At 37.7% G+C, this 115,343-nt stretch carries 101 protein-coding genes, 1 pseudogene and 1 riboswitch; of the genes and pseudogenes, 52 read left to right on the top strand and 50 right to left on the bottom strand.

The genetic code is table 11. From position 1 onward, the window contains the following. Positions 1 to 100 precede the first annotated feature (100 nt). From paaA to CWS20_RS08845, 21 genes are all read left to right on the top strand, one after another. Positions 101 to 997, top strand: coding sequence for a 1,2-phenylacetyl-CoA epoxidase subunit PaaA (gene paaA, locus CWS20_RS08945; RefSeq protein ID WP_066201616.1), 897 nt, complete (start codon positions 101 to 103; stop codon positions 995 to 997). 22 nt (positions 998 to 1,019) lie between these two features. Beyond that, positions 1,020 to 1,376, top strand: coding sequence for a 1,2-phenylacetyl-CoA epoxidase subunit PaaB (gene paaB, locus CWS20_RS08940; protein ID WP_066198019.1), 357 nt, complete (start codon positions 1,020 to 1,022; stop codon positions 1,374 to 1,376). Positions 1,377 to 1,395: 19 nt separating this feature from the next. Next, on the top strand, positions 1,396 to 2,178 hold the full coding sequence (paaC, locus tag CWS20_RS08935; RefSeq protein WP_066201619.1) for a 1,2-phenylacetyl-CoA epoxidase subunit PaaC: 783 nt from the start codon (positions 1,396 to 1,398) through the stop codon (positions 2,176 to 2,178). Between the two features lie 18 nt (positions 2,179 to 2,196). Further along, the gene (gene paaD, locus CWS20_RS08930) at positions 2,197 to 2,679 is read left to right on the top strand and encodes a 1,2-phenylacetyl-CoA epoxidase subunit PaaD (RefSeq protein ID WP_101226269.1); all 483 of its coding nucleotides are present in this window, start codon (positions 2,197 to 2,199) and stop codon (positions 2,677 to 2,679) included. 80 nt (positions 2,680 to 2,759) lie between these two features. After that, positions 2,760 to 3,068, top strand: coding sequence for an EthD family reductase (locus tag CWS20_RS08925; RefSeq protein WP_066198023.1), 309 nt, complete (start codon positions 2,760 to 2,762; stop codon positions 3,066 to 3,068). Beyond that, positions 3,061 to 3,840, top strand: coding sequence for an enoyl-CoA hydratase-related protein (locus CWS20_RS08920; protein WP_066198025.1), 780 nt, complete (start codon positions 3,061 to 3,063; stop codon positions 3,838 to 3,840). The genes CWS20_RS08925 and CWS20_RS08920 overlap by 8 nt, the downstream gene beginning before the upstream one ends. 13 nt (positions 3,841 to 3,853) lie before the next feature. Beyond that, complete coding sequence (locus CWS20_RS08915; protein ID WP_066198028.1) at positions 3,854 to 4,627, top strand: enoyl-CoA hydratase-related protein; 774 nt, start codon at positions 3,854 to 3,856, stop codon at positions 4,625 to 4,627. A 162-nt stretch (positions 4,628 to 4,789) separates the two neighbouring features. Continuing rightward, the gene (gene paaX / locus CWS20_RS08910; RefSeq protein ID WP_066198032.1) at positions 4,790 to 5,665 is read left to right on the top strand and encodes a phenylacetic acid degradation operon negative regulatory protein PaaX; all 876 of its coding nucleotides are present in this window, start codon (positions 4,790 to 4,792) and stop codon (positions 5,663 to 5,665) included. A gap of 283 nt (positions 5,666 to 5,948) precedes the next feature. Next, positions 5,949 to 6,962, top strand: a complete 1,014-nt coding sequence (locus tag CWS20_RS08905) for an ABC transporter substrate-binding protein (protein WP_066198035.1) — start codon at positions 5,949 to 5,951, stop codon at positions 6,960 to 6,962. A 15-nt stretch (positions 6,963 to 6,977) separates the two neighbouring features. Continuing rightward, complete coding sequence (locus CWS20_RS08900) at positions 6,978 to 7,997, top strand: ABC transporter permease (protein ID WP_066198038.1); 1,020 nt, start codon at positions 6,978 to 6,980, stop codon at positions 7,995 to 7,997. Further along, positions 7,972 to 8,766: an ABC transporter ATP-binding protein gene (locus CWS20_RS08895; RefSeq protein ID WP_066198041.1), complete on the top strand. Its 795-nt coding sequence runs from the start codon at positions 7,972 to 7,974 to the stop codon at positions 8,764 to 8,766. The genes CWS20_RS08900 and CWS20_RS08895 overlap by 26 nt, the downstream gene beginning before the upstream one ends. 159 nt (positions 8,767 to 8,925) lie before the next feature. Further along, positions 8,926 to 9,327, top strand: coding sequence for a thioesterase family protein (locus CWS20_RS08890; RefSeq protein ID WP_066198044.1), 402 nt, complete (start codon positions 8,926 to 8,928; stop codon positions 9,325 to 9,327). 137 nt (positions 9,328 to 9,464) lie between these two features. Continuing rightward, positions 9,465 to 10,574 (top strand): Leu/Phe/Val dehydrogenase, encoded by a 1,110-nt coding sequence (locus tag CWS20_RS08885; RefSeq protein WP_066198046.1) that lies wholly within the window; start codon positions 9,465 to 9,467, stop codon positions 10,572 to 10,574. A 40-nt stretch (positions 10,575 to 10,614) separates the two neighbouring features. Next, positions 10,615 to 11,685: a pyruvate dehydrogenase (acetyl-transferring) E1 component subunit alpha gene (pdhA, locus tag CWS20_RS08880; RefSeq protein ID WP_066198048.1), complete on the top strand. Its 1,071-nt coding sequence runs from the start codon at positions 10,615 to 10,617 to the stop codon at positions 11,683 to 11,685. Then, positions 11,682 to 12,677, top strand: coding sequence for an alpha-ketoacid dehydrogenase subunit beta (locus CWS20_RS08875; RefSeq protein ID WP_066198053.1), 996 nt, complete (start codon positions 11,682 to 11,684; stop codon positions 12,675 to 12,677). The genes pdhA and CWS20_RS08875 overlap by 4 nt, the downstream gene beginning before the upstream one ends. A gap of 10 nt (positions 12,678 to 12,687) precedes the next feature. Continuing rightward, positions 12,688 to 13,893 (top strand): dihydrolipoamide acetyltransferase family protein, encoded by a 1,206-nt coding sequence (locus tag CWS20_RS08870; protein WP_066198055.1) that lies wholly within the window; start codon positions 12,688 to 12,690, stop codon positions 13,891 to 13,893. Then, positions 13,894 to 15,327, top strand: a complete 1,434-nt coding sequence (gene lpdA / locus CWS20_RS08865; protein ID WP_066198058.1) for a dihydrolipoyl dehydrogenase — start codon at positions 13,894 to 13,896, stop codon at positions 15,325 to 15,327. It begins immediately after the preceding gene. 114 nt (positions 15,328 to 15,441) lie between these two features. Beyond that, a complete protein-coding gene (gene hppD / locus CWS20_RS08860; protein ID WP_066198061.1) occupies positions 15,442 to 16,557 on the top strand; it encodes a 4-hydroxyphenylpyruvate dioxygenase in 1,116 nt (371 codons plus the stop codon). 125 nt (positions 16,558 to 16,682) lie between these two features. Continuing rightward, entirely contained in the window at positions 16,683 to 17,312 is a 630-nt protein-coding gene (locus tag CWS20_RS08855) for a flavin reductase family protein (RefSeq protein ID WP_066198064.1), read from the top strand. A gap of 37 nt (positions 17,313 to 17,349) precedes the next feature. Next, positions 17,350 to 18,264 carry a fumarylacetoacetate hydrolase family protein gene (locus CWS20_RS08850; protein WP_066198066.1) on the top strand — a complete coding sequence of 305 codons (915 nt, stop codon included), beginning with the start codon at positions 17,350 to 17,352 and terminating at the stop codon, positions 18,262 to 18,264. 10 nt (positions 18,265 to 18,274) lie between these two features. Beyond that, positions 18,275 to 19,429, top strand: coding sequence for a homogentisate 1,2-dioxygenase (locus CWS20_RS08845; protein ID WP_066198069.1), 1,155 nt, complete (start codon positions 18,275 to 18,277; stop codon positions 19,427 to 19,429). A gap of 69 nt (positions 19,430 to 19,498) precedes the next feature. Here CWS20_RS08845 and CWS20_RS08840 read toward each other — a convergent pair whose 3' ends face one another. Then, the gene (locus CWS20_RS08840) at positions 19,499 to 21,055 is read right to left on the bottom strand and encodes an ABC-F family ATP-binding cassette domain-containing protein (RefSeq protein WP_066198072.1); all 1,557 of its coding nucleotides are present in this window, start codon (positions 21,053 to 21,055) and stop codon (positions 19,499 to 19,501) included. A gap of 228 nt (positions 21,056 to 21,283) precedes the next feature. On the opposite strand from CWS20_RS08840, the gene CWS20_RS08835 reads away from it, so the two are divergent. Together CWS20_RS08835 and CWS20_RS08830 are read left to right on the top strand one after the other, a co-directional pair. Further along, the gene (locus CWS20_RS08835) at positions 21,284 to 22,612 is read left to right on the top strand and encodes a methyltransferase domain-containing protein (protein ID WP_066198075.1); all 1,329 of its coding nucleotides are present in this window, start codon (positions 21,284 to 21,286) and stop codon (positions 22,610 to 22,612) included. Next, complete coding sequence (locus CWS20_RS08830) at positions 22,613 to 25,210, top strand: polynucleotide kinase-phosphatase (protein ID WP_066198078.1); 2,598 nt, start codon at positions 22,613 to 22,615, stop codon at positions 25,208 to 25,210. 216 nt (positions 25,211 to 25,426) lie between these two features. On the opposite strand, the gene CWS20_RS08825 is transcribed toward CWS20_RS08830, so the two are convergent. The 3 genes from CWS20_RS08825 to CWS20_RS08815 all read right to left on the bottom strand — a co-directional run bounded on the left by CWS20_RS08825 (position 25,427) and on the right by CWS20_RS08815 (position 28,500). Beyond that, positions 25,427 to 25,837, bottom strand: coding sequence for a Fur family transcriptional regulator (locus CWS20_RS08825; protein WP_066198081.1), 411 nt, complete (start codon positions 25,835 to 25,837; stop codon positions 25,427 to 25,429). A 159-nt stretch (positions 25,838 to 25,996) separates the two neighbouring features. Beyond that, positions 25,997 to 27,460 (bottom strand): catalase KatA, encoded by a 1,464-nt coding sequence (gene katA / locus CWS20_RS08820; protein WP_066198084.1) that lies wholly within the window; start codon positions 27,458 to 27,460, stop codon positions 25,997 to 25,999. Positions 27,461 to 27,957: 497 nt separating this feature from the next. Beyond that, on the bottom strand, positions 27,958 to 28,500 hold the full coding sequence (locus CWS20_RS08815) for an NADPH-dependent FMN reductase (protein WP_066198087.1): 543 nt from the start codon (positions 28,498 to 28,500) through the stop codon (positions 27,958 to 27,960). A 309-nt stretch (positions 28,501 to 28,809) separates the two neighbouring features. On the opposite strand from CWS20_RS08815, the gene CWS20_RS08810 reads away from it, so the two are divergent. Together CWS20_RS08810 and CWS20_RS08805 are read left to right on the top strand one after the other, a co-directional pair. After that, positions 28,810 to 30,006, top strand: coding sequence for a glycine C-acetyltransferase (locus CWS20_RS08810; RefSeq protein ID WP_066198089.1), 1,197 nt, complete (start codon positions 28,810 to 28,812; stop codon positions 30,004 to 30,006). A 139-nt stretch (positions 30,007 to 30,145) separates the two neighbouring features. After that, the gene (locus CWS20_RS08805; protein ID WP_066198091.1) at positions 30,146 to 31,084 is read left to right on the top strand and encodes an L-threonine 3-dehydrogenase; all 939 of its coding nucleotides are present in this window, start codon (positions 30,146 to 30,148) and stop codon (positions 31,082 to 31,084) included. 86 nt (positions 31,085 to 31,170) lie between these two features. Here CWS20_RS08805 and CWS20_RS08800 read toward each other — a convergent pair whose 3' ends face one another. Together CWS20_RS08800 and CWS20_RS08795 are read right to left on the bottom strand one after the other, a co-directional pair. Then, positions 31,171 to 31,563: an Hsp20/alpha crystallin family protein gene (locus CWS20_RS08800; protein ID WP_066198094.1), complete on the bottom strand. Its 393-nt coding sequence runs from the start codon at positions 31,561 to 31,563 to the stop codon at positions 31,171 to 31,173. Between the two features lie 147 nt (positions 31,564 to 31,710). Continuing rightward, complete coding sequence (locus CWS20_RS08795) at positions 31,711 to 31,854, bottom strand: small acid-soluble spore protein P (RefSeq protein WP_066198101.1); 144 nt, start codon at positions 31,852 to 31,854, stop codon at positions 31,711 to 31,713. A 110-nt stretch (positions 31,855 to 31,964) separates the two neighbouring features. Here CWS20_RS08795 and CWS20_RS08790 point away from each other — a divergent pair, with 110 nt between their 5' ends. Next, a complete protein-coding gene (locus CWS20_RS08790; protein WP_066198103.1) occupies positions 31,965 to 32,225 on the top strand; it encodes a hypothetical protein in 261 nt (86 codons plus the stop codon). Between the two features lie 29 nt (positions 32,226 to 32,254). Here CWS20_RS08790 and sspO read toward each other — a convergent pair whose 3' ends face one another. After that, positions 32,255 to 32,377, bottom strand: a complete 123-nt coding sequence (sspO, locus tag CWS20_RS08785; protein WP_101226268.1) for a small acid-soluble spore protein O — start codon at positions 32,375 to 32,377, stop codon at positions 32,255 to 32,257. Between the two features lie 367 nt (positions 32,378 to 32,744). Here sspO and acnA point away from each other — a divergent pair, with 367 nt between their 5' ends. From acnA to CWS20_RS08745, 8 genes are all read left to right on the top strand, one after another. Then, positions 32,745 to 35,453, top strand: coding sequence for an aconitate hydratase AcnA (acnA, locus tag CWS20_RS08780; protein WP_066198106.1), 2,709 nt, complete (start codon positions 32,745 to 32,747; stop codon positions 35,451 to 35,453). Positions 35,454 to 35,569: 116 nt separating this feature from the next. Beyond that, a complete protein-coding gene (locus CWS20_RS08775) occupies positions 35,570 to 35,890 on the top strand; it encodes a hypothetical protein (RefSeq protein WP_066198108.1) in 321 nt (106 codons plus the stop codon). A 123-nt stretch (positions 35,891 to 36,013) separates the two neighbouring features. Next, complete coding sequence (locus CWS20_RS08770) at positions 36,014 to 36,520, top strand: peroxiredoxin family protein (protein WP_066198111.1); 507 nt, start codon at positions 36,014 to 36,016, stop codon at positions 36,518 to 36,520. Between the two features lie 185 nt (positions 36,521 to 36,705). Beyond that, the gene (locus CWS20_RS08765) at positions 36,706 to 36,843 is read left to right on the top strand and encodes an FbpB family small basic protein (protein ID WP_066198114.1); all 138 of its coding nucleotides are present in this window, start codon (positions 36,706 to 36,708) and stop codon (positions 36,841 to 36,843) included. 80 nt (positions 36,844 to 36,923) lie between these two features. Continuing rightward, on the top strand, positions 36,924 to 37,067 hold the full coding sequence (locus tag CWS20_RS08760) for an acid-soluble spore protein N (protein WP_066198117.1): 144 nt from the start codon (positions 36,924 to 36,926) through the stop codon (positions 37,065 to 37,067). 345 nt (positions 37,068 to 37,412) lie between these two features. Next, the gene (locus tag CWS20_RS08755) at positions 37,413 to 39,734 is read left to right on the top strand and encodes an AAA family ATPase (RefSeq protein WP_066198120.1); all 2,322 of its coding nucleotides are present in this window, start codon (positions 37,413 to 37,415) and stop codon (positions 39,732 to 39,734) included. Positions 39,735 to 39,737: 3 nt separating this feature from the next. Beyond that, positions 39,738 to 40,166 (top strand): acyl-CoA thioesterase, encoded by a 429-nt coding sequence (locus tag CWS20_RS08750; RefSeq protein WP_066198123.1) that lies wholly within the window; start codon positions 39,738 to 39,740, stop codon positions 40,164 to 40,166. Further along, positions 40,167 to 40,457 (top strand): hypothetical protein, encoded by a 291-nt coding sequence (locus CWS20_RS08745; protein ID WP_066198126.1) that lies wholly within the window; start codon positions 40,167 to 40,169, stop codon positions 40,455 to 40,457. Between the two features lie 49 nt (positions 40,458 to 40,506). Here the strand turns inward: CWS20_RS08745 and CWS20_RS08740 are convergent, their stop codons facing one another. Together CWS20_RS08740 and CWS20_RS08735 are read right to left on the bottom strand one after the other, a co-directional pair. Continuing rightward, on the bottom strand, positions 40,507 to 40,797 hold the full coding sequence (locus CWS20_RS08740) for a HesB/YadR/YfhF family protein (RefSeq protein ID WP_066198128.1): 291 nt from the start codon (positions 40,795 to 40,797) through the stop codon (positions 40,507 to 40,509). A 73-nt stretch (positions 40,798 to 40,870) separates the two neighbouring features. After that, the gene (locus CWS20_RS08735; RefSeq protein ID WP_066198130.1) at positions 40,871 to 41,536 is read right to left on the bottom strand and encodes a GntR family transcriptional regulator; all 666 of its coding nucleotides are present in this window, start codon (positions 41,534 to 41,536) and stop codon (positions 40,871 to 40,873) included. A gap of 439 nt (positions 41,537 to 41,975) precedes the next feature. Between CWS20_RS08735 and brnQ the strand changes: the two genes are divergently transcribed. Beyond that, a complete protein-coding gene (gene brnQ, locus CWS20_RS08730; RefSeq protein ID WP_083957386.1) occupies positions 41,976 to 43,328 on the top strand; it encodes a branched-chain amino acid transport system II carrier protein in 1,353 nt (450 codons plus the stop codon). Between the two features lie 34 nt (positions 43,329 to 43,362). Here the strand turns inward: brnQ and CWS20_RS08725 are convergent, their stop codons facing one another. Both CWS20_RS08725 and plsY read right to left on the bottom strand, forming a co-directional pair. Beyond that, complete coding sequence (locus tag CWS20_RS08725; protein ID WP_066198133.1) at positions 43,363 to 44,457, bottom strand: ATP-binding protein; 1,095 nt, start codon at positions 44,455 to 44,457, stop codon at positions 43,363 to 43,365. Positions 44,458 to 44,727: 270 nt separating this feature from the next. Beyond that, positions 44,728 to 45,324: a glycerol-3-phosphate 1-O-acyltransferase PlsY gene (plsY, locus tag CWS20_RS08720; protein ID WP_066198135.1), complete on the bottom strand. Its 597-nt coding sequence runs from the start codon at positions 45,322 to 45,324 to the stop codon at positions 44,728 to 44,730. Between the two features lie 228 nt (positions 45,325 to 45,552). Here plsY and CWS20_RS08715 point away from each other — a divergent pair, with 228 nt between their 5' ends. From CWS20_RS08715 to parC, 4 genes are all read left to right on the top strand, one after another. Next, positions 45,553 to 47,274 (top strand): glycosyl hydrolase family 18 protein, encoded by a 1,722-nt coding sequence (locus CWS20_RS08715; protein ID WP_411814289.1) that lies wholly within the window; start codon positions 45,553 to 45,555, stop codon positions 47,272 to 47,274. A gap of 139 nt (positions 47,275 to 47,413) precedes the next feature. After that, positions 47,414 to 47,827, top strand: a complete 414-nt coding sequence (locus CWS20_RS08710; RefSeq protein ID WP_066198141.1) for a CoA-binding protein — start codon at positions 47,414 to 47,416, stop codon at positions 47,825 to 47,827. 525 nt (positions 47,828 to 48,352) lie between these two features. Continuing rightward, the gene (parE, locus tag CWS20_RS08705; RefSeq protein ID WP_066201626.1) at positions 48,353 to 50,329 is read left to right on the top strand and encodes a DNA topoisomerase IV subunit B; all 1,977 of its coding nucleotides are present in this window, start codon (positions 48,353 to 48,355) and stop codon (positions 50,327 to 50,329) included. Then, positions 50,326 to 52,761 (top strand): DNA topoisomerase IV subunit A, encoded by a 2,436-nt coding sequence (gene parC, locus CWS20_RS08700; RefSeq protein WP_066198144.1) that lies wholly within the window; start codon positions 50,326 to 50,328, stop codon positions 52,759 to 52,761. Before parE ends, parC begins: the two co-directional genes overlap by 4 nt. A gap of 54 nt (positions 52,762 to 52,815) precedes the next feature. Here parC and CWS20_RS08695 read toward each other — a convergent pair whose 3' ends face one another. Beyond that, positions 52,816 to 53,523: a helix-turn-helix domain-containing protein gene (locus CWS20_RS08695; protein ID WP_083957387.1), complete on the bottom strand. Its 708-nt coding sequence runs from the start codon at positions 53,521 to 53,523 to the stop codon at positions 52,816 to 52,818. Between the two features lie 242 nt (positions 53,524 to 53,765). On the opposite strand from CWS20_RS08695, the gene CWS20_RS08690 reads away from it, so the two are divergent. The 4 genes from CWS20_RS08690 (at position 53,766) to CWS20_RS08675 (ending at position 57,832) form a co-directional block, all read left to right on the top strand. Next, entirely contained in the window at positions 53,766 to 55,406 is a 1,641-nt protein-coding gene (locus CWS20_RS08690) for a flavin-containing monooxygenase (protein ID WP_083957388.1), read from the top strand. Between the two features lie 19 nt (positions 55,407 to 55,425). Next, a complete protein-coding gene (locus CWS20_RS08685) occupies positions 55,426 to 56,385 on the top strand; it encodes an alpha/beta hydrolase (protein ID WP_066198147.1) in 960 nt (319 codons plus the stop codon). A 118-nt stretch (positions 56,386 to 56,503) separates the two neighbouring features. Then, positions 56,504 to 57,274, top strand: a complete 771-nt coding sequence (locus CWS20_RS08680; protein WP_066198150.1) for a YybI family spore inner coat protein — start codon at positions 56,504 to 56,506, stop codon at positions 57,272 to 57,274. A gap of 84 nt (positions 57,275 to 57,358) precedes the next feature. After that, the gene (locus CWS20_RS08675; RefSeq protein ID WP_066198153.1) at positions 57,359 to 57,832 is read left to right on the top strand and encodes a staygreen family protein; all 474 of its coding nucleotides are present in this window, start codon (positions 57,359 to 57,361) and stop codon (positions 57,830 to 57,832) included. A gap of 472 nt (positions 57,833 to 58,304) precedes the next feature. Here the strand turns inward: CWS20_RS08675 and CWS20_RS08670 are convergent, their stop codons facing one another. The 26 genes from CWS20_RS08670 to CWS20_RS08545 form a co-directional block, all read right to left on the bottom strand. Beyond that, on the bottom strand, positions 58,305 to 58,676 hold the full coding sequence (locus tag CWS20_RS08670; RefSeq protein ID WP_066198156.1) for a VOC family protein: 372 nt from the start codon (positions 58,674 to 58,676) through the stop codon (positions 58,305 to 58,307). A gap of 111 nt (positions 58,677 to 58,787) precedes the next feature. Then, complete coding sequence (locus CWS20_RS08665) at positions 58,788 to 60,281, bottom strand: sodium:solute symporter family protein (protein WP_066198158.1); 1,494 nt, start codon at positions 60,279 to 60,281, stop codon at positions 58,788 to 58,790. Continuing rightward, positions 60,278 to 60,472, bottom strand: a complete 195-nt coding sequence (locus tag CWS20_RS08660; RefSeq protein ID WP_066198161.1) for a DUF3311 domain-containing protein — start codon at positions 60,470 to 60,472, stop codon at positions 60,278 to 60,280. Before CWS20_RS08660 ends, CWS20_RS08665 begins: the two co-directional genes overlap by 4 nt. Positions 60,473 to 60,505: 33 nt before the next feature. Then, the gene (locus CWS20_RS08655) at positions 60,506 to 61,363 is read right to left on the bottom strand and encodes a nitrilase-related carbon-nitrogen hydrolase (protein WP_066198163.1); all 858 of its coding nucleotides are present in this window, start codon (positions 61,361 to 61,363) and stop codon (positions 60,506 to 60,508) included. A gap of 20 nt (positions 61,364 to 61,383) precedes the next feature. Further along, the gene (locus CWS20_RS08650) at positions 61,384 to 63,000 is read right to left on the bottom strand and encodes an amidohydrolase (RefSeq protein ID WP_066198165.1); all 1,617 of its coding nucleotides are present in this window, start codon (positions 62,998 to 63,000) and stop codon (positions 61,384 to 61,386) included. Between the two features lie 183 nt (positions 63,001 to 63,183). Then, positions 63,184 to 64,377, bottom strand: coding sequence for a CbiX/SirB N-terminal domain-containing protein (locus tag CWS20_RS08645; RefSeq protein WP_066198170.1), 1,194 nt, complete (start codon positions 64,375 to 64,377; stop codon positions 63,184 to 63,186). Between the two features lie 105 nt (positions 64,378 to 64,482). Then, positions 64,483 to 65,466 carry an ABC transporter substrate-binding protein gene (locus CWS20_RS08640; protein ID WP_066198173.1) on the bottom strand — a complete coding sequence of 328 codons (984 nt, stop codon included), beginning with the start codon at positions 65,464 to 65,466 and terminating at the stop codon, positions 64,483 to 64,485. Positions 65,467 to 65,488: 22 nt separating this feature from the next. Continuing rightward, complete coding sequence (locus CWS20_RS08635) at positions 65,489 to 66,253, bottom strand: ABC transporter ATP-binding protein (protein WP_066201637.1); 765 nt, start codon at positions 66,251 to 66,253, stop codon at positions 65,489 to 65,491. A 2-nt stretch (positions 66,254 to 66,255) separates the two neighbouring features. After that, positions 66,256 to 67,296, bottom strand: coding sequence for a FecCD family ABC transporter permease (locus CWS20_RS08630; protein WP_066198178.1), 1,041 nt, complete (start codon positions 67,294 to 67,296; stop codon positions 66,256 to 66,258). Continuing rightward, positions 67,293 to 68,129, bottom strand: coding sequence for a methyltransferase domain-containing protein (locus tag CWS20_RS08625; RefSeq protein ID WP_066198181.1), 837 nt, complete (start codon positions 68,127 to 68,129; stop codon positions 67,293 to 67,295). Before CWS20_RS08625 ends, CWS20_RS08630 begins: the two co-directional genes overlap by 4 nt. Positions 68,130 to 68,210: 81 nt before the next feature. Next, a complete protein-coding gene (locus CWS20_RS08620) occupies positions 68,211 to 68,750 on the bottom strand; it encodes a cob(I)yrinic acid a,c-diamide adenosyltransferase (RefSeq protein WP_066198184.1) in 540 nt (179 codons plus the stop codon). Between the two features lie 12 nt (positions 68,751 to 68,762). After that, positions 68,763 to 69,317: a nitroreductase family protein gene (locus CWS20_RS08615; protein ID WP_066198187.1), complete on the bottom strand. Its 555-nt coding sequence runs from the start codon at positions 69,315 to 69,317 to the stop codon at positions 68,763 to 68,765. Further along, on the bottom strand, positions 69,311 to 70,072 hold the full coding sequence (gene cobA / locus CWS20_RS08610) for a uroporphyrinogen-III C-methyltransferase (protein ID WP_066198191.1): 762 nt from the start codon (positions 70,070 to 70,072) through the stop codon (positions 69,311 to 69,313). The genes CWS20_RS08615 and cobA overlap by 7 nt, the downstream gene beginning before the upstream one ends. Next, complete coding sequence (locus CWS20_RS08605; protein ID WP_066198194.1) at positions 70,069 to 70,698, bottom strand: precorrin-2 dehydrogenase/sirohydrochlorin ferrochelatase family protein; 630 nt, start codon at positions 70,696 to 70,698, stop codon at positions 70,069 to 70,071. The genes cobA and CWS20_RS08605 overlap by 4 nt, the downstream gene beginning before the upstream one ends. Beyond that, positions 70,695 to 72,053 (bottom strand): cobyrinic acid a,c-diamide synthase CobB, encoded by a 1,359-nt coding sequence (locus CWS20_RS08600; RefSeq protein WP_066198198.1) that lies wholly within the window; start codon positions 72,051 to 72,053, stop codon positions 70,695 to 70,697. Before CWS20_RS08600 ends, CWS20_RS08605 begins: the two co-directional genes overlap by 4 nt. Continuing rightward, positions 72,035 to 73,186 (bottom strand): cobalt-precorrin 5A hydrolase, encoded by a 1,152-nt coding sequence (locus CWS20_RS08595; protein WP_066198200.1) that lies wholly within the window; start codon positions 73,184 to 73,186, stop codon positions 72,035 to 72,037. The genes CWS20_RS08600 and CWS20_RS08595 overlap by 19 nt, the downstream gene beginning before the upstream one ends. Beyond that, positions 73,179 to 73,961, bottom strand: a complete 783-nt coding sequence (gene cobM / locus CWS20_RS08590; protein ID WP_066198203.1) for a precorrin-4 C(11)-methyltransferase — start codon at positions 73,959 to 73,961, stop codon at positions 73,179 to 73,181. Before cobM ends, CWS20_RS08595 begins: the two co-directional genes overlap by 8 nt. After that, positions 73,961 to 74,665 (bottom strand): precorrin-2 C(20)-methyltransferase, encoded by a 705-nt coding sequence (gene cobI, locus CWS20_RS08585; protein ID WP_066198206.1) that lies wholly within the window; start codon positions 74,663 to 74,665, stop codon positions 73,961 to 73,963. The genes cobM and cobI overlap by 1 nt, the downstream gene beginning before the upstream one ends. Next, complete coding sequence (locus tag CWS20_RS08580) at positions 74,662 to 75,858, bottom strand: bifunctional cobalt-precorrin-7 (C(5))-methyltransferase/cobalt-precorrin-6B (C(15))-methyltransferase (protein WP_066201641.1); 1,197 nt, start codon at positions 75,856 to 75,858, stop codon at positions 74,662 to 74,664. The genes cobI and CWS20_RS08580 overlap by 4 nt, the downstream gene beginning before the upstream one ends. Further along, positions 75,833 to 76,969 carry a cobalt-precorrin-5B (C(1))-methyltransferase gene (locus CWS20_RS08575; RefSeq protein ID WP_066201643.1) on the bottom strand — a complete coding sequence of 379 codons (1,137 nt, stop codon included), beginning with the start codon at positions 76,967 to 76,969 and terminating at the stop codon, positions 75,833 to 75,835. Before CWS20_RS08575 ends, CWS20_RS08580 begins: the two co-directional genes overlap by 26 nt. Next, a complete protein-coding gene (locus CWS20_RS08570; protein ID WP_066198208.1) occupies positions 76,944 to 77,618 on the bottom strand; it encodes a precorrin-8X methylmutase in 675 nt (224 codons plus the stop codon). Before CWS20_RS08570 ends, CWS20_RS08575 begins: the two co-directional genes overlap by 26 nt. Further along, positions 77,599 to 78,375 (bottom strand): precorrin-6A reductase, encoded by a 777-nt coding sequence (gene cobK / locus CWS20_RS08565; RefSeq protein ID WP_066198211.1) that lies wholly within the window; start codon positions 78,373 to 78,375, stop codon positions 77,599 to 77,601. Before cobK ends, CWS20_RS08570 begins: the two co-directional genes overlap by 20 nt. A 9-nt stretch (positions 78,376 to 78,384) precedes the next feature. Continuing rightward, on the bottom strand, positions 78,385 to 80,013 hold the full coding sequence (cobJ, locus tag CWS20_RS08560; RefSeq protein ID WP_066198214.1) for a precorrin-3B C(17)-methyltransferase: 1,629 nt from the start codon (positions 80,011 to 80,013) through the stop codon (positions 78,385 to 78,387). Positions 80,014 to 80,151: 138 nt separating this feature from the next. Beyond that, positions 80,152 to 80,328: riboswitch (cobalamin riboswitch) on the bottom strand. A 237-nt stretch (positions 80,329 to 80,565) separates the two neighbouring features. Further along, positions 80,566 to 80,844: a hypothetical protein gene (locus tag CWS20_RS08555; protein ID WP_066198216.1), complete on the bottom strand. Its 279-nt coding sequence runs from the start codon at positions 80,842 to 80,844 to the stop codon at positions 80,566 to 80,568. A 187-nt stretch (positions 80,845 to 81,031) separates the two neighbouring features. Next, positions 81,032 to 81,907, bottom strand: a complete 876-nt coding sequence (locus CWS20_RS08550) for a hypothetical protein (protein WP_066198219.1) — start codon at positions 81,905 to 81,907, stop codon at positions 81,032 to 81,034. Beyond that, the gene (locus tag CWS20_RS08545; RefSeq protein ID WP_066198223.1) at positions 81,894 to 82,841 is read right to left on the bottom strand and encodes a WD40/YVTN/BNR-like repeat-containing protein; all 948 of its coding nucleotides are present in this window, start codon (positions 82,839 to 82,841) and stop codon (positions 81,894 to 81,896) included. Before CWS20_RS08545 ends, CWS20_RS08550 begins: the two co-directional genes overlap by 14 nt. An 882-nt stretch (positions 82,842 to 83,723) precedes the next feature. On the opposite strand from CWS20_RS08545, the gene CWS20_RS08540 reads away from it, so the two are divergent. From CWS20_RS08540 to CWS20_RS08530, 3 genes are read left to right on the top strand one after another with little or no spacing between them, the layout of a single operon-like run. Further along, complete coding sequence (locus CWS20_RS08540; protein WP_066198226.1) at positions 83,724 to 84,809, top strand: GerAB/ArcD/ProY family transporter; 1,086 nt, start codon at positions 83,724 to 83,726, stop codon at positions 84,807 to 84,809. After that, complete coding sequence (locus CWS20_RS08535; RefSeq protein WP_066198229.1) at positions 84,802 to 86,235, top strand: spore germination protein; 1,434 nt, start codon at positions 84,802 to 84,804, stop codon at positions 86,233 to 86,235. The genes CWS20_RS08540 and CWS20_RS08535 overlap by 8 nt, the downstream gene beginning before the upstream one ends. Positions 86,236 to 86,237: 2 nt before the next feature. Then, the gene (locus CWS20_RS08530; RefSeq protein WP_066198234.1) at positions 86,238 to 87,407 is read left to right on the top strand and encodes a Ger(x)C family spore germination protein; all 1,170 of its coding nucleotides are present in this window, start codon (positions 86,238 to 86,240) and stop codon (positions 87,405 to 87,407) included. A gap of 719 nt (positions 87,408 to 88,126) precedes the next feature. On the opposite strand, the gene CWS20_RS08520 is transcribed toward CWS20_RS08530, so the two are convergent. The 11 genes from CWS20_RS08520 to CWS20_RS08470 all read right to left on the bottom strand — a co-directional run bounded on the left by CWS20_RS08520 (position 88,127) and on the right by CWS20_RS08470 (position 105,940). Then, on the bottom strand, positions 88,127 to 92,590 hold the full coding sequence (locus CWS20_RS08520) for a coiled-coil domain-containing protein (RefSeq protein WP_066198237.1): 4,464 nt from the start codon (positions 92,588 to 92,590) through the stop codon (positions 88,127 to 88,129). Next, positions 92,568 to 93,317 carry a DUF6063 family protein gene (locus CWS20_RS08515; protein ID WP_241504158.1) on the bottom strand — a complete coding sequence of 250 codons (750 nt, stop codon included), beginning with the start codon at positions 93,315 to 93,317 and terminating at the stop codon, positions 92,568 to 92,570. The genes CWS20_RS08520 and CWS20_RS08515 overlap by 23 nt, the downstream gene beginning before the upstream one ends. Further along, on the bottom strand, positions 93,314 to 94,825 hold the full coding sequence (locus tag CWS20_RS08510; protein WP_241504157.1) for a hypothetical protein: 1,512 nt from the start codon (positions 94,823 to 94,825) through the stop codon (positions 93,314 to 93,316). Before CWS20_RS08510 ends, CWS20_RS08515 begins: the two co-directional genes overlap by 4 nt. Beyond that, positions 94,816 to 95,913, bottom strand: a complete 1,098-nt coding sequence (locus CWS20_RS08505; protein ID WP_066198247.1) for a Wadjet anti-phage system protein JetD domain-containing protein — start codon at positions 95,911 to 95,913, stop codon at positions 94,816 to 94,818. The genes CWS20_RS08510 and CWS20_RS08505 overlap by 10 nt, the downstream gene beginning before the upstream one ends. Before the next feature lie 534 nt (positions 95,914 to 96,447). Beyond that, positions 96,448 to 97,560 (bottom strand): serine hydrolase, encoded by a 1,113-nt coding sequence (locus CWS20_RS08500; protein ID WP_066198249.1) that lies wholly within the window; start codon positions 97,558 to 97,560, stop codon positions 96,448 to 96,450. A 215-nt stretch (positions 97,561 to 97,775) separates the two neighbouring features. After that, the gene (locus tag CWS20_RS08495; RefSeq protein ID WP_066198251.1) at positions 97,776 to 99,353 is read right to left on the bottom strand and encodes a SagB family peptide dehydrogenase; all 1,578 of its coding nucleotides are present in this window, start codon (positions 99,351 to 99,353) and stop codon (positions 97,776 to 97,778) included. 27 nt (positions 99,354 to 99,380) lie between these two features. Next, positions 99,381 to 101,321 (bottom strand): TOMM precursor leader peptide-binding protein, encoded by a 1,941-nt coding sequence (locus tag CWS20_RS08490; RefSeq protein WP_066198254.1) that lies wholly within the window; start codon positions 101,319 to 101,321, stop codon positions 99,381 to 99,383. Next, positions 101,318 to 103,279 carry a putative thiazole-containing bacteriocin maturation protein gene (locus tag CWS20_RS08485; protein ID WP_066198257.1) on the bottom strand — a complete coding sequence of 654 codons (1,962 nt, stop codon included), beginning with the start codon at positions 103,277 to 103,279 and terminating at the stop codon, positions 101,318 to 101,320. The genes CWS20_RS08490 and CWS20_RS08485 overlap by 4 nt, the downstream gene beginning before the upstream one ends. A gap of 147 nt (positions 103,280 to 103,426) precedes the next feature. Beyond that, the gene (locus tag CWS20_RS08480) at positions 103,427 to 103,678 is read right to left on the bottom strand and encodes a heterocycloanthracin/sonorensin family bacteriocin (RefSeq protein WP_083957389.1); all 252 of its coding nucleotides are present in this window, start codon (positions 103,676 to 103,678) and stop codon (positions 103,427 to 103,429) included. 292 nt (positions 103,679 to 103,970) lie between these two features. Continuing rightward, a complete protein-coding gene (locus CWS20_RS08475; protein WP_066198261.1) occupies positions 103,971 to 104,450 on the bottom strand; it encodes a hypothetical protein in 480 nt (159 codons plus the stop codon). A 227-nt stretch (positions 104,451 to 104,677) separates the two neighbouring features. Beyond that, complete coding sequence (locus CWS20_RS08470) at positions 104,678 to 105,940, bottom strand: MFS transporter (RefSeq protein ID WP_066198264.1); 1,263 nt, start codon at positions 105,938 to 105,940, stop codon at positions 104,678 to 104,680. A gap of 521 nt (positions 105,941 to 106,461) precedes the next feature. Between CWS20_RS08470 and CWS20_RS08465 the strand changes: the two genes are divergently transcribed. From CWS20_RS08465 to CWS20_RS08455, 3 genes are all read left to right on the top strand, one after another. Continuing rightward, positions 106,462 to 106,965: an undecaprenyl-diphosphatase gene (locus tag CWS20_RS08465; RefSeq protein ID WP_066198267.1), complete on the top strand. Its 504-nt coding sequence runs from the start codon at positions 106,462 to 106,464 to the stop codon at positions 106,963 to 106,965. A 61-nt stretch (positions 106,966 to 107,026) separates the two neighbouring features. Continuing rightward, entirely contained in the window at positions 107,027 to 108,616 is a 1,590-nt protein-coding gene (locus CWS20_RS08460) for an alkaline phosphatase family protein (RefSeq protein ID WP_241504156.1), read from the top strand. Positions 108,617 to 109,067: 451 nt separating this feature from the next. Further along, positions 109,068 to 110,171: a tyrosine-type recombinase/integrase gene (locus tag CWS20_RS08455; protein WP_066198277.1), complete on the top strand. Its 1,104-nt coding sequence runs from the start codon at positions 109,068 to 109,070 to the stop codon at positions 110,169 to 110,171. Between the two features lie 367 nt (positions 110,172 to 110,538). Here the strand turns inward: CWS20_RS08455 and CWS20_RS08450 are convergent. Next, a pseudogene (locus CWS20_RS08450) lies at positions 110,539 to 110,628 on the bottom strand (zinc ribbon domain-containing protein); the annotation flags it as partial. Positions 110,629 to 111,133: 505 nt separating this feature from the next. On the opposite strand from CWS20_RS08450, the gene CWS20_RS08445 reads away from it, so the two are divergent. From CWS20_RS08445 to CWS20_RS08435, 3 genes are read left to right on the top strand one after another with little or no spacing between them, the layout of a single operon-like run. Continuing rightward, positions 111,134 to 111,739, top strand: coding sequence for a glycerol-3-phosphate acyltransferase (locus CWS20_RS08445; RefSeq protein WP_066198279.1), 606 nt, complete (start codon positions 111,134 to 111,136; stop codon positions 111,737 to 111,739). Continuing rightward, a complete protein-coding gene (locus CWS20_RS08440; protein ID WP_083957391.1) occupies positions 111,720 to 113,324 on the top strand; it encodes an aminotransferase class V-fold PLP-dependent enzyme in 1,605 nt (534 codons plus the stop codon). Before CWS20_RS08445 ends, CWS20_RS08440 begins: the two co-directional genes overlap by 20 nt. Then, a complete protein-coding gene (locus CWS20_RS08435; RefSeq protein WP_066198282.1) occupies positions 113,324 to 115,174 on the top strand; it encodes an LTA synthase family protein in 1,851 nt (616 codons plus the stop codon). Before CWS20_RS08440 ends, CWS20_RS08435 begins: the two co-directional genes overlap by 1 nt. Positions 115,175 to 115,343: the final 169 nt, after the last annotated feature.

The following is a 115,343-nucleotide window of genomic DNA, read 5'->3' as shown; positions in this document are numbered from 1 at the left end:
ATGCAATTGAATATTTAAAAAAATGATTTTTTAGGAGGTGAAAGGGTTGTCAGATACCGTGATTAATCAACAAACTGAAGCGGAAAATTACAAGCGCTTTATGAAGAAGATTGAATCAGGTGAAAAAATTGAAGCGGATGATTGGATGCCTGATGATTATCGTTACACGCTAATCAAATTAATATCTATGCATGGGATTAGCGAAATCATGGGTGCTTTGCCTGAAAAAGAGTGGGTACCAAGAGCCCCTTCGATCAAAAGAAAACTTGGTATTATGGCAAAGGTTCAAGATGAGATGGGACATGGGCAGCTGCTGCTGCGTGTGACGGAGGATTTGATGAAGCCAACTGGAAAGACAAGAGAAGATATTATGCAGGATTTATTTAGCGGCAGATTAAAGTTTCACAATGTGTTTCATATGGAGGCACCAACTTGGGGTGATGCTGGTTTAATTGGCTGGCTTGTTGATGGAGCAGCCATTATTTCACAAACAAACATGCTTCATGCTTCTTATGGTCCATATGCGCGGGCATTAAAAAGAATTTGTGCAGAGGAAGTTTTCCATGCACAGCATGGAGAGGCCATTATTATGGCCTTGGCAGAAGGTACAGAAGCTCAAAAGACAATGGTTCAAGAGGCTGTAAACAGATGGTGGGAATCACTTTTAATGTTTTTTGGCCCGGCAGACGCTTCTACAACTGGATCTTCAAAACAGGATACAACGATTAAGTATAAAATTAGGTCAAAAACAAATGAAGATCTTCGTCAAGATTTTTTCTCAAAATATATTCCAAGAGTTAAATCACTAGGTTTAACGATACCTGATGAAACGATGTATTTTGACAAAGAGCAAGGCTTGTGGGTTTATCGTCAGCCCGATTGGAGTAAGTTCAAGGACATCATTCGCAACAAAGGGCCAAAATCGCAGGAGCGCTTACAGCTCCGCATTCATTCGCATAGCATAAATGCTTGGGTCCGTGACGCCCTTAGTCAATAGGTAAGGTAAAGGAGGGAAGCATTTGAGTGCTGGAGGTTTTTATCAAGAGTTTGAAGTGTTTAGTAAAAGAACAGATTCCACTCCGCTGCAATATCAATTCTCGCTTCTTGCGCCGAATCAAGAACTTGCCTTCGTCATGGCGCAGGAAAACTTTATGCGCAGAGAACCGGTGGCAGATATATGGATTGTGAAACGGACGGATATTAGAAAAATGACTTATGAAGAAAAGGATACTCTTGCACGACTTGACAACAAAGATTATCGCAATGCAAAAGGATATGGTTATTTAAAGAAGAAGTGGCGAAAGTATGAACAAAACATGCTTGATGAAAAAGAAATATTATCATGGGGAGGCGAGAAAAAAGGTGAAAAAGATTGATTTTCCGCCAGAAGAATCCATGTATCGTACAGCGTTAGTTGAGCTATTGTATCAGCTGGCTGACGATGATTTCATTCTTGCTTATAGAGGATCAGAATGGCTCGGTCTTGCACCACATATTGAAGAAGATGTTGCTTTTTCTTCAATTAATCAAGACATGATGGGTCATGCTGCTATGTTCTATCAATTATTGGAAGATTTAGGAGAAGGGGATGTAGATGACCTCTCGCATAGCAGGAAAACGAATGAGCGAAAAAATGGAGTGTTGTTAGAGCGAGTTAATGGCCCTGGCCATTATTTGGGCAAACATGAATTTGACTGGGCATATACTGTTGTCAGACACTACTTTTATACTCAGTTTAAAAAGGTTCGTATGGATTCACTAAAAACTTCTTCTTATCAGCCATTAGCAGATGTTGCAGTAAAAGTAAGGATGGAAATCTATTATCATCTGCTTCATTGGAAAACGTGGTTTTTGCAATTAATGCAATCTAACAGTGATTCTAGAGGGAGGATGGAAAAGGCAGTACAAAGGGTTTGGGATGATGTTGATAGTTTATTATGTTATGGACCGAATGGGGATGACATAGTTAAAGCTGGTTTAATCGAGGCAGAAGATAAACTATTACAAAGGTGGAAGCATTTTCTCACTCCCGTTTTTGAGGCTGTTCATCTTTCAATCCCGGAGAAATTAAAGCCTGCAGCAGCAAGTGGACGTGAAGGCGTGCATACAAAGGACTTAGAAGAAGCTTTAGCTGTACTTTCAGAAGTTTATTATATGGATACAACAGCGAGCTGGTAATGAAAAGGGTGAATGAGAATGAATGAAGAAATGATATTAAAGGCGCTTCATAAAGTCAAAGACCCTGAAATCGACTCCATTTCAATAGTTGACCTAGGTATGGTGGAAACGATTAAAGAAGAGGAAAACCGCTTAATTATTGAGCTTTTGCCGACCTTTATGGGGTGCCCGGCACTAGACATCATCAGTGAAAACGTAAAAAAACAGATTATTAGTTTGCATTTGTATCATCATATTGACATTCAATTTATTCATACACCGCCATGGACTTCCAATCGAATTACTGAAAGAGGAAGAGAACAGCTAAAAAGCTTTGGTATCGCTCCACCTCCTGCACAATTGAGCGAGTCAGGCGATTGGGAGGTATCATGTCCATATTGCGGGTCTCAATACACGGCAATCGAAAATCTTTTTGGCCCTACTGCATGTAGAAGTATTCTGTACTGTAAATCATGCAAAAACCCGTTCGAAGCGATGAAACCGATTTCAACACTGATGTAAAAAACATCTTATTGCCATCCCGGAAGTTTAAAAGGGACTGCCAATAAAAAATAAATAATAATGAAGGGAAGTTGTGAAAAATGGTTAAATTAATTGCTCTTTATAAACACCCAGAAAATAAGGAGGCTTTTGATGAGCATTATTATGGCACACATGCCCCGATAACAGCTAAGATTCCTGGGCTGCAAAAAATGGTCGTAACGAAAATTGTCGGCAGTCCGATGGGTGGAGAAGGAAAATATTATTTAATGTGTGAAATGTATTATGAAAGTCATGAGGCACTGCAAAAGGCTATGAGAACAGATGAAGGGAAAGCGTCGGGCAAGGATGCGATGAAATTTGCTGGAGATTTGCTAACTCTTATGATTGGCGAGGAAGTAAATGATTAATAACTATGAATATATTCAAACTTCGATTGAAGGAAGAATAGGTATGATCGCACTTAACCGTCCGGACGTATTAAATGCTCTTAATCGCACAATGGTGGTTGAAATTCTTTCTGCTATGGAATCTTTCGATCAAGATGAATCTATTAGAGTAATCATACTGAGTGGGAATGGCCGTGCATTTGCTGCAGGTGCAGATATTGAAGAAATGTCAGCTGATGGTCCGATTGATTTTGAATTATTAAATCAATTCAAGAATTGGGACAGGATTGCATCAATAAAAAAACCAATCATAGCGGTCGTCCAAGGATTTGCACTTGGCGGGGGCTTTGAATTGGCATTATGCTGTGATCTCATTTTCGCGGCTGATGATGCTACTTTCGGTTTTCCTGAGGTCAATCTTGGTGTGATGCCCGGTGCAGGCGGAACGCAGCGCTTAACAAAACTAGTTGGCAAAACAAAAGCAATGGAATGGTTATTTACGGGCAAAAGAATCACAGCTAACGAGGCTCTTCAATTTGGCATCATTAATTCTATATTCGCAAAAGAAATACTTATAGAAGAAGCGCTTAAAGCAGGGGGGATGATTGCATCCCAGGCACCGCTTTCCATCCGTTTCATTAAAGAAGCCGTCTTAAAAGCAGTTGATACACCATTGGAAGAAGGCATGCATTTTGAACGGAAAAATTTCTATCTCCTTTTCTCATCAGAGGACCAGAAAGAAGGGATGCGTGCCTTTATAGAGAAACGAAACCCTGATTTTAAAGGAAGATAAGGGGGCATTTTATATGTATGAAACGATTAAAGTTGAAGTAACTAATCAGGTTGCATGGATTAAGTTAAGCCGTCCTGATAAATTAAATGCAATTACTGCACAAATGAATAAGGAAATATTGCAATCTGTAAAAGCCGCGGGTAAAAACGATCAAGTTAGATGCATTGTTATTACTGGAGAAGGGCGTGCCTTCTGTTCAGGTCAGGATTTGACCGGAGTTAATGAAGATATGGATCATGGAAAAGTATTAAGAGATTTATATAATCCTATGGTTCTGGAAATACATCATTGTGATAAACCTGTAATTGCGGCTGTTAATGGTGTAGCGGCAGGTGCCGGTATGAGCCTTGCGCTAGCATGTGATTTCCGTCTACTGTCTGAAAAGGCGAGTTTTGTAGAGTCATTTATTCACGTCGGACTTGTACCAGATGCGGGGAATCTCTATTTCTTGCCTAAGCTAATCGGACATGCAAAAGCATTGGAGCTTGCGATTCTAGGCGAGAAAATTAACTCCTCTCAAGCTGAGGAACTTGGTTTAGCCACTAAGGTTTTCAATGATAACATTTGGCAAGAGGAAGTTGCTTCCTTTGCAGAGAGATTAGCTGCTTTGCCAACAACTGCGATATCTTTAATTAAGAAGAATTTGAAATCCAGTTGGAATATAACCTTTGCAGACAGCCTAGAAAAGGATGCGCAATCTCAGCGGATTGCAGGCATGACCTCTGATCATAAAGAAGGAGTAAAAGCATTCATCGAAAAAAGGAAACCGAGTTTTCAAGGGAGATAAAAGCTTGATGATTCTATATTAGGAGCTTGAACAACACTCATTTCAGTCATTATTTTACTATTCTGAAAAAATAGTTTTCGCGGGTCTTATAATTATAGTAAAATAAGTATATGACGTTATTTGCACGATTTATTTAACTATTGAAATGAGGAAGGTTGAAAAATGAATACTAGATCTATGATTTTTACCTTATATGGAGATTATATTTCACATTATGGCAGTAAAATTTGGATTGGGAGTTTAATAAGTCTTTTAAGCGAATTTGGTCATAATGATCAGTCTGTTAGAGCAGCGATATCAAGAATGAATAAACAAGGATGGGTTCAGTCCGAAAAAGTCGGAAATAAAAGCTACTATTCTTTAACGCAACGAGGGCAGAACCGAATTGATGAAGCCGGAAAACGGATTTTTAAATTAATGCCAGAGAACTGGGACGGAAAATGGAGAATATTAATGTACAATATTCCTGAAGATATTCGCCATGTTCGGGATGAGCTAAGGAAAGAACTCGTTTGGAGCGGCTTCGGTTCGATGTCCAACAGTATGTGGATATCACCAAATGATCTTCAATCACAGGTTAATAACTTGATTGAAAAGTACGATATTGAAAATTATGTGGATTTCTTTATTGCTGAATATAAAGGTCCTCATCAAAATCTTCAATTGGTCGAAAAGAGCTGGAATCTCCAAGAAATTAATGACAAATATCAACAATTTATTACTCAATATAGCGAGAAATATATTATTGATAAAAATAAGATTCAAAAAGGTGCTAAAAGTGATGCAGAATGCTTCGTTGAGAGAACGAAACTAGTGCATGAATATAGGAAGTTCCTATTTGTTGATCCAGGGCTGCCCGAAGAATTGCTGCCAGAGAAATGGCTGGGGGGACATGCGGCTTCACTATTCAGCGTTTATTATAAGGAACTTGCTAAGCCGGCATCGAGATTTTTTGAAAGTGTATTTATTGCTGGAAATGAAATGAAACGAAAGGATGAAAATTATGATATTTTAAATCATCCATATATGGTCAACTAGCAAATTGCCATCTTTCCTAATAACACTGGAGGGGTGGCTTTTATATACGTTAAATCTAACTTATCTAAATATATTAAATTTTTTAAATATTATTGACAATTTAATTCGTGTGGTGCTAATATAACGTTATATTTACGATATTGTTATTTGATATCATATTTTTTGAAAGCCCTTACATAATAAGAGACTGCATAATGTTTTTAGTTTTATTGATAGTTAAAAGAATTGTTTTGTATCAGTTTTTCTGTTTAAAAAGCGATTTCTAAAAGAAGGGAGATTCATAATGAATAATTCAATTAAATTATTTTTTAGCATGATTGCTTTCGGCATTATCGCTTTAAGTGGCTGCGGCCAGGAAACTGCGAACGAGACATCAAAAACGAAAGATGAAAAGAAAGTTTTTAAGATTGGCTTGACTCAGTTTGCAGAACATCCTTCATTAGATGCTGCATCTGAAGGGTTTATTAAAGCACTGGAGGATGAAGGATTTAAAGAAGGAGATAATATTGAATATGATAAGCAAAATGCTCAAGCTGATATGAACAATACGCAAACAATAGCAAATAACTTTGTCGGTGATAAGGTGGATCTGATTTTTGCTAATGCTACACCAAGTGCAGTCAGCGCCTTAAATGCAACAAAGGATATCCCAATTTTGTTTACATCCGTTACTGATCCGATTGGCTCAGGATTAGTAGAAGCATTTGAAAAACCAGGTGAAAACATAACAGGCACTACAGACTACCATCCAGATGCTACTGCAACGACCTTTAATTTTATCATTGATAGCATAGGGGCAAAAAATATTGGTGTGATTTATAATGCTGGTGAACAAAATTCCGAAGTCCAGGTGGACGAAGTGAAAAAATTGGCTGATTCAAAATCAGCGAAAATCGTAGAGGCATCCATTTCAACCTCAGCAGAAGTAAAGCAGGCCGTTGAATCTCTAGTAGGGCGTGTGGATGCGATTTATGTTCCAACTGATAACACAGTTGTTTCCGCTCTCGAATCAGTTATTTCTGTTGCTAATAGTAACAAAATCCCTCTGTTTGCTGGTGAGCTTGATTCAATGAAACGAGGTGCGGTAGCGGCCAGCGGATTTAATTATTACGATATTGGCTACCAAACTGGGAAAATGGCAGCTGAAATATTAAAGGGTAACAAAACGCCAGCAGAAATCCCTGTAGAGCTCCCAGGCAGTCTTAGTCTAATAATTAATAAAAAAGCTGCAGAAGATCAAGGGGTTGAAGTGAAGGAAGAGTGGGGAGAAAACGCGGAATTTTATGAAGAAAAGTAGAGGATGTGGTTCGCAGTGACTACAGCAATTTTTGGTGCATTTGAATCTGGGATTATATATGCGATCATGGCGCTTGGTGTTTATTTATCCTTCAGGGTCCTTGATTTCCCTGATTTGACTGTCGATGGCAGTTTCGTTACAGGTGCAGCGGTTGCTGCGATGATGATTGTCAGCGGCGCTAACCCGTTTATAGCTACTCTTCTTGCTTTAGTAGCAGGTTTTATTGCTGGCTGTCTAACAGGTATCCTTCATACATTTGGAAAGATTAATGCCTTGCTTTCTGGAATTTTAATGATGATTGCCTTGTATTCTATTAACTTAAGGATTATGGGCAAATCGAATGTCCCTTTGCTTAACACAGAAACAGCATTATCTCATGTAAGAGATGCATGGGATAAAACAGGGCTAGACAATATATTTAACAGCCTTTTAACTGCTGTTGGACTTGGTGATAGTTTACCTAGAACATGGGGCATTTTAATATTTATGATTATTGTAACATTCGCGATTAAATTATTAACGGATAGATTTTTACAAACAGAGATTGGGTTGGCATTGCGTGCCACCGGTGATAATAAAAGAATGATCAGAAGCTTATCAGCTAATACAAATTTTTTGGTAATTTTGGGATTAGGTTTAGCGAATGCGATGGTCGCTTTTTCAGGAGCTCTTATTGCCCAGCAGGGCGGATTTGCTGATGTTGGCATGGGAATTGGGATGATTATCATTGGTCTTGCATCAGTCATCATCGGAGAAGCTATTTTTGGGACAAAAACAATTGCTAGAACAACGCTGGCTGTCATTGGCGGTGCCATTATATATCGAATCGTTGTTACTTTGGCATTGAGAGTGGAGTTCCTTGAACCCGGTGATATGAAACTTATCACTGCCACAATTGTAATAATTGCCCTCATTTTGCCTAAAATCATTCATAAATCAAGAGAAAATAAGCGGAAAGCAAAGAGGATTGCCAGTGTTAAAGCCTCAGAATATATAAAGGGGGAGTCTGATGCTTCAATTAAATCAAATCCATAAAGTGTTCAATGAAGGAACCCCTGATGAAAAAACAGCGCTTGATTCCATCGATTTAACGATGAAAAAAGGTGATTTTATTACCGTTATAGGAAGTAATGGCGCAGGAAAATCAACTTTAATGAATATTATTTCCGGAGTGATGCTTCCAGATATAGGAGCAATCTATTTAGATAATAAAAATATTAGCTTGCTATCAGAATATAGGCGGGCAAAAATGATTGGCCGTGTTTTTCAAGATCCAATGGCTGGAACTTCGCCATCTATGACCATTGAAGAGAATCTTGCAATGGCTTACTCAAGAAACAAGAATCGGACGCTGAGAAAAGGTGTAACAAGACAGCGGAAAGAGATGTTTCGTGAAGTCCTGGAATCGCTCCATTTAGGTCTGGAAAATCGATTAAATGCAAAGGTTGGGCTATTATCAGGTGGAGAAAGGCAGGCACTGTCATTATTAATGGCCACTTTTACAGAACCGTCTATTCTATTATTAGACGAGCATACTGCAGCTTTAGACCCTGCAAGAGCTGAGCTGATTACAAATTTAACAAAAGAGATTGTTAAAAAATATAACCTAACAACATTAATGGTTACGCATAATATGCAACAGGCATTAGATCTTGGAAATAGACTGATTATGATGGATAAAGGACAAATTATTTTAACTGTTGATGAAGAGCAAAAGAAAAAGTTGACAATTGAACAGCTGCTAAACGAATTTCAGCGTATAAGAGGGGCGAAAATGACAAATGACAGAGCGCTGCTCACATAAGGAAATGATTTCTGGATTAATTAGATTTTCTAGTTAATCCTCTTATTTTTTATTTTAAATATTATTCATAATATTTTGTTATTTATTGACTTTTTATTTAACGAAATGATATTATAACGTTAAATAATCGTCATATAAATATTGTAAGGTGGTGTATCGATGAAACTTGGTCTGGAGGAAGGGCTGCAAGCGGTGATGAAGGTTCAAGTGACACCAGAAATGTTTGCCCAATTTGGCGGACATATTGTTCATCCAGCTTATTCAACAGTATCGATGATTTACCACATGGAATGGGCATCAAGGGAAATTATACTGCCTTATCTTGAGAGCCATGAAGAAGGGATGGGCATTGATGTTTCCGCCAGACACGCAGGAGCTGCAATAAATGGCGCCGAGTTGACAATCACAGCGCGAATAACGAAAATAAAAAAATTAATCATACATACGAATGTGACAGTTTATGAAAAAAATAGACTAATAGGAGAAGGAACTGTGACACAAGCAGTTATGCCCAAAAGTAAGATTTCTAATCTACTCGATAAAGGGAAGGAACAAGTTTAATTTTAATAGCTTTGGAAAGTGAGCCTGGCGAAGCTGGCTACAGAAAATCTTAAAATAGCAAAAACTGTTGGTAGATACTTTAGCTTAACGCTTAACTTATATAAATGAAAGCGCTATCAAATTAGGGAGGAATGAGAATGGAGGAAATTTTTCACAAAATAAATGAACATGAACAAGTTATTTTTTGTAATGATGAAGGAACTGGGTTGCGGGCAATCATTGCGATTCATAGTACAAGACTGGGACCAGCACTAGGTGGATGCAGGATGTTTCCATATAAAAGAATTGATGATGCACTCGAAGATTGCTTGCGCCTTTCAAAAGGGATGACATATAAATGTGCGGCAGCTGATGTGGATTTCGGCGGCGGCAAGGCGGTGATTATTGGAGATCCAATCAAGGATAAATCACCAGAGTTATTTCGTGCATTTGGACAATATGTAGAATCTTTGCATGGAAGGTTTTATACAGGGACAGATATGGGAACAAGTCCAGAGGATTTTATACATGCATTGAAAGAGACGAATTGCATTGTTGGTGTAGATGAGGTGTACGGAGGCAGCGGTGATTCATCTGTTCCGACAGCTCAGGGGGTGATATATGGACTGCAGGCGACAAATAAAGCATTAACAGGCTCTGATCAATTAGCCGGGAGAAGTTACGCTATTCAAGGGCTTGGCAAGGTTGGAATGAAAGTGGCTGAACGCTTGCTTGAAGAAGGCGGTGACCTTTATGTCTCTGATATAAATACAGAGGCAATTGAGCAGCTTCACATAAAAGCAAAAAAACTTGGGTCTGCGATAAAGGTGTTAGACAGCTATGAAATTTACTCCGCACATGCAGATGTTTTTGTTCCATGTGCGATGGGTGGAATTCTCAATGATGAATCAATCAGTCTGTTACAAGTTCAGGCAGTTGCTGGTTCTGCTAATAATCAGTTATTGGACATTCATCATGGCAAAGCACTTAAAGATCGCGGCATATTGTATGCGCCAGATTATATTGTGAATTCCGGCGGGTTAATCCAAGTTGCTGACGAGCTCTACACGCCGAACAAAGAAAGAGTCATGCAAAAGACGAAAGCCATTTACACTTCAATTTTAAATATATTCGAATTTGCGGAATATCATGGCATTACAACTGTAGAGGCGGCTAATCAATTTTGTGAAAGCCGCATCGAAGCAAGAACTCGGCGCAACAGTTTTTTCTCTCATATGAAGCGACCAAAATGGGACATAAGGGGTTAGGTCAACATCATAAATTAAATGAATCGGAAAGGGTGAGAGGATGGAGAGCCAATTTCCAATGAAACAAATCGTTGATACGAATGGAAAGATTGTACTGCCAGAATATAAAGAAAGGATAACGGCTGAACTAGCAAAAGAATTTTTTAAACAAATGATTAGAATACGTACTTTTGACCGTAAAGCACTAAGTTTACAAAGGCAGGGAAGGATTGGCACATATGCGCCCTTTGAAGGTCAAGAAGGTGCCCAAGTAGGTAGTGCAATGGCGCTTAATGATGGAGACTGGATGTTCCCAACCTACCGGGATCATGGTGCAGCAATCGTGTTTGGCCATTCATTAATGAGAGTTTTATTGTTTTGGAACGGACGAAATGAAGGATGTGTTCCTCCGGTGGGGAAAAGGATTTTTCCGCCAGGCATTCCGATTGCGACACAAATCCCCCATGCTGCAGGGGCAGCTTTTGCCGAAAAACAAAAAGGCACAAGCGCCGCAAGCATTGCCTATTTCGGTGATGGAGCAACATCAGAAGGAGATTTTCATGAAGGGATAAATTTTGCCAGTGTTCTTCGCGCTCCAGTCATTTTCTTTAATCAAAATAATCATTATGCTATATCTGTACCAATGAGTAAGCAGATGAATTCGAAAACGATTGCGCAAAAATCTCTTGCTTATGATATTCCAGGAATTCGGATTGATGGAAACGATGTGTTTAGTTCATATTTTGAAACATTAGCTGCATTAGAAAAAGCAAGAAACGGCGAAGGACCTACTTTGATTGAAGCCGTTACTTGGAGATACGGAGCGCATACTACTTCTGATGACCCAGGAAGATATCGTGATCAAGGGGAAAACGTCCGACGAAGGGAAGAAGCTGACCCTATTTTGAGAGTGGAGAGATGGCTAAAGAATGAAGGACTATATGACGAAAGCTGGGTAGAAGAAGTGAAAGAAGGCGCAGTCGCTGAAGTAGAAGCAGCGGTTCTTGAAATGGAGGCTTTTCCTCAAGCAAATCCTGCTGATATATTTGATCATGTGTTTGCTAAACCTACATGGCAAATTGAAAAGCAAAAGAAGAATTACCTTGATTTCATTGGAGGTGAGCGGTCGTGAAAACTTCAGTTGATGTAAAGACATTGACGCTTGTTCAAGCAATTACAGACGGTCTTGATACGATGATGAACGAAAAGCAGGAAGTCATCCTTTTAGGCGAAGATATAGGTAAAAACGGCGGGGTATTTAGAGCAACGGATAAACTTCAGGAAAAATATGGTGAAAAGCGTGTAATAGATACCCCTTTAAGTGAAGCTGGTTTTGTAGGAGCTGGTATTGGTATGGCAGTCAATGGGTTTTTGCCAGTTATTGAGATCCAATTTCTTGGCTTTATCTATCCTGCATATGAACAAATTGTCACCCATGCAAGCCGGCTAAGAATGAGAACGATGGGGCATTTTACAGTCCCAATGGTTATCAGGGCGCCGTATGGGGCGGGCGTAAGAGCGCCTGAAATCCATTGCGATAGTACAGAAGCAGTGTTTACTCACATGCCGGGAATTAAAGTGGTCTGCCCATCGAATCCTTATGATGCGAAAGGGCTGCTGATTGCTGCGATTGAAGATCCCGATCCTGTGCTTTATTTAGAACCAATGAGATTATACCGATCGCTAAAGGGGGAAGTGCCGGATGGTAAATACACCGTTGAAATCGGTAAAGCAAACAAGCTTTTGGAAGGTGAAGATGTCACGCTTATTGCCTGGGGTGCGATGATCCCGGAAACATTAAGGGCCGCAGAGGTAGCGAAAAGCAAAGGGATAAAATGCGATGTTATAGACCTGCGCTCCCTTTTTCCGATTGATAAAGATATGATTGCGGAATCTGTGCAAAAAACCGGGAGAACAGTTGTCGTCCATGAGGCGCATGCAACTGGAGGCTTGGGCAATGATATCATCGCGATTATTAACGATACTTCTTTTTTATACCAAAAGGCGCCTGTTGAAAGAGTTACAGGATTTGATGTACCCGTACCTTATTTCGGTTTTGAAGATCATTATCTGCCTACACCGGAAAGGATTTTGTATGGGATTGAAAAAGTGATGAAATTTTAGGAGGGAAGCTATGGAAGTAAAACTTCATGATATAGGAGAAGGGATGACAGAAGCAGAAATTGTCAGCTTTCTAGTCAAGCCCGGAGATGTTGTTAAAGCAGACACGCCAATTGTAGAAGTGCAAACAGATAAGATGACTGCAGAAATACCTTCACCCATAGCTGGTATAATTGGGGAATTTAACGTTAAACAGGGCCAAACAGTTCCTGTTGGCACAACATTATTGTTTATCCAAAATCATTCCGATTCCGAGAATCAAAAAGAGCGATTAATCTCACTGCCTCCCTCACAGCATGACACCCACCAAAATCATCTGAAAAGAATATTAGCTGCACCTTACACTAGAAAAATAGCAAGGGAAAATGGAGTTGAAATTGAGAATATTAAAGGAACAGGTTTATCAGGACGCATCATCGATGAAGATATTTATCGCTATTTGGAACAATCAAAAACGCAATCAATCAATTCTAGCCTTTTTGCAGAAAAGCAGCAGGAGCCATCCCCATTAATAAATGAACAACAAGACGATACGATTCCATTTAGAGGAAGAAGAAAACAAATCGCCAATAACATGATGCATTCTGTTCAAACAATTCCTCATTGTACACATTTTGAAGAAATTGATGTAACTGACCTTCTTCAGTTTAAACAGAATTTAAAAGAAATCGGTCGGGATATTTCTGCTACTGCGTTCTTTCTTAAAGCTTTGTCTATTTGCCTGAAGGAATATCCGATATTTAATGCTCAATTAGATATAGAGAAGGAAATAATTATTAAAAACAAAGAACATCATTTTGGCATAGCCATTGATATGGAAGAAGGACTGATTGTACCTGTTCTGCGAAATATAGAAAACAAGTCAATCCAGTCCATCCATGTGGAAATGAAGGATTTATCGAAAAAGGCAAAAGAAAATAAATTAAGTGTGAAGGACATAACAGGTGGAACATTTACAATTAGTAATGTTGGTCCGTTAGGCGGAAGCTTCGGGGCTACGCCAATTATTCAGCACCCTCAAGTTGCCTTAGTCTCTTTTCACAAAACAAAAAAAATGCCGGTGGTTGCCGATAATGATCAAATTATTATTAGGTCGATTATGAATCTTTCAATGTCATTTGACCATAGAGTAGCTGACGGAGCAAGTGCTGTTCGTTTTACAAATCGCTTCGCTCAACTGATTAATGATCCGAAAATGCTCATTCTGGAGATGGTATAGATGGTAGTTGGCGAAATCGCCCATGAACGGGATTTAATTATTATTGGCGGAGGTGCGGGGGGATATCAAGCTGCAATTCGCGCATCGCAATTAGGCCGGAAAGTGACACTTTTTGAAAAAGAAGAACTTGGAGGAGTATGTTTAAATAAAGGCTGCATTCCTTCTAAAATATTGACAGCCGCTGCAAGCAGCTATGTAAATTCAAAGGAGAACACCGTTTTTGGTATAGAGTATAGTCAACTGTTATTTCATTTTGATAAGCTTCAGGAATATAAAAAGAAAACAATTGAAACTTTGAAGCAAGGGATATCCGCTTTATGCAAATCCAATAAAATTGAGGTGATTAAAGGCTCCGCTTATTTTTTAACTAATAATAAAGTGGGGGTGGAAAGCGGAGAGCAATATGAAGTGTATCGCTTTAATCATGCCATAATCGCAACTGGAAGCACCCCATCAAAAATCGAAGGAATTACACCAGACTATATCAGGATACATGACAGCTATTCGATAACAAGCCTTGAAACATTTCCTAATAAACTAATTGTATATGGAAATGACTATCTTTCTATCGAAATAGCAATGGCCTACGAGGCATTAGGCACACAAGTGACAATGTTAATGGAGGAAGCCGACTTTCCATACGATTTATCAATCAATCGTGAATTGAGGAAGAATTTAAAGAGACATAAAATAAAATTAATAACCAATGCAAAGATTTCTAAAGTAAATAATAATCGTGAATTAATTACAGTTAACTATTATTTGAATGATCGGACACTCGAATTGGAAGCTACGCATCTTTTTACAGCCGTAAAACCTTCACCTAATACAAAGGATCTTGGCTTGGAGCGGATCGGTATCATTACGAATGAATCAAACTGCATTATCGTTAATGAAGAATGCAGAACATCGCTTTCGCATATTTTCGCAATTGGAGATGTTACAGAAGGCCCCAGTCTGGCCATAAAGGCAATAAAACAAGGGAAAGTTGCAGCAGAGGCGGCAACTGGAATTCGGTCAGAAATTGACCTTCGCTTCCTTCCAATCGTTGCCCATACGAGACCGCCTTTAGCAAGTGTGGGCTTAACTGAGCAACAAGCCATTCAAAGCGGATATCAAGTCGAAATAGGGCAATTTTCGCTTTCCGGAAGCGGGTTCGCCGCTATTTTAGGGAAAAAACATGGTTTTGTCAAAGTAATAAAGGATAAACAAAATCATGTCCTACTTGGTATCCATATGATAGGCGAAGGGGCTGTCGAGATGATTTCAACAGGTGTTACGGCACTTGAAATGGCTGCAAGAGATGAGGATATAATTTTTCCTCTCTATCCCCACCCAAGTATGAATGAAGCGCTTATGGAAGCTGCTGAAGCATTGCGAGATCAAGCGATACATGTCGTTTCCACTCGTTTAAATGAAAAGCAGAAAGTTTAATAGGTTACTTTACTGCATAAGTGCATTATAGCTTTAACTTATACTCTTGAGCATATTGGCTGTTTCGTATATTATTTATTCCGAATATTATAAAAGTGATATGGAGGGAATTATATGAAAGAAAAAATGGTATCAAGAAAAGAAAAGGTTGAAGATTTTTTCCCTGTCAAAGAAGTTGATTACTTAGAAATTTATACAGGTAATGCTAAACAATCAAGCTATTATTTCTGTTCCGCCTTCGGATTCAAGCCGGTTGCCTACTCAGGGCTTGAAACCGGAAATAGAGAAACCGTTTCCTATGTTCTTCAGCAGAAAAAAATCCGACTGGTGATAACCGGTTCCTTAAAAGAGGAAACAAGAATCAGCTCCTTTGTCAAAAAACATGGTGATGGAGTAAAAGATATCGCTTTAGCGGTTGATAATGTTGAAGACGCTTATAGTGCAGCTGTTGAAAGAGGGGCCATTGCAATCCAGCCTCCATTTGAAATAAAGGATGAACATGGTGTTGTTAAAAAAGCTGTTATCGGTACATACGGTGACACAATCCATACACTTGTTGAAAGGAAGCAGTATAGCGGTCCATTTATGCCAGGTTTTCAAGCATATGATACTGAAATTGCATTTGAAGATGCAGGCTTCATTGGGATTGACCATGTTGTCGGCAATGTAGAGCGAATGGAAGAGTGGGTTAATTATTATGCAAATGTTATGGGCTTTAAGGAAATGAAGCATTTTACAGATAAAGATATCACGACTGAATATTCAGCATTAATGTCCAAAGTGATGCATAATGGCGGCAGAATTAAGTTTCCGATTAATGAACCAGCTGAAGGAAAGCGAAAATCACAAATAGAAGAATATTTGGAATTTTATAACGGGCCTGGCGTGCAGCATCTAGCCATTTTAACTGAAGATATTGTGAGTACTGTTTCGATACTAAAGAAAAATGGTGTAGAGTTTTTAAATACACCAGCAAGCTATTATGACATGCTTGCTGAGAGAATTGGTGAAATAGACGAAGACATTGAGAAGCTTAGAGAATTAAGCATTTTAGTAGATAGAGATGATGAAGGGTATTTGCTGCAAATTTTTACAAAGCCTGTCGTAGACAGACCAACCTTATTCCTTGAGATTATTCAGCGTAAAGGGGCAAGAGGATTTGGCGAAGGTAATTTCAAAGCACTGTTTGAATCAATCGAAAGAGAACAGGAAAGACGCGGAAATTTATAAGGTAGAGGATTAGTTTTCTAAAAAAGAGGGAAATCCAATTCCCTCTTTTTAAACTGAAAAACAAAAGAGTACCAACCTACCTTATTCCAAAAGCAATAAAAGCACCTATTATTGGGGGGATAAAAGTGGAAATCACTCCTGAAAACCAAAAGTGGAAGGAAAATTATAAATTGCTGGTGGGATCGATTCTACCGCGACCGATTGCGTTTGTAACAACGGTTGATTCCAGCGGCATTGTCAACGCGGCGCCTTTCAGCTTTTTTACTGCAATTTGTGCAGACCCAATGCTTATTTGCTTTTCTCCAATGAGAAATGGGACTGGAGCGAAAAAGGATACACTTGCAAATATCGAAGCCACAAAAGAATTTGTCATTAATATTGTCAACGAAGAGATGGCCGAGCAGATGAATATATGTGCTGCTAATTATTCATCCAGCGTAGATGAGCTGGATGAATCAGGGCTGACAAAGAGTAAGAGTATCACTGTAAAGCCACCAAGAGTGCAGCAATCATTGGTCCATTTAGAATGCAAGCTCCACGAAGTTCTTCATTTTGGCGATAATGCTGGCTCAGGAAGTCTTGTTATTGGCAAGGTCGAGCATATTCATGTTGATGATACCCTTTATGAGAATGGAAAAATCAATGCTGAAAAGTTAAAACCAATCGGCCGTATGGCAGGGAGTATTTTTACTAAGCCAATGACTGATATCTTTGAGATGGCAAGACCAACTCAACCATCTTCTCCAAATGAGTAAGAATCTGGTGTGAAATAGTTGGAAATGAGGTGATGTGATGAAATTCATAACCTTTCAAAAAAAGGATGGCTCTCTGGCGGCAGGCTGGATAAAGGAAGACAGTTTCGCAATTGATATGCACGAAGCTAGCGGTGGATTGCTGCCTAAAACGATGCTTGAATTGATTGAAAAAAATCGTGATTACATGGAAATGATTAAGATGTTAAAAAATCCAGAGAAAGGTGTATATTCTCTGTCGGAAGTGGATTTAAAGGCTCCTTTACCAAATCCTAAAAGCTTTCGTGATTTTTATGCTTTCGAGGAGCATGTAAAAACAGCGCGGGAGAACCGCGGACTTGACATGATTCCAGAATGGTATGAGATTCCGGTTTTTTATTATTCGAATCACCAGAATATGATGGGGCCGAATGATGATATACCTAGACCGAAGAAATGCGAGTGGCTTGACTATGAATTGGAAATTTGTGCGGTAATCGGGAAAGAGGGCAAGAATATAACAGCTGAGGAAGATGATGATTATATTTTTGGCTATTGTATCTTAAATGATTGGAGTGCAAGAGATATTCAAAGACAGGAAATGAGAGTCGGTCTTGGGCCGGCGAAAGGCAAAGATTTTGCGACATCCATTGGGCCATATATTGTAACGGTAGATGAGCTGCAAAAATATAGAGTGAAAAACCGTTATCAACTTCAGATGACAGCGAAAGTAAATGGTAGGCTATTGTCCAGAGGCAATGCGAAAGATATCTATTATTCATTTGGAGAAATGATTGAAAGAGCATCTGAAGAAGTAGTTCTCTATCCTGGGGATATGATTGGTTCAGGGACTGTGGGAACAGGCTGTATTCTTGAGCTAGGTCAGGATGTTCATGGATGGCTGCAGCCTGAAGATGAGGTCGAGTTGGAGATTACAGGACTAGGTTCGCTAAAAAATAAGATTTCAAAAGAGTGAGGTGGCTTTGATGTACTATCGGCAATTGGGGAATATTCCCCATAAACGCCATACCGTTTTTAAAAAGAAAGATGGCACGCTTTTTAGGGAACAAGTAATGGGGACGAAAGGCTTCTCAGGAACACAATCAATTTTATATCATCATCATATGCCGACTGAAGTCATGCGGACAGAATTTATAGGAAGTTACCTTCCTGAGTATGAAGAACAAGGTTCACTGCGTCATCGTTTATTACAAACAGATAAAATTAATAAACAAGGAGATGCGCTTGAATCAAGGGAATACTTGCTCGGCAATGATGATCTATTAATAGGTACTGCCAATATAACGAAAGACATGGAAAACTTTTATCGCAATGGTGATGGGGACGAATTATTTTATATTCATTATGGAGCAGGAAAAATAGAAACGATGTTTGGGACACTATCGTATCGTCCTGGGGATTATGTCATTATTCCGATTGGAACCATTTATCGAGTGATACCTGATGGTGCTGAAGCGACGAAAGTTCTATTTGTAGAATCTTTCAGCCAAATAACAACACCGCGCAGATATCGTAATGAATATGGCCAGCTACTGGAACATAGTCCATTTTGCGAGCGGGATATTCGCGGACCCGAAAAACTGCTAACGTATGATGATAGCGGTGAATTTGAAGTTATTACGAAAACAAGGGGCTGTCTCCATTCCCACATCCTTAATCATCACCCATTAGATGTGGAAGGCTGGGATGGCTACTTATATCCTTGGGTTTTCAATATTGAAGATTTTGAACCGATTACTGGAAGAGTGCATCAGCCGCCTCCTGTTCATCAAACCTTTGAAGGGAACCAATTCGTGGTATGTTCTTTCGTGCCGAGATTATTTGATTATCATCCAGAATCAATCCCGGCTCCATATTTCCATAGCAATGTGAATAGCGATGAGCTGCTATATTATGTTGACGGTAATTTTATGAGCCGTAAAGGTGTAAAAGAGGGTTCAATTACACTTCATCCAAGCGGCATTCCGCATGGGCCGCATCCTGGCAAAGTGGAAGCAAGTATTGGCAAAAAAGAAACGTTAGAGCTTGCTGTAATGATTGACACGTTTAAACCATTGAAAGTAGTCAAAAATACAGCGCCAATTGAAGATGACCAATATATGTATTCGTGGATAAAATGAACTCATTTGATTGCAAATAATAAAAGGGAAACACTTAAAACTAAAAGTGATTCCCTTTTATTATGTTTACTACTTATTAAGTTGTTCAGACCATTCTTCGACATTCCAGACTTTAGTAACCCAATCCTCATAGAAATCCGGTTCATGGCAGACTAGAACGATTGTTCCTTTATATGCCTTAATAGCCCGTTTTAATTCTTCTTTCGCCGTAATATCAAGGTGGTTTGTCGGCTCATCGAATAATAGCCAGTTGCTTTCATTCATCATTAATTTACATAAGCGGACTTTTGCTTGTTCTCCACCGCTTAATTGGCTTAACGGACGAGAGATATGTTCGTTTTTTAAGCCGCAGCGTGCCAATGCTGCACGTACTTGATGTTGGTCAAGTGACGGAAATTCATTCCATACATCGTCGATCGGGGTAATATCGGCAGCTTTTACTTCTTGCTCAAAGTAGGAAGGGAAGAGGAAGTCCCCACGTTCGACTTTTCCACTAATCGGTTTTATTTTTCCTAGCATCGTTTTTAATAGGGTTGATTTTCCAACACCATTGCAGCCGACAATGGCTATTTTATCGCCTTTTTCAATTGTGATCGAGAGTTTCGGAAGCAGTGCGTGCGTATAGCCTATTTCAAATTCTTCACCTTCAAACACGTAGCGGCTGCTTGAACGCGATTCTTTAAATTCGAAGGTCGGCTTTATCGCCGTTTCCGGACGGTCGATTCTTTCCATCCGGTTCAATTGTTTTTGCCGGCTTTTTGCCCGTCCTGTTGTTGAATAACGCGCTTTGTTTTTGGCAATAAAGTCTTCTTGCTTTTTAATAAATTCCTGCTGCTTCTCATATGCATGCAAGTGCTGATTCTTATTAATCTCGGCAAGCTCTAAAAATTTGTCATAGCTTGCTGTATAGCGGGTAAGTTTCGAAAACTCTAAGTGAAAAATAGTATTGGATACGCCATTCATAAATTCTGTATCATGGGAAATTAAAATAAATGCATGCGGATATTCTTTTAAATAGTTTGAAAGCCATGCAATATGTTCTACATCGAGATAGTTAGTCGGCTCATCTAATAAAAGAACCTGCGGCTGTTCTAATAGTAATTTGGCAAGCAAAACCTTTGTTCGTTGTCCACCGCTTAAAGCAGCGACATCACGATCAAGGCCGATTGCATCCAGACCTAGTCCTCGGGCAGCATCTTCAATTTTTAAATCTACAGAATAAAATCCGCCAGCATCCAATGCATCCTGAATTTCGCCCATTTGTTCTAAAAGGACTTCAAGCTCTTCAGGTGTGGCTTCTGCCATTTTTGCAGTTACTTCATTTAATTCATTCTCCTTTTCATATAAAGGAAGAAAGGCGTCACGCAACGCATCGCGCATTGTTTTCCCAGGTGTGAGTACAGTGTGTTGATCTAAATAGCCGTAATGGACATTTGGCGTCCATTCTACACGCCCTGAATCATGAATCAATTGTCCAGTAATAATATTCATTAAAGTTGATTTGCCGACCCCATTTGCACCGACCAATCCTACATGATCCTCTGCAAGCAGCCTGAATGATACATCTTTAAATAATGTACGGTCTCCAAAAGTATGGCTTAATTTATCTACAGTTAATAAACTCATTGTTTAAGTTCCTCATTTCAAAAAATAATCATTATATTATGATACTAGATTTTAATATTTTTAACTAGAGGAACATCTGAGAAACAGCATGTTTCTTGATAGATTATTGTTAGGTCTTAAAAATTTGACAGAAATTTGATACATAAATGAATTAGATGTGTAAAATCAAAGTGCATCTGCTTAATTTTATGATATGATATTGGTAAATTTTGAAACTAGGTGAATGACATGCAATTAACGATTCATGCTTCCGGGGAGAATGTGCAAGTATTATCATATTTACTTGCAAAAAACCCTGATAATCCATATGAAAGAAGTATAAAAGGTCATCTTGTTCGATTTTTTTATCAAGCTTTTGATGAGACGAATGTGAAAGCGACCATCTACGTTGTACCCGATTCCATTGCGTTATCCCGCACAGGGGCAGATGCTTATGATATTACACACTATATTAATGATCGGGAATTTGCAGTAAGCAGTATCTTTTTATCTTTCATACGTTCCGCATTAGCGACTGCTTTAAATGGACAGCCAAAAGAAGAATACAGACAATGGGTTAATCATGATTTCGATTTTACTTTTTCATTTGGTCCAGTTAGCAGCGAATTATCAACTGGAGATTTAGTCAATCTATTCGAGCCGCTCGGATTTTCAATGACAATAGATAAAGAGCTTTCTAATAAATCTCCTAAATATATAACGATTAATGGGAAAACCACTTTGCAAAAAGGATTAAGGCAATTATTTATATTGATTCCAGTGATTGATAATTATAAGCACTATTATATTGATGAAAAAGAAGCAGAAAAGCTTGAACGATATGGTGAAGGATGGTTAGATAATCATCCGCAAAAACCATTCATCATTAAACGATCGTTGCGGTTCAAAGACGTTTACGCTCAATTAGAAGCTGAGAAAGAACCAGCTCAATTGCCTGCGGCGAAAAGAAAAACTCGTTTAAACGATTTACGGTACAGAAGAATTGTTGAAATGATTGAAACGAACAAATATAAATCATCAATTGTTGATTTTGGGAGTGGAGAAGGAAAATTAGCAACTAAACTAGGCTTTATTAATGGGGTTCAAGAAATTCTTGCTGTTGAACCATCTGAAAGAGAGAGTCTTAAGGCGGTAAAAAGATTCAGTGAAGCCTCCAAGGACGAATCATTTATCGTTCCGCAAAACATTTGGGGTTCCTTATTTTATTTTGATGAACGATTAAAAAATAAAGATGTGATGGTCCTTTGTGAGGTTATTGAACATATAGAGCTAGAAAGGCTTTCCAAAGTGATGAAAACGATTCTCTCTGACTATAAACCGAAACTATTGATAATCACAACGCCAAATAAAGACTATAACGAGCAATATTCATTAGGCCATTCCTTGCGACATGCTGATCATCGCTTTGAGTTTACTGCGGATGAGTTTCATTCCTGGTGCAAGGAGTATGCCCAACAATATCGATATAACATCTTTATTGATGGTATTGGTGAAGAAGTTGATTTACTCGGCTCGCCTACTCAAATTTGCTGTTTTCAAAGAATGGAGGGAGAGTAAGTGAATATAAAAATACCGAACGCGGGAATCGTATTGTTAATCGGGCCATCCAACAGCGGCAAGTCTACCTTTCTACTGAAAATGGTCGATGAAAGGTCTATTCTTAAATCAGAAATTGCAAGTTCAGATGAATATCGTCAAATGGTAGGAGATACTGATTTTATCCATTGGCAACAGCACTCTCCAGACGAATCTGAAGTGTTATTTCAACAATATCACCAATTATCTTCAGAAGCTTTTCAATTAATGGATGCGGCAATCGAAGCCAGATGCCGATTAAATAAAACGACATTTGTTGATGCTACTCATTTACGTGATGAGGACCGAAAAAAATATATTTTAATCGCACAAAAATTTCATGTGCCCATAACAGCGGTTATTTTAGATATATCAGAAGAAACTTTGTTGACAAGAGATAGCGAGCGCGATCAGCCGCGCGGGAAAAAACGGATTAAACAACAATTTCAACTATTTAAAAAAGAAAAAAGAACCATTAAAAAAGAAGGCTTTAATAAAATATATTATTTAAATGAGGAAGCATTAGATCATGCTTTTATCGAACGAGGTAAACATCCATTATACATTGAAGCAGATCAAGGAATAGACATCATCGGTGATATTCACGGGTGCTTTAATGAAATGATTGCGTTACTAGAGAAATTAGGTTATGAAAAAAAAGGTGATGATTTGTATACTCATCCTTCGGGAAGAAAATTTCTATCCTTAGGTGATATTATGAGTCGTGGGCCAAGCTCCTTAATGACGATACATTTTATGATGAAACATGTGGATGCAGGCTTAGCTTATATGATAGATAGCAACCATGGCTGGAAAATCGCCAGGTGGCTGGATGGCCGTAATGTAAAATTAAACCACGGCGATGAAAAGACAGCCGAGGAAATAGATGGATGGTTATCAATTTTAAATCCTGAAACAGCACAGTATGAAAGAAGGAAAATAAAAGAGTTCTTATTCAATGCGCCATCACACTATATACTTACTAAAAATAGCCTGCCTGTATTAGTTTGTGCTCATGCGGGAATTAAAGACGAATTTATTGGGAAACAATCGAAAATAATTAGCGATTTTTGCAGGTACGGAGATACAGATGGATTCGATGAAAGCGGTAAACCGATAAGAAAAGATTGGTTTATTCACCACGGCAATGGCCAGCTCATTATATGGGGCCATGATCCGAAACCACAGCCTTTACAAATAAATCATACGATAAACATTGACCAGGGAGTTGTTTTTGGAGGGAGGCTCACTTCTTTCCGCTTCCCAGAGAAAAAACTAGTTTCAGTTCCTTCATTATATAACTATGCAGGCACTGAAAATAACCCGCTAATTGAATGGGAAAAGAAAAGACTGGATCCTCCTAATATCGCAAACTACATTAAAGGTTATACAGTGCAAACAGAAAGAATGGATAAGGTTAAAATTCATGAAGATTATGTCAAGCCGGCCATTGATCTTATTTCAACCTCTGCTGTACCTTTGGAACAATTAGTATATATCCCGCCTACTATGAGCCCGGTTCCTAAACCGAGCAAAAAGGCTGATTTTTTAGAACATCCTGAAGAAGCCATTGCTTATTATAGGCAAAATGGAATTGAAACCTTAATTGCTGAAAAGAAACATATGGGCAGCAGAGCGATTTTATTTATTTTTAAAGATGAAGCTGCTAGTATGAAATACACTGGTCTCCATTCTTTAGGAACCATCTATACAAGAACAGGCCGACCTTTTTTTAATAAGGAGACAGAAGAAAGAGTATTAAAGAAATTAAATAAAGATTTACACAAAGCAGCATACTTTAATAAAAATAAAACCGACTACTTGTTATTAGATGCAGAGATTATGCCTTGGAATTTAAAAGCAAAAGAACTAATCAACAACCAATATGAGCATGTTGCCAAAAATGCTAAGTTAGGTAGATTCTATATAAAGAGGCAATTAGAAGAAAGTAAAATAGAGCATTCTATATTAGCGAAGTGGCAAGTCGAGAATGAAACGAAAATTGGAAATGCAAAACGGTTTGAAACGGTCTATAAAAAGTATTGCTGGGAAGTCTTTGATATCGAAAATATACAAATAGCACCTTTTCATCTGCTCGCTCACAGCAACGAAATGCTTATTCATCATCCGCACGAATGGCATATGAAAATGAATGAGGTATTATCGACTATATCAAGTTTATTTGTTCAAACTGAATATAAAATGATTCAAACCGAAGCTGATGAAAACGATGTGATTAATTGGTGGGAAGAGATGACTGCTGATGGTCACGAAGGAATTGTCATTAAACCGAATAAATTTATTAGTGAAAATAAGGGGAAGCTTCTTCAGCCTGCGATTAAGGTAAGAGGAAGAACATACTTGCATATTATATATGGAATGGATTATTTATTGCCAAATAATTTATCCCGTCTAAAAGAACGAAATGTCGGGAAAAAGCAAAGGCTAGCATTACAGGAATTTACTCTAGGAATAGAGGGGATCTCCCGTTTTGTCCAAAAGGAGACCATTGAAAGAGTACATGAATGCGTATTAGGGGTGCTAGCATTAGAGTCAGATCCGGCAGATCCTAGATTATAAATGCAGTTCAATCAATAAAGACAGCAAATTTAAAATAACCATCAAAAAATAAAGTCATCTATAAAAGATGGCTTTTTATTTTGATGATTATGATGGTATTTTTACATTTCTAATTTTATTGCCGCATGCACAAATTGTACTATGTTTTAATTTAATCATTTGTGAACGGCATACTGGACAAATTTTTACTTCAGCTTTCAATTATGAACACTCCTTCTATTTACATTGATTACATAATCCATATACTTCCATACGGTGTTTTTTTATCGTAAATCCCGTAAGTTTGGAAGCTATTTCTTCTACTTCAGTTAATGGTGGGAAATTCAAATCAGCTATCTTTCCACAAGATTCACAAATTACATGGTAATGCTTTGATTGGAAGAACTCATAGCGGCTAATACCATTTCCATAGGGAAGTTCTTCGATAATGCCAAGTTTAACAAATAGCTTTAAATTGTTATAGATGGTTGCCAAACTTATAATCGGGATTTCCTTTTGAATATCCTCTGCCGTTGGGTGTCCATCAAAACGTAATATACTTGTAAGAATTTGGATTCTTTGTGGAGTGATTCTCAAGCCTTTTTCTTTTAGAAAAGGGATGAGGTTATTAATTTGATCTGTTTCCATCGCTCTAACCTTCTTTATAAAGGAAAATTATGTGTGTATCGTTTATTGAGAATAAAGTAAGAGTACTAGTTTAAATACAATATAAAAAGAGAATGGATGCCTTTAAGTTAAATATGAACTTAAAGGCACCGAAAATAAAGTGAGATAATGTTACAACAATTATTTAACTAATTCTTGAGGAACAGGTAAGCCTAGGCCTTCTGCCACTTTTGTGCCATATTCAGGATCAGCTTTGTAGAAATGCTGAATTTGACGAAGTTTAATTTCTTCTTTTGCAACTGGTTTCATCGCTCCAACAATATTAGCAACTAAGCGGCTTCTTTCTTCTTCTGATAATAATCTGTACAAATCACCTGCTTGAGTATAGTGATCATGATGATCGTAAGAAGTTTGCGCTGCTTGGCCAGTAACATTGAATGGCGTAGTTTTCGCTTCTGCTTTTTCAGTCGGTCCGTCAAAGCTATTAGGCTCGTAATATACTGAGCTTCCGCCGTTTCCATCAAAGCGCATTGCTCCGTCACGGAAGTAGTTTTTTGCCTCAGTTTTAGGACGGTTAATTGGAAGTGCATTATGATTTGCTCCGACACGGTAGCGGTGCGCATCTGCATAAGCAAATAATCGGCCTTGCAGCATTTTATCTGGAGACGGTTCGATACCTGGTACAAATGTCCCTGGAGAGAAAGTAGCTTGTTCCACTTCCGCAAAATAGTTTTCAGGGTTGCGGTTTAATGTCATTTTACCAACTTCAATTAATGGATAATCTTTTTGCGACCACACTTTAGTCACGTCGAATGGATCAAAGCGGTATGTGTTCGCATCCTCTTCAGGCATTATTTGTACATATAATGTCCAAGAAGGGAAGTCGCCTTTATCAATTGCGTTAAATAAATCTTCAGTATGATAATCAGGGTTCGACCCTGCAAGTTCCTCTGCAACCTTCACATCAAGATTTTTTACTCCTTGATCTGTTTTGAAATGATATTTCACCCAAGATGTTTTTCCTTCCTCATTTACCCACTTAAATGTATGGCTACCAAACCCATGCATATGGCGCAATGTTGCAGGAATACCACGGTCTGACATAAGGATGGTTACTTGATGTAGTGATTCAGGTGATAATGACCAGAAATCCCATACGGCTGTAGGATTTTTTAAATGAGTTTGTGGATCTCTTTTTTGTGTATGAATAAAGTCTGGGAATTTAATCGCATCGCGGATAAAGAATACAGGTGTATTGTTTCCAACTAAATCATAGTTGCCTTCTTCTGTATAAAACTTTACTGCGAAACCGCGTGGGTCACGGACAGTATCAGAAGAACCAAGTTCACCCGCAACTGTTGAAAAACGGATAAACATATCAGTGCTTTTGCCAACTCCATTAAAGACCTTTGCTTTCGTATACTGAGACATGTCATTTGTAACTTCGAATACACCATGTGCCCCTGCACCTTTTGCATGAACAACACGTTCTGGAATACGTTCACGGTTGAAGTGCGCTAGTTTTTCTAATAAGTATACGTCCTGAATTAATGTCGGTCCGCGGTCTCCGGCAGTCATAGAGTTTTGATTATCTCCTACAGGAGCACCCCAGCTAGTTGTTAAGTTTTGTTTGTTTTCACTCATTTAACTATCACCTCAAAATAAAAGTAGTAAAAATTTCTTACAATGTAATGATAACATTTCTCATACAAAAATCAATACTTTTTTATAATAATTACAAATAAAAAAGAATTATAAAGAAGGTTTTAATATAAATAACCCCTTTAGACAGGCTCTATATGTATTTATATTAGACATTAAGTAAATTATGACCTTTAATTTGTTATCAATTAATGTCATTAATTAAGCACTAATGATATTACGGAATAATCTAAAAATATCTTAAGATACTAAAAAAGAGTGTATTGATAAAAACACACTCTGAAGCTGAAATGAGATTTTCCATAGCTTATTCGCTCCATCCCTGAGGATCGAACATAGAGAGCTATTCGTTGACATTTAGTGGTCGAAAACAAGAAAAGAGCCAATATGGACATTCTTCAAAAAAGCATTTAGCGGAGTGAATCGAAGAAGCATAGGTGGGGGGATGAAGGAAAACCCACACTGATTGAAGTTTCACTTTATTTTATTTTATTTATCCAATCAATATAATTTTTCACGACATTATCTAGAAAGTCTATTGTCTGCTCATGTGTAAAACGTCCATTTTCATCAAATTTTTCAACGGCGCTGCCAATGAACACTTCGTTGCCAGGAAGAGTAACAGCGCCGACACCGGTGGAGTTAAGAATTTGCCTTAAGTGCATTTGTGCTTTAACCGTTCCCATCGCACCTGCTGATACGCCAACAATCATAGCTGGTTTATTTACCATGACTTTTTCTACGCGCGAAAACCAATCTAAACCGTTTTTTAAGAAACCAGAAATAGAGTGATTATACTCAGGTGTGGCAAAGAGCAAGCCATCACAAGCCTTAATTCTTCTGCGAATATCATTGACTATTTCAGGAGGATTAAATTCTTCATCCTGATTATACATTGGCAGTTCTTCAAGCGGAAGAATGTCCATTTCAAATTGGTCTTTGTATCTTTCCTGCATAAAAATAGTAAGTTTTTTGTTCAAAGATTCTTTTCGATTGCTTCCAACAAATGCGGCGATTTTCAAATTTTATCCCTCCAAATATGTATTGAATGCCTTATAAATAATAGCATAATGAGAATGAAATCTTTAATATTATGTTTCCGAATAAAAGAAAATTCATTATTTATAAGAACATTTTTGCTGCAAATTGGGTAAAATATGAAGGATTTAACACAATTTTTATGTCCTCTATATGTGTACAATTTATAAAAATATGTTAAAGTATAATCTGTAAAACCTATACATATCAAAAGAAAAAGCAGTTTATTACTGTCTTTTTAGAGAGGACATATGTATTCAGTTTGGGTACAATGCGAAAGGGAGGAAATATCAATGTCAAGTAAAACATTAGAATTGTTTTTAAATGAAAATCTGGAAGATCTAAAATCTAAAGGTTTATACAATGAAATTGATCCGCTGGAAAGTCCAAATGGACCAAAGATTAAAATTAATGGAAGAGAACTAATAAATTTATCTTCAAATAACTATTTGGGGCTTGCAACAGATGAAACTTTAAAACGCGCAGCAATAGAAGCGGTAGAAAAATATGGTGTCGGTGCAGGGGCAGTTAGGACAATCAACGGTACGCTTGATGTGCATCTTAAATTGGAAGAAACACTGGCAAAATTTAAACATACAGAAGCAGCAATTGCTTATCAGTCCGGATTTAATTGCAATATGGCGGCAATATCCGCTGTAATGGATAAAAATGATGCCATCCTTTCTGATGAATTAAATCATGCTTCGATAATTGATGGCTGCAGACTTTCAAAAGCTAAAATTATTCGTGTGAACCATTCGGATATGGATGATTTAAGAGCAAAAGCAAAAGAAGCTACTGAATCAGGATTATATAATAAAGTAATGGTGATTACAGATGGTGTTTTCTCAATGGATGGAGACATTGCGAAACTGCCTGAAATTGTTGAGATTGCCGAAGAGTTTGATTTGATTACGTATGTAGATGATGCTCACGGATCTGGCGTGCTTGGCGATGGTGCTGGTACTGTCAAGCATTTTGGATTATCTGATAAAATCGATTTTCAAATCGGTACTTTATCTAAAGCTATCGGTGTTGTAGGTGGTTATGTTGCCGGAAAGAAAGAACTTATCGATTGGCTGAAGGTGCGAAGCAGACCATTCCTATTTTCGACTTCATTAACACCTGCAGATGTTGTTGCAAGTACAAAAGCAATTGAATTGTTAATGGAAAGTACAGAATTAAATGAAAAGCTGTGGGAAAATGCCAATTATTTAAAAGCTGGTTTACAAAATCTTGGTTTTGATATTGGTGAAAGTGAAACGCCAATTACGCCTTGTATCATTGGAGATGAAGTAAAAACACAGGAATTTAGTAAGAAGCTTTTCGAAGAGGGCGTGTATGCGAAATCAATTGTTTTCCCGACTGTACCAAGAGGAACAGGGCGAGTAAGAAATATGCCATCAGCTGCACATACAAAAGAAATGTTGGATGAAGCCATTGCGATATATGAAAAAATTGGAAAAGAAATGAACGTTATCGGAAATTAATTGTCAGAAGCCCCTTGCCGCAGGCAGGGGAGCTGTCTGTCTTGACTTAGGAAATGTCTAAAGATAATAATTCACTTTATTTCAGCAGCAAAGACATACAGAATACCTTTAAGGGTAGAGGGAAGGGTAGGAGAGCAGTATGAAAAGGATTATGATTACAGGTGCACTTGGTCAAATTGGATCTGAATTGACACTTAAACTTAGAGATATATATGGTGCAGATCAAGTGATTGCAACTGATATTCGCAAGAATGAATCGGCTGCCGCACTTTCAGGACCGTTTGAAATGGTTGATGTAACAGATGGAAAAACAATGCTTGATGTAGCAAAAAAACATAATGCAGATACAATTATTCATATGGCGGCACTGCTCTCAGCAACTGCAGAAGCAAATCCTGTATTTGCTTGGAATTTAAATATGGGCGGATTAATGAATGCGCTAGAAACAGCACGGGAGGTAGGAGCAAAATTCTTTACTCCAAGCTCAATCGGGGCATTTGGACCTTCTACACCTAAAGACCATACACCACAGGACACAATTTGCAGACCAACTACAATGTATGGTGTAAATAAAGTGTCTGGTGAATTATTATCAGATTATTATTATCATAAATTCGGTGTAGATACGAGAGGATTGCGTTTTCCTGGGCTCATTTCTTATGCAACGCCACCAGGTGGAGGCACAACAGATTACGCAGTAGAAATATATTATGAAGCAATAAAAAATCAAAGATACACATCATATATAGCAGAAGGAACTTACATGGATATGATGTATATGCCAGATGCACTTAATGCAATTGTAGATTTGATGGAGGCTGATCCGAATAAATTATTGCATAGAAACTCATTCAATGTGACTGCTATGAGCTTTGAACCTGAACAGATTGCAGCAGAAATTCGCAAACATATTCCTAACTTTGTATTAGATTATGATGTCGATCCAATCAGACAAGGAATTGCTGACAGCTGGCCTAATTCAATTGACTGCTCATCAGCTAAAGAAGAATGGGGATTTAAGGCAGAATATAATTTAGAAAAAATGACGTTTGATATGCTTGATAAATTAAAGAAATAACTAATTGATTCGTCTGTTGAAAATAAAATTTCAGCAGGCTTTTTTGTTTTACATAATTATATTATGTAACCTAAATTACCTAATCATTATTTTTCCTCATAAAATAGCATCCTTCTGTTCTTGCCTAGTCCTGGCTCATTTTTAGATATAAATATTTCTAAAATATTGTTATGCAAATGGCCATAAACATTTTTATCTATAACTGAAAATGGCAGGTTGATTTCCCTTTTGACTAGTTTTTCAATATTCGCTTGGGCTACACAAATAACAACACAATCACGGTGCAAATGAACAATGACATCCGGGGAATGAAAATCTAATAATAGTGCTTCTATAATGATTTGATCATCTGTTTCGTATAGATCGATGCGGAATGTCGTTTGATCCATATATGAAGTTAGTGGGTCAAGGAAAAAGGTTTCCAGCCATTTTTCTATTTCTGAAAGGCCGTCGGTTTCATTTTCGTCTTTATGATTCATTTCATTTCCCCCTTTCATCCACATGTATATTCATTTAAAAAAAATGGGTGAAAATGGGGGCGGTTTGGCGAAAATAAAACAGGCTTGTTCTTACGACTGAATCACCGTTAGAATAAGCCCGTGTTATTTAATTACTGCAAGCTGCTTTTACATATCATGATGAGAATTATGCTTTTGTCGTGAATGGTTCCGGTTTTTTACTTTTTTCGATCCGCTTAAAGGTTCTGGCTGGCCGGAATTATCCCCTTTTGGCGCATTTTTACGCATATCTTTACCATCATTTTTGTTCATGTTTATCCCTCCTCTTTTTAGGATGGAAAAGCCACTCATTTTTATGCGGAATATTTTTGAGGAATCTGCACAATTTAATTGTACGAATGGATAAGTGGGGTGAAATAGGCATGCCGTATCATAAAAACAAGCAACAAGCCTTTCAGGCAGCACAACAAAGTATGGAAGATGCAGAAGAGCTGTACAGTCAAATCGCAGAAGATGGTGCAAACTATGGTCATCAACTCGGCCATTTGAAGCAAGAAATCAATGAAGCGTATGAACAAATACAAAATGCGCTTGAAGTGGCTTCAGAGCATCAGCGAGCTCAGCTTGAAAAGTTTCAGCAAGATTTAAATTCGATTGTAAATGAAGTAAATCAATATGAGTAAAAAGCAGGAGGAAGCGGTTTCGCTTCCTCCTATTGATTGTTTTTCTTCTTTTTATTATTTTGGCGCTCTTTTTCTGAAAGAGGCTCATTTTCTCCTCGTACGAGATTATCTAATACTTGATCCTGTTTGCCCTCATTCTGCCGTTTAGACATAAAAACACCTCCTATTGTTAGCATATCTTTAAATAGTAGAATTATGTTGAAAATTGGAGGTTGCATCTGTTTAAAAAAACCATTCATCATTTTACTAATATAATAACGGTTATGACATCAATTTATTCATCTAATTGAAAACCACTATCAATTAGCTCTTTTTAAGTTTTTAAATCAAAAAATAAAATTTATCATAAGAAAAACTTATTGAAAACAATAACTTTCTTATTATTTACATATGTAGAAGGTTGTATTATTATAGGAATTGTGAGAAAAGTAAGGATGGGTAAAAATTCAAACTTTTCGACTTTTTCCTATATAATATGTAATTTTGAAAATGTGTAGTTCGAATTAGGGGGTAAATCATATGGCAAAGAATGATGTGTTTAATTCTCGTAAGTCTTTCGATTTAGATGGGAAACGCTATCATTATTATGACTTGAAAGCATTAGAAGAAGCTGGACTAGGTAAGGTATCTAAATTACCTTATTCAATTAAAGTCCTATTGGAATCAGTACTTCGTCAATATGACGGTCGCGTAATTACTAAAGAGCATGTTGAAAACTTAGCAAAATGGGGAACAGCTGATGTGAGAGAAGTAGATGTTCCATTCAAACCTTCCCGTGTTATCCTTCAAGATTTCACTGGAGTACCAGCAGTTGTTGACTTAGCTTCATTAAGAAGAGCAATGGCTGATATGGGCGGAGATCCTGATAAAATCAATCCTGAGAAGCCTGTCGATCTTGTTATTGACCACTCAGTACAAGTTGATAAATACGGTACGCCAGATTCACTAGAAGCGAATATGGTGCTTGAATTTGAACGTAATGCAGAGCGCTATCAATTTTTAAGCTGGGCGCAAAAAGCGTTCGATAACTACCGAGCGGTTCCTCCGGCAACTGGTATCGTACACCAAGTTAACTTGGAATATTTAGCTGATGTTGTGATTGCAAATGAAACTACTGAAGGCGATTATGAAGCGTTTCCAGATACACTAGTCGGGACAGATTCACATACAACAATGATTAACGGTATCGGTGTTCTTGGATGGGGTGTTGGCGGTATCGAGGCTGAAGCTGGTATGCTTGGGCAACCTTCATACTTCCCGGTTCCTGAAGTTGTAGGTGTTAAGTTAGTCGGTGAACTTCCAAATGGTGCAACCGCTACTGACTTAGCTTTAAAAGTAACTCAAGTCCTTCGTTCACATGGTGTTGTTGGTAAGTTCGTTGAGTTCTTCGGACCTGGAGTAACGGTTCTTCCATTAGCAGATCGTGCAACAATTGCTAATATGGCTCCAGAATACGGCGCTACTTGCGGATTCTTCCCAGTTGATGCTGAATCTCTTGAATATATGCGTCTAACTGGCCGTTCAGAAAGTCAAATTAAAGTAGTTGAAGAATATAGCAAAGCAAACGGATTATTCTTTGATCCAACTCTAGAGCCTGTATATACTGATATTGTTGAAATCAATTTAGCCGAAATCGAACCAAACCTATCTGGTCCTAAGCGTCCTCAAGATTTGATTCCACTTTCAGCTATGAAAAAGGAATTCAACCAAGCGATTACAGCTCCTCAAGGAAACCAAGGCTTTGGTTTTGATGCGAAGGAAATCGATAAAGAAATCACTGTTAAATTCAATAACGGCGACTCTACACATATGAAAACAGGTGCGATAGCCATTGCAGCCATCACTAGCTGTACAAATACATCCAATCCATATGTACTTGTAGGTGCTGGATTAGTTGCGAAAAAAGCAGTTGAACTAGGTCTTGAAGTACCGAAATATGTGAAAACCTCTTTAGCGCCGGGTTCAAAAGTTGTAACTGGCTATCTGCATGATTCTGGCCTTCTGCCATACTTAGAGCAACTTGGCTTTAACCTTGTTGGCTATGGCTGTACGACATGTATTGGTAACTCAGGCCCACTAAAAGAAGAAATTGAAACAGCGGTTGCTGAGAGCGATTTATTGGTTACATCTGTTCTATCAGGTAACCGTAACTTTGAAGGACGTATCCATCCACTCGTTAAAGCGAACTATCTTGCTTCACCACCATTAGTTGTCGCTTATGCATTAGCAGGTACGGTTGATATCGATCTTCAAAACGAATCACTTGGCAAAGGTAAAGATGGCAAAGAGATCTTCTTTAAAGATATTTGGCCAACAACTGAGGAAATTAATAAAGTGGTTAAAGAAACAGTAACACCTGAACTATTCCGTAAAGAGTATGAGCATGTATTTGATGATAATGCTCGTTGGAATGAAATCAAAACAAGCAATGAACCATTGTATTCATTTGATGAAACTTCAACATACATCCAAAACCCGCCTTTCTTTGAAGGTTTAAAACCAGATGCAGATGAAGTAAAACCATTAGCTGGTTTAAGAGTAGTTGGTAAATTTGGCGATTCAGTAACAACTGACCATATTTCACCTGCAGGGGCTATCGGCAAAGATACACCAGCTGGAAAATATCTTCGTGAGAATGGTGTGGAAGTACGTGATTTCAACTCATATGGCTCACGCCGCGGTAACCATGAAGTGATGATGCGTGGTACATTTGCAAACATCCGTATCCGCAACCAAATTGCGCCGGGCACTGAAGGTGGCTTTACAACATACTGGCCTACTGGAGAAGTTACATCAATTTATGATGCATGTATGCAATATAAAGAAGATGGAACGGGTCTAGTCGTACTAGCTGGTAAAGATTACGGTATGGGATCTTCTCGTGACTGGGCTGCGAAAGGTACAAACCTTCTTGGCATTAAAACAGTTATCGCAGAAAGCTATGAGCGTATTCACCGTTCGAACCTTGTATTAATGGGTGTTCTTCCACTTCAATTTAAACAGGGAGAAAGCGCAGAAGTACTTGGTTTAACAGGTAAAGAAGTAATCAGCGTTCAAATCGGTGAAGATGTAAGACCTCGTGATTATGTAACAGTTACAGCAACAGCTGAAGACGGCAAAGTAACTACATTTGAAGTGCTAGTTCGTTTTGACTCTGAAGTTGAAATTGACTACTATCGCCATGGCGGTATTCTTCCAATGGTCCTTCGCGACAAATTACAGAACTAACATATAAATTTAAATTTTAAAAACACTGTGGGATTAGTCACACAGTGTTTTTTTATTGATGTTTTATGGTTTAGTCCATATGATTAAAACATCGGGCTAATCAGGAGGAGATAGCAATGAATGCTTTTTTACTAGGACCGTTTCTTATAAAAATAGACTGGTTATTTCTATTCATCTCAGCTCTAATAGCTGCGCTAATCATAAAAACAAACACTAAAAATAATTTGTCATTCCAGAATGAAGTATTTAATGTAATGATAAACATTGTGATTATTTTTGTTCTTATTTATAAATTTAGCTCTTTGCTTTTCTCTCCAGAAATAATTTTTGGCAACTTTAAAACCATTCTGTATGTTACAGGAGGAAAAAGCGGCGCCATTTTGGGCTTTGTTTGCGGATTGTTTATTTGGCATGGAAAGTATCCAAGAGTAAATTGAAGGTAAAAGTTTGGGCAGAGGTGCTTACATACGGCAGTGTATCTTTTTTTCTTAGCTATTGGTTAATCAGAACGCTATATTTTCTCGTTTTTTAGATAAACTATACGGGAAAGGGTGAATATAATGCTTAAAAGAATCATGATTATTTTTCTTTTTCTTGTTGTTACGTTGCCTTTATCCTATAACGTTCATGGTGAAGAAGATCGTTTGCCAGGCTTGAAAATCGGTACGGAAGCTCCTGATTTTACATTGAAGGATTTATCAGGCCAGTCGATTTCACTTTCAGATTATAGAGGGAGAAAGGTTATTTTGAATTTTTGGGCCACCTGGTGTCCTCCGTGCAAAGTAGAAATGAAGGATTTTCAAACATTTCATTTACAAAAAAAGGATCAAGATATTGTCATATTAGCTGTAAATATTGATCCTAAAAGTAATGTGAAAGGGTATATAGAGAAGATGGGAATAACGTTTCAAGTCGTATTAGATGAGGGTGATGAGGTGAACGAACAATACGAAGTGTTTGCTGTTCCTACAACTTATTTTATTAATGAAAATGGAATAATTAAGGATAAATACTTTAGTTCGATGCCACTTGCTCTTTTATATGAAAAAATTAATTCTATGAAATAATACAGCGCCATTTTCATCAAGATATGAGCCGATACCACCAACCGAATGTACACACACTGAGCACCAAATTTCTGGTGCTTTTTATGAGCGCTAAAATATCTATTTAATTTTCAAAAAGTTGTAATAATTTCTGTGGATTTTGGCCATATTGAGTGGTAGATATAGTATAGAGGCAGGTGAATAAGATGAGAAAACCAAGAAAACGTTCTTTTGCAGAATTGGTCTCAGAAAATAAGCGCCAATTAATGAAGGATCAAGTGGAAATGGATAAAATAGAATTACGATTAGAAGAAAAACGACTGCGTTTAAATAAAGCAGAATAATCCGTTCTAAAGAAAGTATTTACCATGTGTTTGCCGCATACATAGTGTAAATACTAATTCTTGAGGAGGGATGTATCATCATGGGTAATCCTAAGAGGAATAGCAAAGACTTTGTTCCGAACCATATCGGTACTCAATCGAGAGGATTTGGCGGGAACAAAGGCAAACAAATGCAGGATAAAACTGGACAACAGCCTCAAGTAATTCAAACAAAAGGTGAATAATATGACTGCCGATCTTTAAGAAAGATCGGCTTTTCTTCGGAATGAAATGGGGATAAAGGGTGCATGCGCAAATCCCCCAAGGAAAGAGGGATACGGCAATACGAGATACCACACGGAAAAGTAGATAAGCGTGCATTAAGATAGATAAGAACCTCTCAAAAGTCGATTTAAAGGAGAAACCCACAAATCCCCAAATTAGGAGATAAGCAAGCCTCAAATCCTCTTGTAAAAGAAAACAATGTTAAGCGCGCATAAAAACAAAAAGCATGAAGTTGTTTCTCTTTCAAACTTATCACCATAATATGTTATTATCATTATGATAGTCAGAAAAAAAGAGATGTGATAATGATGAATCAATTTGATACAGACCATAGAATAGCCAAATGGGAGAAGGAATTATCCGACCAAGGGTTTGTTAATAATGAAGATGACTTACTGCAAATGATTACGTCTTTGGATAGAGAAGACGAGCCAGAAAAGTTATCGAAATTACTTATGATTGCAGCTTCTTCGAAAGCAAATGATGCTTCTCAGGAAACATTGGCACTCGCTTGGATGGAAGAAGCTTTAAAACTTAACCCTAAAAATAAAGAAGCTGAAAGATTTATTTCCGAAAAAAACTGGACAACTAAGCAATATTCTCTCAATCAGCTACAGTTCCCGCCACTTAGGGAAAGTGATAATCGTGCCGCCAAGAAAAAAACGGCACTCGCGTTTATTGATATTACCCGCGGTTTTTTAAGTGATGCAGATGAATTAGAGCAGCAATTAGCAAACCAAATTAAACGTTGTGAAAATACGGGAAGCTCCTCGGTGATTGAAAAATATCGTGAGCTCTATGCATTATTGGAAGAAGTAATTGATGAAGCAGGTGCGTTGTTAAAGGCTGCGGAAGAATATGAGAAATCAATCTCGGGTGTATTTTACACTTCCACCTATTTAGATGAAATGAAAATTCATATAGAACAAATAGAAAAAATGAAAAAACAATGGGAAAGTATTTTTACTTCTGTAGAAGAGTCGCCGAAAGAGATGAATCCGCTCGTTGAGTTAGAAAATATGGTGGGATTGAATGATGTAAAAGAAAGAATCGAGGAGCATTATCGGTTCTTGCAATATCAAGCAGAAAGGCAGAACCTTGGATTTAAAAATAAAGATGATTTAAGCTTACATATGGTTTTGACTGGCAATCCCGGTACAGGTAAAACCACTTTAGCACGTCTATTAGCAAAAATATATCATCATTTAGGTGTGCTCCCTAGAGAAGAAGTGGTCGAGGTGAATCGCTCGCATCTTATTGGTGCATATATGGGTCAAACTGAAGAAAATATTAAAACAGCGATTGAGAGTGCTCTGGGCGGAATCCTTTTTATCGATGAAGCTTACAGCCTAAAGAGAGAAGGACAATCAGGAAATGATTATGGGCAAACTGCGGTCGATACACTTGTATCATTAATGACAAGTGAAGAATACAGCGGCAAGTTTGCAATCATCCTTGCTGGCTACCCGGATGAGATGAGACAATTTTTAGCCGCAAACCCCGGGCTTAGAAGCAGATTTTCAAGTTCAAACTATTTCTCTCTTACAGACTATACAAATGAAGAATTAATCCAAATAGCAGAAAAGATTGCAAAAGAAAATGACTATATCCTAACGAAAGAGGCAAAAATTGAACTGCATCACCGAATCGATCAGGAGAAGGTTGATGCCACGTTTGGAAATGCAAGAACGGTAAAAAATATCGTGATGGATGCCATTTTTAAAAAAGGTGCCCAAGCTCAAAGCAGACATCATTTTCTTTCCTATACTCTTCTGGATAAAGAAGATTTCACCGTTAATCAATCTGACAACACCATTGCTGCAAAAGCTCAATTAGATGAGCTCATTGGGTTAAATAATGTAAAGGAAGAAGTAAATTCGCTTGTCTCTTTTGCCAAAATGCAGAAGCTTAGACAAGAGGCTGGGCTACCAGCATTACCTTTACAGCTTCATTCAGTGTTTACCGGAAATCCCGGCACCGGGAAAACAACGGTAGCTAAAATATATTCACAGTTTCTAAAAGAGTGCGGCATGTTAAAAAGAGGTCATCTAATTGTTGCAAGCAGATCAGATTTTGTTGCTGGCTATGTTGGTCAAACAGCAATAAAAACGAAAAAGCTTATTCGCCGTGCTTTAGGCGGAGTATTATTTATTGATGAAGCCTATTCACTGTTTTCCCCAATGCAGGCTGATTTCGGAAAAGAAGTCATTGATACTTTAACAGATGAAATGACGAAGCATAATGAAAACCTCGTAGTTATATTAGCCGGATATCCACAAGAAATGGAACCGCTATTAAATAGTAATCCGGGATTGAAATCAAGGTTTAAGAAGTTTATTCATTTTCCAGATTATCAATCAGAGCAGTTAATAGAAATCTTAGAGAATTACTTAAAAAAGTATCATTATGTATTAGACACTGAGGCAGTTACCTTATTAACGGAAAAACTGCATGAAATCGATACAAAAGATAACGGGCGATTTGCTACGAATTTGGCAGATAAGGCTGTTCAAATGCAGGCCCGCAGAATTATGGATACAGCAAATGTAAATATTGCAGAAGAAATGTCGACTTTAAAGAGAGCAGACTTCATTCATGCAATAGAGAATACTAGAAATGGGGAATAAACGATGTTAGTTTCAACAAAAGAAATTGAAGTAAGATATGCAGAAACAGATCAAATGGGTGTCGTGTATCATGCAAACTATTTTGTATGGATGGAGCTGGGCAGAACGCAGATTGTACAAGATTTAGGCTTTAATTATGCTTTGCTTGAGAGTGAAGGCATAATTTCACCGGTACTTGATATTCAGGCTTCATATAAGAAGCCTCTTCACTATGGTGAAATAGCGGTTGTGAAAACATGGATAGAGGAGTATGACGGACTTCGTTTCACGTATGGATATGAAATATATAATAGTGACAACGAACTGGCTGTCACAGGATGGTCTAAACATGCCTGTGTGAAAAAGGAAAGTTTCAGGCCGATTTCAATGAAAAGAAAATATCCGGACTGGCATGAAGCATATGAAAATGCAAAAAAACAGGTGGAGAAATAAATGGCTTTCGGTATAAAAAAGCGGGATGTAACAGAATGGAAGCGAAAAATCGATCAAGGTGAGATAGCTTTTCTTACTCATTATTGGCTGGATGATCGTTTTCCACATTGTAAGTCAGTTACAAAAGTAGGCTGTAAAGATCTTGAGAATCTGAAAGAATGGGGAAGGAAGTATCATTTACAGCCCGAATGGATTCACCATCGAAAAGATGGCTATTCTCACTTCGATCTTTTAGGAGATAAACAGGCTGAGATCTTAAGCCGTGAAGGAATAGAAAATCCGATGCTGTGACTAAAAATATAACAAAAAACTCGTCTGATGACGAGTTTTTTGTTATGAGTTATTTTTCGTATTTATATTGAGGTTCAGCTAATTTATCATCATATTCTACAGTTAAATCATGCCCGTCAAAATACCAAATGTCCTTTTCTTCGATAAAGAAATGAATGCCATCTTTATCAACTGTTATTTCTGGGTTTACTGGCTTCTCGTTAGAAATGCCTAATGAAAAACCTTGCTGGATGGGACTGGACCCGCCATATCTAGCGAAGTACCTGACATAATCGCCATGCTCAAGTAGCATTTCATCTTTATACCATTTCACTGCTTGATCGCTAATAATGATGTTCACTTGTTTTCCCCCTCAAAGGTTGCTAACTCTATTGTATAGAATAAAGTTAAATCATGCGAATCATTAAACTTCGTTAATGCGATTTTTGATCAGTGAAATATTCATCAATTGCTCTGCTCCAGTTCGTTCTAGCCACTTCAGATGCAGTCTTCTTATCGCCATCTTCAAGTGCCTTAATTAGTATTTCATGCTCATCGATAGACGATTCTGTAAGAATAATCGCTTTATAAAAATAAAGTCTCATTACATGAGGCAATAACCCTTCAACAGCCTGTGTGATATAGGGATTATTTGCCTGGTCAACAATAATTTGATGGAATTGATCATCGAGCTTAAGGGCAGTAAAAGAATCGCCTGCTTTAATGGCTTCGGCAAATTTAGCGTTCGTTTCTTTTAAATCTTCTAATGACTCCTTGCTTAATTTTCCTGCCATAATTTCAGCAGCTAGAGCTTGTAGAACACTGAGCGGCGGCAGTATTTTCGTGATATCCTCCTGATTCACTGTTGTCACTTGCGTTCCAACACCAGGAAACATTTCTACAAATCCTTGGGCACTTAGCAGCTGCAAGGCTTCTCTTATCGGTGTACGACTTACGCCTAACGCATCTGCCAAATCGGCATCATTCAGTTTTTCCTTCGGTTTTAATGTTCCATCAATAATCCACTCTTGAATTTGTAAGAAAGCACGTTTTTTTGCAGACAAACGTTGCGGTGTTGTGAAATTTGTCGGAATGGGCAATTCAAGGACCACCTTTACTAGTCATTTTCAATGTTGTTCGTAATAATTACTATTCCTTTGCATGATATGTGCGCACAATAATAGAGCGGGAACCATTATTCTACATGACAAATGGTAGAAGAAAAGTAAGCTTCCTTCATTTGTTATGTGTAAAAATAGAAATTTATAGTAAAAATTATATAATAGTATAGTATCAAATGCAATATATTACATATGACTATATTTTTTTGCAATAATGTTATTGCATAACTTTATATAATATGTTACTTTATATATGCAATATATTACTTGAATTTTTCCAGAGGTGAGTATATAGGGAATATTATATTTGAATATGAATTTTCAGAAGATTTTAAAAAGATTATTGAAATAGACTAATCAACTTTTTGAAAACCTATTATTACAAAAAAGAGAGAGACAGCTGGGGGAGGGAATAGGTTTGAATCAAAAGATATCAAACTCATATATTATCGCAGTAGGATTTATGTTATTTTCATTATTCTTCGGAGCAGGGAATTTAATTTTTCCTGCGATGATGGGTCAAGAAGCAGGTACAAATGTATGGCTTGCGACAGCAGGGTTTATCGCAACTGGTGTTGGCCTTCCTTTACTAGGGGTTATTGCATTGGGCATTTCAGGTAAAAATGATTTGCAATCGTTGGCTAGCAGAGTGCACCCAATGTTTGGAATTGCTTTTACAGTTATTTTATACTTATCAATTGGACCGTTATTTGCAATTCCAAGAACGGGAACGGTTTCTTATGAAATCGGTATCAAACCATTCTTGCCGGAATCATGGGGGACAATTGGTTTATTAGTCTTTACAATTATCTTTTTTGCTATCACAGCATATTTTTCATTAAATTCTTCTAAAATTGTTGATATTGTAGGTAAGTATTTAACACCTATATTATTATTGTTTATTTTAATACTAATTGGCGTTGCATTTATGAACCCAATTGGATCTTTCCAAGCTCCGGCGGAAAATTATCTTTCTGATTCATTCTTTAATGGGTTTAAAGAAGGCTATTTAACAATGGATGCCCTTGCAGCATTTGTTTTTGGAATTATTGTTATCGATGCAGTAAGGTCGAAAGGAGCACAAACAAAAAAAGCGATTATGATATCTGTAACAAAGGCAGGGTTAATCGCAGCTGGTTTATTGGCGGTAATTTACAGCTCGCTTGCATTTATTGGCGCATCAAGTGTTTCAGGTTTGGGATCATTAGATAACGGTGGAGCAGTTTTATCTGGTGTATCTAGCCATTACTTCGGCTCATTTGGCGGGGTATTGTTAAGCCTTATTGTACTTGCTGCCTGCTTAACAACAAGTATTGGCTTAATATCTTCATGTGCTACGTATTTTACTAAACTTATGCCGAATATCTCTTATAATAGATTCGTTATCATCTTCTCAGTGTTTAGTGCTGGAATTGCTAATTTCGGATTAAGTCAATTGATCTCTATATCTATACCTGTATTGACAGCAATTTATCCTTTAGCCATTGTTTTAATGCTTCTTACGTTCCTTCATCCATTATTTAATGGGAAGAAAGAAGTTTATCAAATTAGTATGCTGCTAACTTTTATCGTAAGTTTGTTTGACGGATTAAATGCTGCCGGATTAAAGGTTTCCGCTGTGAATGATTTCTTTGCCAATATATTGCCACTGCATTCTGTCGGTTTAGGCTGGGTTGCACCCGCAATTATCGGTGCGATATTAGGAATCGTTATCGGTTTGTTTAAGAGAGGCAATGCAGGAGAAAAAGAGCAAGAAAAACAAACAATATAAAGATTAAAAGAGTCATCCAGCAGCGGATGACTCTTTAATTATTTTTAATAGGCAAAAGTATTTGCATTTTTGTGCCACAGCCAACATCGGACTCGATTTTGATTTCTCCAGAGTGTTCCTCAATAATTTGCTTGCATATCGATAAACCAATGCCTGTCCCGCTTTTTTTAGTAGAGAAAAACGGCTGAAACAAACTATTAATCGTTTCTTTTGTCATGCCGAGCCCTGTATCAACGATGTTAATAAATGAATAATCGTCAATGATCCCAACTGTGATTGTAATTTTGTTTTCTTTACTGCTGCGATTTGGTTCTATCGCTTCTAACGCATTCTTGATAAGATTGACCAATACTTGTTTTAATTGTTTATCGTCTCCGTATATGGTTGGATCCTCTTGCGAAAGTTTTATAGAAAAAGAAGTATTTTTAATAATTGCTTCGCTTTCAAATAATAATAAGGTATCTCTTACAATCTTATTTAAATGAATAATAGATTTCTTATGATCTGTTGGTTTAGCAGCATTTAAAAATTCATGAATGATTTCATTTGCGCGATTAATTTCTTCTAATGCAATATCGGCATATTCCTCTCTGCCTAATTCAATAAGATGCGGTCTCAATAGTTGGAGAAATCCTTTTACTGTTGTTAACGGGTTTCTGATCTCATGAGCCATAGATGCTGCCAAAGTACTTAGATTTGTGGCATACTCATTGGAAAAGTTGGCCTCATTAATTTTCAACGCAGTCTTATTTATAAGCTTTTTCTTTTCATTTAACTCCATACTAAACTTTAGTAATTTTTTTTCTAATTCCTCAGTGTCTTTTTCAATATTCTGCGTGAAATTATCAAATAGCGGGTAACAAAACAAATGTGAGCGCTGATTTTCAGGTACGATATATACGCGATAATTAAAATACGTATCAGAAAAAAGCAGCTGCATATTTAATACAGATCGATCATTTCGCAATGCGCAGAAATACGCGATATCTTCTAATTTAATTAATTTAATAAATGGCTGCCCAATCAAACCGTTTTGATTTGATAGTGATGTAGATACAATATGATTGGTTTCATCAATAAGGAAATATGGGAAAGGCAAGTCTTTTAAAATAGTATCTGTTAAATACATGCAATGATCATCCTTAAAAAAATAGATTTAAAAGCGAACTGAAGGTGAGTTCAGTTTTAATTCAATCTATGCAAAATCCAATCAGATTATGTTAATAAATGTTGGAATATGTTTCGACATTAAACAAGTATTGTTTTTACATCTATAATAATACCAAAGAAATCCAATCTGTTTCAATTGGAGTTTAAAGAAATTAAAACAGTTAATAGGAACTGTTTTATTGTATTTTTATACTTTTATACATAAAAAAACAGCAGATGATCTGCTGTTTTAATGTTTTCTAAAAAAGTTGACTTTCGGTTCAGTTTTTTGCAAGATTCTCGATATATTTGTACGGTGTCGATAAATGATGAATATTGTCATAATCGCCACGATAGTAATAAGTATTGGATCTCCGATAATGAGCGCGCATATTAGTGCTACAATGCCACCGATCATTGAAGAAAGAGATACATATTGGGTAATAAATAGGCTGATTAAAAATACGACTACAACGACTGCAAACATTAATGGCACGAATGCAAGGACGACTCCCGCAGAAGTGGCGACTGCCTTACCGCCTTTAAAGCCTGCAAATATCGGGTACATATGACCAATCACTGCGAAAATACCAACGATGACTTGATGAATGCCTAAATCAAAGAAAAACGGCAGCAAGGCTGCTAATGTTCCCTTTAATATATCAGCTATTGTTACAATAAACCCAGCTTTCTTTCCTAGCGTTCGAAAGGTGTTCGTCCCACCTAAGTTGCCGCTGCCATGTTCCCTAATGTCAATTCCATAAAAAGCTTTACCGACAATCAGTCCAGACGGGATTGAGCCGAGAAGGTAAGCTGCAATAAAAATGAATATTACTTCTAGTGTCATAAAACTCTCCTCCACACTTTATGTACAGTTTCTATATTGTATCATGTAAACTAGTGTTCGCACCATGTCCATTTTTATAAATATTTCTTGTTTTTTACAATCAAATTCCTTTTGAATAAAGCTTGTTACTATTATATGAAACCTTTTACTATTAAATTACGTTTTTATAATGAGGGGTTTAAATCAATTAACCGATTATGTACGATAGTATCAGGGGGGATTATGCTTTTGAAAAGACAAATAGATATAAAGAAAGTGCCAAAGTCTAAGAAAAAGGTTTTGGTCGCTCTACTATGCGCATTTTTACTTGCTGCAGCAGCATTTATGTTCATGATTTTCTCGTTTTCATCTAATGAAAAAATTGAATTGTTTAAAGGAGAAAATCCTATCATCATAAATGGAGAACAAGCTGGAAATGCCATACACATTGATGACTCCTTGTATATTCCTATTGCCTTTATTAAGGAGCAATTGGATGACAGTATTTACTATGATGAACCAACAGATTCGATCATCATAGTTGAGGGAAATAACACGATAAAAATACCGTTTCAATCGAGCTCTTATATTGTAGATGGAGAAAAAAAAGACGCTGGATTACCAGGCTTTATTGAAAAAAACGGGGCAAGTTATCTTCCTGTCTCATTAATTGAAGAAATTTATGATATTAAAGTAACTATCATGCCTGAAACGGAAGCAATATGGATTAAAAGAGATGGTGAAGGCCTTATACTCGGAAAAATTGTAAATAAAGATATAAAAGAAGAGGATGCCAGATTGAGAATAGAATCTACGCATCGTTCCCCATATGTTTCCCGAGTATCGAGCAATGAAGAGGTTTATATCGAAGGAGAAGCGGAAGGCTATTATCTTATAAGAAAGAAAAGTGGTGAAGCGGGCTATATTCAACAGTCTCTCGTTAAAAAACTGGAAACGATTGAAGTTGATACTGGTAAGGAAATAAAAGAAGTTGAACGGCCAATATATGACGAACCTATCCATCTAACTTGGGAAGCTGTATACACAAAAAATCCTAAAACTAGCTCCATGCCAGACATGCCGGGTGTAAATATATTATCGCCTACATGGTTTGAATTAGAAAATGAGAAGGGGAAAGTGAAAAATCTCGCCTCCAAGGAATTTGCAAGCTGGGCCAGCGAGGAAGGGTATAAATTATGGGGGCTTTTCTCCAACGCGTTTGATCCGGACCTCACACATGCAGCATTACAATCGTTTGATACACGGAAAGCGATTATTGATCAGCTAGTTTCATTTAGTAAACAATATAAAATGGAAGGAATCAATATTGATATTGAGAATGTCAATGAAGAGGATGGTCCGCTTATTACACAGTTTGTTAGAGAAGCAAGTGCGGCTTTTCACCAAGAAGGATTAATCGTATCAATGGATATTACGTTTATTTCATCAAGCGGGAATTGGTCAGCATTTTATGAGCGCGAGAAGCTGGCAGAGATCGTCGACTATTTGGTTGTAATGGCATACGATGAACATTGGGCTACCTCACCTATTGCCGGAAGCGTCGCATCCATACCATGGGTGGAAAATAATTTGCAGCAGTTACTTGAGATTGTCCCAAATGAACAGTTAATTTTAGGTGTTCCTTTATATACGAGAATTTGGGAAGAAAATGAAGCTGGTGAAATTTCTTCAAAGGCTGTATCTATGAGCAAAGTAAAGGAATGGCTGGAGGATAAAAATGCACAGCCAAGATATGACGCAGATACAGGGCAGAATTATGCGGAACACTATGATGAAGAAGAAAGAAAATTGTATAAAGTATGGCTTGAAGACGAGCTTTCATTATCAAAACGCGCAGAATTAGCTATGGATTATGAACTTGCTGGCGTGGCAACATGGTCAAGATATTTTGCTGATGAAACAGCATGGACCGCTTTAAAAATGGAAGATGAAAATGAAGAAAAACAATAAGAAAAGCTCGCATTAGTAGGAGCTGGGCAATGAACCAGGCTGAAAATTAGCATATCCTGCCAATATCGAGTAAAATGGAAGCGCATGAATAGTTGATTGTTATTGAACATTTCATTATGAATTTATCGGAGGGGTTTAAATGAGCATTGATAATCCATCACGTACAGAAATCGGGCAAATATTAAAAAAAGCGAAGCGGATTGCGGTTGTAGGCCTAAGTGATAATCCAGATCGAACTTCATATATGGTTTCAGAGGCTATGCAGAAAGCGGGATATGAAATCATCCCTGTCAATCCAAATATAACAGAAGCATTAGGAGAAAAAGCGGTAAGTACTATCGAAGAAATTGAAGGCCATATTGATATAGTAAACGTATTTAGACGCTCTCAATTTCTGCCTGAGTTAGCCGAACAATTTACGAAAGTGGATGCTGATATTTTTTGGACCCAGCTTGGAGTCATTGATGAAGATATCTTTCATTCATTAAAAACCAAAGGCTATACGGTTATTATGGACCGTTGCATAAAGGTAGAACATGCGTTGACGAAATAATTTATGCTGCATGAGATCATTATCGATCTCATGCTTTTTCATTCACTTGAAACATGATGAAAAATCTGTCTATCATTTGCTAAAATGAAATTATTAGCTAAAATGAAGTTAATATGCCATGATTATTTATGGTAAACTCTTTAAAGGGAACAGATGTTCTATCTGAGGTGATTCCTTATAAAAAGAGGATTTTTATTTTATTAAACGAATATAAAACCGATAAGAATGATGTATGATGATACGTGTGGTAATGTGATATAATCAATTTCTATGTATTGGATAATCATTACGTAGAACAGAAGAAAACTATTTTAAGTTATCCCGCATTAACGGGCAGTAAGACCCCAAGTTCAAGTACTTTATAGGGAATCATAAAGAATATGTGGGGACCAACTGCCGCATGCGCCCGATTGGTTCAACTAACCATCAGTTGAGGATGAAGGAAAACCCTTACTGATGGAAGTTTCACTTTATCACCGTATAGGAATGACTACTGTTTTTGTTAGAGATGAAAGGGGTATGTTTGTGGCAAGAAATCAGGAAGTGTTTGACTATAATGATGATGCCATACAAGTACTTGAGGGATTAGAAGCTGTTAGAAAACGTCCCGGAATGTACATTGGAAGTACGGATGCAAGGGGGCTTCACCATCTTGTATACGAAATTGTCGATAACTCTGTGGATGAAGCACTTGCAGGGTACGGTAATCAAATCATTGTCAAAATACATAAAGATAATTCAATAAGCGTCCAGGATAAAGGCCGAGGAATGCCGACTGGAATGCATAAAATGGGAAAACCAACACCTGAAGTTATACTGACTGTATTGCACGCAGGCGGAAAATTTGGCCAAGGCGGATATAAAACTAGCGGTGGACTGCATGGTGTAGGTGCTTCAGTTGTAAATGCACTATCTGAGTGGCTCGTTGTTAAAATTAAGCGAGATGGTTTCGTGTATGAGCAGCGCTTTGAAAATGGCGGTGTACCTGTTACGACTTTAGAAAAGGTCGGAAAAACAAATCAAACTGGAACGACCATTCACTTTAAACCAGATGCTTCTATCTTTTCCTCAACCACATATAATTATGAAACCCTATGCGAACGCCTTCGTGAATCTGCTTTTCTCCTTAAAGGCATGAAAATCGAGATTATTGACGAACGTAATGATCAGCATGAAATATTCCATTTTGAAAATGGAATAGAAGCATTTGTTGAGTATTTAAATGAAGAAAAGGATGTTCTTCATCAAGTGGTTAGCTTTGAGAGCCAGCATAATGGAATAGAAGTGGATTTTTCATTCCAATTCAATGACGGCTATTCGGAAAATGTATTATCTTTTGTTAATAATGTTCGCACAAAAGACGGCGGCACTCATGAAGCCGGTGCGAAAACAGCTATGACAAGAGTGTTCAATGAGTATGCACGCAAGGTTCAGTTTTTGAAAGAAAAAGATAAAAACCTTGAAGGTTCAGATTTAAGAGAAGGATTTACAGCGATCATTTCTGTCCGTGTTCCAGAAGAGCTGCTTCAGTTTGAGGGACAAACAAAAGGAAAGCTCGGCACAAGCGAAGCGCGGTCGGCAGTCGATGCGGTTGTATCGGAATATTTATCATATTTTCTCGAAGAAAATCCGGAAACTAGTTCACTATTGATTAAAAAGGCGATTAAAGCTTTTCAAGCAAGAGAGGCTGCAAGAAAGGCGCGTGAAGACGCACGCGGAGGAAAGAAGAAAAAGCGCACAGAAGCAGTATTATCAGGTAAATTAACACCAGCACAATCCCGTAATCCTGCGAAAAATGAGCTTTATTTAGTAGAGGGAGATTCAGCCGGAGGTTCAGCGAAACAAGGTCGCGATCGCCGCTTTCAAGCTGTCTTGCCATTGCGGGGAAAAGTAATCAATACCGAAAAAGCTAAACTGGCAGATATATTTAAAAATGAGGAAATTAATACAATAATTCATGCCGTAGGCGCAGGCGTAGGCGCAGATTTTACCATTGATGATATCAATTATGATAAAGTCATTATCATGACTGATGCAGATACGGACGGAGCTCATATCCAAGTCCTGCTTTTAACCTTTTTCTATCGCTATATGAAGCCTTTGCTTGAAGCGGGTAAAGTATTTATTGCCCTGCCGCCTTTATATAAGGTGAGCAAAGGAACAGGCAAAAATGAGAAAATTGAATACGCCTGGAGCGATGATGATCTTCCAGATGCAATAAAAAAAGTCGGCAAAGGCTATATTATCCAACGATATAAAGGTCTTGGAGAAATGAACGCCGACCAGCTGTGGGAGACGACGATGGACCCTGAGACGAGAACGCTGATCAGAGTGAAAATTGACGATGCTGCTAGAGCAGAACGTCGAATAACAACACTCATGGGGGATAAAGTCGAACCGCGAAGAAAATGGATTGAATCCAATGTTGCCTTTGGTTTAGAAGAAGATGGCAGCATTTTAGAAAATGAAAATATTTCGGTAGCTGAGGAGGTTGACTCATGAGCAGTGTAGAACAATTTCGTGATCTGCCACTAGAGGATGTCCTTGGTGACCGTTTCGGCAGATATAGTAAGTATATTATTCAAGATCGTGCCCTGCCAGATGCCAGGGACGGCTTAAAGCCTGTTCAAAGACGCATTCTTTACGCCATGCATGTTGAAGGCAATACACATGAAAAAGGCTTTAGAAAGTCCGCCAAGACCGTAGGAAATGTAATAGGTAATTATCATCCCCATGGTGATTCATCTGTTTATGATGCAATGGTGAGAATGAGTCAAGAATGGAAGCTTAGAAATTTATTGATTGAAATGCACGGTAATAACGGCAGCATTGACGGCGATCCGCCAGCTGCGATGCGTTATACTGAAGCAAGGCTCTCCCGTATCTCATCAGAATTACTGAAGGACATCGAAAAGAGAACGGTTGATTTCATACCAAACTTTGATGATACGTCAAACGAGCCAACAGTGCTTCCAGCAACGTATCCAAACTTGCTTGTAAATGGATCAACTGGAATTTCAGCAGGATATGCCACTGAGATACCGCCGCATCACCTTAATGAAGTGATCGATGGCGTTATTTTACGCATGGATAAGCCCGGTTGTTCAATTGATGAATTAATGGAGCATATAAAAGGACCTGATTTTCCAACAGGTGGTATCATTCAAGGTGTGGAAGGTATAAAGAAAGCCTATGAAACAGGCAAAGGCAAAATTATCATTCGCGGAAAAGCGGATTTTGAAGAAATTCGCGGAGGGAAGAAGCAAATTGTTATTACTGAAATCCCTTATGAGGTAAATAAAGCGAATTTAGTAAAGAAAATGGACGAATTTCGTCTAGATAGAAAAATCGAAGGAATCGCAGAGGTTCGTGATGAAACAGACCGCACAGGATTAAGAATCGTCGTCGAATTAAAGAAAGATGCAGATCCCGAAGGCGTCCTTCATTATTTGTATAAACATACTGATTTGCAAGTGACGTATAATTTCAACATGGTGGCCATTCATAATCGCCATCCAAAAACGATGGGTCTCAGAGAGCTTCTAGATGCCTATATTGCTCATAGAAAAGAAGTTGTCACGAGAAGGACTCAATTTGATTTAGATAAAGCACAGGCCCGCCAGCATATCGTAGAGGGATTAATAAAAGCACTATCTATATTAGATGAAGTGATTGCAGCGATTCGCGCTTCAAAAGACAAGCGGGACGCAAAGGATAACTTAATGGCAAAGTTTGCTTTCACTGAACCTCAGGCAGAAGCCATTGTTTCCTTGCAGCTTTATCGATTAACAAATACAGATATTACCGCTTTGAGAGCAGAAGCTGATGAACTTTCACAAAAAGTAGAAGAGCTTACTGCTATACTACAAAGCGAGAAAAAACTTCTATCCGTTATAAAAAAAGAGTTAAAAGATGTTAAAAAGCGATTTGCTGATACTCGCCGTACACAAATCCAAGCAGAGATAGAGGAAATCAAAATCAACTTGGAAGTTCTAGTTGCCAGTGAAGATGTCGTTGTAACGGTCACGAAGGAAGGATATGTGAAGCGTACAAGCCAGCGTTCCTATGCAGCATCAAACGGTCAGGATTTAGCAATGAAGGACTCCGACCGCTTGTTAGCAAAGCTGGATATGAATACAACGGATGTAATGCTTATGTTTACGAATAAAGGGAATTACTTATATTGCCCTGTCCATCAGCTCCCTGATATTCGCTGGAAAGAACTAGGACAGCATGTGGCAAATATTATTCCAATTGATAGAGATGAATATATTATAAAGGCAATTCCAATTGCTGATTTTGAAAAATCGTCATCCTTCCTTTTATTTGTAACAAAGTTCGGAATGGTTAAGAAAACAGAGCTTAAATTATATAAAGCGCAGCGGTTCTCTAAAACACTTGTCGCCCTTAATCTAAAAGGTGATGACCAATTGATTGATGTTCATTTAACCGACGGCGCTAAAGAGCTGTTCCTTGCAACAGCCCAAGGATATGGACTGTGGTTTGATGAACAGGAAGTCAATATCGTCGGGCCGCGAGCAGCTGGTGTAAAAGGAATTAACCTTAAAGATGGAGATTTTGTGATAGGCGGCGGAATCATCCATGATGAAAAAGGGGAAGCCGTTGTGATTGCTACGCAGCGCGGGGCAATTAAAAAAATGAAGTTAGCAGAATTTGAAAAAACATCACGAGCAAAACGCGGCGTTGTCATGCTTAGAGAGTTAAAGTCCAACCCTCACAGAGTCGTAGGGATGGCCATAGCTAAAGCACAAGATGAAGTATTTATTGCAACAGAAAAAGGAAACATCGAATCTACCAATGTCATGAACATTAGATATAATGACCGTTATTCAAATGGTTCCTTTATAGTTGACGAAACAGATAATGGCAAAGTGAAAGAAGTATGGTTAGTTGAGAAAGAATCAATTGAGTAAGTAATGATTAAACAAGGATGAGCCGCAAGCTCATCCTTGTTTTTTTACATCAAGCTATAATATTATTCCTTGTCTTATTAATTCAGCTACCGCTTGCGTTCTATTTTTTACACCTAATTTTTTAATAGCTGATTTTATATATTGTTTTATGGTTGCTTCACTAATCTCCAGCGAATCAGCCACTTGCTTAATTATTTCTCCATTTGCAAGCATTGACATGACTTCAATTTCTCTTTTGCTTAAATGCGCGCATGTATTTACCTTGGAATCTTTGTTAAATATCGTTCCAACCAATCTGCCAAATTGGGTAAACTGTGACAGCAATTCATGATCAAAAATTGGACAATCATTAAATTTATAACTGATAATATAGCCAAATACGACGGTTCCAGAGAAGATCGGGATGATAATAAGTGAATGTATAGGTTCTGTAAATGTCATATATTTAGTACCAAGTTGCTTTAAACATTCTCTTTTTGGAATGTAGACCGCAGCTAATTTTATTATTGCAGCATGTACGGCAGGAATTGATTTCACATCATCGCGGATTGAATGGATATAGTCAAGCCCTTTCGAATCTATAGAAATGATTCCTTCTGCAATATGACACAAAGACGAATATCGAAATAAGCAAGCATTGCCTGCTGGAAAAATATCTAGATAAAGGCGCAGGATATCCTCCATTAATTCTTCTGTTGAATCCGTTGCCGAAATCCTTTGAAGACTAGTTAATAGATCATTTTCACTCAATATTAATGACAAAGGTTTTCATCTCCTCCAAATGTACCTTTTAGCAATTAAAATCGGTTATATATACTACCATTCTATGCAGTTACTCTATTAAAAAATATCTAAATGAGGGAATAGCTTTAAGTGAATAATCATATTATAATGTAAATAATCTTTATATTCAAAATATAAAGAAAATATACGAAAGCTTCGAGGTGTTTATTGCAAGCGTTTCCATATGTTTCGAATAGAACCGGACAAAGGAGGAATAAATCATGTCAAGTAAAGCGGCGAGTACTGAAATGCTAGATGCTGTTGTCATCGGCGCTGGTTTTTCAGGATTGTATATGCTGCATAGTTTGCGTGAGAAAGGATTTTCTGTTCGTGTTTATGAAAAAGGGAATGGGGTAGGAGGCGCATGGTATTGGAGCCGTTATCCCGGCGCGCGTTGTGATTCAGAAAGCCACACTTATTGTTATACATTTTCTGAGAAGCTCTATAATGAATGGACATGGAGTTCAAGGTATCCCGAGCAGCCAGAGATATTAAGGTATCTTAATTTTGTTGCTGACAAGCTTGATTTGAGGAGAGATATTCAGTTTAACACGGAAATAAAAGGTGCCTATTACAATGAAAATATCAATAAGTGGAGTATTCAATTAGGTAATGGAAGTGAAGTAATAGCTAAATATTTTATAACCGGAGTAGGCTGTTTGTCTATTAATGCAACGAATATTCCAAAGATTAAAGGACTTGATCAATTTAGAGGGGAATGGTATCACACCGGTTCCTGGCCCCATGAGAAGGTAGACTTCAAAGGTAAAAGAGTAGGAGTAATTGGCAATGGTTCAAGCGGTATACAAAGTATTCCTGTCATTGCCCAAGAAGCAGGACATCTTTTTAGTTTTCAGCGAACGCCTCAGTATGCAGTTCCGGCTAAAAATTTCACTTACTCGTCTGACGATATAACAAACTACAAAAAGGGATTTACAGAAACAAGACAGAAAATGCATCAGTCTCGTGCTGGATATCCATGGGACTACAATAATCGATCCGCAATGGAAGATAATGAAGAAGAGCGAAACCGAGTTTATGAAGAGGCCTGGGAAACGGGAGGCTTCATTATTAGTTCAACATACAATGACCTTCTTGTAAATGCGGACTCAAATCATACGCTAGGTGAGTTCGTCCAGAATAAAATACGCACGATCGTAAAGGATCCAATTTTAGCTGAAAAACTAATCCCTGATTATCATTTTGCTACAAAGCGGCTCGTTCTTGATACAAATTATTATGAAACATTTAATCGTAATAACGTTACATTTGTGGATGTGAAAGCAAGCCCTATTCAGGAAATTACTGAAAGAGGGATACGCACTGCAGACAATGAGTATGAATTGGACAGCATTGTCTTTGCAACCGGATATGACGGCATGACCGGTCCATTATTAAAAATGGATATACAAGGAAAAGATGAGCTCTCACTAAAAGACAAGTGGGAAAATGGCGCATCTGTTACAACTTACCTTGGTATAGCTACAGCGGGATTCCCTAATATGTTTATGATTACAGGACCGCAAAGTCCATCAGTTGCCAGCAACATGCCGACAAGTATAGAACAGCATGTCGAGTGGATTTCTGAATGTATCAGTTACCTTCATAAAAATGATATTGAAACGATGGAGGCTAACCTTGCTGATGAAGAAGCTTGGAGCAGGCATTGCGATGAGGTATACAGAAACACGCTCTATTCTAAAACGCCATCATGGTATTCAGGAGCAAATATAGAAGGGAAGCCAAGCGCTTTTCTCATTTATTTAGGTGGAGTTGGCGCCTATAATCAAAAAATTAAGGCCATCGCTTCTCAAGGCTATGAAGGCTTCACCATTAAAACAGCTACAAATCTTGCTAAATAGTAAATAGGGGGATAGAAAAATGGATTTTATTAGTAGAATAGCAGAAGAATTAAAGGAGATGGCAGAAGTATTTCCACCATTTAAATTGCCGGAAGGTTTAGAAGCAGCAAGGGAGGCGCCAATCATACCCGCAGAATCCTCACCGGATGTTAAAGTGCATGTGCGCACGATTGCTGGCGGTGACTCTCAAGATATGAATATTAAAATATATGAACCTGTAAATAGAATCAATGAACCTATTCCTGCATTGCTATTTATTCATGGAGGCGGATATGTAACAGGTAGTCCTGATGGAAGTGATAGCATCTGCCAAGTTTTTGTTGAAGAAGCGAATTGCCTCGTTGTATCCGTTGATTATAGACTTGCACCAGAACATCCGTATCCTGCTCCAATAGAAGATTGCTATTCAGCATTAGTATGGATGTCTGAAGCAGCGGAAGAATTTAATATTGATATTAATAGACTGGCGGTCGCTGGTCAAAGCGCAGGCGGTGGATTAACCGCTGCATTAAGTTTGCTCGCCAGAGACCGAAAAGGACCTAAAATTGCCTTTCAAATGCCGTTATATCCAATGATTGATGATACAAATACGTCAGCTTCAAGTTATGAGATTACCGATGAACGTGCTATTTGGAATAGAGGGAACAATTTAGCAGCTTGGAGGATGTATCTAGGTTCACATGGCAATGGTGAAATCTCTCCATATGCAGCCCCTATACGAACAAAGAATTTTTCAGGTCTGCCGCCAACTTACACTTGTGTTGGCCAGCTGGATCCATTTAGGGACGAAACGATAGAATATGTTTCAAGGTTAGCACAAGCAGGTGTTGCAGTTGAATTTCAGCTTTATCCAGGAGCGTATCATGCATTTGAATTGCTCAATCCTACATCTGATCTCGGTAAAAGAGCAATTAATGGTTATGTTCAAGCGTTGTCCAAGGCACTGAATCCGAAAAGTGAAAAAGTATTAACTAAATAAGCAAAATGGAGCTTAATCTGTCTAGGTTAGGCTGCTTTTTCGCTATTTTTTTGGTTTAATTGCATTTATCTTCCAATAAAGGGCAATCCTATGTATATACAGAGTAGGAGGGTTCTAAATGAAGAAAGAAATAATCTTTGCATTCGCGGCTTTCTTTATGATGAGTTTATCAACAATAACAGGTGTTTATGCCGGGGAAGATAAAAAGGACGAAATGATAGCAATAATAGATGAGAAAGCGGATATTTCAGGAGATGGAAAAGAAGATTTTGTAAGTATTAAAGGAATACGTTATGAAGATGACTCTGATTTTCTAAGAGAAGTATACATACAAATACAAGCATCTAATGGTGAAAAATATAAAGCGAAACTCGAGGCAGGCTTCGACCCGCAGCTTCAATTCATTGACATGAATCAAGATGGCATAAAAGATTTATTTATAAGTGTGGAAACAGGTGGAAGCGGTGGAGTGTCCAATTATTATTTGTATTCGCTAAAAGACTTTGAGTTAACAGATTTAACTGTGCCGGAAACAGTTATGATGACTACTCATTTCGAGGATGATTATAAAGCATCTACAATCATCCAGGAAACGGGCGATACTTATACATTTGATTTGAAAACTAGAGCAAAAGATTACGAAAAATTAGGCTTATATAGTAAAGGAAGATTAAATGAACCAATGGAACTGATGGTAGATCCTTACAGTACATTGAAGCCAGTAAAGTTAAAGGATGGAACCAATGGGTTAAGGGGACTGCAAAGAATAAGTGGTGCGAATCATGCGGATTCTATAGCTTTTATTGAATCACAATGGAAGTATGTAAACGAACAATGGGCTCTTAATAGCGTGAAAGTAATTGATATAGAGTCTTCAAAGCAAAAATAAATTAGGCATTTATCACGTTTGCAGCAGTGGTGCATATGATATCAAAAGTGGTATTTCACTCTTTATTGAAGGGGATATATGCCTATGAAGAAACTTGATTTATCCAATTTGCGCGTTCACATTCAGCCGCCCGCAACTGACTATAAGCCAGTAGAGCATCGAAAATATACTTTAATGCAATCAGACCGCTCAAACGAAATTTCATTAACAATTGGCCAAGACTTTAACACTGCAGCAACATTGTCAAAGCAGCGAGATGAATTGCTTGCTGAATGGATCCCGCAGATGGGCCAATATGTATTGCTTGGAAGGATGCACATAAGCGATGGCGATTTCGATGAACAATACGCGAAAATCAGGTATATGATTTATGAGAGGGAAGCAGATCTGTTATTAACAGCTATATTATACGGTGATAAAGAGCTTCTTAGCCATTATCCATGGCTGCTTAATTCGCCGATATATGTTAGATTTCAATCAGATTTCCCAGAATACAATAAGATTCAATATTATGGAACAGCAAGGGAATATTTAAATAAATCAATACAAATGATATAAAGCTTAAAAACTGTTCCGTATCATTTATGGAGCAGTTTTTTATTATTATTAGCAACGAAGTGAGTTGAATATAACTTTATTATGTAAACTAATAATATGAAAGAAGTCATTTTAGTTAAAAACTATAATGAATCATGCAACTGATTAAACGATGCATACATTTTTATGTATAGAGCGTTAATCATCAAATAAAATTTTTGCGGACCAAAAAATATATTAAAGCATTTATAGTAAATGAAATGAATGTACTGGAGTAAAAATTAGAGGCTTTAGTAATTTTTTTGTTTTGTCTCACTGTTTTAAGTATACTTTTGTTTTGAGACAATTTAATTGTTTTCTGTTTAACTTCCGATAATATATATTATGTAAACTAGAAAAAATGTCATTACTTTTATCCACCGTATACTCTCCTTTCTTATGACGGCAAAATTAAAGAACCCATTCTTTATTGAATAGATTCTTTAATATAAATTCATCTGTGTTGATCAAAAAGAATTGGATTACCATCAGGATCTTCGATTGTAAAACTTGCAGGGCCTTCGCTCGTTTCATCAGCTTCAGATAGTATTTTTATTCCTTTTGCTTTAAGCTGTTGCTGGATAACTCGAATGTCCGTAAACGAATCGAGATTTTCGGCATTTTGATTCCATCCTGGATTAAAAGTTAGAATATTCTTGTCGAACATACCTTGAAATAGACCAATTACGCAACTTTCATTCTTCATAATGAGCCAATTTTGGGTTATATCCCCTCCTAAAACTTGAAATCCTAGATTTTCGTAAAATGATTTTGATTTATTAATGTCTTTTACACTTAAACTTACTGAGAATGCTCCAAGTTTCATATTTTTCCTCCAATAAAAAATTAATAATTGTCTAATTTAAGTATACAACACTGCTTTGAAGAACACATTTCAAAATTTGCTCTATAAGCCATATTCAATGAATTGTCCCGATTAACTTTTAACGATTTCTTGCGCTTCTAATAACTCATTCCTACTTTTTGCTATCAAACGATTTGTCGTTAAACTTACAATAAAAGCAATCAAAAAGTTTACAGCTAATGCAATCATTCCAGTATTTAAATCATTTATATACGTTGGGATACTTGGGAAGAAATCAGCTAACTTTATGCCGGTAACAGCATTATAAAGAACGATTGAAACGCCTGCTACTATACCGGCCATTGCACCGTATTTATTCATAAAACGGGTATTAATAAAGCTAAACAGCAATGCTGGTACTAATTGTGTGATTAAACTATACGACATAATATTTAGTATTGCTAACGCTTCTCCGCCGGAAATAGTAAACATAAAAGCAATGATAATGATGACAAACACTAGCAGCTTTGACACTGTTAACTGTTGGCGATCTGTTGCATTTGGCCTCATTAAACGATAAATCCCGGTCATTAACCCTACAGAGGCAGACATTAGCATAACAGAAGCCGGTACGAGAGCTGTTAATAAGCCTGCAGCTCCGACAATGCCAACAATCCATGGGTCAAACGTCTGCATAGTTAAGCGCAATAATGACAAATCTCCGTCTGCTCCTTGGAGACCAGGGACTTGAATAATGGCAGCAAATCCAATGAAAAAAACAAACAATAATAATAACGTGTACAGTGGAAGCGTAATTGCATTTTTCTTTAGCACCTTTTCACCGTCAGCAGATAATATAATTGAAAAAGATTGAGGCAATAAATAAAAGCCGAGTGCATTTAAGATAATTGTAGAAATAAACCAGGCGACACTATATCCTTCACTCGGCAATGTTAAGCTTTCTGGTTTTACTGCTTGTACAGCTTCAAACATTGGTTGAATACCACCAAAATAATGAAATGGAATATACAATCCTAAAAAGACGATAACAACCAATATTAAAATATCCTTTATCACAGCAGTCCATGCTGAACCGTGAATCCCTGAAACCGTTACATAAATGGTAATGATAGCTGCTCCGATTGCACTGGCAACGATGGGACTTATCGCACCATAAGAGGCTTCTCCTACGATAATGCCTAAGCCTTTTAGCTGTATGACTATATATGGAATTAAAGCGATTGTCCCTAATAAAGATACGACAACACCCAATATAGGGCTTCTATATTTAGCGGAAAAATAACCAGGCTGTGAGATAATTTGATGATCCTTCGCAAAGCGCCATACTTTAGGTATCATCCAATACGATAATACGTAAGCTAAACAAATATAAGCCGGAACATAATAAGCTGCTGCTCCTCGTGAATAAGCCCAACCGCTACCACCTAAAAAGGTAAAAGTTGTATAAACTTCTCCAGCGATAAGTAAAAAGATAAACAACGTTCCAAAGCTTTTGTTTCCTACTGCAAATTCATTTACATTCATCTCTTTACCTTTTGTTGCGCGAATACCTAAAAACAAAGCTAATGCAGCAAAGAAGAAAATAATAAGTAATGCACTATTCATTGCTTTTCCTCCTTGCCATACTCAATACGATAGACAATATATAGAATGGCTGACGACAACACCATCCATAGTACAATCCAAAACAAAATAAATGGCAGGCCTAACACATAAGGTTCAATTCTATTTACCCATGGGAGACAGAATGCCATACCAATAAAGGGAATAACGAGCAACCATTGTGCTTTCTTCATTCAATTCCTCCTATTTTACAAGAAATACTCTCCTCAAACTTTTCCTATGGTGTACAGCTCTTTTCTACGTTGTCGATCTTTTACGGTCGTAGCCGCTCCGTCCTGACGGTTATCGTATAAAGCATCCATCGATAAGCTTGCTGTAATTACCTTTGTATTCTCTTTTGCTTCTACGACAACACCGTTGGCTTCCCAATTTAAATCACAAGGTGATAATATAGAGGCGTTTCCATGCCCGGGGTATATAATACCCTCCCTATTGCCTTTCGTTGGACAATGTATCACATACACTTGATTTTCAATTGCTCGCGCTTGTGCACAATGTCTAACACGCCAAAAGCCATGTGGCGTGAACGTATAGGAAGGACAAAAAATAATGTCTGCACCCTTCTGTTGATAGATGGAGTTGATTTCTGGAATTTCTATTTCATAACAAATCGCGATTCCAAACGTGACGGGACCAATTTCAAACACTTCCAGCGCATCACCCTCTGCAGTGTCCCATTCTGCCTCTCCAGGAAAAATATGAGTTTTCCGATGTCGGTGAATAGATCCGTCCGGCTCAAAAATGAAGCATGTATTGTAAATTTCACCTGCTTCCTCTTCTAAAGTAGAACCCGCTATAATTATTTGCTGCCGCTCTGAGGCTAATGATGAGAATAACTTTTTGTAATCGTCTAAAAAATCAGTTAATTTTCGATAATCCTTTAGTGCAAACGTAGAAAAATGATCAAAGCTTGTTAATAAACCCAATGTGGTGAGCTCTGGAAATAAGACATAGTCACTCGTTAGAGGAACTTGTTCAAATGTATCACTTACTTGTTTTTCAAACGCAGAGAAACTGTTCAATTTTTTTATTTCAAACTGACAACATGATACAGTTACTTCCACTCATATGCCCCCTCTTTTCTTTAAACCTGTGATAAACTCTTCTCATAAACAATCTTGCCATCGATCATCGTCATCTCAATTTGTACATCCTTTAAGTTTTCAAGAGGCATTTGTAGTAATGCACGATCAGCAACAATTAAATCAGCCAACTTTCCAACTTCAATACTTCCTTTTTTGTCCTCATCAAAGCTTGCGAATGCAGCATTATAAGTATACATTCGAATGGCTTCTAATAAGCTGACGCGTTGTTGTCTGCCAAATTCCGTTCCTGAATTCACTTTACGGTTAACAGCTGTGTGAATACCAATCATAGGATTATACGTCGTCACAGGTGCATCTGACCCAGCTGCACAAGGAATACCTAAATCAAGGAAGTCCCTTGCAGGATACATATAATGAATACGTTCGCCATAATTGTGAATATAACTTTCACCAAATTCGTATGGGAATGGAGGATTAGGAATAGGAATTACACCTAAGTTTTTCATTCGCTCCTGCAGATCGGAAGCTGATATTCCTGCATGCTCAATACGATGCCGATGATTATTGCGTGGATACTCATTTATTGCACGCTCAACGACATTTAAATATAATTCAATGGCTTTGTCCCCTTGAGCATGTACAGTAATTTGATACCCTTTCCGATGTGCCTCTCCTAAAACATCATAAATTTCATCCTCTGTGTAATATAAAATGCCATAATCATTTGGATTACTCGAATAGCTTTCACGAGTAGCAATTGTAGGGCCTGTACTACTTCCGTCTGTAAATAATTTTGCAGGTCCAACTTTAAAGAAATCATTACCTGTGCCAGTCACAATTCCAGCTTTCATCATATTTAATGTGAATTGCTTACAATCATTCAAAGAACTAATCATTGCATAGATTCGAATTTTTAAATCACCATTTTGAGATGCAAGCTGCATAAGCCGAAAGCTTTCCTCATCAAAGGTTCCTGCTTCATGCACACTCGTAATTCCTTTTTCCATAAAATGTTGCTGTGCGACTAACATGGCTTTTTCTAGCTCTTTATTTGTATAGCCTGATACTTCATTAAATTGCATATAAGCATTTTCAATTAGTCGCCCACTTAATGATCCATCCTCATTGCGCTCAATTAGCCCTCCTGGTGGATTAACACTCTCATCCGTAATATGGGCTAATTCCAATGCTTTACTATTTACAATTCCAATATGACTACATGTGCGTGATATGACAATTGGATGCTCTGTTGAAACGGCATCGAGTTCCTCTCTAGTAGGGTAACGTTGCTCTTCCACAAATGCTTCATTAAATCCCCATGCTCTAATCCACTGTCCTCTTGGTGTCGCATCAGCCCTTTTTTGAAGCGCTGTTAAAATCGCATCTAGCGATTGCATCCCTTGGTCTTTACAACTGATGTTCATTTGAAAAACGCCATACAAGACAAAGTGCAAATGTGCATCAATGAAACCTGGTAGCAATGACTTTCCTTTTAAATCGATGATCTTTGTGGCAGAACCTATCCATGGTGATACTTCTTCATTTGATCCAACTGCCACTATTTTATTTTCCATAATAGCAACAGACTGACAAATAGTATCCTCTTTATCTATTGTTACAATTTCACCGTTCTGGAATACAACCGTTGCATTCAAAAGAATCCCTCCAATTTATATAGTCATTACTATATTGTACATGTAAAAGAATCAGAATCGAATGGACATTGTGTAAATTTATTCGTTTTCATCACTATACTTATTGTTAAAAGAACAAAAACAGGGAGAAGGCTTTCTAAATGAAAAAACCGGACTAACAAAGGTCCGGTTTCTTTATATTAATCAATGATGATGATGTTCATAACCATGTTCTTCTGCATATTTACGGAAATTTTCTAAATCCTGCATTCCAGTTGAAGTGCCGTCTAAAGCTTGTTGCATCCGTTCTAATAAGACAGTTCTTAATTTTGGATGGTAACCAAAATATTCAGCAATATCAATTGTTACATGAGGATATGTCTCTTTGAACTGCTCTGCCATATTATTCATTCTTTTCATTAGAATTCCGGTAAATAAGAAATACGGCAACATGATAATTTTTTTCGCGCCTAATTTAAGGCAACGTTCCATTCCATCCTGCACAGTTGGCGTTGTTACTCCCATAAAGGCACTTTCAACGATAGATACATTTAATTTTTCCCATAATAAACGGCTGATTTTATAAAAATCTCCATTTGCATACGGATCACTGCCACCTCGTCCAATCAGCAAGATTGCCGTATCTTCATGCTTTTGATTAACATCAAAACCGGTATCAGCAAGTCGTGATTTTAAAATCTCAAAAATTTCTTCATGAACACCAATCGTTTGACCGTAGGTGAATTGTATATCTGGAAAATGTTCCTTCGCATGTTCAATTTCGGCAGGAATATGCAGTTTTGAGTGGCCTGCATGTAATAAGATGATAGGAATGACATGGACTTCATCCGCACCTTTTTCAATGCATAGCTGAATTCCGTCTTCAATATTTGGTGATGCAAACTCTAAAAAACATGTTTCTACATAAAGGGACGGATCAATGTATTCTTTCATTTGTTTGACAAACTGGAGAACTTCTTTATTGCCGTCCTCCAGTTTGCTGCCATGCCCAACAAATAAAACTGCTTTTTTCATTGGTCCCTTTCCTTTCTTGTATTTATCAATTCCTTTAATGCGGGTTTCCCCGCGTTTACGTTCACCATGCTCCATTGAATAAATCATTGCTTTTTCTTCGGCTGTTTCATGAACAATCGCACGTGCCGTTTCTTCTTGCTGGACGGAATACCACGTCCCCTTTGGATAATCAATGACGACGCATTTATCTTTACAGCGACCGTTGCAGCGAGTGCGGGATGTGTGAATATACTCATCTAAACGATTTTTTCTAATTTCATCACGAATATTTTGCGTGACCATTTCAGCTCCCGCACCCATACAGGTAGATCCATTGCATATGAGCAAGTGGCGCTGCATTTGTGTTAAATTCCAAGTTGTCATTAGTGACCTCCTCCTCTTGTTTTAAGTTGCTGTTACGTGGATTTCACTCGCTTCTATTAACATTTCGTGTTAATAAATGAAGTCGAATCTATTTCATCCTCAGCTCTATTTATAAGCGTCTGGGTAAAAGCCTTTTGCTAAAATTTCTAACGCTTCAGCTGCACGCACACCTTCAGATGCTGCAGACAATGGCAAGATGACAAAATGTTCGTTTTGTACAGCAGGGGTTTGGCTTAATGCTGCATCTGTTTTTAAAAACTCAATTTTTTGTTCCGCGGTCGTTGAACCATAATCGATCACAACAATCACTTCAGGTTGGCGTTCTACTGCGTCTTCTTTTGATACTGTAGCCCAGTTACCTTCAATATCACCAAAGATATTGTTTCCGCCAGCCATAGTTACAAGTGTGTTCATAAAGTTTTGTGTTGCAGTGAACACATCTGTTTCCCCGCTATCAAATACTAATACATCCAGTGGCTCTTCTGCGTCTGGTAATTTAGAGGTAATCTCTTCAATGTCCTGATTAATTTCTCCAACTAGCGCCTCTCCGCGCTCTTCAATTTGAAATATTTTGGCGATATTGCGAATATCTGTATAAATATCTTCTAATGTTGGTGCTACTTTAATAGATGACGATTGTAAATAGCTATTAATGCCTAACTCCTTTAATTCTTCACGTGTTGCGATGTTTTTTTCATTAAATGCACTCGCCCAGCCACCATATAAAAAGTCTGCTTCCTCAGCAATCACTTGTTCTTTAGATGGATATTGCTCAGCTAAAACCGGTACTTTGTTATATGCTTCTTGTAATGGCTCATATATTTCATTATCTAAAAAAGCTGTGCCAACCATTGATTCTTCTAAGCCGAGCGCTAGCATGATTTCTGTTACATGTTGATTTAATGATATTGCACGTTTTGGTGCTTCTTCGTATTCAATCACAAGTCCTTCATTATCAATAACGATTTTTTCATTTTCCTCTGTTTGATTATCTTTTACAGCTGCTGTTTTAGTTTCTTCAGCTGAGCATGCGGCTAAAAATAGCAATGCCGATAAAAACAAAGTTGACCAAATTTTTTTATTTTTCATGTTCTTATATCCTCGATTTTATTTATTGTTTAGTGTAAAAAAATAAATGCAGCTTTTTTGTAAAAGGGTTTTTTGAAATACCGGCTTGTACATGAAAAACACGCTTTAACGTCTCCTCAGTCAGTACTTCTTCTGGTGTTCCCTCCATATAGAGTGCGCCATCTTTCATGACAAGTAATTCATCACAATAGCCAGCAGCTAAATTTAAATCATGCAGTGCTGCTACAATCGTGATTGGCAAACCCTTTACTAAATCCATTAATTGATATTGATGTTCGATATCAAGATGATTTGTTGGTTCGTCTAAAATTAATATTTTTGCCTGCTGTGCAAGAGCGCGTGCGAGCATTACACGCTTTTTTTCTCCACCTGATAATTGATTAAAAGTTCTATTTTCTAAATGCTGAACATTAGCAAGGTGCATACTTTCTTCGACAATGGCAAAGTCTTCTTGATTATCGTTAGCCAGCCATTTTTTATACGGCGTCCGCCCCATTAAAACTAAATCTTTTACGGTAAAGTCAAAGAGTACAGGTGTTTCTTGACTAACAACTGCTATTTCCTGTGCCAGCTTTTTTTGTGAAATATGGATAATGTCATCTTCATATAGCGTCACCATTCCGCTCGTTTGCTTTAAATGACGATAAATAATTTTTAACATCGTCGATTTCCCGCTTCCATTTGGTCCAATGAGGCCCACAAATTTTCCTTGATGAATTGAAAACGTAATATTGTGCAGAATTTGCTTATCCGCTATTGAAAAAGAAATATCTTTTACTTGGAGCATCATTATTCACCGTCCCCAAAAGAATATCGTCGCCGTCTGAGCATCCAAATAAAGAACGGGCTGCCGCAAACTGCCGTAATTATACCGATGGGCATTTCTTCAGGTGCAATGACAATCCGTGCAACCATGTCCGCCCAAACAAGGAATATGGCTCCGATCAAAGCACTGATTGGCAAGACAACTTTGTAATTTGAACCTACCATCATTCTCACAAGGTGCGGAATAATTAATCCGACAAAGCCAATACTGCCGCTTACTGCGACAATCACGCCTGTTAATAACGAGACAAAAAGTATGATAAAGATGCGAAATCGGTCTAAGTTAATGCCAAGCGTAGCGGCTGTTTCTTCTCCAAGTAGGAGCGCATTGAGCTGTCGATAGTTCAATAAAAGCAATGTGAAAACGAGTAGAAAGATAAAGAATGGGATTCCAAGATTCGACCACTTCGCACCTGCTAAACTACCAAGCATCCAATGCATAACAGCTTGTATACCGCCCTGCTGTTTAGACATCATCAACATAAAGTTAGTAATAGCGGAAAATACCATTGATATCGCGATTCCAGCTAATAGTAGTCGAACAACAGATATTCTGCCATTGACGCGTGCTAATAGAAATACAATGATTACTGCGAAAATGGCGCCTAAAAAAGCAGCAAAGGAAAGAGCGTAGTTCCCTATTGCACTAAATGCACCGAGCAATATAACCGAGGTTGCTCCAACTGATGCGCCTGAAGATACACCTAAAATATATGGGTCAGCAATCGAGTTCTTTACTAGTGCCTGAATCGCTGCACCGCTAATCGACAGTGCGGCTCCTACAATCGCAGCTAGGATGACACGCGGTAAACGAATCTCCCATATAATGATGCTTTGTGGGTTTGATACGGTTGTTTCTAACGATAATCCCAATTTGGTAAATAGCAATTCCCAAATAATGCGCGGTGTAATATCTACAGAGCCCACCATCACCGCAAATGTCATTGAAGCAAGCAAACCTACGATTAATGCTATTATAAGTAATGCATATCGATTCTTTTTCATGTAGCTAATGATGGCTCCCAGCTAATTATTGCAGCATAAAATGGATGACGGTACACGAACAGCCCGTCCTCCATTGTAATAAAGCTTTCGAGTGAGGCTTTCACATGTGTCATTTCAAACTGTGGAGATAAGACTTTTTTACTTTGTGCTTCATATAGTTGTTCTACTGTCTCATATCGATAGACGCGCTCTAGTTTGAGCATCTCACAATCTGCATAAATACCTAATTGGTAAAGCATATTGACGATTGCAATATAGTCGCGGCGAGGATATTTAATGTCATATCCATACTGCTCCTCTAAAGCAATGTAATGTGGCTGAATAGGTCCTGTTGTTAAGCCGATAATGGCGCGTTTCTTTGCAAGCATATTCATTTTTTTTAATGCTGCATTCATTTCATACATGCGATAAAAGCAGTTCACACCAATTACGACATCATGCGGTTCAATTTGGGCTTCTTCCCATTTGCTATGAACGAACTGAATGTGTGCATCGTTCATAAAGTATTGTTTTAAATACGACAGCACACTTTCTGAACCATCCACTAATGTTAAGCTTTGGACATCTTCACTTAGCGGAAAGGTGTAGTTGCCCCAGCCTGGTCCAATTTCAATACAACTAGCATTTTGCGGGATATGCTGCTTTATTTTTTCGTATATTATTTTTGCATAATCATCTATTTGCTTATAGCTTTTTTTCCGCATTGACTGAGCCCAAAATGCTTCTTCAAGCTCATCATTCACCATGCGTTCTGGCATGTTACCATGCCAATCTAGCATGCCTTCTTTCCAAAGCTTTTCAAAATTAATTTGTAAAGGCGAACCTTTCATCATTGACTCTTCTCCTCAATTTAGACAACGAAGGGTAAAATTCTGTGCGGTGACTATACCACCATCTGATGCGGGCTTTTAAGCTTAAAATTCAAGCCCCTTCATTGCTTTAACATCTTGTTCTGCATAATAATGTTTAGTTGCATCAATCGTTGACACTAAATCAGCTAATGCGAGGATCGAAGGATGTGCAGAACGCCCAGTAATGACCACATGCATCGTTTTTGGGCGTTGTTGTATTGCCTCTAACACTTCTGCTAATGGCAAGACATCATCGATTGGAAACTTTGTAATGGCTAATGCGTTATTCAGCTCATCTAGAACCAATACATCTGTAGTGGTATCTTTCAGCTCCTCTCTAACGGTTTTCCAAGCGTTTGTAAGTGCTTCGCGATGTTCCTCTGGCGTTTTCGTCCATGTAAATCCGACACCTAATTGCACTGTTTCTACACCGAGTTTTCGCAAGGCAATTTGTTCGCCATATGTACGTTCAGGTGATTTTATAAATTGATAATATTTCACCTTCATGCCTCGACCGATTGCGCGTAATGTAACACCGAGTGAAGCGGTTGTTTTTCCTTTGCCTTCGCCAGTATAGACTAATAACATCCCTTGTTGTGGCATAAACAAGCCTCCTTATAGCCAAGTGGTTTTTTCTGTAAATGGTGTGCGCTTTTTTGTAGATTCGATTTCTTCTGCTGGGTAACCAATGCATAACGTCCCTACTAATTGTTCAGCATCCGATGCTCCGATAAACGTATGTAATGCCGTATCATGCACGAGACCAACCCCGCGTGTACGCCATACCATCCCTAAGCCTAACTGCTCGGCCATTAGCCACATCGACATAATGGCACTGCTGACTGCAAAGGTATTATCCTTTGTAGCACCTGAATCTCCATCAACAATCGCTGATGTCACCACAATGATAAGCGGAGTATGAGTGATTGCTTTCATTGAACTTTCAACTAAATGCGGCTTCGTTGGAAAGCGTTTTTGTAAATAATCAAGTGCCACTTGTTCATAACGTTTTAAGCTATCGCCTTGTATTACATAGAAATGCCAAGGCTCGCGCATGCGGTCATTTGGTGCGTAGGTCGCTGCTTCTAATAAAGTCTCAATTTTGTCGCGTTCCACTTCGCGCGTTTTAAATTGGCGAATGGCACGACGCTGTTTTAATTCTGCTAACATAATTTATGCTCCTTTTCTGCAAACCAAGCAATTTGCTCACGAACGTTAACAACATCTCCTACTAAAATCATTGTAGGGTTAGAGATGCGATGGTTTTGAATGTCCTGTGCAATTGTTGCCAGTTTGCCTGTGATCGTACGCTGGTTTTCAGTTGTACCCCATTCAATGACTGCAACAGGAGTTGATTCGCTTTTGCCGTATGTAATTAAGCTTTTTGTAATATGTGCGATATTGCCTACGCTCATATAAAATGCCACCGTATCAATATGTGCAAGGGCAGCCCAATTTAAAAAGTCTTGCTCTTTTTCAGCTCGGCCATGACCAGTAACGATGGCAAAGCTCGCAGCATGATCACGATGTGTAACCGGAATTCCTGCATAAGCTGGCGCGGCAATCCCCGCTGTAATTCCAGGCACAATTTCAAATGGGATATTGGCTTTCCGCAAAATCGCTGCTTCTTCAGCACCACGTCCAAAGACAAATGGGTCGCCGCCTTTCAAGCGAAGCACATGCTTCCCAAGCTTTGCTTGTCCCACTAAAATCCGATGAATTTCATCCTGTATTAGTCCGTGATTACCTGGCTCTTTACCACAATAAATGAATTCGGCATCAGCTTTTGCATAGGTTAATAATTCTGGATTTACTAAACGGTCATATAAAATCACATCTGCTTGTTGAATGCACTCTAGTCCTCTTATTGTTAATAGTTTTGGCGCTCCAGGACCAGCACCTACAATATATACATAACCGCTCATTGTTGTTCTCCTAGACGTTGCTGTAGCCAAGCTTCACATTTTTGTTTTTCATTTTGCTCTACCCACTGTAATAATTGTGGATCCAAAAGTTCAGCGAGTATTTGTGTTTTCTCAGCGCCCGTATATACTTGTAAAATTCGCTGACGTGCATCCTTTAAAAAACTTACATATTGTGCATAATGATTTCCAAACTGCTCTGCTAAATCCATTTTTATGCGACGAGTTAAGCCCGGACTTGCTCCAGAGGTTGATACTGTCACAATAAAATCACCGCGGCGAACGACTGCTGGATTGATAAAATCAACACGTCCTTTTGCATCTGCACGACTAAGCATCTGCCAATGCTGTGTGGCTTCTTCTACTGCATTGTTAACTTTTTTATCATTGGTAACAGCAAAAATTAGTGCTGCATTATCTAGATCAGCTGGTTCAAATACTTTTTCTTTCCATGTCACAAGCCCTCCATCAATAAAATGTTGCAATGTTTCGGTTACAGTCGGGCTAATTAAAACCATTTGAGCTTTTGTTGGAAGTAATGCTTCTACTTTTTGACGAGCTACATGGCCGCCGCCAACAATGACAACCTTTTTATAATCAATATTCATTAATAGTGGGAAATAATTCATTGCTGTACCTCCAAACATGCAGCCAACCAATTTTTAACTATTTGTGGGTTTGAAGCAAAATGGAAATGAGTATAGCCTGCTACAAGATTTTTTTGCAAATAGCCTTCTTTCTGAGCACGGAAACGACCTTTGCTAAAAAAAGCCGGTGATGCATGCTCTCCCTCATACGATGAATAGTGGAACTCATGCCCTTTCGCGGAATCCTCTTCACTCATAAAGAAGTTACCAGCCATTCCTGTAATTTCTCGATAGCCAAGCGCCGCTAACTTAGTTTGCATCCGCACACGTCCTGGTATCACTCCGAGCATTGGATATGTATGCCCTTGACGATTTATGATTTCTTCTGTTAAATACATAAAACCGCCGCATTCAGCTAATGTTGGCAGTCCTCGCTCGATAGCGGCACGTACGGATTGCTTTGTGCCCTCATTTTTTGCTAATTGATCCGCAAACTCTTCAGGGAAACCGCCACCGATATAAAGTCCTTGTGCTGCTGTCGGTACTTTCTCGTTTTGCAAAGGGGAGAAGAAATGCAAGATTGCTCCATTTGCCCGCAATAATTCTAAGTTTTCTTCATAGTAAAAGTTAAAGGCAGCGTCCTTTGCAACGGCTATATGCACCTTTTGTAGTTGCGGCTGTTCATCAAAAATTGATGCTGATACAGCAATGGATTGTGCCTTTGTAATTTCAAGTAACTGTTCAATATCAACTGTTTCTTCGATTGCTGTTGCAAGCTTATCAAAATATGAATCTAAATCACCGCGTTCAATAGCAGGTACTAAACCTAAATGACGGCTCGGTATCTTAGGTACCGCTTCTTTTAATAAATAGCCAATGACGGGTATTCCACATTCTTTTTCAATCGCTGTTTTAACAATTTCAAAATGGCCTTTACTTCCTAATTGATTAGCAATTACACCAACTATATTGGAATTTTCATCTAACATTTGAAAACCTTTAACAATCGCTGCTACACTTCTTGCCATACTTGCTGCATTGACAATTAAGATAACTGGACTTTTTGTTATTTCACTAATATGAGCAGCAGATCCTTCATTTGATAATGGGGATTTGCCATCATAAAAGCCCATTACTCCTTCTATAACAGCTACATCTGCATCTGCACTCGCTCTAGCGACAATAGCACGAACGACATCATGGGACATCATGAAACTATCAATATTTCGAGATGCGCGGTTAGTAACTGCGGTATGATAGGTTGGATCAATATAGTCTGGCCCGCATTTAAACCCCTGTACTGTTAAACCGCGCTTCATAAGTGCACGCATAATACCGATTGTGAACGTTGTTTTGCCAACACCGCTCCCTGTACCGGCTAGAATAAATCGCTGCATGATGACCCCTCCTCGAAGTTGACCTTAGCAACGGATATAGTGACATTGCCGCTTTTCTTTTTCTCTAGTAATAATTCCTTTGCATGCGCATATCGCAATGCCGCAGGTTCGCTTACCCCATAAGCCCCTGTATACTTAAAAACTGTCTCCGATGGGTTCTGCAACGGCATTTCATTCAGCTCTTCAGGTGTGTAAGTACCAAATGACCAATTATGTTTAGCGATTAATTCAAGCAAGCCAGTTTCGTTTTTCTTCAAATTGATGGTTGCTACAGCTTTAACACTTTTTTTACTTATACGCAGCTCCGTCAATGTTTCATCTATTACTTGTTCAATTTCTTCCATTGCAGTGCCACGATTACAACCTATGCCAAGCACAATTGATTTTGGTCGATAAATCACTCCGTTATTGATCAGCACTTCTTCATGTTCATCAAGTAAACGATCTGTAATTAGTAGTGTTGCTTGCGGCTTAGCAACAATCGCTTCATTTGTTGATGGGTAAATCTTTAAGTTGGCTGGCATAGGACGATCGTGCATCCACCAGTTTCTCTCTCCCGCTTCTTGTATGATTGCAACATGCTCTTCATTGACAACAGATGCACTGACAGCTGTTAATTTTTCTTCACTATCCCACACCCATCCAAATTGGGCGCCAAATAAATCCACTGGGATCGTTTTTTGAACATCTGAAGCGGTTGTAACGACAGGTGTTGCACCAATCGCGTTTGCAAATTCATTTGTTAAGGCATTGGCGCCGCCGATATGCCCTGATAATACACTGACTACATATTGACCTTTATCGTCGACTACCAATACGGCAGGGTCTTTCTTTTTATCAATTAATAGTGGTGCAATCATGCGAACAACAGCTCCAAGCGAAATGATGCAAATGATCCCTTTATATTGCTGGAATAAAGCGGGTAATAATAGACGAACTGTCCCATCAAATAATTGAATTTGGCGCATAGCTTCGTCGCCTTGCTCGAATTTTTTCATATAATAAAGGTCGGCATACGGAAATTTTTCCGCATAGCTTCTTGCATGTGCCACTCCATGTTTCGTTATGGCAACGAGGGCATATGGTTTACGCTTTTCAACTGCTGGAATTTCACCTTCACGCAAACTAATCATCAGCTTTCACACCTTTACGGAAGCCATGTGTAAATGTTTTGTCATATAGCTTCGAACGATAATCTTTTTCATGAATATGAGGATCTAAAGCCCAGCCTGCTAAAATCATGGCATGCTTGCGAATGCCATTGACACGCATTGCTTCATCTAATTCAGCTAATGTTGTACGAATAATTTTTTGATCTGGCCATGAAGCACGTTGCACAACTGCAACTGGCGTATCATCTGTCCAGCCCGCTGCCTGCAATTCTTTTGTAATTTTTTTTGTTAATGTCGCACTTAAAAACATGGCTATCGTACAGTGATGGCTTGCCAATGCTTGTAATTTTTCACGCTCTGGTACAGGTGTACGACCTTCAGCTCGTGTTAGTATAAGTGTCTGTGTTAAATCAGGGATTGTTAGCTCCGCGCCAATTGCTGCTGCAGATGCAAAGACAGAGCTTACACCAGGCACTACTTCATAACCGATACCATGCTGCTTAAGCAGTGCTACTTGCTCCATCGTTGCACCGTACATCGATGAATCGCCTGTATGTAAACGTACAACCGTTTTGCCAGCATTGACAAATTCAACGATACAATCGACCATTTCTTGCAGATGCATCCCAGCAGTACGAATAATCTCTGCTGATTCCTTCGCTTCCGCTACCAATGTTTCACTTACTAGTGAATCGGTATACATGACAACATCAGCTGCTTTTAATAACTTCAAACCTTTTACCGTTATTAAATCCGGATCTCCCGGACCTGCACCAATAATCCAAATTTTCTTCATTATTTGCGCACCACCATACATGACAAGTAATTTAAATCTGTCCCACGAAGTTCATTGACATTCCAAATGACCTCTTCATCAGATGTAACCTTCGTAACTACATGTGTATTTTTTAATAGCTTCATTTCATCTAATAAATCCAGCATCTCATCTAATACTTTGGCTACTTTAATAAAGACAATCGCATCATGACTTTCAATCACACGGCGCATTTCTTCCATATTTTCCGTAGCGGGGACCATCGCAACATGGTCATCGCCATTTGCTAATGCAACGCCTAAGCGATTAGCGGAACCGTTAAAAGACGAAATGCCTGCCACTGTTTCAATCGGTACATCCGGATGCATCGCTTGAAACAAATTCATCATATGAATAAATGTGCTAAACAGCATCGGGTCCCCTTCAGTAACAAATGCAACATCCTTTCCTTGAATTAAATAGCTATAAATGGCATCCACTGATTTTAACCACTCAGCATGCAATGTCGCTTCATCTTTTGTCATTGGGAAAACTAAGCCAAGCATCTCTTTTTCTGCTGGGTTAATATACACCTCGATAATCCGATGAGCGTAAGATTTACTGCCTCTTAATTTCTTAGGATAAGCAATGACAGGGCTCTCTTGTAATTTACGAAATGCTTTTACAGTGATTAATTCCGGATCACCCGGCCCGACACCTAATCCATATAAAGTTCCGATTCTCATTTTTCGATTCCTTTCTTTGCTGTCACAATAAAGATTGGATTTAACGGCTGAAATCGCGTTAAATTTAAAATAGGCTTACTTTTTGAAATTTGCACTTGTATGATTGATACATCACAGCCTAGCGATTTTAAGTGCTGCTGCGCTTCTGCCAAGTTTTCTATCGTAGCAATATTCATCACTAGGCGGCCATTTGGCTGTAAGCGGAAAACACATGTTTGCAATAAATGCTCCATATTTCCTCCGTTGCCGCCAATAAAAATTGCATGCGGATCTGGAAATTCATCTAAGCGTTCAGGTGCTTTCCCTTGCACTGCAACAAAATCGGTACGATGTATTAATTGATTTTCTAAGCAGTTTTCAAGATCCTTCTCATTTTTTTCAATGGCAAATACCGCACCTTCACGCGCAATTTTTGCTGCTTCGATTGCTACTGAACCCGTGCAAGTTCCAATATCCCAGACAATGCTGTTTTCTTTAAGCTCTAGCTCTTGCAAGCAAAGCGTGCGAATTTCTTTTTTTGTGATTAAGCCTTTATCTGGTTTTCGCTGAATAAATGCATTGTCTGGAATGCCAATTGATGAACGTTCAACAGCTTCGCGCTGCTTTAAAATGACTACATTTAGAGGAGAAAATGAAGCTTGTTCCATTTCTGCTAATGCAAAGAAACGGCAACGCTCGTTTTCTCCTTGTAAGTTTTCAGCAACAAAGGCATCGTATTCTGTCATGCTGAATTTCCTTAAATATTTTGCGATAGCTTGCGGAGTATTTGTTTCATCTGTTAAAATTGCAATTTTTTTTCGCCCATCAATTTTTTGTGCAAAACCGTTTATGGAACGACCATGCAGGCTGACAATATATGCATCTTGCCAGCTTTCTTGCATTTTTGAAAAAGCAAGCTGGACCGAGCTCGTATATGGATAGATTTCTAATGAAAGTTTTTTCGCAAGCACACCGCCAAGACCATAAAACAATGGATCGCCTGACACTAAAATAACGACATTACGGGTTTCCTGCTGTATTTCAGCGGTTAACGCTGACAATCCGCCTTTAATTGCTTTTTTCTCTTTTTTGAACAACGGAAAAAAATCCAAATGCCGCTCGCCGCCTACAAGTAAATCACATTCATCAATCCACTCTATATATTGGGGGAGCAATCCTTCCACGCCGTTATCCCCTATACCAATCATTTTCATCCAATTTGTCAATATTCTCAGCCTTTCCTAAACAGTTTCCATTCATGGCATACAATGTTGTCGATACATTCATGTCAGTATTCATGTGATTGAGTGCGTAGTAGCAGCAATTTTTACAAAGTGCTTCAAAAAATGCTTCGTTTCCTTGAAGCATTTCACCAACTTGTGAAGCAGTATTCGCCTGTAATATTTCAGACTGTGTCGCATCATCCACCCCGATTTTATTTGCAACACCAGCAAGAAATGCAAAGTTAATAGGCGCGCTTTTTGAATGAACCATCATCACGCCTTGTGCAACTTTAGAAAACTTCCCCATCATTCCTACTAATGACACGCTCCGAATTTTCTTCCTGGCAATATTCTTTAACGTAAATCCGACAAAATCGCCCATTTCAATAAATGCTTCTGCTGGTAAATGAGGATACTGCTTCATTGCAAACTTTTCACTGCGTCCCCCAGTTGTTATGACTAAATGCTCACACCCTGCTTCCTTTGCAACATTGATAGCTTGAACAATACTTGCCATATAAGCGGAACTTGAAAATGGAACGACTGTTCCTCGCGTGCCTAATATAGAGATACCGCCAATAATACCAAGGCGGCCATTCAAAGTTTTTTTAGCGATTTCTTCCCCATCTGGTACGGAAATGATGACTTCGATTCCATTCACCAATTTGAAGCTTTCTATCGCTTCTTGTACAACACCAGCAATCATTTTGCGTGGTACGGGATTAATCGCTGCCTGTCCCACTGGAACGGGAAGCCCCGCTTTCGTCACCCGCCCGACACCGACTCCACCATCTATATGTATACATTCCTTTTGTAAAAAACGGACAGTACTTTGAATGCGCGCTTGATGTGTAGCATCTGGATCGTCACCGGCATCTTTAATCGTTTCACACATAACTCGGTCATCCAACATTTCATACGCTGTTACTTTAAAGGTTGCATACTGTCCAACTGGTAAATAAATCGTTACCTCATTCGATACTTTCCCTGTTATAAGTGCTTGTATGGCTGCCTTTGTCATTGCTGCTGCGCAAGCGCCTGTCGTGTAGCCATGACGCATTTGGGAAGGGTCTTTTTTATTTCTCTTGTTTTGCACGCTCATCTGCCATAAGTGAAATGGCATTAAGTGCAGCTACTGTCACTGTACTGCCACCCTTTCTACCTTTGTTCGTAATAAATGGAATGCCTTCAAGTACTGCTAACTCTTCCTTCGATTCTGCTGCTGAAACAAATCCAACTGGCATTCCAATAATTAAGTCTGGCTTAGCGACACCATCTTTAATTAAACGAATAAGCTCTAACAATGCGGTTGGTGCATTGCCAATGGCATAAATGCCCCCTTGTTGTAGACGCGTTGCTTTTTGCATGGAAATTATCGCACGGGTTGTACCTTGAGCCTTTGCTTCTTTTGCCACATCTTCATCAGCAATATAACAATGTAAGTCTCCGCCATGTTTTTGGAATCGTTTACGTCCTGAGCCGCTTTCAATCATTTGTACATCGGCCACGACATGACGGCTGGCTAAGATTGATTCAATCCCGGCTTCAATTGCATCAGGTGTAAAAATCATGCTGCGTCCTAGCTCAAAATCTGCTGAAGCATGGATTACCCTTCGAACAACTAACCATTGCTCATCTGTAAATGGATGATCACCCATTTCTTCTTTAATAATTGCGAAACTATGATCATAAATTTTATCTGGATCTACAGTGACTGGAGTGAATTTTGTATTAAAGTTCATGTTTGCCATAAATAAAACCTCCTAATAGATGAGTGACTTCTTCAAAAGAAGTACAAAAATTTTGATAAAGAAGTGCTGGTCGTTTAATTAAAATAACAGGAATGCCTAACTGGAGCGCAGCAGTCATTTTTTCATCTACTGCCCCCGCTTTTCCGCTTTCTTTTGTAATCATTAAGGTCACCTCATATTGCTCGCATAAAGATTTATTTAATGATTCCGAAAACGGACCTTGAATCGCAATAATGTTCTTTTGTTTAATGCCTAATTGATTGCACTTTTCCATATTTTCTACATTTGGAAGAATTCTACATAAAAGTCGGATCTCATCACGCAATAAATATTTCGCAAATAATTCTAATGTTTTGCTGCCTGTTGTTAGCATAATCGTTCCTTGATGAGTGTGAGCTAACTTAGCTGCCTCTTCATAGCTATCAACCTCTGTAATTAGCGGAGAACTAAACCTTTCTTTTGGACGTTCATATCGAATATATGGAATGGCACACGCTTTTGCTGCTGCCATGGCTGTTTTCGACGCTTCGTCCGCATAAGGATGACTAGCATCAATGACAATGGTCATTTTATGCCTATTTATAAGCGCTATCATTTCATCCAATGATAGCCGACCGACTTGACAGGAAATATCGTTTGCTCTTAAACTTTCGGCTGCAGATTCAGTAACAACCGTGGCTAATAGAGAATAGCCGTGATTTTGCAAATGAATGGCTAATGCTCTCGCATCACTTGTACCTGCTAAAAAAAAGATCATTCTTTCCTCCTAATCTCCACAGGGTGCTGGCTCTACCTCGATTTTGGAGCTCATATCGTGGTAGTTAAAATGCTGAATTTTTTTCACTCGTTTAAAATATTTAAAAAGTCGTTCATTTGGATGGGCATTTTCTTTGTATTCTTCTATTATTTTAGTTAATAGCGGCAATAATTGATCTGGTTCTAACCCTTCTGCAACGGGCTGAGCAGCATGGGCTGTACGGCCAACTGGCTTTGCGCCAATAAATAAATCAAACTTTTTCTTGCGGTAAACAATTCCTATATCATCAAATACCGCGCGATAACATGCCATGCCGCAACCATTAAAACCAATATGCAATTCTTTCGGAAGCTTTATCCCCCCTAATTTAGCAGCAATTTCTTCTGCATATGGGATAGAGTCAGCTTTTTCCCCGTAACAAAAATCACAAGCCTTTAAATTTACAACATCGCCTACTGGCATGACGACCAAGTTACTTTGTTCAAGTTTTTTAACAATCGTTTCAGGTTGATCTGTAGGAAGCTTCACTAAAAAACGATGATCAGGTGTATATTCTAGTGTGCCTTTCTCGCCGATGGCTTCTGCTAATACACGCATTTGCTCTGGCGTAATCATTTTATTTGCAACACCAGGCGACACGGAAAATTCAAATACATCTTCAATCGGCTGCTGTACTAAAAATGGATTTTCTAATTCGGTTTTTGTCACCATAGATAAAGCTTTAAAAGCCATATCTACTGAGCTGATTTCTTGTTTCGGTTTTACGATTTGCTCATATCCAGATTGCGCTTCACCTGTATCTTGGTCTAATGCCCATGGCTCCGCTTCCTTTTTCAAGCGCTGGTGCGGTTTTAAACTTTGTTTTCCTTCACCTAACGTATATTTGCGCTGATATCCTCGTGGAGTGATGATTTTATTGTCATAAAAGAACGTAGATGAGTTCCCGATTATGACTGTTGTCAGCATTCCTATATCGTGTTCAAGCATTTCCGCCAGTGTTGTCAAAACTACATTCTGGTTTTCACGATAAGCGCTTTTCACAAGCCCCACTGGTGTATCAGGTGAACGATATTTCAGTAAAATATTTTGTGCTTCCACAATTTGTCGTGTCCGCCGTCCGCTTTTCGGGTTATATAAAGCAATCACAAAATCAGCCATGCCAGCCGCTTCAATCCGCTTGGCAATAACCGTCCAAGGCGTTAAATGGTCACTTAAACTGATCGTGCATGAATCATGCATGACTGGCGCGCCCAATATGCTCGCACATGAATTAATTGCCGATATACCAGGAACAATTTCCACAGCAACACCATCTTTCTCAGTCCAGCCCATTTCAACGAGCACTTCATACACTAAACCGGCCATGCCATATACACCTGAATCGCCACTTGAAATAACAGAGACGATATTGCCAGCTTCAGCCTGCTTTACGGCTTCTTGTGCGCGCGAAACCTCTTCTGTCATCCCTGTACTAACAATGGATTTAGCGGTGACTAAATGTTCAATTAACTCGACATATGTTTTATAGCCAATAATATTATCACTTTGCTGTAAGGCATCGATCGCTCGTTTTGTTATATGCTCGCTGTCTCCGGGACCGAAACCAACAACAAAAATCTTTCCTTTATTCTTATTCATAGGCATTCCTCCAAATAAAAAATGCCTGTGCTCCTTTACATAGGAATACAGGCATGCGAAATTACAATATAAAAAATTATACTGAACCACAAAAACAATAGGTATTATTGTCTCGCCTATACTTCTCCCTCCGAAAAGCAAGTGTCGTTTAAATAAGCAGGTTTCCTGACTTCAGCTTCATTTTACTCTTACGCCTTCCCAATTTCTCAGTGGCATGTAATTTCATCAGCTTTTACAGTAGCGGGGGCTGTACTAGACTTTCACTAGCTTCCCTTTTAACTCACAAATGTGAGCACTTATTTAAATTGATTTATTAAATTATTTTAAATATAACATATTATCTATTAATCTCGAAAGTGAAAATTGTATATTTTTGAAAATATCACAACAATTATGTAGAATGATGTAGAAATTTCATCCTTTGCGATTCATTTACATGAAGCAGATCTCTAAGATATTTTTTGGCGACAATAATAGCTAAATTCACCAATACAATAAAGACATAAAAAGATACACGCCTATAACTTCGCATAATAGATTTTGATTGAAACGCTACTTTTTACGCTTAAAATAAACATTTACTACACTAAAATAAATCAGTGCAGAACAAAATAAAAAAACTAAAAAATCTTTTATTTCATTTGTTTTTAAAATTAATTCTTTATTATAAAAAAATTCCATATGTTCATTTACAGATACTGGTATGGTAAAGATTGATAACATCCACCCTATAAAAGTTAAAAGGCCGTACATGTTTAAAAAAATTCTGGTGCTTATTTCTCTTTTTGTTACTATCTCAGTATTTTGTGATGTTTGTGATTGCATTTGCAAAATAGGTACGCCCTCCTTAATAAGCTTCTAGTTATCTGTACGAATGATGATCAAAAAGGTTTCCATATTTTTCAAACACCTTTAGTTTTCTCCCATTAAGTAAGGCATTCCATAAGTAAAGGAATGCCTGACTATTTTGTATATAATTCTTTCAAACAAGTTTCTGCCATATCCATTTCATATGGTTTCAGTCACTGCCCTCATTGTGAAGTCTATAAGTAAGAGTATATGGTTTATTTTTTTCTAACGTTGCTTTATATAAACTAATCGTTCCAGTAGGAGCTGTGTTAGCAGCGGAATGAACGTCGAAATCTTCGTTTAATGATAAGGTCCATGCTGCTTCATTATTTTTCATTAAAACGACTGCAAGCGTGCCAAACTGGACGATATCGTCCCATTGAAATGAATCTGTTGTTCCGTTTTCAGTTACAGTGATTCCTTCTGTATTACTCTCGACCTCGATATCATCGAATTGCCAGCGGCCGTGAATTTCGGCTCCTACATAATAATAGGCAAGGCCGCCACCTCGGTCACCATACGTAGCGATAAATTGTTGAACGGTTTGATTTTCTATTTTATATGTCAGTACTGCAATATCGTTTGCAAGCCATTCAACCTTTACCTCTCCATCTATTTGATTATGCAGTCTTTCTTTTGGCCGGGCTAATATCCCATAATACGATCGATAGTAAATGGCGTCTCCACTTTCAACATTTTCTTTGATAGATAATACATGTTTCCAATCAGGTGAAAGGCTTGTAATATGATTGACTTCCTGGTTGCTTTTAACAAGCAGGCCACCTGAAGAAATGATAAATAAGATGATCACACAAAGTGTAACTAGTTTGACCGCTTTATTGATTTCAAGTAAAAACCATATAGCTAATGCTAAACATAATGCACAAGCGATATTGATGATATAGAAAAGGCGGTCGTCAATATACTCTGCTTGATATTTAGCATTTACAAATAAATAACCGATCTGCACACAGAACAAGCCTAGCGCACAAATAAATAATATCCAGCCAGCAGGCTTGCTCAGCCGTTTTCTATTCTGCTTCATTTGGCTTTACCTCCTCGACGAAATCCCATGTATTACCATTATCTTCAGAAGTAAATTTTCCCTTCACTTTACCGCCGTCATAATCACCATTTGGACCTTGATTGACCAATACTGCTAAATGATTCCCTTCTTTAAATGGAATTTCTGCGGAAACAAAAATATGTTGGTATTCATCTGGTATACGAAAGACAGCACTTTCCCAAGATTGTCCTCCATCTTTTGTCAAATAAAGATCAGGCTCTTCAGGATTAATTGTTCCAAAGGATAGAAAGCCTAATGACTCATCTATGAAACCGCCATCCGAAATTAATCTTGTATTGCCAGAATGGTTTGTCTCTGTCCAGCTTTTCCCGCCATCATTTGTTAAAAATACGGTCGAAAACTCCTGTGACATCGTGCGATCCCCTGATATAATCACATATCCAAAATGATTATTTAAAAAATCTACCTTTCTAAAACGAATAGGTGGAAAAGAATCAGTCACAACGGTGTGCTCCCAAGTTTTTCCTTGATTAATAGAATAGGTGACTACTATTTTTTTGCTGTCCCAATTTGGTCCTTCGGAATACAAAAATGCAAGTCGATTTTCATTAAGAATGTAGCTCCCATCGATTAATTGTTGCTTGTTTCCATTATATTCTCCGTCAAATAATTGGTCTGTCTCAAGTGGGACTCTCACCCAATCCTTCCCTTTATTTAAGGTGATATTAAGCTCGTTATTTTGCAGTGAATAACTTATGGTCTCATTATTTATCGATTGTAATGGATCAGGCTGAGGCTGTTCTAATTTACCTGGCGAAGATTGACCATTTTCCTCAACGATTTTGTGGCTTAAAGGCGGATGCTTGACTTTAATAGATTTTTGAAAATAAACCGTTCCTATTGTGAGAGACATGATGATGACGCTTGTTACGATGATGATGAAATTTTTCAATATAAGGACTCCTTATGTACAGTATTATTATTCTTCTAAAGTTTTGTTGTTTCACGTTTAATAGTTTTGGAATCTCCTACAGACTAGCCTATATAAAATGACAATGAAAAAAATAAAGCTAAATCATGCTGTCGTTTCAAGCACTTTACCTCTATATTACCATTTAATGGTTTGTTGTGTCGGTGTATTTATGGATTAAGATGTGCAAAAATGAAAACACACTTAAAAGATATCTATATCGCACTTCTAAAGCTGTTAGCAATTCTGATTAGGTAGCAACTAATTGCACAAATAAAGAGGCTTCCTCAAAAGAGCCCTTTAAAGAAAAACCTCGAGATGTAATAAAGCATCTCAAAGGTTTTGCGTATTTTAGACAAATATATCACTTGGAGTGGCAATGACTTCTTTCTATTGTGTGTTCGTCACTTTATTTGCTGTTTAAAGTGGCGATCTCTTCTTTCAATTAAAACTTCATTTCCTGGTTTAGCTAGAAAAAAGAGGCTGACCCAATAGGTGTCAATTTCATGAACCTTTTCGGTCAGCCCCTCTGATATCTTTTACTCAACATCCTAATCTGCAGCTCATCGTGCGACAAGCAAGCAGAGTATGTACAATTAGATTAAGCCCACATTTATTTTCCCTTTCTTTCCAAACTCCTCCAAATATCTATAAAAATAATATTCAACAAGTAATATCAATACTTACTATATTATCGATTCATTAAAGTTGAATAAATGTCGGGATTGTCGGCCATGGTTTTATGGTGAAATCCTTATTTAGATTCTTACCAAAGTTGGAGTATTTACAAAATCCAATCTTAAAATAGCATAATTAAACAGAGGAAACACATACTACCATTACTAAATAAATTTGGTGGTGAATATGAGGTTTTCTCGCCTGCAATTATCGTTTGTCCTTCTATTATTTATTGGCATTTCCAATCATGTGTTAATTCTTCCGCATCTGCTTGGGATAGCCAAGCGTGACGCTTGGATTTGCATTTTGATTGGTTATGCGATTTTAATATTATGGGCTGTAATATTTACGCTGATTTTTTCAAAAAATAAAGAAAGAGTCCATCTTTTAACATGGTTAAAATTACGTACAGGTAAATTAATTAGTTATGTAATTATGTTTTTATTTATGCTTTATATTTTGGTGATAAGTTTTATATCACTGTTTGATTTAATTCAAACGATGCACATCTATTTTCTGCCGATGACATCAACCTGGGTTATAATCCTTCCTTTCTTACTCCTATGTATTTGGGCGGCTTCTGCTGGTTTAAAAACGATTGTATATACTTCAGCAGTTGTATTGCCGATTGTTTGGATGTTAGGGTATTTTGTCGCCTTTACAACGATGGAGGAAAAAGACTATTCCTATCTCTTTCCAATTTTTTCAGATGATGAAGCATCTTTGCTTAATGGAATTGTGGTGGTTTTAGGCGGAAGTGTAGATTTATTAGTTTTATTCTTAATGCAGCATTATTTTAATAAGCCAATTACATACGTATATTTGTTCATTTTAATTACCTTTTTAATCAGTCTCATATTAGGACCTACAATGGGATCAATTGCATCCTTTGGCCCTAGTGTTGCTGAAAACATGCGATTTCCTGCGTTTGAACAATGGAGATTGGTTACCATTGGAGAAATGATTTCTCATGTTGATTCACTTGCTGTTTTTCAGCTTCTTAGTGGAGTTGTAATAAGAGTAACATTGTGTTTATTTTTCATCCCGGAAGTGTTCAATATTCAGTCTGAAAAAATTAAAAAAATAATGATTATTGTTTTCGCCTTTTGTCTAATGATGGCAGCAAATTATCAAATAAGCGACATTTTAGTGCAAAAAATAATAAAAGAGTATTTCTATAAATATTCATTACTGTTTGGAGCAGGGATGACTTTCCTGCTGTTGATTATTAGTTACCTTCCTAGAAAGAAAGGATTACAAAAGTATGAGTGAAGATAATCGGCTACAAAAATTTAATCGTTTATTAAAGCAGGGTAAACTAGAAATAAGTGATTTAAAACACTTATTTTCAACGTTATCGGATATAACATTTATTACCCATTCAGAGGTTACCGGGTTTTATATTAATGGCATGATAGACAGGGTCCAATTCAATGAATACATCAATAAATTATTTACCTACTTTAATGATAATCGAAAAGTAAATACGAGCGATACAATACCGCCAATAATGAACATTTTAGATGTGAATGAAATGATGGATAAAGTTTTCTCAGGTACGATTATCTTTTATAAAACGAATGAAACTGCTTTCTATGGAGTTGATATATCTAAAGTTCCTCAAAGAGAGCCTGAAGAATCAAAAACAGAAGTATCTTTAAAAGGACCAAGAGATGGCTTTACTGAAGAATTAGATATTAATATATCTCTTATTCGCAAAAGGCTAAAAACAGGAAAATTGAGCAGCGAATCTTTTGAAATTGGTTCATTAAGCCAGACAAAAATCACTTTACTTTACCTAAATAATAAAGCAGAAAGTAGCACAATAAATGAAGCACGTGAGCGAATAAAGAAAATTGAGGCAGAAAGTATCGTTAGCTCTGGACAATTAGAGCAATGGATATCTGATCATACTTTCTCGCTTTTTCCACTTTTAGACTATATTACTCGACCTGACTTTGCAGTTGAATGCTTATTGCGAGGAAGATTTATTATCATAGTCGATGGATCTCCTTCCGTTCTAATTGGTCCGATGAATTTATTTGCTTTGTTAAAGTCGCCTGAAGATGTGCATTTTCCATTTTATATTGTAGCGTTTCAAAGACTATTAAGAGTCTTCGGACTTTTCATTGCGATATTTTCACCTGCGATGTATGTGGCTATAACTAATGTAAATGTCGATCAAGTTCCGTTTTCATTATTAGCCACAATCGTTATGTCTAGGCAAGGTCTTCCGCTTTCTTTGCCCTTAGAATCCTTTTTAGTACTATTATTATTTGAGTTATTAAGGGAAGCGGGCATTCGCATGCCGACAGCTGTAGGGCAAACGATTTCTATTGTTGGCGGATTAATCATTGGTGATGCGGCTATTAGAGCTGGACTTGCTTCACCTACTTTGCTTGTTGTTGCCGCTGTTGCTGCTGTAGCAACATATACATTAGTAAACCAATCTTTAACTGGTACTGTTACAATTCTAAGAATATATACAATGCTCATTGCCACTTTTTTTGGAGTATATGGATTTGCACTTAGCGTTTTAAGCATTATTGTTTACTTGACTCAATTAGAATCATTTAAACTTTCATACCTTGCACCTCTAACTTCATTAAGCTTTAAGGAATATCTTTCCACGTTTTTAACGAACCCATTTAGACGTCGTAAATCATCTACCAAACTTCTTCAAAAAAGGAGTAAGTAAGTATGCATCGACTTTTTTTAAAAAAGTACATTTATTTGATTCTTATTCTATCCATTGTTATTTCTGGATGTAAAACAGATATGAAGGAAATTCAGCACCTGAATTACGCCACTGCTCTTGGGGTGGATTTTGTTGATGGAAAGTACCATTTATTTGTGCAATTAATCGGGCTGGATGCAGTCGCAAAACGTGAAGGAGAGGTAAGTACACCTCTTACATATGTTTCTGAATCAACCGGCGCCACTTTCCTGGATGCATTTTTTGATTTATACAAGACTGGCCAAGAAAAGTTTGTATGGGCACATATTACTGCGATTGTTATTAGTGAATCAGTATTGAAAGAGGGTTTAGAAGATGTATTAGATGAACTAACAAGGTACTATGAATTTAGATTGACGCCGTGGATATTTGCAACCGTTGATCCTATAGAAAAAGTATTATCTACGCTTGGACTTTTTAACCAGCCGACTCTAGAAACAATTATGCATAATCCAGAAAGAATGAACAAACAAAATTCATTAGTTCGACCTATAAAGCTTTATCAATTTTTTAGAGAAGTACTAGAGCCAGCACGGACAACCTATTTGCCTTCACTTACTATTAACAAAAAGCAATGGACTAAAAATCAAAAAGATGAAAACAAGCTTGCCCTTGATGGAGCTTTTTTTGTGCAGAACCATCAATATAAAGGCTATTTTACTTTGGACGAACTAAAAGGTATTCGCTGGATATCGCCTAAGTCTGAAAGAGTGGCATTAAAAGTTCCTGAAAATAAATCTGAAAATACGATTGTTGTTTTTGAAGACGTTAAATCAAATATTTCTGTTGAGAATCCAAATAATTTAACATACAGGATTAACGTATCTGCGGAAGGAAGTATCGGTAACAAAGTAGTCAACCATGAGAGCTATAACCATTTGCTAGAAAAAACGAAGGAAAGTATGGAAAAGGAAATTAAGGAACTATATCATTTAAGCAAGGAAAAAAATACAGATTTTTTAAATTTGGAGCATAGTTATTATCGAAAACATTATAAAAAATGGAAAAAAATAGAACAAAACGAATTATTTTTAGCCAAAACGGATATTAATATCTCGTTAGAGCTTACAATAGAACATACAGGAGCTTTTAAAAATTATAAGTTTGAAACCGTCACGAATGATAAAAAATAATTATTGATTTAGAGTTTTTTCAGCATGGAGCCCAATTTCAAACTTTTTAAATATGAATGCTTTGGGCTCCAACTTAAAACATTTATACTTATCCCTATAAAAATATTTTAAATCAAAAGCAGTATTATAATTACTTTTTCCGGTATTCTATGTGCCAGTGCAAGTAAACATACGTGCTCATTGTCACCAAACCATCCACAGAATGTGCTCCTTTGGTTCAGTCTTCATAACTATGACCATTTTTTCTAATTCGACTTATTAAGGTTTCAGACTGTTTAAGTCTTGCAATCGTTGGCTTTGAAGATGCTGTTGGAACAGACAGGGGCTATATTTCGTGCAAGTTATCATGTGGTCGTAAGTTTAATCACCACAGGCATGAGTATCTTTCATAATGGATCGCTCGTAAAAATGCCTCTCTATTTTCTTATATTAAGTACAGAAATGTTCGTTCTTAGCAGAATGTTATTCGTCAACAAGGTTAAAACTATTAATTTTAAGAAACTCATGAATAAACCGCCCATTAAAAGTAAGTTTTTTAAAGGGCGGTTCTTTTTTTAGAAAGCAGATGTATTTTTACTATGAGAGAAGCAGTCTGATTTATATTTATGCATTTCTTATTCTGTTAACCCCGTATTATTTGTAATAATATACAAATATTTTTATTTTTATAAAAAAATCTCACTTTCTATTAAAAAGTGAGATTCTTACCGTTAATCATTTTAATTATTTACTTCTTCTCCCTGATAAATCCGAAATGCAGGTACTACCGTATCAGAAACAATTTCTTTTCCTTTTTCACGAATAAAGTCTAATTTATAATAAGCATCGAAACGTTGGCTAATTTCTGTTTTGACAAGCTCTGGCGGTGTAACGACGATAAATTGGAATTTCAGCTTTTCTGCCACTGCAAAGATTGGATCAAGCACATGTGCAGATGCAGCTTGTCCAAACGGGTTGTCGCATACTAAAGGAACCCAGCTTTGATCTGTTTCACTTTTTACAGACAATAGCATCATCATCATGACCATTCTTGCTGACAGTTTTTGACCCCCGCTTCCATCTGATTTTGTTCGCGATCCTTGATTGATTGTCTGCCATGTTGAATAATGTTCCTTTTTCGGCTTACCATACATAAAGGCATTATCTGTTCTCATGTTATAGACTAGCAGCTCAGGATAGCGATTCCGTAAAGAGATAAACAATATTTGCTCATCGTTGATAAGCTGTTTAATTTCCTGATCAAGCGTTCGATTATTGTCATCGATCAGATCGAACTGACTGGTGATTTTGTTAATAGCAGTGACGAAATGCTGCTTCAAAAGCGGTTCAATATCCTCGGCTTTTTTAGGAAGGATATCGTCTTTGAGCTGAACGAGCGGGAATGATCCTCGTTCGTTCTTTAATTTCATTTTAGCAATCATTGAACGGATGGCTTCTGCGATGCTCATAACTTTCATGCTGGCGCGACTGGCCCAGAAGTTCTGAGCCTTTTCAGCCCGTTCCTTGTCGCGCTCTAATTGTTCAAGACCGCTTTGCGAGAAGCGCTTCATATTTTTTACTATACTTTGAATATGTTCATAATGCCGTGTATCCATATGGTCAAGGGTGGTTAAGACTTCATTTTTAAAGCGATTCTCCCAATCTTTTCCTTCAATCGCCAGCTTTAAATTCCGCAATGATTGATCGATTTTTGCATGCTTCTCTTGGCCTTCTTCTTGAATTGCTTGATGCTCTTCACACCATGCTAGGATGCATGCTTTACCTTGGGTTTTAATTTTTTCTAAAGCTGCTTCATCAAAAGCTGCCGCTTCCTCTTTTAAAATTACAGATAATGTAAGTAAGTCACCTTCATAGCCAGCAATATGCGCATCTGTTTCTTTTAATCGTTTTTCGGTCTGCTTCACTTCATTTTTTGTTATTTTAGTTTGGTCTTTAATTTCGATTTCCTTTACTTCTAATTCAAGCTCTTCCCAGCCTTCAGGCTGCCTCTCATGTTTTTCAACCTTCTTCCCAGCTTTCTCACGTTGTTCGGCCGCATGCTGTAATGAAGTTTCTGCAACTGTTACGGCAGTTCCTTGCTCACGTTCCTCTTTTTCTGCGGCTTTCGCTTCCTTTTGAGCAGCTTGCAGCATATTTTCTAAAATACTTATTGGTTCTTCGGGTTCTGGAGACTCTTTCCAATTTTCAAGATATACACTTAATTTTTTCTCCAGCTTTTTCTGCTGCTTTTGTTCGCTTTCTTTTTTAGCTTGGATAATGAGCAGTTCTTTTGCTTGTTCTTCCTTCGATTTTTGAAGCTGCTTGAGTTCATCAATACTTCCATTTAATTCATCTAAAATATGTGGAGATAGGCGCGGAACTTCTTCTGATCGTTCCGCTTTTTCATTGGCAGGAAATACAGCCTCGTCTATAAATAGTGCAATCTCTTTTATATTTTGTTCAATGGCTAGCTTCCATTCCAAATACGTTTGATTCCACTTGCTTTCAAGCTCTACAATCGTTTCGTGCTCGTTTTCAATTTCTTGCTGCCCATCTAACTGCGCTTTCTTCTGTTTCTCTTTCTCTTGTTTTACGCGCTTATTTTCTAGCTGATGCTCCTTCTCCTGCTCAAAGCTCTGCAGTGCTTCCGTCTCTTTAATTAATTTTTCAATTTTTTGTTTAGTATACTCTATTTGTTCTTTTAGCTGAAGCTGTAATTCCTTCTCTTTATCCTGCTTAGTCGTGATTTGCTGTAATTCTGTTTTCTTAGAAAGAATCGTTGTCTGAGCGTTATTATAGGCTTTTTCAATATCACTGGAAAGCTCTCCTAATAAAAAACGATCGATTTCTTTTAAAATATTGCGCAAAGAAGTTTCTGTCTTATTTATTTCAGCCAGTGTCTCTTTTTTTTCTTCAATTTGCTTAGCAATACTTATTTTCCAATTTGTAAATTGATTTTTATTCGTTAAAAGTTCTGTTTCTTTACCATTAATCATGACAAACACTGACTGTTCGTTTCCTTTAGTCATTTCCTCGCGCAAAAAAATAGGAACAGGGCTTTTAAACATTCTTCCGGAAAGCACTTGCTTGTTTATTTTTTGCCATTGAGTTTGACTTACAATTAAACCATATGGAAGGAGCGGATAAGTTGTAAGGTTGGATGATAATTCTTCATCATTTAATGATTGGAGAAATTGCGTGCCGTAAAAGACATCAATTCCAGTTTTCTCATCTATCCATTCCTTTAGTTCCTTCACATCATTATTGGCAATCCAAAAATGTTCATCGTTCAGAGATTGATCAAGCTGTGTTTCCCAAAGCTCCTTTTTCACTTGCTCACTATCTTGGAGGTTTTGGTTCAATAGGTTCTCTATTTCAATCGAATACTTCGATAAAAGCGCATTTGTAAACGAATCGGCAACGTTATCTAACACACCGTGAAGTTTATCTAGCAGTTTAGTTTCTCTTCGCTTTTGCTTTTCATTATCCATTTTTAATTCTTCGCATTTTTCTTCAGCATACTGTACGGCTTGGACCAATGTACCATTTGAAGAGGCAAGAAGATTTTGCCGTTCCCTAGAATCTTTTTCTTTCGCTTGCAGAACTTCCAGCTCAGCTTTCTTTTCTTCGGTTTGGTTATAAAGATGGATAATATATCCTTTTAAGTCATATGTTATTCGATCACCAAATTGTTTAATTAGCCCTTCTTCTTTCGTCTCGAATGTATGAATTTGGCTATATAGAAAATCAATTTCTGTCGTTAGCTGTGCGATATCATTCGTCTTTTGTTTATCTTGGCGGGAAAGCTCCTTACCTTTTTTCTTTAAGAATTTTTGATAGCCAAAATACTGTTTAACAGATTGTTGTATCGCTAAAAAAGACTCATTCCATCTGCTTGCTGCTTTTGCTTTAATTTCATCCATACGCTGATTCACTTGCTCTAATCCGCTATTTTGCTCCAATATTTCTATTTGTTGAGAAAGAGAGCGTAGCGTTTGCTCGAATTCCCTCCACTCTTTCAATAAAACATGAAAAGCAAGCTGTTCTTTTCTGTCATTTTTTTGGTTAACTATTTCTTGCGTTGAAGTGTGTTTTTGCTTTTCTTCCGCTAACTTTTTTTCCCATTGGAGCATATCCCTATGGGCTTTTGCATACTCCAAATTGTCTTTTTGATAGCGTAAATCAGCTTGCCGATTCGTTAATTTTTCAATATCGCTACTTAAAGTAATTAGCGCTTCCTTTTCAGATTGAATCACATGCTCTAACGCACCAAGCAGCTGCCGACCTACCTTTGTGCTTGCATGAACAATCTCTTTATGCTCGACTCCTTTAGCAAGCTGCTCTTCGAAGGGAACGATATCCTCTAAAAACTCTTTATGCGCCTGCTCTCTTTTCAAAAGAACTGGCAGATCCTTCGCGATACTTGCCTGGCTCTTGAATATTTCAACTAGATCGCTGTCTTGATGTTCTGTACGATTTAAAACTTGACTAACTGTAGGAATAATCCTTTTTTGAAACAGAGAATGGTCATCCTCTGCACCTTCAAAGTATTTCCCTACTCCTCCTTCATCTTTGTTTATGTCTTTCATAATGTCCCAGTCTTTACGATTGATTCCGTATGTATCAAGGATGCGATAATGCTTTTTCGTATCTCGATAAACGTCATATCCATTCCATTTTAAATAATCCTTCAATGCTTCTGTCTCAGCTACTTCATCATTTTCAAAAAGAGGAATATGTTCAAGTGCTGCTTCGTCCTTACGCTCAAATTCCCTAGTATAAAATGTGATATTAGGTAGAATTTTAGCTTCTTGATCGAGTGTTTTATTCCCATTATCGTTTTCGTCACTTAGCGAGATGCGCTGTTCTGCTGAAAACATTCCTCCTGTAACAAGATGGCGGCGATCAGCTCCATCCAATTCCCATTGAATAAGAACATGAAATGTATATGGAATAAATTGCTCTTTATTATTAAAGAAGAATTGCTGGTAATAACGATTGTTTTGTTTTCCCCATGAAGTCCCTGGCTTGAGTATTTGGAAAATCGTTTGAAGAAACACGCCTTTTCCGCCGCCATTCATCATAGCAATCAGACCATTCGTTGAAGTATCTTCATTATGAAAATTAAAAGTCGTATCTTTATATTGCTTTTGCATTCCGTCATACTTAAGACCAACTATTCTAATTCGATGGATTTTCGGCATTTTCTTCCTCCTCTGCTGACATTAATTTTTTTAATAATTCATAACGATCATAATCATGATATAAATATTCAATTCGCTCAAAAAGCTCTGTTTTTGGTATCGCTTTTGGTATGTCGTCTCGATCTAAAATAGCGATCAGTCCCTCATTTTCAAGCAAGCGCATCGCGTTTGCAATTAAGCCGATACGCGTTCGTTTATTCCCTTTTTTTAACCCGTAATCTTCTGTGTCGACCTCCATATATTTCCACGAAGTTACAACTTCCTTCATATCAATCCGTTCTTCATCACCGAATGAAGGCTTAGCCTTAAGTATGGTATCCCAATTCATTATTAAATCATTGACTTGACGTTCTAAAGCGTAGTAGCTGATTCCTTCCCGCTTCGTGCGAATCATTGCTGCCTGATTGCGGTCTATTGCAGCAAGAAAAGCCATGATAATCATGCTTATAAGATGAAAGTGTTTTTTGGATTCTATTTGGCGATGCTTCTCTTTCATATGTGTGAAATTTGTTGCGAAAACTGAACCGGTAGGCTGTACAACTAGATGAATCCTTTTCGGTGATTCAATGATATATGTACCTGATTCATCTGCCAATAATAAAACAGTTTGTCTAACTTCTGGTTCAAAATAAGTTTGAAATTGCTCGCTATTTTCGTCAATCACTTTTTCTTTTAACAAAGTAAAATAGACGGCAGAAGCTTTTTTGATTGTTTCTGAATTCATCATTTCTCCTCCTGTACACATATTTTAAATGGGGTCATTTTTGTTTTGTACCAAATGAAGGGTTCAGCCTGATCATCAAACATTGTATAAAGCTTCATGCCCTCAAATATTTGAAATTGCGGATATTCCTTCATTAGTTTATAAAGAAGAATCTCTCTCTCATCACTTAATGTTTCTTCCTTCCGCTGCAACACTTGGACCTTCAACGGCTTCTTATCAAACATCATCCATAAATCAATTGTTTCTGATTCTTCAAACCATAAATCCTGTACTTCTAAAGGCATTGCAGATAGGTCTGCAAGTGAAAACTCTCGATAGGTTTGTAAATATTGAAATACATAGCTCCATGCTTTTATAACTGAATCCCAATTGGTTACACGCAATCGCGTAATATTTTCTTCACCTTCTTCATCAATAACAGGATCAATCATGGCTTTTTCAGCAAATTCTTGTTCACCCCAAACCCAATCAAGCGGCAATATAAATTCATTCTTTGGCGAAAACAATGGCGAAAGCAATTTTTCTACAACGTCAAACCGCTGAACGCCATCCTTCATTATCCTATTTTCATAAATGTGCTCGCGGAAAGAAACAATGCTGTTTTCCCAGAACAGTGAAGGATTTTCTGCTTTTAACTTCATTTCATATGAAATATTTTGAATGACGAGTTTGGCAAAGCGATCATGTAATTGTCTCGTATGGCGAATTTTTTCTTGGAGCAGGAAAAGCTCCTTTTGAATATAATCGGATTCTTCATTCCGCTGTTTTGTTTTCTCTAGCATAGAATGGATCGTACGAAAATGTTCTTTTTCCTCTTCAAATTGCTTTTCAATTTCAACACGATTATCGGCTCTTTGCCGTTCTTCTTCAACCAATAAAATTTTGGGATTATTGATCATTTCCTTCTGGAAAGTGAATTCATTTGCCATTAAGCGGTTTACACGTGAAATGAGGTGATCGAGGTTTCGGGTAGCTTTTCTAAAATTGCCGTTTTTAATTAACTGCATGCTATAAAGCTGTTCAATCGTTATTGAAAATTCCTCTGCCATTTCCCTGCTCATAAAAATCATTTCCTGAGCAACATCCGTTAGTTTATAAACAATGGCTCCGCCTATTTCTAAGTTTGTGTATAATTCATCCATTGTGACATAACGAAAAGTTTGCGTTTCCCATGTTTGTTTTATCTCGTCGTAGTAAAATGCCTCAAATGGTTTACTGTATTCCTCTTTACCCTGGTACAGAAGACCGCTTGTAATCCGTTCAATTTGTTTATCATCTGCTAATAGCTGCATTTGCTTAATTGAATCTTCCACCATATACTTTATATCTGATTTTCGCCTATCATCATTATCATTTAATTCTCTATAAAAGATGTTGAGGAGCACTTGCATGAGAATCGTTTGAATATATGGTTTTAGCTCGCCAACTTCCATTCCTCTTCCAAGTTCAAATAGAGGATTTAAGCGCTGCATCCTTTGGGAGAATCCGTCCCATGATTCGTTCACATCCATCTCCTCCATGTCTCTATTGTTAAAACTTCCTGCGGTATCCGCATATTTTGCTCCCATAATTGTATTAAGTGAAATTGCTCGTCTTCAGTAAACCATTGAAGGAATTGGTCACGATAAATGATATTGTTCGCTTCTGTCTTGTGTGGAATTTTTCTTTGTCCAGCACATTCAAGCATTTTACGGTAAATTTTCAATGCAGGCTGTATACAGCAAGCAGGGTATTTTTCAATAAGTCGGCTGATAATGGTATATCCACCAGCATCTAAATTCCCAGTATAATAAAATAAGTACGGCTTCTCAGGAAAGATTTGAAAGAAAAACGAAAAGCTCTGTTCAATCTTTGTCCCTTCACCATAAATAATTAATTCAGGTTCATAATCAAGCTGACCCGCTTCCAATAATTTTATAGAAGTATGAAAGAATGATAGATTTTCAACAATTAATACACGCTGGATATCGGTTATTTCTTTTCCTTGCTTCATCCAAAAAACAAAAGGCTCACTTAAGCGTACAATTTTAAGCTGTTCCTTTGCTACGCCTATTCGCGCCAAAAAGCCCTTCCCTTCAGGAAAGCTGTCAGCATCTATTAAGAAATTTTCATGACCGAAGAGCTCTACACTTCTTTCTTCCAATGATACTTCCTCTCGTTCCTGACTGGATTTTAGAAAAGTATATACATTTTTGATTCGAATCCATTCTTCTTCTGTTTGCCATTCTGGGTGGTGCTCGTAATAAGAGAAGTCAAAAAGATCGTTTAACTTCATCATTTCAAGACGATCCCATTTGGCGGACTGCAGCTTAATATTCACCCAGAAAAATAGCGGCAAAGATGGTGTTCTTCCATTATAAAGCGTATTTTGTATTGGAATGAGCTGGCCTTCCGACTGCAATGTTTCAATTGCATGATGGAACAATGTATAGCCATCCATTTCGTAATAATTATCCAAAAGCTTGCGCAGTTGAAATTCCAAATCGTTAATATTGATTTTCTTCTTTTGATTTGGGTGCTGAATATCGCTAATAAATCCTCTTACGAGTGTTTCAATGATATCGATGTTGCTCACCTTCTTAAATCTTGTTTGTTCCATAAGTATGATCCATATTTCTATGAATTGGTTTATGTATATCCTTTTCATTATAAACTAGTTGAGTTATGGATGAAAAAATTAAATGTCATTTGTTTTTAAGTTACATTATCAGGGAATATGCAAACCTCGAAATAGGTAAATGAGGCATACGAAGAGTAAATTCAGGTGTGAAAAATTTAGAGGAGCTGATTTTATAGCATGAATGGCTGATCATATGGCAAGAGAAGAATGCAATTACATAAAAAAGCTTGCAGAATCATCTGATACGCTGATGCCGAATTGTGCTCCAACCAAACGGCAGACTGAAAAACCGTTTTAGTGAAAAGTCGTGGAATCGGTCAAGAAACAAAAAGACGTGGATTCCACGATTTTATTATTTATTAAAGCTATTATACTCGTTTACTTTGTCAGATTCACAAGCTGCTTTTAGAACATGTATCTATTGATTTGTTGCTCTTTTTCCAATTGCGGTAGAACATAGTGCTACTGCAATATTCGAGACTGCTCATGAATTATGCGGTTGTTAAAGCAATATCATTGTGTCAATTCTGCTTTTACTTTTTTGCGGAATTCTTCTTCAGTTAAAAATGCGAGTTGAAAACTATTCATATTGGCAGCCAACCTCATCTGGCCAATAGTTGAGAGATCGTTGGCAAGGAAAACTAACTCTGTCGTGTTTCCTTCCTTGTCTGTTACGTACATCGCAATTGTGAATACAAATGCAGTTGAACCCCCTTTTTGACCTGCATGTTTCATCCATTCGGAATTGGTTGGATTTTTCATCAATTGCTCTATTATTGGATCGAGGTGTTCATGAACAGCAGGTTCAAAGTAAGTTTTGCTATTGAGTTTTTCCATAATAGATAAATAATCTGCTGAAGATGCTGCTGGTAATCGATCGGACCACACCTTTTGAAAATCCATGTCTAAGTCTTTTATTGCAGCCCTTTTAGCTGCTTCAGTTGGTGGATTGCTCAGCCATTGATTATGTATTTCAATTGAATATTCCTTGTACTTATCAATTTCCATGTCTTTTAAACGTTCTAATGCTTCTTCTTTAGATAGGTTATCACTATTCATCAATTGTTTTGGTAAAAATAATGGACTGACAAGCGGATAGAGACTCTCGTGATTTTGTAAATCCAGCTCGTTAATTAATTGATTAATATTGTCGAGACCCAGCTTTTGAATTAAGTAATCTGTGTTCGCATTAGAGCTGTATGCCATCATTCCTTCAGCTACCTCGTTAATGGCAACTTCATTTGTTTCTTTGCTGTATTGTGCTAGCCAAGCTTCATGAGCACCGCCATCTGTTTTGGGCAGATAATATGTATTTAAAGTATCAATGCTTATTTTTTCCTGTGGGTCTATCTTGCCAGCAGCCGCTTGTTTTGCATACTCAATAGCGACGATTATTTTTACCGTGCTTGCTAAAGGCAGCATTTGATCACGGTTAAGTTCTGCCCATGTCTCACCGTTGTATTTAAGTGAAAATGAAAGGCGATCTTTATTGGTATTTTCCTTAATAAATTTTAATACATATTCTGGATCTTCTTTCGTCATTTGCTTTTTGAAAAACCATATCCCAGTAGCTATTATACTTACTATAATAACCATCGCTGTAGTTATCCAGAGTGCAACTTTCAATTTATTTCCTCTCCTTATAATGTAGTTATTATTTTTTTACGTTTTATCCGTAATAAAAGTTTCAATATTTGGAAAAAATTTTAAATCCTCTATTGGAGGCTAAAAGTGAAAATGAAAAAAACCACCATTTCTCTTTTTCCATTGTTTAATGGTTTTAGAAATGGCGGTTTTTCTTCTTTTGAAAAAGTTCAAACTATATTTTATATTTCCTTTGCCTAGCTTAGCAAAGTCCCTCTCAACCAAGGGCGTTGCCGATAAGGGCCAATTGGGATTTGAATTAAGCTAGTTTTGCCTTGGTGCCTCAGTTTATAAATTTGATCGCATAAGTTCACATCAAATCCTAATAATGGATGCCCTCCAAGATCGATGGCAGAAGCCGCTAAAAGTAATTTCTGCACGAGTATGCCTGCTTCCATCTGTTGGATTCGATATCCTCTGTAACCTAGAGTCGGTTTGTAGAAATCCACCTCCCCAACCACATGCAGGCAGAGTGGGATTTGAAATAAATTTATGTTTCCTGCAAGGATTCCGCTTTGCAGCTGAGGCCGATAATCCGCAATATTTATTTGCTGTAACGAATGTTGACCTGTAATGTAAGCATAAGCCCCATCTGGAATTCCTTCAACATTCGTTAAACAGCTATATAATGACACACGGGATTCACCTTTATTATTTGTTCCATCTAAATCATTTCGATAGCAAAATGCAGATGTTGCCTCCTGTAGAAGCGTGGCAAATTGAAGTTTACTAATTTTTCCTAAATAGTAATCTGAGGCTGGTGAATACCGTTTTTGGCAGACAGAGGATAGGTCATAAGATAATTGCTTCAATTCAGGCAGTGATACTAGTTGGCTCTCAAGGTTTTTTGGATGTTTTGATTCAAAAGTTCGAAATGTTTCCGTTGAGTCCATCATGGCAGCCTTATTCATCTTCTTTAGCATTGGGAACGTTTTAATCGTCTTTGACCTTACATAATGATTGTTTTGAATTTGCGGCAACTCCCGGCACAGATCGGCAGCATAAATCACCTTATCTACATCTGCCTTGCATTTAAACGCATTTGCTGGCTCAATCGTTAGCGGAATAACCGCGTAAACACTCTCTTCTTCGTCGGACAATCCAAGCAAATGATTAATGGCCAAATCAATAAATTGAAAATATACGCCTGATTCAATGCCAAACCTTTTGCCTACTTCTAATAATTGCCCAATAAGAACACCAGCATCCAGCCCTTGCAGACGGTAGGAAAAATTATTGTATTTAAAGAAATTTTTCCAAAACATTGTCGACACAAATATGGTTCCAAAACAAGCAGACATTTCACAGCGATGACCAAGAGCCTGGCTTAAATACACATCAAAATTCCCTTCGCGCAGCAAGATGAGTCGATGGTGTGCAGTATCATAATGGTATACACCAACAGGTAAGTCCTTAAGCTTCAAGTATACGTATAATTCGCTTGGATATAACGCTCCTCCTGAAGGTACGAAACGACGAAACGACTGCATTAGCTCCACTTCCTGTTCGGTGGAAGCAGAGGATAAGGCAGACTCAGACATTTGTGTCAGTCCATATATATACCAAAGATAATGACCTATTCTCTGAAAGTCAGGCGAAAACTTTTCATCTTCTCCTTCAAGTGTCAGAGGTAATTCTAAAGAAAACGGAACCACCGGATGGCCGCGGTAAAGCTTATAAGTAAGAGGTGCATCATCCCAATCTACTTCCCAGTCCGTCGGGCTTGCCTTTTCAATATTAAACTGCAGATTCTGCAGAAAAGTGTCTAGACTCACGCTAACACCTCCTAGCCTAGTTACTGATTAAGGAAACGGATGAGGGTGTGGATTAAGTTGTTCTGTTGTTAGAGGCTGTTTTATATATCCCAGTTCCATCGGTACACGGAGCACCCTCTCGAGCCCTGTAATGCGAGTAAGGTGATGACCAAATGTCATCGGCAGCATCCCAGGAATCAGTACTTTCACGCAATATAATCCATTACGAATTGTTTCAGGTGTAGACTGGTCTACCACAATTACGTCAAGGTTTTGATCGCGCAGCACTTGAAGAATATCCTTCAAATCATCGGTAAGGTCCTCGTGTGTAGACTTCCACTTAAATTCTTCATTAAACGTACTTAAAGGACGATTATTGTCCAACAGGAAATGAAAGCGTTGTTCAGTTTGCGGTAAACCATATAGCATGCCGTGATCATCCATCTTTTTCACAAGCGAAGAATCATGAACCATTTGTTCATACTCTTCCTTGTTTGTCTCAAATTTCTCATCCAAAGTGAGCATCATGCCTGCCAACTCATGTACCGCGCTTTTAACTGCTCGTATTGGGTCAAGATGAGCTCCAGCTGCACAGATCATATTTAATCCATTTTTCTTCCTGTTTTTTGCCATTACCCAAACACTTGGTATGCCATGCTCCATTGTAGAGTTAAACAAATACAAATCATATCCCGCAACAGCCTGAATACGCTCAACCATCATTTCGAGTTCTTTGTCGTTGGCCGATGAAATATCCAATCTCGGCAGGGGTAGCTCTGCGTACCAAGTTATTAAGAAAGAATCACGCTCCACTACTTCCAAAATGCCGTGAAAAATGGCTTCCTCTATGCTTCCACCAAGAGCGCATCCGTTTGATGTTTCATACACAAACCCATGTCCGCAGCCGAGGCTGTAATAGGCAAGTAGCTCAGGTACTAATATTGAACGTTCTTGTAATAATGAATAGCCCCAAACCCAATCCATCATTTGGTCAGGATTGAACTGTATAAATGGAAAATCATGCTTTTTATATTGTTCCTTTGCATGTAGACCTACCTTAACCGGATTAAGCGCTTGCTCTTGCAGATTATGATAACTATCATGCACAATTGTCTTCTTTCCCCGTGGAGATATCCCGCAATAGCGCTCCAGGCCTTCTAAAATTGCAGTCAGCTCACTAACAGCATATGAATGAGTTCTTCCAGCTACACCCTCGTCCCCTGTGAACAATGGTAAATTCATCCCTACATCCGCAAATGGTGTTGTAAAGTCATACATTTTTCCGTTAAGAAACCCAGTGCGGGAATCTAGATATTCTTTCGTTAAAACACTTTCCAACTCATCCATCGAACGGCGGCGGTAACTTCCTGGTATTTTTGGACTTGGTTTCAAAGAAATTTTGGCGGCTGATTGTGAATCTTCTAGTATTATACTGCAAACTGGACATAGTGGATCCGGCAGAAATGGATGGGTTGAACTGTTAAGTGTTTTTAGATTAATTAAAAAAACACTTTCTTCTAAATGTGCCGTTTCTCCTTGTAATATTCTATTTACCTCAGTTTCTATCAAATATGAAATCTGCTTAAGTCCTAATCGTGAGGCCCAAGGGTCACTTGACACACCACCGATCGCCTCTATTTGCTGTTGTATGCCCCACATTTCTTTACGATCCCGCCCTGCCATGAGACGTCGCGTATCCGCGCATTGAGAGCACCCCGGTGTGTCAGGCCGAACGAACGGCCCAACGACCCCCTCGCCAAATGAAACGAATCCACGCAGCCATGGAATATTATTAGACCTTAACATCTCCTCAGCTTTTTGATGCACAGAGGGATTCCAAGCATCATGCAACACAAGAGCCAAATCCGTCGGCTGCGGTATTCCTGCCTCAAAATCAGCCTGACGAATTACCTCGTAATGAGCGGATAATCTTTCGCATACAATGTCCCTCAAATAGCCTTCTCCAACAATCAAGACGACCGCACTCAACTTGGTTCCTCCTCTCTTATCAAAACTCCAACCGAATCTATTTTTTCATTCAAAAACGGCTCCTGTCTTATTTCAAAAACGAATAGCCTCTTCTGATTCTCTTCCAAAATATGAATGGCAGTTTGCAGAACGCCTGGCTGTGTGGCGTCATCATAGTGAGGGATATTAATGCTCAGTTCCAGACCTTCTTCCAATAGAACTGAAGGATCCTCCGACTTTATCTTTGTATGGCCTTCCGCTTGTTTTGACGACATCATAATTGCTTGTTGAAGAGCATTCCGAAATGCCATAGTCATATTTAAACCTATACTGCTATTCCAGCAATTATTCGTTCCTACCCAGACTACAGGAAAACCGAGAAACTCGTCGCCCAAGCCTATGATTGGTGCTTCTTCCAACGTTGTCAGTGCTTTCAGATAAAAAAGGCTTCGTTCATCATCAATTGCATTCAGCTTTATTTTTGTGATTATATGCTTCTTCTGATTGAGCTGGCGCTTACGTAATTCTTTTTCCAAACATTTTTGCAAACCACGATAAACGCTTTTGCTAAACGATTCTCCAGTTCCTACTCCTATAAGCTCTTTAGTTTCTACTGCACGCACACCCTCTTGATATGGCGGCAGGCTAGGAACGAGCCTTTCTAGCGAATTTGACAAATACGCTTCAATCCCTGTTAAACCTGCTTCGATACGCGCCTCCTCATGCGTAAGACCCGAACATACAATTGATGGCAACAGTTCAGCTGCTCCTTCTGTAAATGGGTCGGTTGCCTGTACCCGACACTGTGCTAATGGAAGCTGATTTAATTCGCCTTCACCCCAAATATGAAAAATTCCTGATTCGGCTGATGTCATTTGGCTGAAGGAAAGAAGCAATTCACTTAACTTTCTGCTGTCCACATGTTTTTCATCAAGGAGATTGAAATCACGAACCCATATGGCTTTCATCTGATCGGTTACCATTGGATGGGGCACGAATGAGTGCCAGCTTCCTTCTAACGTCTCTAAATCTAGAAGGAAATAATGATTTTTCTGTTCTGCACCTTTACACCCAGTTAACTTCTTAAACAGCTCAAATACGATCACATTTGCTAACATTGCTCCCGAAGTAGATGAAAAGGTGTGTAATTGCTTATTTTTGTTAAATACCGATTTGTGTAGGCGGCGCCACGCTGATTCCCAACATCCGTCATTGTCTGGATGCACAAGTGGTCCTGCTAGTCCTACCTGGTTTAAGCAAACAGCAGGTAGCAATAGTTTCTTCTCTTCTCTACAAGCATGATTAAGCATGCAAAGCTCCTCTACATCCCCACTTTCGGATACATACAATATCGAATCAAATGATTTTACAATATCAGTCCAATTGTTTTCTTTCTGTATGTGCTGATTGATTTCTTTTAGTTCGATTTCGGGATTCTCTTTACGAGTATGTTCTACAATTTCAGCCAACCGTCGTCGATTGGTCGGTACTGAATCTGTAACAAGCATGTGAAACTTAGGTAATCCACATTCAATAAGAGCAGAAATTAGCGAGACTAAAAAGGGGCCAGATCCAATAGCCAAAACTTTAGACTGACGAAAGGTTTGAAATCTGTACGCACCTGAATCGCCAAAACTGTCCAAGTATTCAATTTGCTCAGCATACTTTGTAAGCACCTTCTCCTCCAATTGGTGGCTACGGTCATGGCTTACATCTCGGACAAACCCGTTTTGGTACAGCGCCTCTGCAATTTCGTACACCCGATTCTTGTATGGACCTTGTAATCCGTTTGTCAATTCGCCTAAAGTATACTCTCCATTAAGCATTGGCATTATCTTTTCAATCCACTGATCAATCGAACGGCCTTCCATAAGAAAAGAACTTAAATTGTTCCGAAAATATACACTACTTTCTGTATTGGGCAGAAAAAAAGTGTCTCTTTTCATTTTTAGTCGCATAGAAGGGTTCAAATTTGTCATTGCGATCCTCCTTTAGCTATTCTCAATTCGACAAACCGTGTTCACTTTTATCATATGTTGTTAAATTTGTCTCTTATGTCTAATGAAAAAAGAAAAGGCCCCGGTGCGATATGCAGGGGCATCTCTTTAGACAATAAATGACTGGATCTACCGACCACCGCAGCGACCACAACCGCCGCAACGACCGCAACCACCACAACGGCCACCACAACCACCGCAACCACCGCAACCACCACAGCGAAAGCAGCCCGCACAGAAGAAGCAAGGGAAAATCCCAAAACAGCCGCCACATAATCTAGACTGATCATAATGCTGATGGCTTTGATCCCAAGGAACTGCTTGGTTTGCCTGAAAATCACCGATATTCAAACTTTGAAGTTCATTATAAAAATTATTCATTCTTGAATACCTCCATATTAAAATAAAAACCTATGATAGACGAAAGGTCCAATTTCAAAAAAAATTAAAAGGTGAATCTCCTTTGTTAGACACTCTCTTCAACAAATTATGGTCATTGCTTGGGTATAGTTACCGTTTCATATGCCTATTTTTATTTGTAAATTATTTTGCATAATCAATCTGGTTGCATGTTTAAGAAATCGATGAGGTACAAATTATTGATTTATAAAATAAAAGCCTAATTTCATACAGAAATTAGGCTTTTATCAAACTTATTTAGAAAAGCAAAGGCTTAATAAAGTGCTTCTCCAGTCTGCTGTTCATTTTCAGCAGGCATTGAATATCCCATTGATTTTACTGCTTCTTTCGCTTGCATTAAATAAGATTCTGCTTGTTCCTGCCATTTGATTATTACTTGAATAAATGCTTTATATTCTTGACTAGCATTTTGCTCCATCGTATTTAATCCTTCACGTACTTTTCTATCTTGGTTTTCAGCATTTATAATACAAGTTGTCATTGTTTGTACAATAGTTTCTCTTTGTTCGCCATTTTTCAGTCTTTGAGCCGAGCCTACTGCCGTTACACGGTGATAGGATGCAGGAACAAGGTGGCTATGCATTTCATCATTGCCCTCTAAGTCCTTGGTTTCTGGAATATGGAAAAGCTCACTACTCATAGAACAAACCATTTCTTCGGCATATAAACTTTGACGCAGCAACATAAGTATGTGATCCCAGTTATTTACGCGATAATAATAATACGGATACAAAAAATCATCTCCTTAAAAAATAGACTATTCTCTCCATTTTTTATAGGTATGAATTAAATCTTAAATGAGTGAAAAGGAAATTTTTAATAAATAGCCAGGTTTGTCTCTTATTCGCTAGAAAAATCTGGCTTCTATCGTTTATTCTATTCACCTTTGACTACATACAATTGTGGCAATTTTTTTTTATTGAAAGCTCAATTCCTATTGGTAAACTGCATTAACTATCGTTATTTTAAAATTGAGTGGTCTTTGTTTATATTATTATATTTTGGAAATGAGATTTTTTTAGGTAGAGCAAATGATGCAAAGCTAGCAATAAGAGAAATAAATGCAGCAGAACCAAATGCTAATATGTGGGTTCCGAAAGTTTCAAAACCCCAGCCGCCTAAAAATGAGCCAATCGCTCCTCCAACCTGATGTCCAAAAAAAGCCCATCCGTTCAACATCGCTAGTAGATGTACGCCATAAAAATCACTCAAGATTGCTGAAGACAGGGCGATTGAGCCTGCCCAAACCAATCCTCCTGTTACTGCTACAAAAAAGAGCTGCGCAGGTGTTTCTACGAAAACTAGTCCAAGAATCCCCATGCCGCGAACAAAATAAACCCAAAATAAAATATTTTTTCGTGGATAGCGGTCGGCAATAGTACCTAAAAATAATGAACTAAAAATGGCTACGATGCCAATCAGCCCGAAGCCAAACGATGCAGTCATCGGTTCAAAATGATGATCCATTAGCATTGGGACTGCATGTGAGCCCATTAGGTTCATGCCATAACCGCAGGCAAATAATCCAATAACTATTTGCCAATAAGCACGAGTTTTGATAGCATCCTTCCATGTGATTTTATCGAGCATATATCTTGATTGATCGCTCATTCGCTTGCTATCATCATTAGCCTCTGCTGGAGCATCTTCTTTCATAATAAAAATTGCTGACGGAAGGACGATACAAACGAACACTCCTCCCAATATAAGAAGGCTATGCTTCCAACCAACAGCTTGAATCAATGTGAATTCAACAGGTGTCATAATTGCCATTCCCGCCATTCCGCCTGTTGAAAGATAAAAAAGAGCCTTGCCTCTTTGTTGAACAAACCATTTGCAAATGATTGGTGCTAAAGTTATATTGCTTAGAAATGATAGCCCAAGTGAAAATAAAATGCCAAATGAAAGAAGAAACGAGATGATTCCGTTAGAAGTAATTGTACATATGACAGATACACAGAAAATGATAAGGCCAGTTATTAGGACAAAACGAGTGCTATAGTATTTTAAAATGTATCCAGCCAAAGGCATTCCTAAACCATAAACAATCATGCCGACTGCTAGGATTAAAGAAAACTCGGTTCTAGTTAAACCAAGGTCAAATATCATTGGATTAACAAATGGACCGATTCCCATTCTCAAGCCCATGCTTAACAGGACAATAATTGATGCTGAAAAAACGATATACCATCCGTAATAAATGCGTCCACCTAGCTTTGTCATAATAACACCTTCAAATTATCGATTATATTTCTATCATCTATCCATTTATTCTTTATATGGTTTTACACAATATTTATTCCATTCTTCTTTCCCTACTAATTGAATGATAATTTTTCCACAGACCATGCCCATTTATTAAATTTCGATATACGTTTCAAAAACCCTCTATGTAAATGATTTTTGGCTAAATGAAATAATTAAAGTTATAGAAGTAGCAATTAAGCTAGATGGGAGGAACCAGCAGAAGTATGTCCACCTGGATATATACAATAAATTGCACGCATAACTTATCGCCTATAAGGATTGCTTAAATCCCCGCATCAATGCCTTAAAACTCCCGCTATCCTCCTATAGAATTAACTAGAGCCAACAAGATATTTTTTTGTTATTTTTTTAAAAATATTGAGATCTGTATCGATCTTTAGCTTGATTAGCTCGTTATGTTTCCTTTTAACGAATTCTACATATTTCCCTCGACAGAGGGAAAATTATAAGCATCTGTATAAAAGGAGAAACATTAAATGTACACTAAAATATTTGATTCAAACAAATGGGCGCGGGGTCACTGTCCCCTGATGGATATGTTAATGATATTAGTAACCAATAAAATTCGTTACTTGTTTATTGTTATCTTGATTTTCATGTGGTTTAAGAATGATTCCTCCAAAAAAGTATCATATCTTGCATTGAAAGCAGCGGGAATTACAATAATTTTAAACACCTTAATAAAAGCAGTCTACTTTAAACCCCGACCGTTTGTGAAACACCGAGTAGGCATTCTCGTTCCAGCAAAAAGAGATTCTACTTTTCCAAGCAAGCATACACTTCTAGTATTTGCAATTTCTACGGCTATCTACCTTTATGATCGCGTATTGGGAATAATTATGATGCTATTATCCTCTCTTACCGGATTCTCCCGTATTTGGGTGGGCCATCATTATCCAGCAGATATTATAGGGAGCGCTTTCATTGGTATGTTGACCAGTATTGTTTTAGATAAAGTAAAAACGAATAAAATGTCTTAAAGCAAGCTAATCTGTAAAACTTAGACCACAATGAAAATTATCATAAGTAGGTGGAATAACGATGGGATTTCGAGTCATTTATATTGCTTGCCTTACTATCTTATTAATGATTGGCTGTACGTTTCAAAAAGATGATGAATTGAAAGTTCAGGATGTTCCCAATGTCATTCAAACCAAAACCACATCTACCCCTAAAGTCATCCTTCTTGTAATTGATTCATTAATGGATGAATCTTTAAAGAAAGCAATTGAAGAAAATAAAGCACCAGCTCTTGCCTTTTTTATGAATCATGGACGCTATAGTAATCAATTAGTCAGTGCCTATCCTACGATGTCAGTTACTATTGATAGTTCATTAATAACAGGCACCTATCCTAATGAACATAAAATTCCAGGCTTAGTCTGGTATAACAAAGACCAGGAACGGATGATTAATTATGGAAATGGCTTCTTCGAAATGATGAAGATTGGGGCAACTCAGTTTGCTGAAGATGCTATATATCAATTTAATAATGTGGATCTTAGCCCGCATGTAGAAACGATTCACGAGGCATTAGAAAAAAGAGGAAGATCATCTGCGTCTATTAACACTATTATTTATCGGGGGAACTATAAACATGAACTTAAAATTCCAGAGATTATAGAGAAAACAACCGGGTTGCCAGATCATTATAATACGCTTGGACCAAAGATTTTATCATTGGGTGCATTAATCCATCAGGATGAAAAAAACAATCATTTAGTTCACCGATTGGGATTCAATGATTCATTTGGAGCTGAGGAATTAATTTACCTATTAGAAAAAAATAACCTTCCAGATTTTACAATTATCTATTTTCCAATAAATGATCATACCGTTCATAAAAACGGACCAAAGACAATTAAGGGGATTGAGAAGCTTGATAAACAACTACAAAATATATTAAATGCATTTCCGAATTGGGACGAGGCATTAAATGGAATTACTTGGATGATCATTGGCGACAGCAAGCAGTCTTCAGTCAATGATGACAAAGAAGAAGCATTAATAAATTTAAGTTCCGCTCTGTCTAATTACAGTATATTAAAGCTTGGAGAAAAAGTTAACAAAAGTGATGAATTAGCTATTACAGCGAATGAAAGGATGGCATATGTTTATAAAATTAAACAGAGTATATCACTCCAAGATATTTTGAGTAAGTTGAAAGCAGATGAACGAATCGCTTGGATTGCGTGGAAGGAGAATGGAAAAGTTCAAGTCGTTTCAGGAAAAGCAGATGCAAATACCCTTCAATTTAAACCCGGAGGAAAATTTAATGATATTTACAATCAAACCTGGAGCGTAGATGGAGATAGTTCCATACTTGATTTAACAATAGACAATAACAATAGAATCCAATATGGTAACTATCCAGATGCATTAGCAAGATTGTATGGTGCAATGTATTCTCAAAAAGGTGATTTTATTATATTAGATGCTAAACCTGGATACGAATTTATTGGTGAAAGTTCCCCTCAGCATACAGGCGGTGGTGCACATGGCTCAATGCATAAAGATGACTCTCTTGCACCAATTATTGTAACAGAGATGAACCAGCGCATCGATCATTTACGTATGGTAGATTTAAAACAATGGACATTAAATCTTTTTGATAACGCGAAAAATGAATAAATCAAAATAGCGACCATTCTATCTTGGTTGCTATTTTTTATATACTTTTTCTACACACTCTTAGAATGCTTCATCTTTCTCCCTAAAATGTTTCTATGAAAAAAGCGTTTTAGACATTTTCCATTCCTTTATATGACTTATCTTATTGTCTATGTTTATTTTCTTATATTTCAAAAATGCTCCTTTACTACATCGATTAACCTATTGTGCTTGTATTGCCGACGGGCGATTGCTTCTTTTTAAGATCGTGCGCTCTGTTGCATTTAGTGAGTAATGATCCATTTCTTCAAAACTAATTTCGTCACAGAGCGAATTTCAAGCAAGGAAAAAACAAGTTATTTTTCCTTATATTAGACTAATTATCTATGATAAACTATAAGTAAAGATAATTAGGCATTATCTTTACTATACATAACAAGATTATCGTCAACTAGATGAGGAGTATTTAATCATGAATGAAATCATCCATCTTCAAAAGATTACAAATGAACAATATTTGCATGACTTACAAAATAAATTAGCGTCTCACAATCTGCTAGATGAGAATCGCAACCTCTCTCTTGCTGATAGCTCTGATCAAGATTTGTTAGAAATGTTTTTTATAGAGAAAATTTTAACAACAAATAAACAGCTCTCCCCTCACACATTAAAAGCTTATCGATCAGATGCGAAAACATTGCTCATTTATTTATCAGAGCATCAATTGGCTTTTCGTGACATCGGCTTCCCTGAAGTGAAAGCATATAATCGGTACATAAAAGAAAAATATGCAGCAAAATCAGCCATTCGAAAATTAGAATTCTTTCGGCGTTTACTGGAATTTGGATATGAAACTCAATTCTATAAAGCCCATCTCTCAACTTGGATATCTAAGCCATCTTCAAAAAAGGGACATTATATAATAAAAGAGACTCAAATGCGGCCACAAGTGAGAGAATTAAATCAGAAGGATGCGGAGCAATTAATTGCATGCTTTCCTAAAATAGTCAAAGCACGCAAGAATCAGGAGCCATTAGAGAAACGCAACTTATTGATTGCTTATCTTCTTTATACGACTGGTATCCGTGCAAGTGAGCTATTAAGCTTAAATTGGGGAAGCTTTCGCTATAATCGTCAAGGCTTTTTATATGCCGACGTTATCGGGAAAGGACAAAAACACCGATCTATTCCTATTCGTGAGGAAACAGTAGCTATTTTAATGGATTATCGAAGAAGTATAGAAGAGCCTACTGAAATCGATCCTGAAGATACGAGCCCTCTTCTCTTTTCAATTTATAATAAAAAGGAACTGCATACAGAGAAAAAAAGATTAACATATGCAAGTTTATATAAAATTGTAAAGGAAGCAGTTCATCTTGCAGGAAAGCAGTCTAGTGTATCGCCACACTGGTTCAGGCATACTTTTGTAACGATGCTGCTTGAGAATGATGTGCCGCTTGCAGTAGTAAAAGACTGGGCTGGTCATGCGGATATTTCAACGACAAATGTATATCTGGAGCGGGTAAACCAGGATCAAACCTATACACATCTTCAGAAAGTTAATTTGTTTAGATAAAGAATACTGTAGACCTAAGAGTGACAAATGGCAGAAAAGATATCAAACTGCAAAATGATCCAGTAAGTCCGGTAAAATATGTGTCACCTGTTAATTCTGTGATGGTTGTTGGACCAGTAAATGGCTGCTGGTCCGGTTACAGCTTGCCCACATCTACAATACTACGGAGTAATAAGAGTTATAATGATAAATCTTGGAGCATTTCCCCTTCTTTCTTCAATAGTTTGTTGTCTTCTGAAAAATCTAATTTGATATTGAATTGTGGTTATAGTAAATTTATTAATATTTTTATTCTAAATCGGTCTGTACTCATTTCCTACAAACCTAATCCTTCACATTCTATAGTTTTAATATCTTTATTCCGCTAGCCACAACAGGAACAGCGTTGACTTGATGGGCAACTCTTAGTTACGGAGAATACTTGTTTCCCGTACCATTTCGCTTTGTATTCTAGGAGAATTGAGATAACTGAAGCTACCCCATGTCCGAAGCCGGTTCATTCCCCACCTATTTTTGTTAAATAAGTTCGCCATAAGTTTTCTGATATATAACTTACCGCACCTCCTAGTCCCAATTAATTATAAATATTTAACTAAATGATTGTAAATAAAATACAAATTTAATAGAATCAGAGTATAATACAAGAAATTCCAATAATAGCAAAGTAATGCTGCAGCAGGATTAACTACCTAATCAGCTTTGCTTTAGCGATCTTATCACCTGTTTTAATTGCTAAACTCAGAAAGAATAATTTGATTATTGTATGATTTCACTTTAAATGTAATGTTACATTGTATAAAATGGAAATAAGTAAATTGAATTATGAAGATTCGTGTTTGCTTAATATTATTGAATTGAGACTGGATAAAGTAAAAACTGCTATTACAAAAAAATAAAGGAAAACATACCACAGATTTAGAACTAGTTATGCATACATAAATTCAATGGAGAGGATTGTTGGTATGCTTTATGTCCTCATATTTATCATGTCCTATGCATTGGGGTGTGTGAATGGCGCCTATTATTTAGGAGTTATTTTCAAAAATACTGACATTAGAACGCACGGAAGCGGGAATGCTGGTGCAAGAAATGCTGGTAGGTATTTTGGAAAAAAAGCTTTCATTGTAACAGTCATTATAGATGCATTGAAAGTATTTTTGGCTTTACTGGTAACTCAAATAATTTTAGACAATAACGTGGTGGCTATGATCGTTTGTGGTTTTGGCCTCCTACTTGGTCATATTTGGCCAGTGCAACTTAATTTCCGTGGTGGAAAAGGTGTTGTTGTGTTTCTGGCAATCGCTCTTTATCTGGAGCCATACACGATCGTTGTTGCAGGAGCTATTCTGGCTATAACTACGCTATTATTCAAGCGATTCACTGTCTCAGGGTTGATCGCATTACTTTCCATTCCTTTAAGCGCCTATTTATTGGGAAACCAACAACAACTTGTTATCGGTTTCGCTTTAATGGCAGGTATTGTGTTATTCATGCATAAACCAAATCATATTTCTAAAACCAACCGGAAAAACATTCAGGAGAGTGAAAATGATGGAATTCATTTATAAAATTGCATCTGATCAAGAAGAATATGAACAGATCTATCAGCTTAATTATAAAACCTTTGTAGAAGAAATTCCCCAGCATGGGCAAAATGAGCGACAGCTATTGATTGATAGGTTCGACGGAGAGAACACCTATATTATTGCAAAGTGGAGAAATGAAGTGGTTGGAATGATTGCTGTACGAGCGACGCGACCGTTTTCTCTTGACCAAAAAATTGAAAATTTAGATGAAATTCTACCAACAGATGCTCGTCCATGTGAAATTAGGCTTTTATCAGTCAAAGAAAGCTTTCGGATGAGCCCGGTCTTTTTTAGATTATGCGAACTGCTCGTAAGCTACTGCCTGGAGCATAATTATAATATGGCATTAATTTCTGGGGTTGATAAACAAATACCTTTATATAAAAAAATTGGATTCATCCCTTTTGGAGAGATAGTAGCATCAGGACAAGCAAGATTTCAGCCAATGTATCTTACAAAAGAGCAGTTTGAATCTTCTACAAAAGTATTTAAAAGAATGTTAGCAAGGTTTTCTAAACCGAAAAAACCGATTAGTTTCTTACCTGGACCTGTACAGATGCATCCTGCTGTCCAAGAGGCTTTAGCATTTTCTTCGATTTCACATCGTGATCAAATTTTCACTAAAGAATTGAAAGAAGTACAAAATCGGCTAAGCCGTCTGACTGGGGCAAAATTTACTGATTTGGCTGTAGGAACAGGTACCCTTGCCAATGACATCGTCGCCGCCCAATTACAATCATTGAGAGGAAAAGGGCTTATTTTGGCAGCAGGTGAATTTGGTTACCGCCTCATAAATCATGCAGATCGGTTTCATTTAAACTACCTAACAATTGAAAAGCAGTGGAATGAACCTATTAATCTCATCGAAATCAGGCAGGTTCTTATGGACAATCCGGATATCACATGGTTATGGACGGTTCATTGTGAAACAAGCACTGGCTATGTGTTTGATTTGCCTGCTATTGAACAGTTATGCAGTACAGCAGGAGTTGAGCTATGTGTAGATGCATGCAGCTCCGTAGGAATAATTCCCGTTTCTTTTCAAAATCTACTGTTTGCTACAAGCGTAAGCGGTAAGGGTCTAGGATCGTATCCCGGTTTAGCAATTATCTTCCATCGTGAACCAATCATTTCTAATCCGGATATTCCACGATATTTGGATTTGGGTCTATATCATAATACTGACAGTGTACCATTTACCCATTCATCAAATTTGGTAAAAGCGCTACGGGTAGCTATGGACAATATGAATCTATTAAATATAGAAAATAATGCTGCAGCCATTAGGCGCTTTCTTGAAAAGGAAAGCTACCCATTTGCAGGTGATGACTCTTACTCACCCGGAATCATCACCATCCAATTACCAGCTAATCTGTCTTCTAAAGACCTAGGAGATTACTTAAAGCAAAAACACATATACACTAGCTATGAAAGTCAGTACTTAGTTGATAGAAATTGGCTGCAAATTTCGTTAATGGGTCATCATAGCGAGGATGAATTACAAATTCTTCAAACTGAATTGGCGTATGCAAAGGAAGCCTTTTCGGTTAATAGCAGGGCATTATAATGAGAATTAATCAAGACTTTACGAGCAGACATCTCATTTTCTTTGCCATTTTATGTATGTGGGCTAAAACAGTGGCGGTTTCCTTTCTAGGGTTTGGCTTGCCTATTCATTCTTGGACTGATGTGATTGTGATTATTATAAATCCGATCGGATCGCTGATGCTTTTAATAGGGCTGAGTGTTTATTTAACAAAAACAGTGAACGTGAAATGGCTGCTCTTTGCTATGCTTCTTTTGACCGGCCTGTTATATGGGGATCTTCTGTATTATCGCTTTTATATAGATTATGTTACTGTGTCTATCCTCTTTCAGTTCAAAAATGTAGGCGGGATTGGACCTAGCACTTTCGAGCTGATGAGCGGCTGGGATATTTTATTATTTTTAGATATCCTATTTTTTGCTTGGCTTGCTAGAAAAATAAATATTCCTTATGAACCAGAAAGCCGGAAAACGAAGAGTATATACTTTGCTATTAGTGCATCCATTCTAATTATCAATGCAACAATCGGCTGGATTCATTCTCCGTCGTTATTTACTGCTTCGTACAATCGGGGACAGATGGTAAAAGCAATCGGCCCTTATAATTATCATTTCTACGATATATTAATGGGCGTCCGCCCTCCTATTGACAGGGTGATCGCCACTCATTTAGACACAGGAAAAATGGAAGAATATATATCGGCAAAAAAAGATAAAGAAACAGACCTGTTCGGCGTAGCTAAAGGAAAGAATGTTGTCATGATTAGCATGGAATCAACGCAAAACTTCGTCATCAACCAAAAGGTTGGCGGGAAAGAAATCACCCCATTCTTGAACAGTTTAATTAAAGAAAGCTTTTACTTTAATCAAATTTATGACCAAACTGCACAAGGAAAGACGTCAGATTCGGAATTCATGATCGATACAAGCTTGTACCCCCTATCAGGAGGCTCAGTATTTGTCAGGCGTCCAGATAATGTCTTTAACAGCTTGCAAAAGCTATTAAAAAATCATGGAGGATATTATTCCGCTTCCTTTCATGGAAATGATGCTTCATTTTGGAATCGTGAACAAATGTACGAAACTCTCGGTTATGACCGTTTCTTTTCAAAAAATGACTATGAAGTAACAGATGATAACTCAGTAAATTATGGCATATTAGATATCCCATTTTTTGAACAGTCTGTTACACATATGAAATCTTTACCAACTCCATATTTTGCAAAGCTGATTACACTTACCAATCATTTTCCGTTTCTTTTAGGTGAAGAGGAACAGTTGATATCAATGGCCGATACTGATGAAAGTGTCTTAAATCGCTATGTTACGACGGTAAGATATCAGGATGAGGCAATCAAGCACTTGTTTGAGCAGCTAAAAAGTAATGGAATGTATGAAGACACAATTTTTATCCTGTATGGAGATCATTATGGCATTTCCGAAAAATATGAACCCGCTTTGACAGAATTTCTCAACAAAGACGATAGTCCAATCAATCATACATTATACCGACAAGTGCCTGTTATTATCCATATACCAGGTTTAGAAGGTGAAACCATTTCGATCCCTGGAGGAGAAGTTGATATCCGCCCAACCTTATTACATTTATTAGGTATTAAGACAGATAACCTCATGTCTTTCGGCCATAATTTATTTACAAGATCTAGCAGCCATCCAGTCGTATTCCGGGATGGCGGATTCGTAAATGATAAATACGTAATGCAGGATAATATTTGCTATAATAAATCAAATAGCAAACCAATCTCGGACGGTTCGTGTGAAAAATATGAAAAAATTGTCAGGGAAGAATTAAGCTTATCCGACAACATCATCTATGGAGATTTATTAAGATTCCTAAAACAAAAGCAATAAGTACAGGAAAAAAAAGACAAATAAAAAAGTCGAGCTACAAATTGAGTAGCACGGCTTTTTTATTTTGTAAATATATTGCATTAGAAAAACAATTTGTATCAGTAAAAGGTTGATTTAACTTATTAACATGGCATCCATCCTCTTCAGTGGAATAAACCATCTTTATTCA

Source organism: Cytobacillus horneckiae (assembly GCF_002835735.1).
Lineage (GTDB): Bacteria > Bacillota > Bacilli > Bacillales > Cytobacillaceae > Cytobacillus > Cytobacillus horneckiae.
The sequence above is the reverse complement of the archived record's forward strand: the minus strand, read 5'-3'. Positions and strand labels throughout refer to the sequence as shown.

What these genes read in the sequence shown, in the direction of transcription:
- plsY (WP_066198135.1), bottom strand. Translation starts at nt 45,324, where the DNA reads ATGACACTAGAAGTAATATTCATTTTTATTGCAGCTTACCTTCTCGGC.
- CWS20_RS08520 (WP_066198237.1), bottom strand. Translation starts at nt 92,590, where the DNA reads ATGCCGAAAATCCATCGAATTAGAATAGTTGGTCTTAAGTATGACGGA.
- CWS20_RS08925 (WP_066198023.1), top strand. Translation starts at nt 2,760, where the DNA reads ATGGTTAAATTAATTGCTCTTTATAAACACCCAGAAAATAAGGAGGCT.
- CWS20_RS08760 (WP_066198117.1), top strand. Translation starts at nt 36,924, where the DNA reads ATGGGTAATCCTAAGAGGAATAGCAAAGACTTTGTTCCGAACCATATC.
- hppD (WP_066198061.1), top strand. Translation starts at nt 15,442, where the DNA reads ATGAAAGAAAAAATGGTATCAAGAAAAGAAAAGGTTGAAGATTTTTTC.
- CWS20_RS08465 (WP_066198267.1), top strand. Translation starts at nt 106,462, where the DNA reads ATGTACACTAAAATATTTGATTCAAACAAATGGGCGCGGGGTCACTGT.
- CWS20_RS08445 (WP_066198279.1), top strand. Translation starts at nt 111,134, where the DNA reads ATGCTTTATGTCCTCATATTTATCATGTCCTATGCATTGGGGTGTGTG.
- CWS20_RS08675 (WP_066198153.1), top strand. Translation starts at nt 57,359, where the DNA reads ATGAAGAAACTTGATTTATCCAATTTGCGCGTTCACATTCAGCCGCCC.
- CWS20_RS08540 (WP_066198226.1), top strand. Translation starts at nt 83,724, where the DNA reads ATGAGGTTTTCTCGCCTGCAATTATCGTTTGTCCTTCTATTATTTATT.
- CWS20_RS08575 (WP_066201643.1), bottom strand. Translation starts at nt 76,969, where the DNA reads ATGAGCGTGCAAAACAAGAGAAATAAAAAAGACCCTTCCCAAATGCGT.
- CWS20_RS08840 (WP_066198072.1), bottom strand. Translation starts at nt 21,055, where the DNA reads ATGAGTTTATTAACTGTAGATAAATTAAGCCATACTTTTGGAGACCGT.
- CWS20_RS08725 (WP_066198133.1), bottom strand. Translation starts at nt 44,457, where the DNA reads ATGTATTTAACAGATACTATTTTAAAAGACTTGCCTTTCCCATATTTC.
- CWS20_RS08605 (WP_066198194.1), bottom strand. Translation starts at nt 70,698, where the DNA reads ATGAATTATTTCCCACTATTAATGAATATTGATTATAAAAAGGTTGTC.
- CWS20_RS08615 (WP_066198187.1), bottom strand. Translation starts at nt 69,317, where the DNA reads ATGTTAGCAGAATTAAAACAGCGTCGTGCCATTCGCCAATTTAAAACG.
- CWS20_RS08635 (WP_066201637.1), bottom strand. Translation starts at nt 66,253, where the DNA reads ATGCTCCAAGTAAAAGATATTTCTTTTTCAATAGCGGATAAGCAAATT.
- CWS20_RS08870 (WP_066198055.1), top strand. Translation starts at nt 12,688, where the DNA reads ATGGAAGTAAAACTTCATGATATAGGAGAAGGGATGACAGAAGCAGAA.
- CWS20_RS08685 (WP_066198147.1), top strand. Translation starts at nt 55,426, where the DNA reads ATGGATTTTATTAGTAGAATAGCAGAAGAATTAAAGGAGATGGCAGAA.
- CWS20_RS08600 (WP_066198198.1), bottom strand. Translation starts at nt 72,053, where the DNA reads ATGCAGCGATTTATTCTAGCCGGTACAGGGAGCGGTGTTGGCAAAACA.
- CWS20_RS08470 (WP_066198264.1), bottom strand. Translation starts at nt 105,940, where the DNA reads ATGACAAAGCTAGGTGGACGCATTTATTACGGATGGTATATCGTTTTT.
- CWS20_RS08690 (WP_083957388.1), top strand. Translation starts at nt 53,766, where the DNA reads ATGTCAAGTAAAGCGGCGAGTACTGAAATGCTAGATGCTGTTGTCATC.
- CWS20_RS08800 (WP_066198094.1), bottom strand. Translation starts at nt 31,563, where the DNA reads ATGAATCATAAAGACGAAAATGAAACCGACGGCCTTTCAGAAATAGAA.
- CWS20_RS08750 (WP_066198123.1), top strand. Translation starts at nt 39,738, where the DNA reads ATGTTAGTTTCAACAAAAGAAATTGAAGTAAGATATGCAGAAACAGAT.
- CWS20_RS08515 (WP_241504158.1), bottom strand. Translation starts at nt 93,317, where the DNA reads ATGATGAATTCAGAAACAATCAAAAAAGCTTCTGCCGTCTATTTTACT.
- parC (WP_066198144.1), top strand. Translation starts at nt 50,326, where the DNA reads ATGAGCAGTGTAGAACAATTTCGTGATCTGCCACTAGAGGATGTCCTT.
- CWS20_RS08480 (WP_083957389.1), bottom strand. Translation starts at nt 103,678, where the DNA reads ATGAATAATTTTTATAATGAACTTCAAAGTTTGAATATCGGTGATTTT.
- CWS20_RS08580 (WP_066201641.1), bottom strand. Translation starts at nt 75,858, where the DNA reads ATGAAAATGATTGGTATAGGGGATAACGGCGTGGAAGGATTGCTCCCC.
- CWS20_RS08825 (WP_066198081.1), bottom strand. Translation starts at nt 25,837, where the DNA reads ATGGAAACAGATCAAATTAATAACCTCATCCCTTTTCTAAAAGAAAAA.
- CWS20_RS08850 (WP_066198066.1), top strand. Translation starts at nt 17,350, where the DNA reads ATGAAATTCATAACCTTTCAAAAAAAGGATGGCTCTCTGGCGGCAGGC.
- CWS20_RS08895 (WP_066198041.1), top strand. Translation starts at nt 7,972, where the DNA reads ATGCTTCAATTAAATCAAATCCATAAAGTGTTCAATGAAGGAACCCCT.
- CWS20_RS08485 (WP_066198257.1), bottom strand. Translation starts at nt 103,279, where the DNA reads ATGACAAATTTGAACCCTTCTATGCGACTAAAAATGAAAAGAGACACT.
- CWS20_RS08625 (WP_066198181.1), bottom strand. Translation starts at nt 68,129, where the DNA reads ATGATGAAAGGTTCGCCTTTACAAATTAATTTTGAAAAGCTTTGGAAA.
- CWS20_RS08680 (WP_066198150.1), top strand. Translation starts at nt 56,504, where the DNA reads ATGAAGAAAGAAATAATCTTTGCATTCGCGGCTTTCTTTATGATGAGT.
- CWS20_RS08660 (WP_066198161.1), bottom strand. Translation starts at nt 60,472, where the DNA reads ATGAAGAAAGCACAATGGTTGCTCGTTATTCCCTTTATTGGTATGGCA.
- CWS20_RS08510 (WP_241504157.1), bottom strand. Translation starts at nt 94,825, where the DNA reads ATGGATGTGAACGAATCATGGGACGGATTCTCCCAAAGGATGCAGCGC.
- pdhA (WP_066198048.1), top strand. Translation starts at nt 10,615, where the DNA reads ATGGAGAGCCAATTTCCAATGAAACAAATCGTTGATACGAATGGAAAG.
- cobM (WP_066198203.1), bottom strand. Translation starts at nt 73,961, where the DNA reads ATGAAGAAAATTTGGATTATTGGTGCAGGTCCGGGAGATCCGGATTTA.
- CWS20_RS08570 (WP_066198208.1), bottom strand. Translation starts at nt 77,618, where the DNA reads ATGGCAAACATGAACTTTAATACAAAATTCACTCCAGTCACTGTAGAT.
- CWS20_RS08665 (WP_066198158.1), bottom strand. Translation starts at nt 60,281, where the DNA reads ATGAATAGTGCATTACTTATTATTTTCTTCTTTGCTGCATTAGCTTTG.
- CWS20_RS08640 (WP_066198173.1), bottom strand. Translation starts at nt 65,466, where the DNA reads ATGAAAAATAAAAAAATTTGGTCAACTTTGTTTTTATCGGCATTGCTA.
- CWS20_RS08905 (WP_066198035.1), top strand. Translation starts at nt 5,949, where the DNA reads ATGAATAATTCAATTAAATTATTTTTTAGCATGATTGCTTTCGGCATT.
- CWS20_RS08460 (WP_241504156.1), top strand. Translation starts at nt 107,027, where the DNA reads ATGGGATTTCGAGTCATTTATATTGCTTGCCTTACTATCTTATTAATG.
- CWS20_RS08535 (WP_066198229.1), top strand. Translation starts at nt 84,802, where the DNA reads ATGAGTGAAGATAATCGGCTACAAAAATTTAATCGTTTATTAAAGCAG.
- sspO (WP_101226268.1), bottom strand. Translation starts at nt 32,377, where the DNA reads ATGTCTAAACGGCAGAATGAGGGCAAACAGGATCAAGTATTAGATAAT.
- cobK (WP_066198211.1), bottom strand. Translation starts at nt 78,375, where the DNA reads ATGATCTTTTTTTTAGCAGGTACAAGTGATGCGAGAGCATTAGCCATT.
- CWS20_RS08770 (WP_066198111.1), top strand. Translation starts at nt 36,014, where the DNA reads ATGCTTAAAAGAATCATGATTATTTTTCTTTTTCTTGTTGTTACGTTG.
- CWS20_RS08920 (WP_066198025.1), top strand. Translation starts at nt 3,061, where the DNA reads ATGATTAATAACTATGAATATATTCAAACTTCGATTGAAGGAAGAATA.
- CWS20_RS08630 (WP_066198178.1), bottom strand. Translation starts at nt 67,296, where the DNA reads ATGAAAAAGAATCGATATGCATTACTTATAATAGCATTAATCGTAGGT.
- CWS20_RS08775 (WP_066198108.1), top strand. Translation starts at nt 35,570, where the DNA reads ATGAATGCTTTTTTACTAGGACCGTTTCTTATAAAAATAGACTGGTTA.
- CWS20_RS08755 (WP_066198120.1), top strand. Translation starts at nt 37,413, where the DNA reads ATGATGAATCAATTTGATACAGACCATAGAATAGCCAAATGGGAGAAG.
- CWS20_RS08795 (WP_066198101.1), bottom strand. Translation starts at nt 31,854, where the DNA reads ATGAACAAAAATGATGGTAAAGATATGCGTAAAAATGCGCCAAAAGGG.
- CWS20_RS08835 (WP_066198075.1), top strand. Translation starts at nt 21,284, where the DNA reads ATGCAATTAACGATTCATGCTTCCGGGGAGAATGTGCAAGTATTATCA.
- CWS20_RS08505 (WP_066198247.1), bottom strand. Translation starts at nt 95,913, where the DNA reads ATGGAACAAACAAGATTTAAGAAGGTGAGCAACATCGATATCATTGAA.
- CWS20_RS08915 (WP_066198028.1), top strand. Translation starts at nt 3,854, where the DNA reads ATGTATGAAACGATTAAAGTTGAAGTAACTAATCAGGTTGCATGGATT.
- CWS20_RS08620 (WP_066198184.1), bottom strand. Translation starts at nt 68,750, where the DNA reads ATGCCACAACAAGGGATGTTATTAGTCTATACTGGCGAAGGCAAAGGA.
- acnA (WP_066198106.1), top strand. Translation starts at nt 32,745, where the DNA reads ATGGCAAAGAATGATGTGTTTAATTCTCGTAAGTCTTTCGATTTAGAT.
- cobJ (WP_066198214.1), bottom strand. Translation starts at nt 80,013, where the DNA reads ATGAATAAGAATAAAGGAAAGATTTTTGTTGTTGGTTTCGGTCCCGGA.
- paaD (WP_101226269.1), top strand. Translation starts at nt 2,197, where the DNA reads ATGAATGAAGAAATGATATTAAAGGCGCTTCATAAAGTCAAAGACCCT.
- CWS20_RS08845 (WP_066198069.1), top strand. Translation starts at nt 18,275, where the DNA reads ATGTACTATCGGCAATTGGGGAATATTCCCCATAAACGCCATACCGTT.
- CWS20_RS08810 (WP_066198089.1), top strand. Translation starts at nt 28,810, where the DNA reads ATGTCAAGTAAAACATTAGAATTGTTTTTAAATGAAAATCTGGAAGAT.
- CWS20_RS08440 (WP_083957391.1), top strand. Translation starts at nt 111,720, where the DNA reads ATGATGGAATTCATTTATAAAATTGCATCTGATCAAGAAGAATATGAA.
- CWS20_RS08805 (WP_066198091.1), top strand. Translation starts at nt 30,146, where the DNA reads ATGAAAAGGATTATGATTACAGGTGCACTTGGTCAAATTGGATCTGAA.
- CWS20_RS08670 (WP_066198156.1), bottom strand. Translation starts at nt 58,676, where the DNA reads ATGAAACTTGGAGCATTCTCAGTAAGTTTAAGTGTAAAAGACATTAAT.
- CWS20_RS08550 (WP_066198219.1), bottom strand. Translation starts at nt 81,907, where the DNA reads ATGAAGCAGAATAGAAAACGGCTGAGCAAGCCTGCTGGCTGGATATTA.
- paaX (WP_066198032.1), top strand. Translation starts at nt 4,790, where the DNA reads ATGAATACTAGATCTATGATTTTTACCTTATATGGAGATTATATTTCA.
- CWS20_RS08890 (WP_066198044.1), top strand. Translation starts at nt 8,926, where the DNA reads ATGAAACTTGGTCTGGAGGAAGGGCTGCAAGCGGTGATGAAGGTTCAA.
- CWS20_RS08595 (WP_066198200.1), bottom strand. Translation starts at nt 73,186, where the DNA reads ATGATTAGTTTGCGTGAAGGTGAAATTCCAGCAGTTGAAAAGCGTAAA.
- CWS20_RS08745 (WP_066198126.1), top strand. Translation starts at nt 40,167, where the DNA reads ATGGCTTTCGGTATAAAAAAGCGGGATGTAACAGAATGGAAGCGAAAA.
- paaC (WP_066201619.1), top strand. Translation starts at nt 1,396, where the DNA reads ATGTATCGTACAGCGTTAGTTGAGCTATTGTATCAGCTGGCTGACGAT.
- CWS20_RS08710 (WP_066198141.1), top strand. Translation starts at nt 47,414, where the DNA reads ATGAGCATTGATAATCCATCACGTACAGAAATCGGGCAAATATTAAAA.
- CWS20_RS08790 (WP_066198103.1), top strand. Translation starts at nt 31,965, where the DNA reads ATGCCGTATCATAAAAACAAGCAACAAGCCTTTCAGGCAGCACAACAA.
- CWS20_RS08885 (WP_066198046.1), top strand. Translation starts at nt 9,465, where the DNA reads ATGGAGGAAATTTTTCACAAAATAAATGAACATGAACAAGTTATTTTT.
- CWS20_RS08455 (WP_066198277.1), top strand. Translation starts at nt 109,068, where the DNA reads ATGAATGAAATCATCCATCTTCAAAAGATTACAAATGAACAATATTTG.
- cobA (WP_066198191.1), bottom strand. Translation starts at nt 70,072, where the DNA reads ATGAGCGGTTATGTATATATTGTAGGTGCTGGTCCTGGAGCGCCAAAA.
- katA (WP_066198084.1), bottom strand. Translation starts at nt 27,460, where the DNA reads ATGAGTGAAAACAAACAAAACTTAACAACTAGCTGGGGTGCTCCTGTA.
- CWS20_RS08765 (WP_066198114.1), top strand. Translation starts at nt 36,706, where the DNA reads ATGAGAAAACCAAGAAAACGTTCTTTTGCAGAATTGGTCTCAGAAAAT.
- CWS20_RS08530 (WP_066198234.1), top strand. Translation starts at nt 86,238, where the DNA reads ATGCATCGACTTTTTTTAAAAAAGTACATTTATTTGATTCTTATTCTA.
- lpdA (WP_066198058.1), top strand. Translation starts at nt 13,894, where the DNA reads ATGGTAGTTGGCGAAATCGCCCATGAACGGGATTTAATTATTATTGGC.
- cobI (WP_066198206.1), bottom strand. Translation starts at nt 74,665, where the DNA reads ATGAGAATCGGAACTTTATATGGATTAGGTGTCGGGCCGGGTGATCCG.
- CWS20_RS08645 (WP_066198170.1), bottom strand. Translation starts at nt 64,377, where the DNA reads ATGACAACTTGGAATTTAACACAAATGCAGCGCCACTTGCTCATATGC.
- CWS20_RS08435 (WP_066198282.1), top strand. Translation starts at nt 113,324, where the DNA reads ATGAGAATTAATCAAGACTTTACGAGCAGACATCTCATTTTCTTTGCC.
- paaA (WP_066201616.1), top strand. Translation starts at nt 101, where the DNA reads ATGAAGAAGATTGAATCAGGTGAAAAAATTGAAGCGGATGATTGGATG.